This is a genomic window from Methanofollis aquaemaris, from assembly GCF_017357525.1.
GTDB lineage: Archaea > Halobacteriota > Methanomicrobia > Methanomicrobiales > Methanofollaceae > Methanofollis > Methanofollis aquaemaris.
Genome location: NZ_CP036172.1, coordinates 57,672 through 169,676 on the forward strand (window position 1 = coordinate 57,672; position 112,005 = coordinate 169,676).

General features: G+C 59.4%; 117 protein-coding genes and 2 tRNA genes (2 of these 119 running past the window's edge). 60 read left to right on the top strand and 59 right to left on the bottom strand.

The genetic code is table 11. The features are described from left to right. Both RJ40_RS00230 and hisH read left to right on the top strand, forming a co-directional pair. Positions 1-1,358, top strand: the 3' portion of a protein-coding gene (locus tag RJ40_RS00230; protein ID WP_265581331.1) for a phosphoadenosine phosphosulfate reductase domain-containing protein. It extends 52 nt beyond the left edge of the window; 1,358 of the gene's 1,410 nt are visible here — the last part of the coding sequence; the start codon falls outside the window, past its left edge; it ends in the stop codon at positions 1,356-1,358. After that, positions 1,336-1,938 carry an imidazole glycerol phosphate synthase subunit HisH gene (gene hisH, locus RJ40_RS00235; protein WP_265581332.1) on the top strand — a complete coding sequence of 201 codons (603 nt, stop codon included), beginning with the start codon at positions 1,336-1,338 and terminating at the stop codon, positions 1,936-1,938. The genes RJ40_RS00230 and hisH overlap by 23 nt, the downstream gene beginning before the upstream one ends. A gap of 242 nt (positions 1,939-2,180) precedes the next feature. Here hisH and RJ40_RS00240 read toward each other — a convergent pair whose 3' ends face one another. From RJ40_RS00240 to RJ40_RS00255, 4 genes are read right to left on the bottom strand one after another with little or no spacing between them, the layout of a single operon-like run. Next, positions 2,181-2,804 carry an ArsR/SmtB family transcription factor gene (locus RJ40_RS00240; RefSeq protein WP_265581333.1) on the bottom strand — a complete coding sequence of 208 codons (624 nt, stop codon included), beginning with the start codon at positions 2,802-2,804 and terminating at the stop codon, positions 2,181-2,183. Further along, on the bottom strand, positions 2,797-5,538 hold the full coding sequence (gene alaS, locus RJ40_RS00245; RefSeq protein WP_265581334.1) for an alanine--tRNA ligase: 2,742 nt from the start codon (positions 5,536-5,538) through the stop codon (positions 2,797-2,799). The genes RJ40_RS00240 and alaS overlap by 8 nt, the downstream gene beginning before the upstream one ends. Positions 5,539-5,589: 51 nt before the next feature. Beyond that, the gene (locus RJ40_RS00250; RefSeq protein ID WP_265581335.1) at positions 5,590-5,919 is read right to left on the bottom strand and encodes an SWIM zinc finger family protein; all 330 of its coding nucleotides are present in this window, start codon (positions 5,917-5,919) and stop codon (positions 5,590-5,592) included. After that, complete coding sequence (locus RJ40_RS00255) at positions 5,916-6,623, bottom strand: Nif3-like dinuclear metal center hexameric protein (RefSeq protein ID WP_265581336.1); 708 nt, start codon at positions 6,621-6,623, stop codon at positions 5,916-5,918. Before RJ40_RS00255 ends, RJ40_RS00250 begins: the two co-directional genes overlap by 4 nt. A gap of 89 nt (positions 6,624-6,712) precedes the next feature. On the opposite strand from RJ40_RS00255, the gene RJ40_RS00260 reads away from it, so the two are divergent. The 4 genes from RJ40_RS00260 (at position 6,713) to RJ40_RS00275 (ending at position 10,043) form a co-directional block, all read left to right on the top strand. Beyond that, the gene (locus RJ40_RS00260; protein ID WP_265582586.1) at positions 6,713-8,221 is read left to right on the top strand and encodes a homocysteine biosynthesis protein; all 1,509 of its coding nucleotides are present in this window, start codon (positions 6,713-6,715) and stop codon (positions 8,219-8,221) included. Next, positions 8,218-8,604, top strand: a complete 387-nt coding sequence (locus RJ40_RS00265) for a 4Fe-4S binding protein (protein ID WP_265581337.1) — start codon at positions 8,218-8,220, stop codon at positions 8,602-8,604. The genes RJ40_RS00260 and RJ40_RS00265 overlap by 4 nt, the downstream gene beginning before the upstream one ends. A 502-nt stretch (positions 8,605-9,106) precedes the next feature. After that, positions 9,107-9,283, top strand: coding sequence for a type II toxin-antitoxin system HicB family antitoxin (locus RJ40_RS00270; RefSeq protein WP_265581338.1), 177 nt, complete (start codon positions 9,107-9,109; stop codon positions 9,281-9,283). 16 nt (positions 9,284-9,299) lie between these two features. Next, complete coding sequence (locus RJ40_RS00275; RefSeq protein ID WP_265581339.1) at positions 9,300-10,043, top strand: UPF0280 family protein; 744 nt, start codon at positions 9,300-9,302, stop codon at positions 10,041-10,043. 35 nt (positions 10,044-10,078) lie between these two features. Here RJ40_RS00275 and RJ40_RS00280 read toward each other — a convergent pair whose 3' ends face one another. Both RJ40_RS00280 and RJ40_RS00285 read right to left on the bottom strand, forming a co-directional pair. Beyond that, positions 10,079-11,350 (bottom strand): RNA-guided endonuclease InsQ/TnpB family protein, encoded by a 1,272-nt coding sequence (locus tag RJ40_RS00280; protein WP_265581340.1) that lies wholly within the window; start codon positions 11,348-11,350, stop codon positions 10,079-10,081. A gap of 264 nt (positions 11,351-11,614) precedes the next feature. Further along, on the bottom strand, positions 11,615-12,013 hold the full coding sequence (locus RJ40_RS00285; protein WP_265581341.1) for a hypothetical protein: 399 nt from the start codon (positions 12,011-12,013) through the stop codon (positions 11,615-11,617). Positions 12,014-12,073: 60 nt separating this feature from the next. Between RJ40_RS00285 and RJ40_RS00290 the strand changes: the two genes are divergently transcribed. From RJ40_RS00290 to RJ40_RS00310, 5 genes are read left to right on the top strand one after another with little or no spacing between them, the layout of a single operon-like run. Beyond that, positions 12,074-12,367 carry a MarR family transcriptional regulator gene (locus tag RJ40_RS00290; protein WP_265581342.1) on the top strand — a complete coding sequence of 98 codons (294 nt, stop codon included), beginning with the start codon at positions 12,074-12,076 and terminating at the stop codon, positions 12,365-12,367. Next, complete coding sequence (locus RJ40_RS00295; RefSeq protein WP_265581343.1) at positions 12,364-12,891, top strand: tRNA (cytidine(56)-2'-O)-methyltransferase; 528 nt, start codon at positions 12,364-12,366, stop codon at positions 12,889-12,891. The genes RJ40_RS00290 and RJ40_RS00295 overlap by 4 nt, the downstream gene beginning before the upstream one ends. Further along, complete coding sequence (locus tag RJ40_RS00300) at positions 12,888-13,961, top strand: ATP-grasp domain-containing protein (RefSeq protein ID WP_265581344.1); 1,074 nt, start codon at positions 12,888-12,890, stop codon at positions 13,959-13,961. Before RJ40_RS00295 ends, RJ40_RS00300 begins: the two co-directional genes overlap by 4 nt. After that, positions 13,961-14,479 carry a transcription factor gene (locus RJ40_RS00305; RefSeq protein ID WP_265581345.1) on the top strand — a complete coding sequence of 173 codons (519 nt, stop codon included), beginning with the start codon at positions 13,961-13,963 and terminating at the stop codon, positions 14,477-14,479. Before RJ40_RS00300 ends, RJ40_RS00305 begins: the two co-directional genes overlap by 1 nt. Continuing rightward, a complete protein-coding gene (locus RJ40_RS00310; RefSeq protein ID WP_265581346.1) occupies positions 14,472-15,002 on the top strand; it encodes an HDIG domain-containing metalloprotein in 531 nt (176 codons plus the stop codon). The genes RJ40_RS00305 and RJ40_RS00310 overlap by 8 nt, the downstream gene beginning before the upstream one ends. A 191-nt stretch (positions 15,003-15,193) precedes the next feature. Here the strand turns inward: RJ40_RS00310 and RJ40_RS00315 are convergent, their stop codons facing one another. Continuing rightward, positions 15,194-15,694 carry a regulator of amino acid metabolism, contains ACT domain protein gene (locus RJ40_RS00315; protein ID WP_265581347.1) on the bottom strand — a complete coding sequence of 167 codons (501 nt, stop codon included), beginning with the start codon at positions 15,692-15,694 and terminating at the stop codon, positions 15,194-15,196. Positions 15,695-15,876: 182 nt separating this feature from the next. Here RJ40_RS00315 and RJ40_RS00320 point away from each other — a divergent pair. From RJ40_RS00320 to RJ40_RS00330, 3 genes are all read left to right on the top strand, one after another. Continuing rightward, positions 15,877-15,961, top strand: a tRNA-Leu gene (locus RJ40_RS00320). Positions 15,962-16,073: 112 nt separating this feature from the next. Beyond that, on the top strand, positions 16,074-17,159 hold the full coding sequence (locus RJ40_RS00325; RefSeq protein WP_265581348.1) for a DMT family transporter: 1,086 nt from the start codon (positions 16,074-16,076) through the stop codon (positions 17,157-17,159). Positions 17,160-17,206: 47 nt separating this feature from the next. Next, positions 17,207-18,151 carry an NAD(P)/FAD-dependent oxidoreductase gene (locus RJ40_RS00330; RefSeq protein ID WP_265581349.1) on the top strand — a complete coding sequence of 315 codons (945 nt, stop codon included), beginning with the start codon at positions 17,207-17,209 and terminating at the stop codon, positions 18,149-18,151. A 370-nt stretch (positions 18,152-18,521) separates the two neighbouring features. On the opposite strand, the gene RJ40_RS00335 is transcribed toward RJ40_RS00330, so the two are convergent. Then, positions 18,522-18,677, bottom strand: a complete 156-nt coding sequence (locus tag RJ40_RS00335; protein WP_265581350.1) for a hypothetical protein — start codon at positions 18,675-18,677, stop codon at positions 18,522-18,524. Positions 18,678-19,032: 355 nt separating this feature from the next. Here RJ40_RS00335 and RJ40_RS00340 point away from each other — a divergent pair, with 355 nt between their 5' ends. The 3 genes from RJ40_RS00340 to RJ40_RS00350 all read left to right on the top strand — a co-directional run bounded on the left by RJ40_RS00340 (position 19,033) and on the right by RJ40_RS00350 (position 21,697). Next, positions 19,033-19,284 carry a hypothetical protein gene (locus RJ40_RS00340; protein ID WP_265581351.1) on the top strand — a complete coding sequence of 84 codons (252 nt, stop codon included), beginning with the start codon at positions 19,033-19,035 and terminating at the stop codon, positions 19,282-19,284. Positions 19,285-20,752: 1,468 nt separating this feature from the next. Beyond that, positions 20,753-21,220, top strand: a complete 468-nt coding sequence (locus RJ40_RS00345) for a type IV pilin N-terminal domain-containing protein (RefSeq protein WP_265581352.1) — start codon at positions 20,753-20,755, stop codon at positions 21,218-21,220. Positions 21,221-21,250: 30 nt separating this feature from the next. Beyond that, positions 21,251-21,697: a DUF5658 family protein gene (locus RJ40_RS00350; RefSeq protein WP_265581353.1), complete on the top strand. Its 447-nt coding sequence runs from the start codon at positions 21,251-21,253 to the stop codon at positions 21,695-21,697. A gap of 864 nt (positions 21,698-22,561) precedes the next feature. Here RJ40_RS00350 and RJ40_RS00355 read toward each other — a convergent pair. Next, entirely contained in the window at positions 22,562-23,122 is a 561-nt protein-coding gene (locus RJ40_RS00355) for a CDP-alcohol phosphatidyltransferase family protein (protein WP_265581354.1), read from the bottom strand. Between the two features lie 136 nt (positions 23,123-23,258). On the opposite strand from RJ40_RS00355, the gene RJ40_RS00360 reads away from it, so the two are divergent. Both RJ40_RS00360 and RJ40_RS00365 read left to right on the top strand, forming a co-directional pair. Continuing rightward, on the top strand, positions 23,259-23,501 hold the full coding sequence (locus tag RJ40_RS00360) for a hypothetical protein (RefSeq protein ID WP_265581355.1): 243 nt from the start codon (positions 23,259-23,261) through the stop codon (positions 23,499-23,501). Between the two features lie 14 nt (positions 23,502-23,515). After that, a complete protein-coding gene (locus tag RJ40_RS00365; protein WP_265581356.1) occupies positions 23,516-24,025 on the top strand; it encodes a hypothetical protein in 510 nt (169 codons plus the stop codon). Here RJ40_RS00365 and RJ40_RS00370 read toward each other — a convergent pair whose 3' ends face one another. Further along, complete coding sequence (locus RJ40_RS00370; RefSeq protein WP_265581357.1) at positions 24,026-24,208, bottom strand: hypothetical protein; 183 nt, start codon at positions 24,206-24,208, stop codon at positions 24,026-24,028. Positions 24,209-24,295: 87 nt separating this feature from the next. Between RJ40_RS00370 and RJ40_RS00375 the strand changes: the two genes are divergently transcribed. Next, on the top strand, positions 24,296-24,844 hold the full coding sequence (locus RJ40_RS00375) for a diacylglycerol/polyprenol kinase family protein (protein WP_265581358.1): 549 nt from the start codon (positions 24,296-24,298) through the stop codon (positions 24,842-24,844). On the opposite strand, the gene RJ40_RS00380 is transcribed toward RJ40_RS00375, so the two are convergent. Further along, positions 24,828-27,788: a hybrid sensor histidine kinase/response regulator gene (locus RJ40_RS00380; protein ID WP_265581360.1), complete on the bottom strand. Its 2,961-nt coding sequence runs from the start codon at positions 27,786-27,788 to the stop codon at positions 24,828-24,830. The two genes, RJ40_RS00375 and RJ40_RS00380, sit on opposite strands and share 17 nt — an antisense overlap. Positions 27,789-27,970: 182 nt before the next feature. Between RJ40_RS00380 and RJ40_RS00385 the strand changes: the two genes are divergently transcribed. Further along, positions 27,971-28,759 carry a heparan-alpha-glucosaminide N-acetyltransferase gene (locus RJ40_RS00385; protein ID WP_265581361.1) on the top strand — a complete coding sequence of 263 codons (789 nt, stop codon included), beginning with the start codon at positions 27,971-27,973 and terminating at the stop codon, positions 28,757-28,759. Positions 28,760-29,068: 309 nt separating this feature from the next. Here RJ40_RS00385 and RJ40_RS00390 read toward each other — a convergent pair whose 3' ends face one another. The 18 genes from RJ40_RS00390 to RJ40_RS00475 form a co-directional block, all read right to left on the bottom strand. Further along, positions 29,069-29,485: a hypothetical protein gene (locus RJ40_RS00390; protein ID WP_265581362.1), complete on the bottom strand. Its 417-nt coding sequence runs from the start codon at positions 29,483-29,485 to the stop codon at positions 29,069-29,071. Positions 29,486-29,853: 368 nt separating this feature from the next. Beyond that, the gene (locus RJ40_RS00395; RefSeq protein ID WP_265581363.1) at positions 29,854-31,497 is read right to left on the bottom strand and encodes a serine/threonine-protein kinase; all 1,644 of its coding nucleotides are present in this window, start codon (positions 31,495-31,497) and stop codon (positions 29,854-29,856) included. A 101-nt stretch (positions 31,498-31,598) separates the two neighbouring features. Next, positions 31,599-32,384, bottom strand: coding sequence for an FHA domain-containing protein (locus RJ40_RS00400; protein ID WP_265581364.1), 786 nt, complete (start codon positions 32,382-32,384; stop codon positions 31,599-31,601). A gap of 434 nt (positions 32,385-32,818) precedes the next feature. Continuing rightward, positions 32,819-33,667 (bottom strand): methanogenesis marker 8 protein, encoded by an 849-nt coding sequence (locus RJ40_RS00405; protein ID WP_265581365.1) that lies wholly within the window; start codon positions 33,665-33,667, stop codon positions 32,819-32,821. Next, the gene (gene ade / locus RJ40_RS00410; protein ID WP_265581366.1) at positions 33,667-35,328 is read right to left on the bottom strand and encodes an adenine deaminase; all 1,662 of its coding nucleotides are present in this window, start codon (positions 35,326-35,328) and stop codon (positions 33,667-33,669) included. The genes RJ40_RS00405 and ade overlap by 1 nt, the downstream gene beginning before the upstream one ends. Positions 35,329-35,330: 2 nt before the next feature. Further along, positions 35,331-35,690 carry a hypothetical protein gene (locus RJ40_RS00415; RefSeq protein ID WP_265581367.1) on the bottom strand — a complete coding sequence of 120 codons (360 nt, stop codon included), beginning with the start codon at positions 35,688-35,690 and terminating at the stop codon, positions 35,331-35,333. Positions 35,691-35,810: 120 nt separating this feature from the next. Next, entirely contained in the window at positions 35,811-36,296 is a 486-nt protein-coding gene (locus RJ40_RS00420) for a GTP-binding protein (protein ID WP_265581368.1), read from the bottom strand. A gap of 152 nt (positions 36,297-36,448) precedes the next feature. Beyond that, a complete protein-coding gene (locus RJ40_RS00425) occupies positions 36,449-36,646 on the bottom strand; it encodes a hypothetical protein (protein WP_265581369.1) in 198 nt (65 codons plus the stop codon). A 28-nt stretch (positions 36,647-36,674) separates the two neighbouring features. After that, positions 36,675-36,926, bottom strand: a complete 252-nt coding sequence (locus tag RJ40_RS00430; RefSeq protein ID WP_265581371.1) for a DUF7123 family protein — start codon at positions 36,924-36,926, stop codon at positions 36,675-36,677. Between the two features lie 130 nt (positions 36,927-37,056). Beyond that, positions 37,057-38,064: a DUF3821 domain-containing protein gene (locus RJ40_RS00435; protein ID WP_265581372.1), complete on the bottom strand. Its 1,008-nt coding sequence runs from the start codon at positions 38,062-38,064 to the stop codon at positions 37,057-37,059. Positions 38,065-38,235: 171 nt separating this feature from the next. Further along, positions 38,236-40,101, bottom strand: a complete 1,866-nt coding sequence (locus RJ40_RS00440) for a DHH family phosphoesterase (protein WP_265581373.1) — start codon at positions 40,099-40,101, stop codon at positions 38,236-38,238. A 29-nt stretch (positions 40,102-40,130) separates the two neighbouring features. After that, the gene (locus RJ40_RS00445; RefSeq protein WP_265581374.1) at positions 40,131-41,324 is read right to left on the bottom strand and encodes a potassium channel family protein; all 1,194 of its coding nucleotides are present in this window, start codon (positions 41,322-41,324) and stop codon (positions 40,131-40,133) included. 441 nt (positions 41,325-41,765) lie between these two features. Beyond that, complete coding sequence (locus RJ40_RS00450; RefSeq protein ID WP_265581375.1) at positions 41,766-42,965, bottom strand: magnesium transporter; 1,200 nt, start codon at positions 42,963-42,965, stop codon at positions 41,766-41,768. A 21-nt stretch (positions 42,966-42,986) separates the two neighbouring features. Next, on the bottom strand, positions 42,987-43,925 hold the full coding sequence (gene rnz, locus RJ40_RS00455; protein ID WP_265582587.1) for a ribonuclease Z: 939 nt from the start codon (positions 43,923-43,925) through the stop codon (positions 42,987-42,989). Further along, a complete protein-coding gene (locus tag RJ40_RS00460; protein WP_265581376.1) occupies positions 43,922-44,698 on the bottom strand; it encodes a sugar phosphate isomerase/epimerase family protein in 777 nt (258 codons plus the stop codon). The genes rnz and RJ40_RS00460 overlap by 4 nt, the downstream gene beginning before the upstream one ends. Next, a complete protein-coding gene (locus RJ40_RS00465; protein ID WP_265581377.1) occupies positions 44,695-45,243 on the bottom strand; it encodes an AAA family ATPase in 549 nt (182 codons plus the stop codon). The genes RJ40_RS00460 and RJ40_RS00465 overlap by 4 nt, the downstream gene beginning before the upstream one ends. Beyond that, a complete protein-coding gene (locus tag RJ40_RS00470) occupies positions 45,240-45,986 on the bottom strand; it encodes an anaerobic ribonucleoside-triphosphate reductase activating protein (RefSeq protein WP_322743906.1) in 747 nt (248 codons plus the stop codon). The genes RJ40_RS00465 and RJ40_RS00470 overlap by 4 nt, the downstream gene beginning before the upstream one ends. A gap of 83 nt (positions 45,987-46,069) precedes the next feature. Further along, complete coding sequence (locus tag RJ40_RS00475) at positions 46,070-47,290, bottom strand: sensor histidine kinase (protein ID WP_265581379.1); 1,221 nt, start codon at positions 47,288-47,290, stop codon at positions 46,070-46,072. Between the two features lie 742 nt (positions 47,291-48,032). Here RJ40_RS00475 and thiC point away from each other — a divergent pair. Further along, a complete protein-coding gene (gene thiC, locus RJ40_RS00480) occupies positions 48,033-49,307 on the top strand; it encodes a phosphomethylpyrimidine synthase ThiC (protein WP_265581380.1) in 1,275 nt (424 codons plus the stop codon). 376 nt (positions 49,308-49,683) lie between these two features. Here the strand turns inward: thiC and RJ40_RS00485 are convergent, their stop codons facing one another. The 6 genes from RJ40_RS00485 to RJ40_RS00510 all read right to left on the bottom strand — a co-directional run bounded on the left by RJ40_RS00485 (position 49,684) and on the right by RJ40_RS00510 (position 55,992). Further along, positions 49,684-50,457, bottom strand: coding sequence for a 4Fe-4S binding protein (locus tag RJ40_RS00485; RefSeq protein WP_265581381.1), 774 nt, complete (start codon positions 50,455-50,457; stop codon positions 49,684-49,686). 382 nt (positions 50,458-50,839) lie between these two features. Continuing rightward, positions 50,840-51,781 carry a hypothetical protein gene (locus RJ40_RS00490; RefSeq protein ID WP_265581382.1) on the bottom strand — a complete coding sequence of 314 codons (942 nt, stop codon included), beginning with the start codon at positions 51,779-51,781 and terminating at the stop codon, positions 50,840-50,842. A 39-nt stretch (positions 51,782-51,820) separates the two neighbouring features. After that, positions 51,821-52,768 (bottom strand): hypothetical protein, encoded by a 948-nt coding sequence (locus tag RJ40_RS00495; protein WP_265581383.1) that lies wholly within the window; start codon positions 52,766-52,768, stop codon positions 51,821-51,823. Between the two features lie 39 nt (positions 52,769-52,807). Then, positions 52,808-53,755, bottom strand: coding sequence for a hypothetical protein (locus RJ40_RS00500; RefSeq protein WP_265581384.1), 948 nt, complete (start codon positions 53,753-53,755; stop codon positions 52,808-52,810). Positions 53,756-53,794: 39 nt separating this feature from the next. After that, positions 53,795-54,742 (bottom strand): hypothetical protein, encoded by a 948-nt coding sequence (locus tag RJ40_RS00505; protein ID WP_265581385.1) that lies wholly within the window; start codon positions 54,740-54,742, stop codon positions 53,795-53,797. A gap of 5 nt (positions 54,743-54,747) precedes the next feature. Next, positions 54,748-55,992 carry a DUF6345 domain-containing protein gene (locus RJ40_RS00510; RefSeq protein ID WP_265581386.1) on the bottom strand — a complete coding sequence of 415 codons (1,245 nt, stop codon included), beginning with the start codon at positions 55,990-55,992 and terminating at the stop codon, positions 54,748-54,750. 614 nt (positions 55,993-56,606) lie between these two features. Here RJ40_RS00510 and RJ40_RS00515 point away from each other — a divergent pair. The 9 genes from RJ40_RS00515 to RJ40_RS00555 all read left to right on the top strand — a co-directional run bounded on the left by RJ40_RS00515 (position 56,607) and on the right by RJ40_RS00555 (position 65,254). Further along, positions 56,607-56,999 (top strand): carboxymuconolactone decarboxylase family protein, encoded by a 393-nt coding sequence (locus tag RJ40_RS00515; RefSeq protein WP_265581387.1) that lies wholly within the window; start codon positions 56,607-56,609, stop codon positions 56,997-56,999. A 320-nt stretch (positions 57,000-57,319) separates the two neighbouring features. Beyond that, positions 57,320-57,913, top strand: coding sequence for a 5-formyltetrahydrofolate cyclo-ligase (locus tag RJ40_RS00520; RefSeq protein ID WP_265581388.1), 594 nt, complete (start codon positions 57,320-57,322; stop codon positions 57,911-57,913). A 71-nt stretch (positions 57,914-57,984) separates the two neighbouring features. After that, complete coding sequence (locus RJ40_RS00525) at positions 57,985-60,432, top strand: CDC48 family AAA ATPase (protein ID WP_265581389.1); 2,448 nt, start codon at positions 57,985-57,987, stop codon at positions 60,430-60,432. Between the two features lie 533 nt (positions 60,433-60,965). Beyond that, the gene (locus RJ40_RS00530; RefSeq protein WP_265581390.1) at positions 60,966-61,754 is read left to right on the top strand and encodes a tetratricopeptide repeat protein; all 789 of its coding nucleotides are present in this window, start codon (positions 60,966-60,968) and stop codon (positions 61,752-61,754) included. Positions 61,755-61,858: 104 nt separating this feature from the next. Further along, positions 61,859-62,776, top strand: a complete 918-nt coding sequence (locus RJ40_RS00535) for a beta/alpha barrel domain-containing protein (protein ID WP_265581391.1) — start codon at positions 61,859-61,861, stop codon at positions 62,774-62,776. Between the two features lie 83 nt (positions 62,777-62,859). After that, positions 62,860-63,762 (top strand): class 1 fructose-bisphosphatase, encoded by a 903-nt coding sequence (locus RJ40_RS00540; RefSeq protein ID WP_265581392.1) that lies wholly within the window; start codon positions 62,860-62,862, stop codon positions 63,760-63,762. Continuing rightward, a complete protein-coding gene (locus RJ40_RS00545) occupies positions 63,759-64,577 on the top strand; it encodes a fructose 1,6-bisphosphatase (protein ID WP_265581393.1) in 819 nt (272 codons plus the stop codon). Before RJ40_RS00540 ends, RJ40_RS00545 begins: the two co-directional genes overlap by 4 nt. An 89-nt stretch (positions 64,578-64,666) precedes the next feature. Continuing rightward, positions 64,667-64,903 (top strand): LSM domain-containing protein, encoded by a 237-nt coding sequence (locus RJ40_RS00550; RefSeq protein WP_265581394.1) that lies wholly within the window; start codon positions 64,667-64,669, stop codon positions 64,901-64,903. 6 nt (positions 64,904-64,909) lie between these two features. Further along, complete coding sequence (locus RJ40_RS00555; protein ID WP_265581395.1) at positions 64,910-65,254, top strand: helix-turn-helix transcriptional regulator; 345 nt, start codon at positions 64,910-64,912, stop codon at positions 65,252-65,254. 9 nt (positions 65,255-65,263) lie between these two features. On the opposite strand, the gene RJ40_RS00560 is transcribed toward RJ40_RS00555, so the two are convergent. Further along, positions 65,264-66,400 carry a WD40 repeat domain-containing protein gene (locus tag RJ40_RS00560; protein WP_265581396.1) on the bottom strand — a complete coding sequence of 379 codons (1,137 nt, stop codon included), beginning with the start codon at positions 66,398-66,400 and terminating at the stop codon, positions 65,264-65,266. Between the two features lie 254 nt (positions 66,401-66,654). Here RJ40_RS00560 and RJ40_RS00565 point away from each other — a divergent pair, with 254 nt between their 5' ends. Beyond that, positions 66,655-67,158: a hypothetical protein gene (locus RJ40_RS00565; RefSeq protein WP_394357391.1), complete on the top strand. Its 504-nt coding sequence runs from the start codon at positions 66,655-66,657 to the stop codon at positions 67,156-67,158. Here RJ40_RS00565 and RJ40_RS00570 read toward each other — a convergent pair. After that, positions 67,130-67,699 (bottom strand): endonuclease dU, encoded by a 570-nt coding sequence (locus tag RJ40_RS00570; RefSeq protein ID WP_265581398.1) that lies wholly within the window; start codon positions 67,697-67,699, stop codon positions 67,130-67,132. The two genes, RJ40_RS00565 and RJ40_RS00570, sit on opposite strands and share 29 nt — an antisense overlap. Positions 67,700-67,737: 38 nt before the next feature. On the opposite strand from RJ40_RS00570, the gene aglJ reads away from it, so the two are divergent. Beyond that, positions 67,738-68,661 carry an S-layer glycoprotein N-glycosyltransferase AglJ gene (gene aglJ, locus RJ40_RS00575; RefSeq protein WP_265581399.1) on the top strand — a complete coding sequence of 308 codons (924 nt, stop codon included), beginning with the start codon at positions 67,738-67,740 and terminating at the stop codon, positions 68,659-68,661. On the opposite strand, the gene RJ40_RS00580 is transcribed toward aglJ, so the two are convergent. The 9 genes from RJ40_RS00580 to RJ40_RS00620 all read right to left on the bottom strand — a co-directional run bounded on the left by RJ40_RS00580 (position 68,628) and on the right by RJ40_RS00620 (position 76,012). Beyond that, positions 68,628-69,173 (bottom strand): aldolase, encoded by a 546-nt coding sequence (locus RJ40_RS00580; protein WP_265581400.1) that lies wholly within the window; start codon positions 69,171-69,173, stop codon positions 68,628-68,630. The genes aglJ and RJ40_RS00580 overlap by 34 nt on opposite strands. Next, on the bottom strand, positions 69,146-69,742 hold the full coding sequence (locus RJ40_RS00585; protein WP_265581401.1) for an endonuclease III domain-containing protein: 597 nt from the start codon (positions 69,740-69,742) through the stop codon (positions 69,146-69,148). The genes RJ40_RS00580 and RJ40_RS00585 overlap by 28 nt, the downstream gene beginning before the upstream one ends. 78 nt (positions 69,743-69,820) lie before the next feature. After that, on the bottom strand, positions 69,821-70,099 hold the full coding sequence (gene trxA / locus RJ40_RS00590; RefSeq protein WP_265581402.1) for a thioredoxin: 279 nt from the start codon (positions 70,097-70,099) through the stop codon (positions 69,821-69,823). Between the two features lie 10 nt (positions 70,100-70,109). After that, a complete protein-coding gene (locus RJ40_RS00595; RefSeq protein WP_265581403.1) occupies positions 70,110-70,541 on the bottom strand; it encodes a thioredoxin family protein in 432 nt (143 codons plus the stop codon). A 344-nt stretch (positions 70,542-70,885) separates the two neighbouring features. Continuing rightward, on the bottom strand, positions 70,886-71,431 hold the full coding sequence (locus RJ40_RS00600) for a hypothetical protein (RefSeq protein ID WP_265581404.1): 546 nt from the start codon (positions 71,429-71,431) through the stop codon (positions 70,886-70,888). 694 nt (positions 71,432-72,125) lie between these two features. Beyond that, the gene (locus RJ40_RS00605) at positions 72,126-72,695 is read right to left on the bottom strand and encodes a hypothetical protein (RefSeq protein ID WP_265581405.1); all 570 of its coding nucleotides are present in this window, start codon (positions 72,693-72,695) and stop codon (positions 72,126-72,128) included. Positions 72,696-73,191: 496 nt separating this feature from the next. Continuing rightward, positions 73,192-73,476, bottom strand: a complete 285-nt coding sequence (locus RJ40_RS00610) for a hypothetical protein (RefSeq protein ID WP_265581406.1) — start codon at positions 73,474-73,476, stop codon at positions 73,192-73,194. 224 nt (positions 73,477-73,700) lie between these two features. Continuing rightward, positions 73,701-75,155 carry a preprotein translocase subunit SecD gene (locus RJ40_RS00615; RefSeq protein ID WP_265581407.1) on the bottom strand — a complete coding sequence of 485 codons (1,455 nt, stop codon included), beginning with the start codon at positions 75,153-75,155 and terminating at the stop codon, positions 73,701-73,703. Further along, on the bottom strand, positions 75,152-76,012 hold the full coding sequence (locus RJ40_RS00620) for a protein translocase subunit SecF (RefSeq protein ID WP_265581408.1): 861 nt from the start codon (positions 76,010-76,012) through the stop codon (positions 75,152-75,154). Before RJ40_RS00620 ends, RJ40_RS00615 begins: the two co-directional genes overlap by 4 nt. 172 nt (positions 76,013-76,184) lie before the next feature. Between RJ40_RS00620 and RJ40_RS00625 the strand changes: the two genes are divergently transcribed. The 15 genes from RJ40_RS00625 (at position 76,185) to RJ40_RS00695 (ending at position 87,067) form a co-directional block, all read left to right on the top strand. Further along, complete coding sequence (locus tag RJ40_RS00625) at positions 76,185-76,499, top strand: DUF2551 domain-containing protein (protein ID WP_265581409.1); 315 nt, start codon at positions 76,185-76,187, stop codon at positions 76,497-76,499. Between the two features lie 47 nt (positions 76,500-76,546). Then, positions 76,547-76,810, top strand: coding sequence for a hypothetical protein (locus RJ40_RS00630; RefSeq protein WP_265581411.1), 264 nt, complete (start codon positions 76,547-76,549; stop codon positions 76,808-76,810). A gap of 2 nt (positions 76,811-76,812) precedes the next feature. Continuing rightward, on the top strand, positions 76,813-77,220 hold the full coding sequence (locus RJ40_RS00635) for an archease (protein WP_265581413.1): 408 nt from the start codon (positions 76,813-76,815) through the stop codon (positions 77,218-77,220). A gap of 10 nt (positions 77,221-77,230) precedes the next feature. Next, positions 77,231-78,664 carry an RtcB family protein gene (locus tag RJ40_RS00640; RefSeq protein ID WP_322743907.1) on the top strand — a complete coding sequence of 478 codons (1,434 nt, stop codon included), beginning with the start codon at positions 77,231-77,233 and terminating at the stop codon, positions 78,662-78,664. Next, on the top strand, positions 78,661-79,245 hold the full coding sequence (locus RJ40_RS00645; protein WP_265581414.1) for a type 1 glutamine amidotransferase family protein: 585 nt from the start codon (positions 78,661-78,663) through the stop codon (positions 79,243-79,245). The genes RJ40_RS00640 and RJ40_RS00645 overlap by 4 nt, the downstream gene beginning before the upstream one ends. A 30-nt stretch (positions 79,246-79,275) precedes the next feature. Then, positions 79,276-79,698 (top strand): DUF2111 domain-containing protein, encoded by a 423-nt coding sequence (locus tag RJ40_RS00650; RefSeq protein WP_265581415.1) that lies wholly within the window; start codon positions 79,276-79,278, stop codon positions 79,696-79,698. Between the two features lie 5 nt (positions 79,699-79,703). Then, positions 79,704-80,684: a biotin--[acetyl-CoA-carboxylase] ligase gene (locus RJ40_RS00655; RefSeq protein WP_265581416.1), complete on the top strand. Its 981-nt coding sequence runs from the start codon at positions 79,704-79,706 to the stop codon at positions 80,682-80,684. Positions 80,685-80,694: 10 nt separating this feature from the next. Next, the gene (locus RJ40_RS00660; protein WP_265581417.1) at positions 80,695-81,204 is read left to right on the top strand and encodes a biotin transporter BioY; all 510 of its coding nucleotides are present in this window, start codon (positions 80,695-80,697) and stop codon (positions 81,202-81,204) included. Continuing rightward, positions 81,201-81,884 carry an ATP-binding cassette domain-containing protein gene (locus RJ40_RS00665; protein WP_265581418.1) on the top strand — a complete coding sequence of 228 codons (684 nt, stop codon included), beginning with the start codon at positions 81,201-81,203 and terminating at the stop codon, positions 81,882-81,884. Before RJ40_RS00660 ends, RJ40_RS00665 begins: the two co-directional genes overlap by 4 nt. Further along, positions 81,868-82,566: an ATP-binding cassette domain-containing protein gene (locus RJ40_RS00670; RefSeq protein ID WP_265581419.1), complete on the top strand. Its 699-nt coding sequence runs from the start codon at positions 81,868-81,870 to the stop codon at positions 82,564-82,566. Before RJ40_RS00665 ends, RJ40_RS00670 begins: the two co-directional genes overlap by 17 nt. Then, positions 82,548-83,192, top strand: coding sequence for a hypothetical protein (locus RJ40_RS00675; protein WP_265581420.1), 645 nt, complete (start codon positions 82,548-82,550; stop codon positions 83,190-83,192). The genes RJ40_RS00670 and RJ40_RS00675 overlap by 19 nt, the downstream gene beginning before the upstream one ends. Before the next feature lie 54 nt (positions 83,193-83,246). Beyond that, a complete protein-coding gene (oadA, locus tag RJ40_RS00680) occupies positions 83,247-84,989 on the top strand; it encodes a sodium-extruding oxaloacetate decarboxylase subunit alpha (RefSeq protein WP_265581421.1) in 1,743 nt (580 codons plus the stop codon). A 26-nt stretch (positions 84,990-85,015) separates the two neighbouring features. Then, positions 85,016-86,494 (top strand): acetyl-CoA carboxylase biotin carboxylase subunit, encoded by a 1,479-nt coding sequence (locus RJ40_RS00685; protein WP_265581422.1) that lies wholly within the window; start codon positions 85,016-85,018, stop codon positions 86,492-86,494. A gap of 70 nt (positions 86,495-86,564) precedes the next feature. After that, positions 86,565-86,674, top strand: a tRNA-Met gene (locus RJ40_RS00690). Between the two features lie 66 nt (positions 86,675-86,740). Further along, positions 86,741-87,067, top strand: a complete 327-nt coding sequence (locus tag RJ40_RS00695; protein ID WP_265581423.1) for an MFS transporter — start codon at positions 86,741-86,743, stop codon at positions 87,065-87,067. Between the two features lie 655 nt (positions 87,068-87,722). On the opposite strand, the gene RJ40_RS00700 is transcribed toward RJ40_RS00695, so the two are convergent. Continuing rightward, positions 87,723-88,475: a hypothetical protein gene (locus tag RJ40_RS00700; RefSeq protein WP_265581424.1), complete on the bottom strand. Its 753-nt coding sequence runs from the start codon at positions 88,473-88,475 to the stop codon at positions 87,723-87,725. A gap of 613 nt (positions 88,476-89,088) precedes the next feature. Between RJ40_RS00700 and RJ40_RS00705 the strand changes: the two genes are divergently transcribed. The 3 genes from RJ40_RS00705 to RJ40_RS00715 all read left to right on the top strand — a co-directional run bounded on the left by RJ40_RS00705 (position 89,089) and on the right by RJ40_RS00715 (position 92,002). After that, positions 89,089-89,469 carry a Fic family protein gene (locus tag RJ40_RS00705; RefSeq protein ID WP_265581425.1) on the top strand — a complete coding sequence of 127 codons (381 nt, stop codon included), beginning with the start codon at positions 89,089-89,091 and terminating at the stop codon, positions 89,467-89,469. A gap of 449 nt (positions 89,470-89,918) precedes the next feature. Further along, the gene (locus tag RJ40_RS00710) at positions 89,919-90,557 is read left to right on the top strand and encodes a DUF4062 domain-containing protein (RefSeq protein WP_265581426.1); all 639 of its coding nucleotides are present in this window, start codon (positions 89,919-89,921) and stop codon (positions 90,555-90,557) included. After that, complete coding sequence (locus tag RJ40_RS00715) at positions 90,554-92,002, top strand: Fic family protein (RefSeq protein WP_265581427.1); 1,449 nt, start codon at positions 90,554-90,556, stop codon at positions 92,000-92,002. The genes RJ40_RS00710 and RJ40_RS00715 overlap by 4 nt, the downstream gene beginning before the upstream one ends. Before the next feature lie 89 nt (positions 92,003-92,091). Here RJ40_RS00715 and RJ40_RS00720 read toward each other — a convergent pair whose 3' ends face one another. After that, positions 92,092-92,337, bottom strand: coding sequence for a hypothetical protein (locus RJ40_RS00720; RefSeq protein WP_265581429.1), 246 nt, complete (start codon positions 92,335-92,337; stop codon positions 92,092-92,094). A gap of 97 nt (positions 92,338-92,434) precedes the next feature. Here RJ40_RS00720 and RJ40_RS00725 point away from each other — a divergent pair, with 97 nt between their 5' ends. Together RJ40_RS00725 and RJ40_RS13005 are read left to right on the top strand one after the other, a co-directional pair. After that, a complete protein-coding gene (locus tag RJ40_RS00725) occupies positions 92,435-92,650 on the top strand; it encodes a hypothetical protein (protein ID WP_265581430.1) in 216 nt (71 codons plus the stop codon). Continuing rightward, positions 92,616-92,846 carry a Fic family protein gene (locus RJ40_RS13005; RefSeq protein WP_394357392.1) on the top strand — a complete coding sequence of 77 codons (231 nt, stop codon included), beginning with the start codon at positions 92,616-92,618 and terminating at the stop codon, positions 92,844-92,846. Before RJ40_RS00725 ends, RJ40_RS13005 begins: the two co-directional genes overlap by 35 nt. A gap of 65 nt (positions 92,847-92,911) precedes the next feature. On the opposite strand, the gene RJ40_RS00730 is transcribed toward RJ40_RS13005, so the two are convergent. From RJ40_RS00730 to RJ40_RS00745, 4 genes are all read right to left on the bottom strand, one after another. Further along, positions 92,912-94,132, bottom strand: a complete 1,221-nt coding sequence (locus RJ40_RS00730) for a hypothetical protein (RefSeq protein ID WP_265581431.1) — start codon at positions 94,130-94,132, stop codon at positions 92,912-92,914. Positions 94,133-94,883: 751 nt separating this feature from the next. Beyond that, positions 94,884-95,357 carry a hypothetical protein gene (locus RJ40_RS00735; protein WP_265581432.1) on the bottom strand — a complete coding sequence of 158 codons (474 nt, stop codon included), beginning with the start codon at positions 95,355-95,357 and terminating at the stop codon, positions 94,884-94,886. 404 nt (positions 95,358-95,761) lie between these two features. Beyond that, complete coding sequence (locus RJ40_RS00740) at positions 95,762-96,820, bottom strand: geranylgeranyl reductase family protein (protein ID WP_265581433.1); 1,059 nt, start codon at positions 96,818-96,820, stop codon at positions 95,762-95,764. Beyond that, a complete protein-coding gene (locus tag RJ40_RS00745; RefSeq protein ID WP_265581434.1) occupies positions 96,817-98,235 on the bottom strand; it encodes a prenyltransferase in 1,419 nt (472 codons plus the stop codon). Before RJ40_RS00745 ends, RJ40_RS00740 begins: the two co-directional genes overlap by 4 nt. A 210-nt stretch (positions 98,236-98,445) precedes the next feature. Here RJ40_RS00745 and RJ40_RS00750 point away from each other — a divergent pair, with 210 nt between their 5' ends. Together RJ40_RS00750 and rsgA are read left to right on the top strand one after the other, a co-directional pair. Then, positions 98,446-100,248 carry a PAS domain S-box protein gene (locus RJ40_RS00750; protein ID WP_265581435.1) on the top strand — a complete coding sequence of 601 codons (1,803 nt, stop codon included), beginning with the start codon at positions 98,446-98,448 and terminating at the stop codon, positions 100,246-100,248. A gap of 260 nt (positions 100,249-100,508) precedes the next feature. Then, on the top strand, positions 100,509-101,603 hold the full coding sequence (rsgA, locus tag RJ40_RS00755) for a ribosome small subunit-dependent GTPase A (protein ID WP_265581437.1): 1,095 nt from the start codon (positions 100,509-100,511) through the stop codon (positions 101,601-101,603). A 262-nt stretch (positions 101,604-101,865) separates the two neighbouring features. On the opposite strand, the gene RJ40_RS00760 is transcribed toward rsgA, so the two are convergent. Genes RJ40_RS00760 through RJ40_RS00770 form a run of 3 tightly spaced genes read right to left on the bottom strand, consistent with a single transcriptional unit; the run spans position 101,866 to position 104,502 of the window. Then, positions 101,866-102,834 (bottom strand): DUF1848 domain-containing protein, encoded by a 969-nt coding sequence (locus RJ40_RS00760; protein WP_265581438.1) that lies wholly within the window; start codon positions 102,832-102,834, stop codon positions 101,866-101,868. A 30-nt stretch (positions 102,835-102,864) separates the two neighbouring features. Next, positions 102,865-103,695: an SDR family NAD(P)-dependent oxidoreductase gene (locus RJ40_RS00765; RefSeq protein ID WP_265581439.1), complete on the bottom strand. Its 831-nt coding sequence runs from the start codon at positions 103,693-103,695 to the stop codon at positions 102,865-102,867. Positions 103,696-103,707: 12 nt separating this feature from the next. Next, complete coding sequence (locus RJ40_RS00770) at positions 103,708-104,502, bottom strand: acetoacetate decarboxylase family protein (protein WP_265581440.1); 795 nt, start codon at positions 104,500-104,502, stop codon at positions 103,708-103,710. Between the two features lie 302 nt (positions 104,503-104,804). On the opposite strand from RJ40_RS00770, the gene RJ40_RS00775 reads away from it, so the two are divergent. Both RJ40_RS00775 and RJ40_RS00780 read left to right on the top strand, forming a co-directional pair. Beyond that, on the top strand, positions 104,805-105,404 hold the full coding sequence (locus tag RJ40_RS00775; RefSeq protein ID WP_265581441.1) for a DUF308 domain-containing protein: 600 nt from the start codon (positions 104,805-104,807) through the stop codon (positions 105,402-105,404). 5 nt (positions 105,405-105,409) lie between these two features. Further along, complete coding sequence (locus RJ40_RS00780) at positions 105,410-106,021, top strand: hypothetical protein (RefSeq protein WP_265581442.1); 612 nt, start codon at positions 105,410-105,412, stop codon at positions 106,019-106,021. 84 nt (positions 106,022-106,105) lie between these two features. On the opposite strand, the gene RJ40_RS00785 is transcribed toward RJ40_RS00780, so the two are convergent. From RJ40_RS00785 to RJ40_RS00795, 3 genes are all read right to left on the bottom strand, one after another. After that, positions 106,106-107,392, bottom strand: coding sequence for an ATP-binding protein (locus RJ40_RS00785; protein WP_265581443.1), 1,287 nt, complete (start codon positions 107,390-107,392; stop codon positions 106,106-106,108). Between the two features lie 136 nt (positions 107,393-107,528). After that, the gene (locus tag RJ40_RS00790; RefSeq protein WP_265581444.1) at positions 107,529-108,305 is read right to left on the bottom strand and encodes a 4Fe-4S dicluster domain-containing protein; all 777 of its coding nucleotides are present in this window, start codon (positions 108,303-108,305) and stop codon (positions 107,529-107,531) included. Positions 108,306-108,408: 103 nt separating this feature from the next. After that, on the bottom strand, positions 108,409-108,663 hold the full coding sequence (locus RJ40_RS00795) for a hypothetical protein (RefSeq protein WP_265581445.1): 255 nt from the start codon (positions 108,661-108,663) through the stop codon (positions 108,409-108,411). A 313-nt stretch (positions 108,664-108,976) separates the two neighbouring features. Between RJ40_RS00795 and RJ40_RS00800 the strand changes: the two genes are divergently transcribed. From RJ40_RS00800 to RJ40_RS00810, 3 genes are all read left to right on the top strand, one after another. Beyond that, on the top strand, positions 108,977-109,387 hold the full coding sequence (locus RJ40_RS00800) for a hypothetical protein (RefSeq protein WP_265581446.1): 411 nt from the start codon (positions 108,977-108,979) through the stop codon (positions 109,385-109,387). A 671-nt stretch (positions 109,388-110,058) separates the two neighbouring features. Further along, entirely contained in the window at positions 110,059-110,574 is a 516-nt protein-coding gene (locus RJ40_RS00805) for a hypothetical protein (RefSeq protein ID WP_265581447.1), read from the top strand. Positions 110,575-110,705: 131 nt separating this feature from the next. Beyond that, a complete protein-coding gene (locus tag RJ40_RS00810; RefSeq protein ID WP_265581448.1) occupies positions 110,706-111,383 on the top strand; it encodes a class I SAM-dependent methyltransferase in 678 nt (225 codons plus the stop codon). 13 nt (positions 111,384-111,396) lie between these two features. Here the strand turns inward: RJ40_RS00810 and RJ40_RS00815 are convergent, their stop codons facing one another. After that, on the bottom strand, positions 111,397-112,005 hold the 3' portion of the coding sequence (locus RJ40_RS00815; protein WP_265581449.1) for a hypothetical protein. It continues 543 nt past the right edge of the window; 609 of the gene's 1,152 nt are visible here — the last part of the coding sequence; its start codon lies beyond the right edge, outside the window; it ends in the stop codon at positions 111,397-111,399.

Here is a 112,005-nt window from a genome sequence, read left to right on the forward strand (position 1 = left end):
ATGCACCGGTCCTCGGCGAACAGTGCGCATGCGGGGCCGAGGCAAGATCGGTCGCCATCACTCCGCCGGGTGATGCCCGGCCCGCGATGGCCGCCGACGTCGAACTGGTCAATGCGGTTTTTCAGGAGCACTTCGGTGTCCCCCTCATCCCCGAGGGACACCTTGCCGTCCTCAACAAGGTGCCTGAGATCGACCGGATGGAGGAGGTGGTCCTCGGCGGGACCATCGTCGCCGCCATCCGTTATCTCCCCAAAGAAGGAGTCTGGGAACCCCTCCCGCGGCCCGCGGCCGCCAGGTACTGCACGCCGACAAAGCGATACGTCGTCGTCGACGATGGTGCCGTGCCCTTCGTCAGGGACGGGTCAAGCCTCCTTGCTCCCGGACTCGCCGAGATCGAGGACTCGGTCAGGGCGGGCGACGAGGTCTTCCTCCTCTCGCAGTCGGGCGAGTGCATCGGCGTGGGCCGGGCCAAGGTCGACGCCGCAGAGGCGCGCACCATGACGCGGGGCCAGGTGGTGCGGACACGCAAGACCGCCCCCGCAGAGGTTGTCCCCGGCCCGGCGACCTGGGACGAGGCGGTGACGGCGAACCGGCGGATCCTCGATGCCTATGAGGGTGCCTCCATCGATTTCATCAAGAAGGTCTGCGCCGATCACGAGGATCTCCCGAGGAACACTTCGTACTCCGGCGGCAAGGACAGTCTTGTCACGCTCCTGCTGGTCCTCAAGGCGGTCGGGAAGGTGCCGCTCCTGTACGCGGACACCGGCCTGGAGTTCCCTGAGACCGAGTCAAATGTCGCGACCGTCGCCGCCCGGTACGGTGTCGATGTGGTGCGGGCCGAGACCGGGGAGGCGTTCTGGGAACACTTCGCGGTCGAGGGGCCGCCTGCGGTCGATGCCCGCTGGTGTTGCCGGGTCTGCAAACTCGAACCTGTCGGGCGGGTCATCGCCGAGCGGTGGGGCGAGTCGCTCTCCTTTATCGGTCAGCGGAAGTACGAATCTCTGAACCGGAAGCGGAGCCCCAGGGTGTGGCGGAACCGGAAGGTCAGAAACCAGCTCTCGGCCGCTCCGATCCAGCACTGGACGGCCCTCCATGTCTGGCTTTATCTCTTCAGGGAGAAGGCGCCGTACAATGTGCTGTACGACCGCGGCCTGGACAGGATCGGGTGTTTTATGTGCCCGTCAAGCGACCTTGCAGTGCTCGAAGAGATCAAGAGAGATTACCCGCACCTCTGGGAGAACTGGGAGGAGCGGCTTCGGGCCTGGCAGGAGGAGCACGGCCTGCCCGAGACCTGGGTGACGGATAGCGAATGGAGAAAACAGGGGTCTGGCAGGGATGAAGAAGATAGTTATAATTGATTACGGTCTGGGGAACCTCCGGAGTGTCAGCCGCGGGCTTGAGAAGGCGGGGGCCTCGGCTGTGATCTCATCCGACCCGGAAGCGATCGCCGCGGCCGACGCCCTCGTCCTCCCCGGCGTCGGGGCGTTCAGGGACGGGATGGAGATGCTCGGCCCCATCGAGGCGACGGTGCGGGAGCAGGCCGGCGAGGTGCCGGTGCTCGGGATCTGTCTCGGGATGCAGATGCTGATGGAGAGTTCCGAGGAAGGCGGCCTGCGGGCGGGCCTGGGCCTGGTCCCCGGCACGGTCAGGCGTTTCCCGCGGGTGCCTGAGATGAAGGTGCCGCACATGGGCTGGAACACGCTCTCGGTGCCGGCCGACGAACCGCTCTTCGATGGAGTGCCCGACGGGTCGTACGTCTATTTCGTCCACTCGTACTATGCCTCGGCCCCGGCCGAGCATACCATGACCACGACCGAATATATCCACGAGTTCGCGTCCTCGGTGAAGAACGGGATGGTCTATGGGGTTCAGTTCCATCCTGAGAAGAGCGGGGAGACGGGACTTTTGATCCTGAAAAATTTTATAGAACTGGATTGAAAGGGGCGGCGAGCCCTTCTCTGTTTTTTTGTCGGTGCGGCGTGATGGCGGCACGTCTGAACGATCACCATACCGATCCCTCGCGCTGATCGATCGCATGCATTCCTCCATGAATCGCACCGGGGGCACGGCGGTTTCGATCCTTCTGTGAGGGCGGCTCTTATGATCGGAGAAGCCCCGCCCACCAGGCGCGGGGCGGTTCACTCATCGAACAAGGGGTCCACAAAAAATAGAGAACTCCTTCAGGCCCGCTCTTCTCTTTTCCGGTAATACGAGAAGTACAGGTAAACCTCGTAGAGCAGGAGCAGCGCGATCACGCCCGCCCCACCGAGGAAGAAGGCGACGACGCGGGCGTCCAGCCCCGGCCCTGCATCCGGCCCCACATCCTGCTCAAGCCCCTCCGTCCCACCGCCATAGGCGGTGGGCTCGGGGGTCATCAGCACGCGCGGCATCGCCGGCGGCATCTCCGGGGCCGGTGCGATGATCGGCAGGAGGAGCGCGGCGGCCAGACTCGCAATGACGACGAACCCGAAGAGGGACGCGTATTTGAGAAGGATCGACTTGATGTCCTTCACCGGCGGAGCGACGATCAAGAGCCGTTCGGTGAGGCCGTAGACCTTCACCTCGCGCCCTTTCGTGCTCCACCTCGTCTTCACGATCTCGATCAGTTCAGCCTCGGCGAGGTTCTCGATATGATATTTGAGGGTGGTGATGGGGATGGAGAGACGCTCGGCGATCTCGGCGGCGCTCCTCGGGCCGTCCTTGAGAGATCCCAGGATGTCGTTGGCCGTCTGGCTCGACATGGCCTTTGCGATCTTCTTCGCCCGCTCGTCTCCGGGCTCCAGCACTACGATCTCTTCAGACATTGAGCTTGGCTGCGATGAGTGCCCGGCCGCGGGCAAGAGCCTCGTTGATCATCGAGGCGTCCTGGCCGCTCCCCTGGGCAAGGGTTGGTTTTCCGCCGCCTTTCCCGCCGAGGGCCGCGCAGACCTCGCGGATGATCTCGGTGGCATTCAGATCGTCGGTCGGCGAGGCCACGACAGCGTGGACCCGGTCGGTCCCGCCGGCGAGCACGGCGATCTTCCCGCTCTCCGCGACCCGTGAGGCAAGGGCGACCAGTTCCTTGGGCGGGAGGTCGACCTCCTTGATCACGGCCTCGAGTCCGCCGATCTCCTCGCCCTTGAGCTGGTTCACTTCGAGTTCGACGACCTTCTCCTGCAGTCTCTCGATCTCCTTTCTCTGCTCCTTCCACTCGGTGAAGAACCTGGTCACGCTGGAGGGGAGGTTCTCCTGCTGGACGCTGAGGGTCTCGGCCGATGCATCGATGAGATCTTTGAGGTGCTGCATCGCATAGATCGCCGCGATCCCGGCCGAGAACTCCAGACGCTCGAACCCGTCCTGGATGTGCTCGACTCTGAGGATGGCGATCGGTCCGACCTCGCCGGTGGACCGGCAGTGGGTGCCTGCGCAGGCCTGGACGTCGCCTGCCATCTGGACGACCCGGATCACCTTGCCCGGCGGGACACCGCCCTGGTAGAGACCGAAGCCGTACTTCTGCTCGGCCCTGGTCCGGTTCTCCTGGCTGATGTAGACCGGGAGGTTCTCCATCACGATCTCGTTGGCGCGAAGTTCGATCCTGGTGAGTTCTTCAGGTGTGATATGCTTGAAGTGCCTGAGGTCCAGGCGCGAGGTCTCGCTTCCCTTCTGGGCGCCGGCCTGGTGAATGTGAGCGCCGAGCACCTCCTGTGCGGCGTGGAGGAGGATGTGGGTGGCGGTGTGGTGACGCATCAGCGACCATCTCCGCTCCTCGTCCAGGATACCCTTCACCCGCTCGCCGCGCTTGAGGGGCGCGCCCTGCACCTTGTGGAGGATCACGTTGCCGAGTTTGACAACGCTCTCCACTCTCGCGACCGTCTCGGCGGTGACGAGGGTGCCGGTGTCCGAGGGCTGACCGCCGCCTTCAGGATAGAAGAGGGTCTGGTCGAGGACCACGTACCCCTCGAAGACGTCGATGACCATCGCCTCGAACTCGAAGGAGGCAGGCTGCTCGTAGTAGAGCGCCCTCGTCTCCGGCAGTCCGCCGGCCCGGTCGTGGAACTTCGCCAGCGGGTCTTCGGCCTTCTCAGGCCGGTTCTCGGAGTGGATGTCGGCGATCTGCGAGTAGAAATCGTCCGGGATATCGACGACCGCCCCTTCCTGGGCGGCGATCTCCCTGACCATCTCGGGCGGGATGCCGTGGGAGTCGTACAGGGTGACGACCTCCTGGAGAGGGATCCGCTCGCTCTTCTTCTTGTACGACTTGGCGAGACGCTGGACTGTTCTGGCGCCGCGCGCGAGGGTGGCGGCGTACTTCTCGGTCTCGCGCTCGATGATGTCCCTGACCACGCTCACGCTCTGCTCAAAGGAGTCGGTGCCGATGGTCCGTATCTGCATCTCGACCAGGTCGGCGAGAGTGTCCTTGAGGTCGAGGTCGCTCATCATCCGCAGGGTCCGCCTGATGACGAGGCGGGCGAGGTAGCCCTCCTTGACATTGGACGGGACGATGCAGTCGCCGAGCATGTAGGCCAGGCAGCGGGTGTGGTCGGCGATGGCGTAGATCTTCTCGATGGGAGTGATCATCCGGTCGAGTTTGTCGAGGGGGACGTCGATGGCGTCCGCGACCTTCCGGCGGAGCTGGTAGAGGTTGGCGCCGCTGATGTCCATGAGCCCGGCAAACTTGGCGTTGAGCCCGAGGATCTTGGTGAACTCCTTGTTGTCAAGGAGGTGTTCGAGCCCGGCGGACTGCATCAGGTGGCTGACCATCGTGGGGAAGACGGCGTCGTAGACGGTCGGCGAGCCGCGGGAGGCCCAGGTGATCCGCTCCAGCCCGTAGCCGGTGTCCACGATCCGCATCTTCATCGGGTAGTAGGGTTCGCCTTCGAGATCGATCGGTTCCTGATCGTTGGGCTCCCTGGTGAAACACATGAAGACGAGGGTCGCCACTTCGAGCCCGGCGATGAGCACCTCGACCGAGGCGCCTGCGTTGCCGCCGCCGATCCAGGGGTGTTCCTTGTAGGTGACCTTTTCCAGGTCGGCACCGATGGAGGCGAGGAACTGGTCGCAGAACTCGACCGTCCGGTCTTTCCAGTAGATGTCCTCGACGGGTGAGTTGAAGGCATGGTGGGCCATCATCTCAAAGAGCGTGAGGTGCCTGCCCGACCGTCCGACCGAGTCGAGGTCGTTGAGCCTGATGCAGGGCTGGGAGATGGTGAGCGGGTTGGCCGGCGGGGGCACGAGTCCGCTCGTCACATAGGGCTGGAAGTCGGCGATGGATGCGATGGTCAGATAGATGTCGTCTCTCCAGCGTGCGACGACAGGATACCGTTCGATCCTCGTATGGCCGTGGCGCTCGAAAAACGAAAGAAACGCCTCTCTCATCTCGTCAAGGGTGTGCGGTTCAAAGACCGGGTTGCCGATGAATGAGTACGGCTCGCAGGGGGCGTCGCCGCAGGTCTCCCGTTCGGGATCGCGCGTCCAGTAGGCTGCACCGCACTTGGTGCAGATCTTGCGCACGAATCCCTGGGATTTAAAATAATCAAGTTGATACTCTTCTTCGAGCATTCAAAACCACGTCTTGGTATTGTATTACTTGTCAATGATTCATAATAGTGTTCATCGTGCCTGCCGATTCTCTCCCAGGAAGTCGAGATACCAGGCGTCTTTTTGAGTGTATTGGTTGGTAAGAGTGGCGATCCGGACGGCCAGGATGTGCCGGCAACATCGGCCCCGGTAGGTGAAGTCTTTGCAGGTGCAGAAATCGTCTTCAACGATATAATCTTCATCTCGTCCTTTGACCACGAAAAAATCGTTGTATTTCTCGACTCTGCCGCTTTCGACCGCTTCGACGGCCTTCTGCCCGCGCATCCGATACCGCTTGCGAAGGCCATCGCGGATCTCGGGGGTGAGGCCGGCCTCCTTAACTTCCGCCCAGAAGTCGATCATGGGAAGGTGGTGAGGCGGGGTGCGTCCGCGATATATTCCCAGCCTTCGCGCAGGGCGAGCGCTTCCATCGCCGGGGCTTCGAGGGCGTAGTGAGTCGACTCGATGCAGGGGATGGGAGAGGTCCGGGCGACGTGGTGCTTCAACTCCGCAGAGAGGAAGGCGTCGGCGCCGAGGGCGACCGCTTCCTCGATGAGGTCGGGGTCGAAACCGCTCCCGCCGACGACGCCGAGGCGTTCGGGATCTTTTGCCTCGCCCCAGACCCTGACGTTGCCGCCGATCCGCTCGACCATCTCCGCAAGCGGGAGGGTGCAGCGGCCGACGACGCCGAGCGACATCCTCTCGGTATCTTCGAGGCCGAGGCGCTCTGCAAGGATGTCGTTCACCCCGCCGACGGCGCGGTCGAAGTTGGTGTGCATGCCATAGAGGTTGATGCCGTGGCTGAGGAGGGGGGCGAGGACCGCTGCGTCCTGTCCCCGCACCGCGGTCACCGGCGTCCAGAGGGGGGTGTGGTGGACGACGAGGAGGTCGGCGCCCATGGCCGCGGCGGTTTTTGCCACGGCGGGCGTGGCGTCGAGGGCGCAGCAGACCGTCCCGACCTCCTCCCGTCCTTCGACGATGAGACCGATCCGTCCCTCGTCGAATTCTTCTGCAAGGTCAGGCGGTGCAATCTCTTCGAGACGCGCAACAAGGTCTGCGATATGCATACTCAGGAGTCGCCGTCCCCGATAATGAAACGATGTATTACCTGAGGTAATTGGAAAGACCTATTAATATGCTCAATCCATATCAGGATATGGAGAAGTCCATCGAAGAGATTAATATAAGAATACGCGATGGCAACGCCCGCGTCGTCACGGCAGAGGAGATGCCGGAGATCGTCGCGGAACTCGGCGAGGAAGGAGCCCTCAGGGAGGTGGATGTGGTCACCACCGGTACCTTTGGGGCGATGTGCTCATCAGGCGCCTTCCTCAACTTCGGTCATGCCGACCCCCCGATCCGGATGGAGCGGGTCTGGCTCAATGATGTCGAGGCCTACAGCGGACTGGCGGCGGTGGACGCCTACCTCGGGGCGACGAGCGAGTCGACGACGCAGGGGAACGCCTACGGCGGCGCTCACGTCATCGAGGACTTCGTCTCGGGCAAGGCGATCGAACTGCGCGCCATCTCCAAGGGCACCGACTGTTATCCGCGCCGGACGGTGACGACAACCCTGCTCCTCGAAGATCTCAACGATGCCGTCATGGTCAATCCGAGGAATTCTTTCCAGTGTTATGACGCCGCTACGAACATGACCGAGCGTGTTCTTCATACCTATATGGGGATGCTCCTTCCCCACAGCGGCAATGTCTCGTTCTCGGGTGCAGGCGCACTTTCCCCGCTTGCAAACGACCCCGCGTACCATGTGATCGGGAGCGGCGTCCCGATCTTCCTGGGCGGCGCCCAGGGGATGATCGTGGGTCAGGGCACCCAGTCCTCGCCGGCGACCGGGTTTGCAAACCTGATGACCACGGGAAATCTCAAGGAGATGAACGCGGACTTTCTCCGCGCCGCGACCTTCATGGGCTACGGCGTGACGATGTACGTCGGCGTCGGTGTGCCGATCCCGGTCGTGGACCTGGATGTGGTGCGGAGCACGGCGGTGAGAGACGAGGAGATCATGACCGATATCGTCGACTATGGTACGCCGAGCAACAACCGCCCGACCATCGCCCGCGTCAGTTATGCCGAACTCAAGAGCGGGAAGGTGGAGATCGGCGGCGAAGAGGTCAGAACGTCCTCGCTCTCCAGTTACCGGAAGGCGCGGGAGGTCGCCGAGTGTCTCCGCACCTGGGTGGAGGGAGGTTCGATGGAACTCACCCTCCCGACCCGCCGGTTCAACGCGGCCAAGCGGACCGGTCCGATGCGCGAGACGAAGGTGGTGCCCAGGGTGCGCGAGATCATGGACACGCAGGTGGTGGCCGTCGCCGAGGACGAACTGATCAGTGCGGCCGCGGCGAAACTGCTCAAGGGCGAGACCAACCATCTCCCGGTCCTCAACGGAGACGGGCAACTGGTCGGGATCGTGACCACTTACGATGTCACCAAGGCGGTGGGGAGCACCCGCGACCTCACGGTGGTGCGGGACATCATGACCCGCCGGGTGGTGCGGACGTCGCCCGAGGAGGCGGTGGATATTGCGGCCCAGAAACTCGAACGGCACAATATCAGCGCTCTGCCGGTGGTCGACCAAGCCAACCGGGTGATCGGGATGCTCTCTGCGATCGATCTAGGAAAGCTCCTTGGCGGGAGGTGGCAGGCATGAAACTGCTGGTCTCGTTCTCCCGCAAGAAGGTCAGCGAACCGATCATCGCAAGGGTGGTCAGGGATACCGGGGTGCTCATCAATGTCGAGCGGGCGCGGATCGAGCCGAGCGAGGGGAAGGTGCTGATCGATGTCCCTGACGAGAGTGCAAGGTTGATCTCCGAGAAGATGCGCGCACTCGGGGCCGCGGTCGAGGTGCTGGAGCACGCCGTCATGCACGACGACGATGAGTGCGTGGACTGCGGGGCGTGCGTCAGCGTCTGTCCGCAGGAGGTCTTCTCCTTCGACGAGGAGTGGAAACTCACCCTCGACCAGAGCAGGTGTGTCCTCTGCGGGCGGTGCGTGCAGGCCTGCCCGCATGGGGCGTTGACGGTGGAGAAGTAATCTTTATACTTTTTTTGTCGAGACCTCCGGTGCGAGAGGGTGGTGTAGAATTGCTCATGAAGCGAAAGCACGCCTCAAGCATACGGGATGAAAATATTTGATCAGATCTGGATCGATTCCTGACCCTCATCCTTGCGATGGAGGTGCGAATCGAAGTCGAGCATCATGCCGCCCCTCGGCTATCTTCGGTCCGTGGGGGGTCCGGGGGGTGAAACCCCCCGGCGCGAGACGGTGGGGAAGATTCGACAATTGGGGGTGGCACCTCGGATCGACATGCCTTCCGATCCCTCCCTTCACGACAGGGCCGAGGACACGGTCACCACTCATCGCCGCCCTCGCCCCCCGAAGCGAGAGGGCTGAACAAAATCCTCCGGTGGGGGCGGCACATCCGGTCCTGCATTGTCCGATCCTTGCACGGATCGATTGCACGCCGTTCCCCGCGCTTCGATCAGATTTATGATTGAACACGCCGAACACGAACGATCAACAGAAGGCACCGGACATGCCGACACCATTCGAGATCTATCATGACGGCGAGTGGTGGTGTGCCCGCGGCGTGGGGGCGGACATCTTCACCCAGGGCAAAACACTCGACGAACTTATGAAAAATATCAACGAGGCCGCGGCCCTCCACCTTGCGTCCCCAGAATTTTTTGAAGGAGAAGACCCAACCCGCTGATCGAGAGGATTTTTTGATGATCAGAGAGCACTTCGAGTACAAACAGACGATCACGACGGTGCTTGCCGACGAGGAGGCGCACGTCGCCGCGGCGAAGGAGGGGATGCTCCGGGCGCGCGAGGAACTGGAGGGCTTCATCGCCGCCGACCCTTTCTTCGGGGTGACCTTCGAGCCCTATGCTCCCGATGCGGAAAGCCTGACGGTGCGGCGGATGGGCGCCGCCTCCCTGGAAGCGGGCGTCGGGCCGATGGCGGCGGTGGCGGGAACGATCGCCTGGGCCGGGGCCGAGGCGATGCAGGCGGCCGGGGCGAGGTTCGGGGTCGTCGACAACGGCGGCGACATCGCCCTCTTCTCAAACCGCGAGGTGCGGGTCGGGGTCCATGCCGGGGCCTCGCCCTTCTCCGACAGACTTGCCTTCGTCGTCCCGCCGCAGGAGGAGATCCTCGGCATCTGCACCTCGTCGGCGACGGTCGGGCCTTCCATCTCCTTCGGGGTTGCGGACGCCGTCTCGGTCTTCTCCCGCGATGTCTCGCGGGCCGACGCCTGGGCCACCTCGCTCTGCAACACCCTCGCCCCCGGCGACGAGGCGGCCTTCGCCGCGCTCGAAGGCGCGGCGGCGGAGGGGGTGCTGCTGATCATCGGAGAAGAGATCGGCGTCTGGGGGGAGGTGCCCGAGATCGTCGGGGCGACGGTCGACCCTTCCCTCATCACCAGGGGGGAGGCGAGACCTGAAGATCGCCGGTCAACTACCCCGCCCTGAAGGACGGGGCTTGGGGGAGGAGTCCTCTCCTAATTTCATTCGCACGAAGATTGCTCGTATGCGAGCCTTATTCGTACAGGCCGGTTGACGCGGCCCCTACCGATTATCTGTTCAAGAACAGAATCACCGGCTACCTTTCTCATGATGTTGATCGCACCGTTCACGTCTGCGTTCAGCAACATTCCGGTCGAACTCTGGTACAAACCCCTCTTCACCCTCCTGGATTTCCCATACTCCTGGTCCCGGATCTCATCCCCGGCCAGAGCGTCCGTCCGTGAGGTGTACGCCTCGTCCACCAGATGATACTGGATCCCGTAAAACTCGCATTTCGAGGCAAGTTTCTGCTTGAACTTCCCGTACGGGATCTGGACGAAGTTCTGGTTGTTCTTTTTCCCGTGGTTGATGCTCTGCTTGATCCCGGCAAGTTCCCCGATGCAGATGTTTCCAATACGGTTGTCCAAACAATACTGAACGATGTGGTGAACCGCACGGTTCATGAACTCGTTGATCCGGGTACCTCTGGAAACGAGAAGGCGCATCTGACGGTTTGTGAGGGATGTGATCTTCTGGTGATCCTTGATCGACTGGATCTGGGCGTTGGTCTTGTTGTACTGCCGGTTCAGAGATTTCACGTACCTACCACAGATGATCTGCGGAGTCCCGGTAACAGTATCAACGCAGGTTGCAAAATTGTCAAGCCCCAGGTCGATGGCAAGGAATCGAGATGGATCGGGGGTTGGGTCTGGCTCAGGTTTTGTTTCGGTGTACACGTACTTGATCCTGAACGCTCGTCCGTCGTACAGGGGGAGAATGTGAATCTCCTGGACTTTATCTGCGAATGGGAGCAGGTTCTTTGGAAGAGTGAACCTGAGCATTTCATGAGCGTCAGGGTTCTGTTTCTTAAGTTCCTGAGATACGCCAAGTTGGACGATCCCGTCTATGATCGAAAACGCGTTTCGGGGGAAGGCGACGAGGAAGTAGCCGTCTTTATCAAGATACCGAGGAATAGATGGTTTATCTACTCTGCCGTTCTTGTAGAGAGAGAGCAATCCGAAGAAGGAACGCATGTTGCGCTCAACGAACTTGAGAGTTTGTTGAGCGGTTGCAGCTTGCAGGATCTTGTAATTCTCGTTCGTTTTGCAAAGGTGATAGTTCTGCGGATACTTGAGAAATGTACCGTTTTCGAAGAACCATTGGCGGGTAGTGTACAACCCGACGTTGTACAGGTTCTTCGAGCACCTACACAGGTACCGAAGCATCTGGTACTGCCGCTTGGAGCACCGGAGGTGGTTGGTCTGTGCAAGCATAGATAATAATAGAATTATGTAAACATGAGGATGTTGGTTGCGCGAGAGGGAAGAAGGTCAAAAGGGGCGCCGCTCTCATCCCCGGCCTGAAGGCCGGGGTCTTCACGCTCTGCCCCTTTACCCCGCAAGATAAATGTGATCTCGGGGGTCTCGGGGGAAGCGCCCCTCGGTGCGTAGGCGGGGGAAGGCGTGATGATCCGACGTGCCGCCCTCAATTGCAGAATCTCCCCGGCCATCTCGCGCCGGGGGGCCGTGCCCCCCTCATCACGCGAGGTGCTCGTAGACGTAATCGACCGCCCGCTCCCGCGCTCCCTTCCCGGTGAAGCGTTCGTAGGTCTTCTCCCCGTCGGTGACCTCCACCGCCGCTCCGTCTTTGCCGACCAGAAAGATCAGTTCGAAGACATCGGCCTCGTCGAAGAAGACGCCTTTGAGAGTTTCCGAGGCCGGGGTGAGCATCAGCCGCTCGGCCTGGAGTTCGCCGCCCGGTTCTTCCCTGAAAAAATAGAGGTATGTCTGGTAGGCGTTGAGGAGGTCTGAGGTGAGGATTTCGAATCTCAGGTCTTCGGAGAGGTCGTCGAGGAGACGGACAAGTCGTTCGTCGTCTTCGTCGGCCTTTTCGAGGAGTCGGTCGGCGATCTCTGCAAGTTCCTGGTAATCGGTCATACCTTCTCTCCTCGTCTCTTCAGGATAAAGTATATTGTGGCACCACGCACAAAATACGGTGTGAAAACCGAAGAATTCGACTGGATGGTCTACCACATAATCGCCTGGGGCCAGGCCGCGACCATCCCCGCCCTCGTCGAGCACGTCGGCGGGGACAGGGCGGCCGTCGAGGAGTCGGTCGGCCGACTCGTCTCCTATTTGCTCATCGAACGGGACGGCGAGACGGTGCGGGCGCTTTCGGTTGAAGAATCGATTCTGAAATGTCAGTTGAAAAATACCGCCGGCATCCCGCTTGAGATCGAGAACGGCGTGATTAAGATACCGGATTTTGCACGGAGCGGTGACAAACAATGAGAAAAGTATGCATCCTCAGGCTCGGTCACCGGCCTGAACGTGACCACCGGGTCACCACCCATGTCGGACTCACCGCGCGCGCCCTCGGCGCCGATGGGATGTACCTTGTGGGCGAAGACCCGGTGATCGTCGGGTCGGTCAGAGATGTCGTCGAACGCTGGGGTGGAGAGTTCTTCATCGAGGACAAGGTGAAGTGGAAGCATTGCATCAGGCAGTGGAAGGAACGGGGCGGGATCGTCGCCCACCTCACGATGTACGGCCTTGAACTCGGCGAGGTCGTCGCCGAGATGCGGGAGCGGACCGAAGACCTGCTCATCATCGTCGGGGCCGAGAAGGTGCCGGGCGATGTCTACGGGATGGTCGACTACAATGTCTCGGTAACCAACCAGCCTCATTCCGAGATATCGAGCCTTGCCATCCTCTTGGACCGCCTCTTCATGGGTCAGGAGATGGGGAAGAAGTTCGAAGGAGCAAAGATCCGCGTCGAGCCCTGCGAGGTCGGCAAGCGGGTGATCGAGCTGTGAAGCGGGTGCTCGTGGTCGGCTTCGCCACCAGGCATGTGGTCGGGTCGGCGCGGCGGGCCGGGTACGAGGTCTATGCCGTCGACCATTTCTGCGACCAGGATCTCTGTCAGGATGCGGAGCGGCACCTGAAGTTCGAGGAACTCGACGAGATCCCCGACTTGGTCTCCGAGATCTGCAATGGGCACACGGTCGACTGGCTGGTGACCACTTCGGGGGCCGAGGAACTCTCGGTCCCGATCCCGCATGCCGGTCCTTCGGCCGAGTGCTCGGCGAGGTTTCTGGACAAACTCGAGATCCAGCATTTCTTCGAAAAGAACGGGATACCGACTCCTGCTCTCGTTGACGGACGGTTCCCGGCGATGGTCAAGCCCCGGCACGGTGCCGGGGGGTGGCGAAACCGGGTGGTCAGGTCTGCGGAAGAACTGCGGGCCTGGGAGGAGGAGTGGCCCGATGTCCCGGCGATCACCCAGGAGGTGGTCGGGGGTGTCCCGGCCAGCGTCTCCTGTGTCTGCGACGGGAAGCGGGCCGTGGCGCTGGCAGTCAACGAGCAACTGCTCAGGGGCGGGGACGGCGACCGGGCATACGGGTTCTCGGGCTCAGTCACCCCCTTCGTCCACCCGCTCGCAGGCCGGATGATGGGGATCGCCGAGGAGGCGGTGGCCAGGAGCGGGTGCGTCGGGTCGGTCGGTGTGGACTTTGTCGTCGGGGCCGACGACCTCCGGGCGATCGAGATCAACCCCCGTTTCCAGGGCACCCTCGACACGGTCGAGGCCTCGATCGGGGAGAGTGTCTTCCGGCACCACCTCGACGCCTGCACCGGCCGTCTTCCCGCGGCCAGGCCCGCGCCCTGCCAGGTGGCGGCGAGGGGGATCCTCTTCGCCGACCGCGACCTCGTGGTGAAAAGAGATCTCTCTCCCCTCTCCTCCTGCATCGCCGATATCCCGTGGCCGGGCACTGAGGTGGAGGAAGGGAGTGCGGTGGTCAGCGTCTACGGCTCCGGGCCTGACCGGGCCGCCGCCCTTGCATCGCTGGATAGAAATATAACACGCGTCCGTCAATATATGTCCTGATGGTTGGCATTGGCGATATGCTGGGGGATCCGGCGGTCCGGGCCTATCTTCTCCGCCTGATCGAGGCGGAGGGGCTCGAACTCCTGGAGAAGTTCCCGCCTGAGGGCGAGTACTCGGACGAGGAACTCGCGGAGAAGACCGGGATCAACCTCAACACGGTCAGGCACACGCTCTATACGCTTTACGAGAGGCGGCTTGCCGAATACCGGCGGATCAAGAACCCGGAGACCGGATGGCTCACCTATCTCTGGACGCTCCGGTCCGACAGGTTCTATCCCGTCATAGGCCAGGATCTCGAACGGATCCTCGATATTTTGCAGAAGCGCGAAAGATACGAGGAAGAGAACGATTTTTACATCTGCGACGAGTGCGGGATCTTCACGTTCAACGATGTCTCAGACACCAATTTCACCTGTCCGGCCTGCGGGGGTGCGGTGAAGCACTTTGACAACGAGATGTTGCTTGTCGCCCTGAAGCACCGGATCGAGGAGATCCGATCGACGATCGGGAATGCATGAGGAGATTCTGAGAAAGGCGGGCTGCGACGAGGGGGTCGTCGCCCATTGCAGGGCGGTGACCGCTGCCGCGCGGGAATACGCGGGGTCGTCTGCGGTCGACCGCGATCTTCTCCTTGCCGGGGGGATGCTCCATGACCTGGGGCGGTCGAAGACTCATGCCCTCGGACACGCAGAGGCGGGTGCCGATCTGGCGCGCGCGCTCGGTCTCCCCGACGAGGTGGTCAGGATCATCAGGCGGCATATCGGTGCCGGGTTGACTCCGGAGGAGTGCGCGCTCCTCGGTCTTCTGCCTGCGGACGCGGTGCCGCAGAGGCTCGAAGAGCGGGTGGTCGCCCATGCCGACAACCTCACGAAGGGGACCAGGCATATCACTCTGGAGGAGCGGATGGACCGTTCGGTCGTTCTCGGACGGAAGGCGGCGGTCCGGGTCTTCAGGCTGGGTCTCGATCTCGAACCTCTGAGGCATCTGCCCGGTGGCATGTCAATGCCGGAAGGTCGCCGCGAGAACGTACCCGGACGATAGAACTCTCTGGCCGTGGAAAATTATTGGTGAGTCAAGAACACAGGGTCGCCAATAGAATGGAGTTGAATGATAGCAATTTTTTTGGCCGTGGATACATCCTCTGTGCCGGTGTGCGGGGATGGAGCGGCGATCCTGTTCAGTCGCGAGATCAAGGGCGCCTCCGGATCCGGGATGTGAGCGATGACCGGGTACTAGATCATCAGTTTTTGCACCTGCGGGAGGGCCCGCAGTTCTTCGATAACGCCGAGAGGGAGGGGTTCGTCGAGGATGATGACCAGTCTGGGCGACTCGGCGAAGTAGGGGTCGGTCACGAAGATCTGTCTGATCGCAAGGTCGTGTTCGGATAGTATTCTGACCGCGGCGCCGACGATCCCTTTCTCGTGGGCGTCGGTCGGGAGGATGGTGATGACGGTGAGGCCGAGGGCCTCGGCGACCTTTGAGAGGTCGGGGGTCGCCCGCATGGAGGAGAAGACTTTGCTGGTCCAGTCCATGCTCTGGATGCGGCGCGCCGTGGCGTCGACGACCCGCCGGTCGGTCCCGATGGTGCGTGCGATATGGGTGGCCGGGATCTCGATGTCATTACAGGTGATGCGCCCTTTTTCCGAGACGCCAAAGCCGTTTTCAAGTAAAAATTTCACGACTCTGGCCTGTGCAGGCGAATCGGCAAATTCCTGCATGAGTGTTTCCCACATATTCACCAGAGATTACACGCATGCACTTTATTATCCTTGGGGTCCGGGGCGGTCTGCGCTTGCCACCGGATCCAGGGCAGTTCTCCGGTTTTTCGGATCGTCCCGGAGAAAGGGGGGGCTGGATGGGCCATGATTGAGCGATAGATTCAATTACTTTGAGATCCTTCTTTATAGGGTAACAGGCGAGGGTTGCCGAGCCAGGTCAAAGGCGCAAGGTTGAGGGCCTTGTCACGCAGGTGTTCGAGCGTTCGAATCGCTCCCCTCGCACTCACTTTTTACAATGTCTCCGGTATGAGCCCGAGCGTTCTTTTCCTCTCTATCCCGGCCCCGCAGGTATAACTGCGTGCAGGAACAACCAGTATATTCATCTCTGAACATCATGACCCGCGAAAATCTCCTTCCTATCCTGTATGGGCTGACGTCGGCGCTGCTCTTTGGTGTCACGGCGCCGTTCTCGAAATTGCTGCTCGAGGGGGTGGGGCCGATCACGATGGCGTCGCTGCTCTTTCTGGGAAGCGGGACGGGTCTGTTTCTTTATCTTCTCGGGGGATCGTTCCTCGGGCACGGGCGTGACGGGGTCGAGGCATCTCTCGCGCCGGCCGATCTCCCGTGGCTCGCGGGGGTCGTCCTCTTCGGCGGGGTGCTCGCCCCGGTTACTCTGATGATCAGTCTGGCCCAGACGTCGGCGGCCACGGCGTCCCTCCTCCTCAACTTCGAGGCGGTGGCCACGACGGTGATCGCGGTGCTCTGGTATCGGGAGCCGGTGGGGGGACGGATGTGGGGCGCGCTCACTCTGATCACGTTCTCGTGTGTCATCCTCTCGTACGTGCCCGACCAGCCGTTCGGTCTCTCGGTGGGGGCGCTCGGGATCATCCTGACCTGCACGTTCTGGGGGATGGACAACAACTTCAGCAAGCAGATCTCGGCGAAGGATCCGATTCCGATCGTGATGATCAAGGGGTTCGGGGCCGGTGCGGTCACCTTCGTCATCGCCCGTCTCTTCGGCGAGGCGATGCCAGACCCGGCCACCTGTCTTGCGGCGATGGCGATCGGGTTCCTGGGCTACGGCGGGATGATGAGCGTCTTTTTCATGATGGCGCTGCGCGGGATCGGGTCGGCGCGGACGAGTGCGCTGGTCTCGACCTCGCCGTTCTTCGGGGTCTTCGTCTCGTTCCTCCTCTTCACCGAGGAGCCGAGGCCGGCTTTCTTCGTCTCCCTGCTGGTGATGGCCCTCGGTGCGTGGCTCCTCATCTCGGAGAGGCATGCCCACGCGCACCGGCACGAGCCGATGGCCCACGAGCACCGGCACCGGCACGACGATCTCCATCACGATGGTCACGATCACCCGCCCGGCACCCCGCCGCTCGATGCGAAGGGTTACCACTCTCACTGCCATGATCACCCGGAGATGGTCCACGACCACCCGCACTCGCCAGACCTCCATCACCGGCACGCCCACAACTGAACGAGCGCAAGGTTGATGCGGCCTGCGACGTATGAGGGACTATGCGAGTGGCCGTGGCAGGCGCGGGTGTGGCCGGGAGTTATCTTGCATTCCGGCTTCTGGATGCGGGGTATGCGGTGGATCTCTATGATCTCCCGGCACAGACGGCATGCGGGACGGCGCCGTGCGCCTGGATGGCGACGCGGGACTTCTCCGCCGTGCTGGAGGCCGAGGGGTTCGAGCCTGAGAAATACGTGACCGCACGTTTCGATGTCTTCCTCCTCCAGGGGCAGCGGGTGGGGGCCGACCTGATGACCATCGACAAACCGGCCCTCGTCGCCGACCTGCGGGGCGGGGCGGAGGTGCGGACCGGTCCGCTTGACCCGGCAGGATACGACCGGGTCATCGATGCCACGGGGACGGCGCGGGCCTGCCTGCCGCCGATCGCCGCAGACGATCTCTGCCGGTGCGTGCAGTTCAGGGTGCGGGACGGGAGCGGGGAGGCTCTCCCCGCGGTGCGCTATGTCCGCGGGGGGTATGCCTGGTCGTTCCCGCTCGGCGGCGGCGAGCGGCATGTCGGGTGCCTCAGTCACCTCGCCGACCCGGTCGGGCTCGTCGGGAAGACGGGGTTCCTGGACGGCGAGCGGCTCTGCGGGTGCAGGGGCAGGTTGCGGGTCACCTCGCCGTACGGGGCGCTGCCGTTCGTCTCAGGAAACGTATGGGGGGTGGGCGAGGCGATCGGGTGCGTCTATCCCCTCGTCGGCGACGGGATCGTCCCCGCCCTGGTCTCGGCCCGTCTCCTCCTCGATCATTTCGACGATCCCGCGGGCTACACGCAGGCGGTCCTCGACGCCTTCCCCGCGATGCAGCAGGAGCGCACCGTCCTGGAACGGATGAAGGACGGCCGCCGCCCCTCGCCCGCGTGGCTCGCCGAGGTCGACACCTCCCGCCTCGGCATCAGGGTGGGCGTGGCCTCGGCCGCGGGTCTCCTTCTCAAGATGTTGGCGAGGTGAGGGGGAATTTTTTGGAGAATCCGGCTGTGTTGGGCCGGGCATGAAGCGAGAGCACATCTCAAGCATGCCGCATGAGAATCTCATGTCGCAGTCCTCCGGGTGTGGAAGGATCGATCCTCGATCTTTCTCCTTGTGACCGTGGAGCGAACGGAAATCGAGCATCGTGCCGCCCCCGCCTATCCTCTGTCCGTGGGGCGCTGCCCCCCGGCGCGAGATTGCGGTGAGGGGTCTGCAATGAGGGCGGCCCGTCGGATCATCGCGCCTTCCCACACCATACGCGCCGGGGTCGCCGCCTCCGGGTCTCAGGGATTGCGATGGGGTGGGGGTCGGCCCCGGATTCACATTTCGAAAGAAGAGTTCAAAAGATTTCTCAGAAAAGTTCTCTGACCTCGATCTCCTCGGCGCTGACGCCGTCCACCTTCAGCATGACGGCGTGGTAGAGGTTGACGTTGCGCATGCACTCCCGGAACTCACCGTCGTACCATTCGTTGAGGGATTCCCGGTACATCATCATCTTGGTCTTCATGGTGCTGTCTTCGCGTTTGGCCGAGGGGGATATAGATGTTCTGAATTCGATCTGTGGGATTATTGACGATCTTTCGTGATAATTCGCGCGGGACGGGGGGGGATGGGGGGGTGCAACTCCCGGCCCGCCGCCGCACGGGGGCGGTGGCGGTGAACGGGACGGCGGGTCCGGTGAGCGCGCGATTTTTCCTATTCCCGCGGTTCGGCCGACCGTTTGCCGCCCGGCGTCGGGCTTCACCTGCGTGAAGAGAGCGCCGGGCCATGACGCCGCGGAGGTTTTTCTTTCAGCAGACCCCCCGGTTTTTCAGCACTTTTCAGCACATATCAGCAGGTGCTGTCATTCAACGGGCGGCGGGATGCACCCTGATCAGGATTTTTTCCATCGTCCGCCGGATCACGGGATCGTTATCAACATTTCGGGTTTCGCGCACACGCCCCCACCCGGACACCGGGGAACCGGTGATGCCGTGCGGGTGGGCGATCTGCTGTACTTTACTCTGGAGAGAGAGATCTATCTCTCTCTCTGTATTCGTACCGTGAAATCCAACGCCTTTCCTGGCTCTTTGATCTGTTCAGCAACTGCTGAAGATCTGCTGAAAATCTGCTGAAATGCTGAACACGTCATCGACTCCAGGACCGGGATCATCGCACTGCACCCATGGAAGGATGCCCCTCCGGGGTTATAAGATCGAGCGACGCGGGGCGAATGTGAAGTCGTGCCCCGGAATAAAACCGAAACCTGGCTCTGTTGAATCGGACCCCCGCGATGGCGATGGGGCGGGGGACGGCGGGGGACGGCAGACCGGGGAGAGTACGATCATACATTCTCCCGACCGTTTGCCGTCCCGCTCCCAATCTTCATGCTGAGGGGTTCAGGGGCCGAAGGCCCCTTGAAGCCCGTAGAAGGCGCGAGACTTCGGTACAACATTCTGGATCACTCTCTCTCGCCGGGGGCTTTGCGCACCCGCCCCCCCGCGATGGCGATGGACGGGGGACGGCAGAGCGGCAGACCGGGGAGAGTACGATCCTACCATTCTCTCGGCCGTTTCCCGTCCCCCTCCCTATCTTCATGACGAGGGGTTCAGGGGCCGAAGGCCCCCTGAAGCCCGTCGAAGGCGCGAGACTTCGATACAACATTCTTGTTCACCCTCCCTCGCTGGGGGCTTTGCGCACCCGCCCCCCCGCCGATTGCGATAGGCGGGGGACGACGGAGCGGCAGACCTGGTGAGCGAGGTCATACTATTTTCTCCCGACCGTTTCCCGTCCCCCTCCCCATCTTCATGCTGAGGGGTTCAGGGGCCGAAGGCCCCTTGAAGCCCGTAGAAGGCGCGAGACTTCGGTACAACATTCTGGATCACTCTCTCTGCCGTTCCCCTCCCCATCTTCATGCTGAGGGGTTCAGGGGCCGAAGGCCCCCTGAAGCCCGTCGAAGGCGAGCGGCCGAACGTGCATGGGCACGGGAGGCGATCGCTCCTCCCTCTCATCGCCCCTTCAATCGTCCGGCCTCGATCCGAATCGAACAAAAAAATCGAACAAAAAAACCACACCTGAAAAAAAACCGAACAAAAAAAAACCACACCAGAAAAAAAACCGAACAAAAAACCGAACAAAAAAACCACGCCAGAAAAAAATCCGACACTCCCCCCGGAAAAATACCGGGTACGACAGGTTCTCCCGGATTGCTCCGCCGTCGTACCGCGGTTACAGCATGCGACAGGTTCTCCGGCGGCTGGTAACCGCCGGTCTCTTGATGCCAGGGATGGTAGACCGGAGCGGCCGGGCAGGCATGCCGGTGAACATACTGGATGAACGTGCCTGCCCGGCAGTTTCACGGGTCTATGAGGGAGCGGATCGCCGAAGTCCTGCCTGCATAGGAATGAATGCGGATTAGGGTTAAAAAATCTCCGAAACGCGTTTGATGATCGGATTCGTTGTTCAGATCAATATGGTGCGGTATTATCCTCTTTTGACTTTTTTTATCGCGTCATTGCCCAAAAAGTTCTCCAGAGGATATGGGAATGTTTAAATATTTTTAAAAGATCTGATCTTCTGCCCCAAACAGGGCAGTGATACTCGATGAACTCCGTAAAAAAATTGAATGAAGAGGCCGTGTCGCCGGTCATCGGCGTAATCCTGATGGTTGCGATCACGGTGATCCTCGCGGCGACGATCGCGATGTTCGCCTTCAACTCGACTGACAGTATTAAAGAGCAGAAAGTGGTGGCCCTCAAGGCATCGGCCCAGGACGACACCGTGGTGGTGAACCTGAACGGGGGTGCCAGCGTTGCTGAACTGAAGTCGTTGAAGTTTATGTGGGGCAGTAACGGTGCGACGATAACTGATGCTGCCGATTTCCAAGTGAATGGTGTCAATGCTGTCTGGGATACTGACGGCACTACAACCATTGATGGTCTTTATACTAAGAGTGGTGGCTTCACAACAGGTGATTGCTTCACGCTGAAAAAAGAGAGCGGAAACCTTAAGGTCATTGGCATCTTCGCCGATGGCACCGAGCAGGTGTTCATCGACAAGACCTACGCCTGAACTCCCTGACTCCGGAGGAGAAGAGAGCCCATGCCACCCGCTGACCCGTGTGCACGATCCGACGGGGGCGTCCGCAGCGTCGGAGGCCGGGAGAACACCCGCCGCATCGTTGCACGGCACCGGGAGGGAGGGCTCTCCCTGCTCGCGGGACTTTTTCCGCGCCCGTTCACCCTGACCGAGAAAATTCTTCTTTTCTGCCTGATCGGCCTCCTCGTCTGCGACGTGGCGACGACCACCTACGCGGTGGGGATGGGGATCGGGTACGAGGGCAACCCGGTGATGACGGGCGTGACCGGGTGCCCTCCGTTGCATCTGCTGCTCAAACTCGCATACGCCGGGGTCGTGGTCGGACTGGGGGGAGTGGCCGACCGGTATGTGCCGGGCGCAGGGGTGTACTGCATCGGTGCGGCGTGTGCCTTCTACGTCCTGCCGCTCGTCAACAACTTCTGGGTCATCGCAACTTGCTCGCCGGTCTGAACGCGGGGCCGGGGATTTTCATATTCTCAAAGGTATATCGGCAGATTTATATGTTGACGATGGATAATTTACTGTTGTCTGCCCCTCACAAATAGTTTCATCGGTTCAACCTTCACCCTGGGTGGGATCAACTCACCGCCGGGCCCTGGGGGGCAGCGATGTTCATTTCTCACCTCCTTTTTTCTTTTTAGATTTTGACGCGGCGAAGTGAGGGCGCCGTCCGGGCGGCATATATATCTGCTCCCCCCGCCCGGAGGACCGATGAAGGGGTGGCGCCGTTCCCCTCCGGGGGCGGGTCGGTGGCGGGCGAAATACGGCCATATCGGGTCCGGTTTTGCGATCAGAGCCTCTTATCCGGGGCTGGAATGCTGAGATCCGGGAAACGACGAGAAATGGAGCGGACCGTCGAACGCACGGCATATCATGAAAGAATGCGGCCCTTTGCCGGCCCGTATGATTGCGGGGCATACGATGGGTTCCCCCCGTCGCAGGACGTCGATTCTGGACCGGGGAGAAACGCAGGAAATCGGCGCGATTCCCGGCCGTTCACCGCTCCCTCATCGCCACCCGAGGTATGATGACGAGGTGACCCCCTCCCCCCCGGGGGCGGGTCGGCACCAGGTGAAATGCGGCCATAATGGGCCGGGTTTTGCGATCGAGGCCCCTGATCCGGGGACGGAATGGCGAGATCCCGGAAACGGCGAGAAATGAAGCGGCCCGTCGAACGCAGACCATATCATGAAGCAACCCGGCCCATTTCAGGGCCGCATGAGCGGGAGACATAGAAAAACCCCCCGCCCCGCGGGACACCGGTTCTCGTCCGGGGAAAACTGATGGAAATCAGCGCGATTTTTTCCGGGCGCCTCACCCCTCCCTCGTCACCTGCCAGACATGCCACATCCGCTGCACCGCCGTGAAGTTGGTGAGAACCGCGAGAACCCAGAGCGCCGGGACCAGGAACCCGGTGAGAAGACCGGCGATAAGGACGAGCACCCGTTCCAGCCTGGTGAAAAGCCCGACCCTGCACTCCGCGCCCAACCCCTCGGCCCGCGCACGAGTGTAACTCACCATCAGGGAACCCACCAGGGCCGCGAAGGTGAGCGCCTGGGCCGTCCGGTCGCCGGCAAAATAAAGAAAAAGCCCGCCGAAGAGGAACGCCTCGGCATATCGGTCCAGCACCGAATCGAAGAACGCCCCGAAACGACTCGCCTGCCCGTTTACCCTCGCCACCGCACCATCGAGAGCGTCGAAGAGACCACCGAAACCCAGCACCACCCCCGCGGCCACCAGACGCCCCGAGACGATGAGCACCGCGGCGACCGCGATGACGAGAAACCCCGCGACCGTCAGAACATTCGGAGTGACCCCGCTCCTCCCGACGACCGCAGCCACCCGCGAAAGAACCCCTTCAGTTCGTTCCCTCATCCACCCGTCTATCATACCGCCTCAGATCCATCTGATATCTGAACAGAACCGACATCAACCTTTCTTCGCAGATCCGTCCTGCTTATATATTCAGTGAATAATACAAGATCTGCACATACGCACAGGGGGGAATTTCGTGAAACGTGTAGGCATCAGGCTGGAGAGCCTCGCAGCCATCATCAGAGACCTGGAAAACGACGAAGAACTCAGGGCCATCTTCGGCGACCCCGTCACCGGCCACCTCGCCATCGTCGCCGAATACGCCGACGGCGCCGTCGACCTCAGGATCGAAGAGATCAGAGACATACCGCTCAACGACGACGAGACCACCAGATTCGTGGAGATCACCGACCGCATCGTGTACGCCAACATCCTCTGAGAACCGGTGAGACAATGCGCCGCGCATCTCTCGGCCTCCTCCTCATCCCGCTCGTCGCCCTCGCCGCCGGGGCCGTCCTCGGGGAAGAGATCGAACTCACCGGCACCGCCCCGGCAGGAGAAACCATCTACCTCTTCTTCACCGGCCCAAACCTCCCTGCCGGAGGAGTCGACCTGGTCGACGCCGCCGCCGTCGAGACCGGCGACCCCGACACCTTCACCACCGTCACCGTCGGCGACGACGGCGGATGGCGGTACCGCTGGAAGACCACCGGCCTCGGGATCGACCCCGGCACCTACACCATCTACGCCTCCGACCGACCGACCGCACGAGACGACCTCCGGACAGACGATGCCGTCTACTCCACCCTCGCCGTCACCCTCCGACGCCCCGCACTCATCGTGGAGACCGGAGAAGAAGAGACACCCGAGACCGAAGAACAAGAGAGCCCCGCCACCCGCGCGGCCACCTCGGCCACCATCGCCGCGGCCGCCCTCGCCCTCCTCGTCAGGCGGCCCACCTGATCAATCGTACTTCCCCTTCACCCCGGCCCACCCCGTATAGCCGCAGTAAATGCACCCCGTCCCATCGCACCGCTCGCAAAGCCGTGCAGGCTTCTTGACAAGCACCTTCCCCGTCTTCTCGCAGTACATACAGCCCGCACCCTCGCAATGGTTGCAGACAACCTCCTCGAATTCAATCTCCATACCCTTCATTTACCTCAGATGAGGCATTAACCCTTCGAAAAGAGGACATCCCGCAAGACTATATCAGATCGCCTCCCATCCTCTCGCATGCGCGAACTCGGACGCCAGACCGTCCACCTCCTCTTCGGCATCGGCATCGCCTCAATCCTCCTCATCCCCGTGCCCGGACTTGCGCCGAAAATCTACGCCGCCCTCCTCATCGCCGGACTCATCATCAGCGAAGCGCTCCTCCGCGGACAATACGTCCCCCCCTTCACCGAGATCGTCGGAGCCTTCGAACGCAAAGAGACCTTCCCCGGCAAAGGCGCGGCGTACTTCGTGGCCGGCGCCCTCTTCTCCTCCATCTTCTTCACCCCCGACACCGCCTTCGTCGCCGTCCTCTCCCTCGCCGTCCTCGACTCCGCCGCCACCGTCGTCGGGATCACCTGCGGCCGCCACACCCTCATCAACGGCCGAACCCTCGAAGGCTCGGCCGGAGGCTTCCTGACACTCGCCGCCGTCCTCCTCTTCATCCTCCCGCCGCTCCCCGCCCTCGTCGCCGCGGCCGCCGCCATGCTCGCCGAACTCCTCTCGCCGGTCGACGACAACCTCGTCATCCCCCCCGTCGTCGGGACCGTCCTCACTCTCCTGCCCTGATCCTGAACTCCCTCTCGGGCACCCCGATCTCGAACCGCGCCCCCTCCGCCTCGCGCCCGGTCTCGACGATCGTCATACCCGTGATATCCAGGATCTCCCTCACCAGAAAGAGCCCGTACCCCGTATTTTTCCCGAAACCCGCCTCGAAAATATGAGGCTTGTGCTCGACCGGCACCCCTATCCCGTCGTCCTCGATGATCAGCACCCCCCCCTCGCCGTTCTCCCTGAACGAGACCCTGACCTCCGAAACCCTGTTCCCGTGCCGCACCGAGTTTTCGAGCAGATTAAAGATCGCCTTCTGGAACATCGGATCGGCATAGACCTCCAGCGGCCCGACGGCGACCGTGAGCGCGACCCCATTCAGGGCCAGGTCGTCCGCCGCCCCCCGCACCACCGTTTCCAGATCCTGCCACTCCGGAGCCTTCACCCCCATATGCTCGTAATCCCTCGTAAACGAGATCTGCCGTTTGATCTTCTCGGTCTGTTCCATACACGACTCGACGCGGCCGACGAGCGCCCGGTCGGCCAGGGCCGACTTTCTGATGAGATACAGATACCCCTGGAGCGCCACGATCTGGTTGACGATATCGTGCCTGGTGATCCCGTTGAGGATATTCAGTTTCTTATTCGCCTTCTTCAGTTCCTCCTCATACCTGCGGACCTCGGTGATGTCCTGGTGAACCCCGGTTATCCTGAGCGGCATACCCCCGTCGCTCCTCTGCACCACCTTCCCCTGACTCCGGATCCATGCCCAGTGCTCGTCTTTTCGTCTCATCCTGAACTCTACATGATAATACGGACTATCCCCTTCGAGATGCGTCTGCATGGCCTCATGTACCCGCGGATAATCCTCAGGGTGGATGAGACGCGACCACAGGAGGTCGCTCCTCTCCAGTTCGTCAGGATCATATCCGAGCATCTCCTCATAGATCCGGTTGAAGAGCAGTTCGCCGGTGGAAGGGTTCCAGTCCCACATACCCAGGTCGGCCCCCTTGATGACCAGGTTCATCATCTCCTCCTTCTCCTTCAGCGCCCGCACCGCCTCGTTGCGCTGGCTGACATCCCGGGATATCGCGGAGAACCCCATAATGGATCCGTCTTCATCTCTGATCGGTGAGACCGTAATGGAGGCCTCGATCTCCGTCCCGTCCTTTCTCACCCGCACACTCTCATAATGACCGGTCGTCTCCCCTTTCTCGATCCGTCCGACAATCTCCTTGAACTCGCCCTTCCTCTTCCCATGAGCGAAAATTGATACATGGCGACCGATTGCTTCTTCCGGAGTATAGCCAAAGATCGTCGTTGCCGCAGAGTTCCAGCTCGTGACGACACCCTCCAGATCGGTCCCGAAGATCGCGTCCTCCGACGACTCGACGATGGCCGCGAGCCTGAAACGATCGGCCTCGGCCTCTTTTTCCGCGGTCACGTCGCGGAAGACGAGCACCACCCCGATGATCCCGCCGTCCCGGTCCCGGATCGGTGCGGCACTATCCGCGATCAACCGTTCGCTCCCGTCCCTCGCGATGAGTGCGGTGTGGTTTGCCAGACCCACCACCCGCCCGGTCTCGATCACCCGTCTGACCGGGTTCTCCGTCGGTCGGCGACTCCTCTCATTGATGATGATAAAGACCTCGTCCAGGGGCCGCCCGAAGGCCTCCTCTTCCAACCACCCGGTCAGTTCCTCGGCCACCGTGTTGAGCATCACCACCCGCCCCTCCGCATCGGTCACGACCACCCCGTCGCCGATCGAACGGAGCGTGACATTCAGACGCTCCTCGCTCTCCCTGAGCGCCAAATCGGCCTGCTTCTGTCTGGTGACATCGCGCATGATGCTCTGGATGCCGTAGATCTCCCCGTCTTTGTCATAAACCGGGCCGCCGTTCATCTCGATATCGATACAACCCCCGTCCTTTTGCATCACCTGGACCAGAAGCCCCTCGAAACACTCTCCTTTGACCGTCCTCCTGAAATGTTCCTGGATCCTCTCGATATCCGGGCCCCTCACAAATTCGGTATATGACCGTCCGAGCATCTCCTCAGGACGGTGACCGGAGAGCCTTTCCATCGACGGGGATGCGAAGATGATCGTCCCGTCCGTTCCGCCCACCGTGACGCCGTCGTAGATCCCCTCGGCGATGATCTGGTACCTGAACTCCGCCTCCCTGAGAGCCTCCTGTGCCTTTTTTCTCTCGGAGATATCGACCGCAATCCCCTGGAGAGCGAAGAACTGATCGTCTCCGTCCCAGAGCGGCGTGAAGGTGAGAAGGGCCGGGAACGCCGCCCCCATCTCTCCCCTCCTCAGTACCCTCACCTCACGGTTGATCACCGGTTTGCCGGTCCTGACCATCTCGACCCCCCAATCCCATGCCGCCTTCCGGTCGTCAGGGTGGAGGTAGAGGTTCCAGTTCTGACCGACCACCTCCGCGTCGGTCACCCCCAGCGCATCGAGGCCGCACCTGTTGAGATAGATGATCTTTCCCTCCCGGTCTGCCTTGAAGAGAATATTCGGGAGATTCTCCACCAGGTCGCGGTAATTTTTCTCAGACTCCCTGAACGCCCGCTCGGTCCTCCTCCTGTTCACCGCCTGCCTGACCTTGTGAGTCAGTTCGGTGAACTGGGCCACCGCGTCCCCGCCCTTCTGGAGATAAAAATCCGCGCCGCTGTTCAGCGCCTCGATCACCACCTCCTCCCGCCCCTTTCCGGTAAAGAGAATGAACGGCATCCCAGGACAGAACTCTCTGACCGCCTTGAGAAAGGCGATCCCGTTGGTCTGCGGCATCTCGTAGTCGGAGACGACGACATCGTACCTGAAGGACCTGAGAAGGTCCATCGCCTCCCCGGCCGACCCGGCCACATCGACACATATCTCTCCCTGATCCTCAAGGAATACCCTGCCCACCTGTAAAATTGCGGGCTCGTCGTCCACCAGCAGCAGTTGAATCATATCTCATCACCATCTCCCCCTGATTCAGATCGACCATTCAACCTGCGATATATATTATTTATTCTATATGATGGTCGGGAGATGATCTCCTGACAAAGAAAAGGATAGAAGAGATTATCTGTCCCTTCAAGACTCCGGGAAAAGAGTCATCATTCTTCAGGGTACATACCTCCTCTCGAACTATGCCGCTCCATGCCGGGATCCGCAACTTTGTGACAGGAGTCTTCTCCACCCATACCTCAGGTCGGCGCTTCCTGGAGATCGATCTCCTGCGCGGCGCGGCGATCCTGATGATGGTCCTCTACCACCTCCTCTTCGACCTCTCCTACTTCGGGATCGCAGACGTGGAGGTGCACACCGGGTTCTGGAAACTCTTCGCCATGGTGACCGCCTCGCTCTTCATCGCCCTCGCCGGACTCTCGCTTCCGATCAGTTATGCCCGCAGAAAAGACCGGCTCACCGGGCGTGCGCTCTGGGCCGACTACGCACGCCGCGGCGGGAAAATTTTCCTGTACGGCCTCCTCGTCACCCTCGCCACCTGGCTCTACCTCGGCGACGGCTTCGTGGTCTTCGGGATCCTCCACCTCATCGGCTTCGCCATCATCGTCGCCCCCTTCTTCCTCAGGCTCGGCCTCTGGAACCTCCCCGTCGGCGCGGCGTTCATCCTCGCCGCCGTCCCGCTCAGCGGAGTCAACGGCCCGTACTGGCTCCTCTGGCTTGGCATCCACCCGACCGCCTTCTACAGCGTCGACTATGTCCCGGTCATCCCCTGGCTCGGCGTGGCCCTCATCGGGATGGCGATCGGGTTCTGGCTCTACCCTGAAGGAGAGAGGCGTTTCAGGATCCCGGAGATGAACGGCCGGTGGGCCGCCGAACTCCTCGCTCTTTGTGGCAGGCACTCGCTCTTCATCTATCTCGTCCACCAACCCGTGATACTGGGGCTGCTGATGGGCCTCGGGCTTGTGGCGTGACGGCGGCGGTCTGATCGACGTGCCTTCCACGCTCGCGCCGGAGGCGCTGCCCCCGGAACCTCGGGGATGAAGATAGGGATGGGAAGGCAAAATCAACAAACATGATGAGGGACTTACCGTCCCCCCGCAGAGATAGCCATCCAGAGGGTTTACCGTGAAAAACTTTTGATGAGGTATGTCTGAGGCGTGCTTTCGCTTCATGAGCGATTCAACAGAGCCGAAAAAATGTACTCCCGTCCGGGTGAATGAGCAAACCAGGAATACTTCCGGGACGCACTCTTGGAAAAAAAGGGGGAGGGCTCTCCCCGCTCAGACGGACCCGAAGCAGGGGCCGCGTTGAGATCCGCACCTTTCAAAGCCCGCCGCAATCCCGCTCTCGTCGAGGGCGGTCTGCAGTGCGGTCCTGAACTCCTGCATCGTCTCGAATGCCGTCTCGCAGTCTCCGTTCTCGCGGGCCTGCTGTGCGACATCGATGAGGGCCTTCAGTTCGGAGGTGTCGTACCCGCTCTCATCGAGGGCGGCGAGGGCCGGGGCCGCGGGGTATGCGCCGTGGTTGCCTGCACCGAACCCGTGCCCGCCGATCCTGTTCTCCTCGCATGCAACACCCGGCGCACCGCCCCGGGCATAGTGGCCGGAACCTCCGCCGAAGAATGCGCTCGCCGGCATGGCGAGGAACGCACAGACACAGCAGAGGCATATGATGCCGATGATACCGATCTTTCTCATCTTCTTCCTCCAGATATCGGTGCCGGAGAGGCACCCTGATCAACACTTGACAGGTGCGGATAAATATTCCCGAAATACCCGGAGTGCAACCGTTGAACCGATCGGTTCAACGATATGATTTGTAGAATTTTGTATGAACCCCATGCTCAAGCATACGGGATGAACATTTTTCGTCGCTTGCTCGCTTTTTTTCAAGACAGGAGAATCGGTGGAGACCTTGTTCCATCGCCGCCCCCACCTATCTTCGTCCGTGGGGGGGTCCGGGGGGCGCGGCCCCCCGGTGCGAGACGGCGGGGAAGATTCTGCGATTGAGGGCGGCGCCTCTGATCATCACGCCTTCCCATTCGGACATGAAGAGTGCTTTCACTTCATGATCGATCCACGGCGTCCAGCGGTTCACCCTTCTCACCGACCCCGTCCAGGGCGTCGAGGAGGTCGGCGACCGAGTGATACCGCCGCTCAGGATCTTTTGCCAGACACCGCCCGACGACCCTGTCCCATCCGGCAAGGGCCGGGTCCAGCGTTGAGGGGAGGGGAGGGTCGGCGGTGAGGATCGCCATGCTCACCTCGCCGATCCCCTCGCCGGGGAACGGGCGCCCGCCGGTGAGGAGTTCGTACAGCACCACCCCGAACTGGAAGATGTCGGTCTCCCTGCCGGGAGGCCCGAACTGCGAGGGCGAGACCTGTTCGGGGGCTGCGTAGTCCAGGGAGAAGGCGGTCACACTCGTCGTCCCGGTATCCGCGACCTCCTTGCCCAGCCCCCAGTCGGTGATCTTCGGAACCCATCCTGGTGCGACGAGGAGGTTTGCCGGTTTGATATCGCGGTGGATCACCCCCCTCTCGTGGGCGTAGCCGAGACCTGCGGCGACTCCCCTCGCGATCTTCAGGGCCACCGCCTCGCTCACCGGCTTCTCGATCTCCTGGAGCGACCGCTCCACATATTCCATCTCGACGAAGGGGACGGGCAGGATGTTGAGGGCGTACAGCCTCACGATGTTCGGGTGGTCGAGCCCCTCCCAGATCCGCATCTCCTTGAGAAAGTAGCGCCCGGTCAGTTCGTCGGTCCCGAGGGGGATCTTGACCGCGACCGTCTCGCCGTCGGCACGGCGAACCGCCCGGAACACTCTGGCGTTCCCGCCTCTGCCGATATATGTCACATCGGCGTACCGCGCTGAGAGCCCCGCGGGAAAACCCGACGACTGTGCAGCGGGGGTCGCCGCCTCGTCGTCCCCGACGACCGTCAGAGGGCCATCATCACCGCCGATGACGGTCGTCGCCCCCCGCTTCGCGACCGTGAGACTCCGCATCTGAAGAACCGGAAGGAGTGCGGACGCAAGAAGCACCGGGACCGCGAGGAGATCGCCGCCCGGCCCGCGGAAGAGCGGCACGAAACCCACCAGACCGACCAGGAGAAGAGCCAGCGCCGGGAACGGGTGGGCCCTGAGAAGGTAGATCGCCGGGAGACGCCTGAACGATGCATACGCCAGGGCGAAGGAGGAGAATGCAAGGTAGACGAGGCAGATGCCTATGACGGCGAAGGCCGGATCGGGCTCCCGTCCCCCGCCCCCGACCGGCCCCATCGTCACCGCGCTGAATGTCGAGAGGGCGCCGACGGCAAAGATGGCGGAAAAAGATCCGAGGATACCGTACGCCGCCGCGAGGAGCCCGGCGGCCCGCGAAGTGAGGGCGTACCGGTAGCCCCGCGACGCATCCCTGCCAAGGGTGAAAAGCACGGCGACGACCAGGATGGAGAGGCCGACGCTGAAGAAAGCGGTGAGGTAGGCCATCACCGTCGTTGCCACGGCCGCCTGATGCGTCCCGTCCCTCACCGGCAGAAAACCGGCCTCGTCCCCGGTGACATTGCCTCCCCTCCATGGATGCTGCATCTCCTGGACATCCATATGCGGCCCTTCGGCGGGGACCATGACCGCCGCCGCTCCCATGACCGGGGCGAGCGCTCCGACGAGGAAAAAAAGGAGAAGACACTGGATGAAGGGCTCGGGGGATCGCATGCATGTCACCGTCGGGGTACCCCGGAGAGCGGGGATATTTTGACCTGAAAAACTATGGGGGGGACAGGGGTATGAAATCGACGGAATGCGACCCCGCCGCCTCAGGCGCCGGGCAGGGTGACGACAAGACGGGCACCCTTCATGCCCTTTCCCAGGGCGATGAGGTCGCCGTCATGGAGGGCGACCTTCTGTTTCCCTTCAAGGAGGACGCTGTTGAGCACCGTCCCGCCGGTACTCCCGCAGTCCTCAAGATACCAGGCCCCCTCCTCCAGCGTCAGCAGGGCATGCGGGTGGGTGACCCTGGTCACCGCGGCGTAATGCTCGGCAAGAACGATATCGGCCATCCGATCGTATCCCCCCGTCCCGCCCGGATCCTCCCGGCCGACGGCGACCCGCTCCCCATGAAGGGGGAAGACCTTCCCGTCGTCAGGACCGCCGAGGAGCATCAGCACCGGCACGGCCGTCGCCAGTTCTTCCGAGACCTGCTCCTGCACCGCGGCAAGACGTTCGGAAAGCACGGCATCGGAAGGCATGAGCCCGACATTGCCGAAGAGACTGAGACTCCTGACAATCCCCTCCATCCCCCCCGGAACCACCGAATACTTCCAGACCGGGTGCACCCCCTTCGCCGTCGGCCTGCTCATCCCGGCCTCCTTCCTGATCACCCCGATCCTGAGCAGTTTGTCGATGTGCTTCTTGGTGTTCTCATAACTCGTCTCGATCTCGCGCGAGATCTCCCTGATATCCTTGGGCCGCCGCTCGATCACCTTCAGGATCTTCAGGCGCGTCCCGCTCCCGAGCACGTCGAGATATTCGGAGAGTTCGGCGAGGAAGTCCTCGTCGCGCTCGACCAGAAGTGTGTGAGTCCCTGCTTCTTCCTCCATCATCCACCTCATCCTCTGATGCGCCCCGACGGTATGAAACCTTCACCTCATGAGAGGGGGGCCCGGCGGATGCATCAACCGGAACAGAAAACATCGGGCCTTGTAGAATACTCATGAGCTGAGAGCACGCCTCAGGCATACTGCATGAAAATTGTTCTGAGCGATCTCTGAGGTGTTGAGGGCACCACTCAATCGCCGCCCCTCGGCCCTCTTCATCCGTGGGGGGTCCGGGGGGCACGGCCCCCCGGTGCGAGACGGCAGGTTTGAATTCTTCTCGTGGGGCGGCACGTCTGATCGACCTGCCTTCCCGGGCCCTGTCCTGATGCTGGGGGATCGGGGGCGGCCATCCCCCCGCAGAGATAGCCGTCCGGAGCAGTTCTACAAAGACAAAAATTGAAAAATTGTGCGGGTTCGATTGGCCGAACCCCTCGATTCGATCACACCAGCGGCTCGGGCCCCCGCGTCCCCGCGACCGGGAGATGCCCGCCGGTGACCACCACCTGCCGGTCGGTCTCCCTGATCTTTGCCAGGATGATCTCCTTGCCCCGTTGCGTCAGGGCAAAGACCGGCACCGCGGTCCCGGCCTGGAGGAGGGCCCGCCGCCCGGCCGCCTCGCGGAGGTGCCGCGAGGCGCAGACCGCCACGATGTCCGCCACCGCCGCGATCTCTTCGGCTTCCCCGGCCGAGAGCCCGGTCAGGTGCACCCCCACGATGATGGCGTCGGGGTACCGCATCCTCACCTCGGTGGCGACCGCAGGCGAGGCGACCGTCACCGCCACCGCCCGGTACCCGGCCTGCATCGCCGCCTCGACCCCGGCGATCGGATCGATCCGCGCCGTCACCGGGTCGAGCACCGCCCCCCCGTTCTCCTCGATCCGCCGGATCACCGCGGGGATGGGCGAGGTCTTCACGAGCCCCGACATCCGCCCGCCGATCCCCTGGACCAGCCGCGGGTTTATGGCGACGACCGTCCCTGCCCCGTCGCAGGCGACGACTGCGGCGTCGAGGTCACCCCGCCGCACCGCCGCGCTCAGCAGTTCCGAAGCCCCGAAGAGAACGAAGTCCGGGTCGGCAAGCACCTCGCGCTCTGGCGTGCACATCCCGAAGGTGCGGATCCGCTCCTCGATGTTCCTCTTGATCTCCTCTCCCGTCATCTCCCTGACCGGATGGGAGAACCGTTCGGCGAGCGGGCACGACCTGATCACCGGTTCGCCCACCTCGACGACTTTGCCGTCCCTGATAACAACCCGCGCCTTCCCGGCGGCCTCGATGATATGTTCGTCCATCACTTTTCCTCCTCGCAGAAGAGCGGGACATCGGCGAAGGCCGCCGCATCAAAGACCCCGCGGTCGGTCACCCGGAGATGCGGGATCACGGTCAGCGCAAGGAACGAGAGGTACATGAACGGGTCATCGACCGCACCCATCGCCGCGGTCTCCCCCTTGAGGGCCTCAAGCCTCCGGCAGACCTCGGGGTAGGGCTCGGTCGCCATCAACCCCCCGCACGGCAGGGGAAGGACGGTCACCCGCTCGCCCCTCACCGCGACCATCGCGCCCTTGCGATCGGTCACCTCGCGCACCGCCCGGCAGATCTCCTCGTCAGAGACCCCGACGGCGACGATATTGTGGGTGTCGTGGGAGACACTTGCGGCGATCGCACCCTCCTTCATCCCGAAACCCCGGACCAGACCGACCCCGCACCCCCCGTGCCGGTAGCGGTCGCAGACCACGACCTTGAGAATATCGTGTTCGAGATCGGGGACGGTCTCCACCCTGCACCGCAGGTCGTCGGTGACGATCTGCCCCCTGTTGAGGCCGATGACCCTCGCCATGCCCCGGCCCCCGACCGCAAGATCTGCGGGATCGGGCGGGCGGCACCTGAAGACCGGCGGCGGGCATGCCGGGGCCTGGTAACCGGGGTCTTCGTAGCGTACGCCCTGCACATAGGTCGCCGCCACCTCGAACTCAGGCGAACTTTTGAGCACGCAGAAGTCCGCCCGCCGTCCGGGTGCGACGGCGCCGCGGTCCTCCAACCCAAACCTTTGGGCTGAGGAGAGGGTCGCCGCCCTGAGCGCGACTTCCAGGGGCACTCCCTCCTTCACCAGTTTCCTGATGCAGTCGTCGATATGCCCCTCCGAGACGAGCATGTCGGCGTGCCGGTCGTCGGTCGCCAGGCAGCAGCGCGACGAAGTGCAGGGCGTGAGCAGGGGGGCGAGGGCCCTGATATTTCGCTCGGTCGAGCCCTCCCTCATCATGATGTACATCCCGAGACGGAGTTTCTCCTCGGCCTCCTCAAGCGTTGTGGACTCGTGGTCGCTCTGTATCCCGGCGAAGATATAGGCGTTGAGATCTTTTCCCGAGAGCATGGGGGCGTGCCCCTCCCTGACCCGGAAGAGCCCGAGTTTTTTCCAGACCTCGGGGTCGCCGTTCAGGACGCCGGGGACGTTCATCATCTCGCCCAGGCCCGCGACCCCCTCTCTCCCGACAAACTCCGCGAGGTCGTCCGCCGTGAGCACGGCCCCGCCCTCGTCCAGGGGGGTGGCCGGGACACAGGACGGGAGCGTGACCAGCACCGAGAGGGCCGAGCGCGACCCCTCGGAGAGGACGAACTCGATCCCCTCCTTCCCCGAGACATTGGCGATCTCGTGCGGGTCGGCGACGACCGTCGTCGTCCCTCGCGGGAGCACCGCCCGCGCGTACTCCCGCGGCGTGAGCAGAGAACTCTCGATGTGGACATGGGCGTCGATGAGACCGGGGACGACCCTCGCGCCCCCAAGGTCGACGGTCTCCCGCGCCTCGTAACCCTCGCCCATCCCGACGACCCTCCCGTCCTTCACCGCAAAGGAAGTCTCCTCCCAGGTGCAGGTGAAGGGGTTGTACAGGGAGAGGCCGGTGAAGAGACGGTCGGCGGGCACGCTCCCGCGTGCAGCATTCATGCATTCGTCCATGGTCACACCCGGATGTCCCTGATCACCGCGACCGTCCGTTCGTCTCCTTTCAGGAGATAGAGATAGAGTTTATAGGTGCCGGGCTCGAGGGCCACCGGGAAGGAGAATCTATTGGTGCCTTCCTGAAATTTCTCGGCTTTGACAAAGGTCTCGACCTCTCTCTGTCCAAAACTGCCGGTCTCGAAAACCGTCACCTGGAGCGTGGCCTCCATGGGCTCTGACGGGTTGTCCACCTCGACCTGGAGGGCGCCGTCCGCATAGGTCACCTCTCCGAATCCGATGCCGGTACATCCTGCGGTCAGAGCAAGGATGCAGAGGCAGGAGAGCCCGATAAAAGGTGCGGTCCGGGGAATTGCTGCCATTACCAGATGTGACCGCTGAGAGAAGATATAGTATTTGCTTCCGCTCCCTGGAGAGTCAGAGGAAGGAGGGGTGCGGATGGGGAGAAACCCGGCCTTTGAGCCGGGACGGTTCACTCTCTCTCAACACCTGACAATGCCCTTGACAAAGGAGGCAAGCGCTTCATGCACATTCTCGCCGGTCCGGGCGGAGATGAGATGGACTGAAGCGTCGCCGATTGCATCGGCATAGAGAGAAGGCCTGGACCCCGGGAGATCGCACTTGTTGAGCATAAAGACAACCGGCAACCCGGTCCCCTTCAGCCACGCATACAGTTCCCGCATCATATCGTCGGGTGCGGTCGTCGAGTCGACCACAATGATCGCCCCGTCCATTCCTCTGGAGAGAATCTTCCTCGCAAACTCAAACCTGTCCTGTCCCGGCGTCCCGAAGAGATAGACCTGCTGCTCCCCCACCTGTACCCGTCCGAAGTCGAGGGCAACGGTCGTCGACTCGCCATCGCAGTCTGCCTCGACATGCCGGGATGAGGGATCGAGCGCAGTAATTAGAGAAGACTTCCCTGCATTGAAGGATCCGAATACGCAGAGTTTGAGTTTCTCACGTGCCATCACCATTGCATATGATGTAGGTCTATATTTCTGTTTCGGTATTAGGTTCTCTTCAATATGGTAAGTTTATGAAAAAATTGGCGTTATTTGCCTCAAAAAATCTTCGACATCCCCTTCCGGGATGGCAATACAGGATACCTCTCCTTATGGGTTCAGATCTTCTCGACCGTGATCCGTACGCGGTCGCCTGCCTTGAGTCCATGACCCTTCGGGATATCGATGTTGAACCAGAGTTGCTCAGGGTTCTGTTCCCCTTCACTTTTCGGACCCTGCTGCATAATGCAGTCTTTGAACTCGTTGATCCTGGCAACAAACTCGATCTCAGACTCGAAAGAGACAATCGATTCCATACCTAAAAATCGCGGGCGTATATATTAATCATGCCGCCCTGGGGCAGACCATCCATGTCGTCGAGTTTGAATAACTCCACCTCTGGATCTCAAGTTCCTCACAGATCTCTGAGAGGATGGCGAGGTTTGTGCCGACCTCCTTTGCCGAGAGTCCGAGGTCGTGGGCAATGTACTTCGACTTGAAGTAATGCTTGCCTTTTCTTAGACCTCCCATGAGATATTGGACAATCCGGTCCTGTGTATTGTTATAGTTTTCCCGGATACTCTTATTGTTACCCATATCGATACCTCAACTTGTTAGTCCTATCAGCATTTCTTTATATATATCTTGTGCTTTTCCCCGCCCCTCTCCCGGTAAATGGACATTTAGGGCACCTGCGTCTGTTATATGGTCATTAAAAAAGATGAATCTATTTTCTCGTCATCACAAGGATGCCAAGAGAAAGTGCGGCAAGAACGGAGATCAATGTCAACGGGGCCTGAGTAGGCGTCGTGGCCGGCACCGTCCCGGTCGTCTCAGGAACCGAGGTCTCCGGCGCCGTCGTTTCGGTTGCTGTCTCCGTTGGTGCGAGCGTTGTCGGGGCCGTCGTCGGCGTCCCGGTGATGGTCGTGGTCGTCACCGTCGGCACCGTAGTGTTGACCCCGATCCTGTCGCCCGAATAGAACGTGACGACATTCGAGTCCTCCGCGGAGTCGGCAAAACCCTGCGGAGAGCGCCACTCCGCCCGGACCTGATACTCCCCCTCCTGCAGTCTGTCGAGGACGATCGGCCCCGCCATGCCCGGATCGTCGGTATAGATATGCGTGGCGGTGATCGGGAGATCTGAGAGATCCTGCCCCTTGAACGTCGTCAGTTCGGCTCCGTCCGGGGTCGTGACCACGATATCCACCGAGGCATGCTCGTCACCGGCGACGTACTGGGTGCCCACATATAAACTGATCACCTTGAAGGCGATCGCCGTCCCGGTCGGGATGGAGATCCCCTCGATCCGGTCGGCATGGTTCGGGGCGGCGAGGACAGGTTCGATCCTGAGGTCAGGATACCTGACCATGATTCTCTTCCCGGTCCGGGCGTTATCTTCCCTGCTGTAGGCATAATACAGCCCGGTATCCTCCTCGACCAGGGCATCGTCGAGATCGAAAGCGGTCTCGTCGGGGATCGAGATCCTGTTCTGCTCGCCCTTCCCGGTATCGTCGTCATAATACTTGACCAGCGCCGTCACCGGGTTATCGGTCGTCTGGTTCCTCAGGGCCGAGAGGTTCAGTCCTTCTTCATAGACAAATACCGTATCTCCGGGTTCGATATCGGAGATCGTATCTCCCCGTGCCGAGACCGGCGCGATTGCCGCCGACACCAGCAAGAGAAGACAGCAGACGATGCCGACCCCCGAAATCCCGGTATATATGCTTCGTACCATAGCAATTCCTCCGATGAAGTACTACCTCAGGGCCGCCGCATATATCCCTTTCGCCGCAGGACGGGGCCAGTTGAACATGGCACGACAGGGAAAGAAAAGAGTACCAGAAGGGTACTGTATGACCCCGACCTCTCTTTTCCGTGAAGGAGAAGAAGAGGTCCTGAGCCTTATTCAGTCCTCGGACTGCTCGGGCAGGGACGTTTCCACCGGCACGCGGCCGATCTTCTCGACCAGTCCGGCGAGCGCCGCCTCGCGCATCCCTTCGACGAACTTGATCGACCCGACCACCAGGTGACCGCCGCCGCTGATCCCGCCGCCCCGGATCTCGTCGTGGAGTTCCCTGACCATCTGCGGGATGTTCATCATCACGCCGCGGGAACGGAGCACCGCAAAGTCGGGGCCGAAGCCGAGCGTGACCACCGGTGCGCCGGGGTGCTGCCGACAGAGGCGGTCGTGGATCTCGCCTGACGTCTTGCCCGGCGGCGGGAACGTGAACCTGTGGGCAAAGAGTTCCACATCGATCCTGAAGAGATACGCACCGTTCGGGAGCATCTCCTCGGTGACATTGGGCATGGACGCATCCATCTGGTTCTCGATGGCGGCGTTCGCCTCCTCGACCAGGAGATTGACGATCTTGTCCTGCAGATCCCGTTCGCCGTCCACGTTCAGGATGTCCTTGACGATCTCCCTGCCGTCGTTGAACCGCAGCCAGAACTGCTCGTAGTCCAGGGCCAGGGCGATGTCCTTGCAGACATCCTCGGTGTACTCGTCGGCGATGAGGTCAAGGTAGCGCTGCCTCTCCGGCGCCTCGCTCCGGTCACCCACACCGGCGACCGCCGGGAAGTGTCTGATCCGGTCACTCACACCCGGGAAGATGAGCCGTGCCACCTCGGTCCCGAGCATCCCGGCCGTGATCCCGAAGTCGGCACCCACATGATAGGGGTTGACATGAGCGACGACGTAATCGTCGACGATCGCGTCGGGGTGGTGGTGGTCGACGACGATGATCGGGAGGTCATAGACTCTGGCCACCTTCATCGCCGGGATATCCTCTTCGGTGGACCCGTTGTCCATCAGGACGATCAACGGCAACTTCTGCCCGAACCGCACGTTGTCCTTCAGGGCGAAGTCGAGATCTCTCGTGATGTCCTCGATCTCATAGAAGGGCGCCTTCGACGGCGAACGCTTGAAGAGATAATATGCCGTATCCAGGTCGTTGCCCTCATCTTTGATGAGAGAGACCACCGCCTGCTCGACTGCGACCGCCGCGCTGATCCCGTCGGCATCGGCATGGTGGCGGAGGATGATCGGCTGGGCCTCGAAGACGGCGCGCCTGATCCGCTTGGCGACCTTTCTCATCTCAGGGCGCAGTTGCTCCATCGCCTCGCTCTCGATAAGGAGCGGGATCTCCTCGGGCTCGGAACGCGCGTCGAGCGCCGCCTCGATCCGGTCGTGAACCCTTTGTGCGTCCTCGCCGGTGAGGGCCTCCATGGCGCTGACCTCGATCTGGAGCTGGTTCTGCCGGCGCATCACTTCGCCGACGACAAAGACCGAGTCGCCGAGTTCGACCTCAGGGTAGGCGCGCACGCCGGCCTCGACAAAGGCCGCGGCGTTCCCGCTCCCGGTCGCGTCGACCAGGGTGAAGATCGTCGGCCCGCTCGTCTGCTTGATCTGGGCGACCGTCGCCTCGAGGGTGACATCGCGCCCGACCTGCGAGGCCAGGTCGCCAAGCCCGGTCACCGACACCCGTCTGGTCACCGTCTCAACGCGGTAGACCGTGGGAGCGACCTCGGCGAGATCGATGTTCCCGTTGTTCCTGATGTTGATGACCTGCACGAAGATCTGTTCCTTCTCCTCGTGGGTGCCGATGATGTTGCTCTTGTGGACCAGACCTTTGAGCCTGGCATTCAACTGGACAAAAGTGCCGAAGTTCGCAAAGCCCTGCACGATCCCGGCATAGACCTTGCCCTCTTCGACCTCCCCCAACCCGCAACCCGGGCCGAGAGAGTATACAATCATATCTTCCTGGTTTACCATTTCCTTAACTCACTTGACTGTAACAATGTTTATGTATTCTCACCTGAACAAAGAGATGCAAGACGTTCTTCGCCGTCTCTTCTCCCTTTTGCGATAATACTATCGCCGGCATGGAGCCGTTCGTCGCGGCCGGGACGATACTTCCAGCGTTCTCCGCCGCGTTTGACCGCCAGCACGACCATGCCGGTGACGGTCGCAAGCGACGCCTCCTTGAGGCTCCGGCCGGCAAGGGCGGAACCATTCTTCACCTTGAGGTGGGTGATGATCTCGTCCGACTCGCGCACGATCAGCCTGAAGACCGGGGGGATCTCGATGTCCCTGAGGAGCACTTCGGCGATCGCGGAGGCCGCATCCGAGATGGTCTCGGCAAAGGAGGAGAGATAGAGGAGGCCGCGGAGATATTCCACGTTCTCGATCCTCTTTGAAGCCTCAAGAACCCACAGGTCGAACTGATAACGCATATCCTCCATCCTTTCGTCGAGGGCGACGACCTCCTGGGCCACGTCCTCGTTGGTGAAGAGGAGAGAGGTGTATGCAAGTCCGACCGCGAGTTCGGAGAGGTTCTTCATCTCGATCATCAGGGCGACGGCGCGGTCGAGGTCGTCGACATATCCGGCCTTTGCCGCTTCTCTCTTCGCTTCCTGGACCACTCCGGCCATGATGTGGAAGGGGGGGATGCCTGCCTCAAGCCCTTTTGCAAGGAGGATGTCGCCGGCGGCGACCTGCGAGTACTTGTCGGGATCGTAGATCCATCCGTTCCCCCGCCTGATGGCGATGACGCGCATCCCCGATCTGCTCTGCAGTTTCACCTCGCCCAGCGTCTGGCCGGCAAGGGCCGACTCCTGCTGGACCTCGACCCGCACCGTGACCTCCTCGGCCGCGGGCAGGGCGTCCCTGAGTTTCTGCGGGAACTTGGCTCCTTTCAGAATGAGTTTTGCGACCTCGGAGGCCGAGTTCGAGATCCGCTCGGCCGACTCTGCGATCTGCAACAGCCCGCTCATCGACTCGGCCTCCTCCACCCGCCGCGCCCCGAGCATCGCCGAGATGCGGGCCTGGTAGACATGCCGGTTCATGATCTCTTCAAGGTTCCCCACCTCGCCGGCGATGTCCCGGCTTTCAAAAAGAATGGCAGAATAGGCGAGGTCAACCATCAGTTCAGAGATATCCTTCATCTCGATGAGGACATCCTTGAGGCTGGTCGGCTGATATTCGACTTCCATCATGGTCAGTACCGTCTTCCATTTCGATATTGTCCCGAGGGTATATTAACTCCTAGTTGCGCACATCGGTCCGGGGACGGTATGGAAGGCTGTCGACCCCTCCACCTCCTTCCTCCCACGAGGCTCTCAGGCAACCGGGTGAAGGAACGGCATGATCTTCTGGAGCGCGGGGATCGATCCGTTTCTTCGATCTCGGATTGTCCTGAACCGCATCGGTGGTGCATCTCAGAGAGGTCACTTCAAAACCATCCGCCCGGAGGCGCGGACGAAGGGGGTTTGGGAGGCACGGCGTGCTTTGAAGTTGTCGTCACCCGGCGCGAGAGATCAGGTGAGTATTCTCGCCCTTCTGATCCCATGCCTTCCCTCATGAATCGCGCCGGGGGCGCTGCCCCCGAAGACAAACCCTCCTGCTCTCATCACGAGGAGAGGCCCTCCCCACCCGCTTCACAGGAGCAGGTTGATCACCGAGATGAGAACCACTGCCCCCAGCAGGTCGATCACCGAGGTGATCACCGGGATCCCGAAGTTGTCAGGGTCAAAGCCGTACCTGAACGAGATGCTGGCCGTGAGATAGGCGATCCCGTTGACGATGCTCATCACCACGACCCCCGCGCCGACGGCGATCCCGACCATCGTGAGCAGACCCGGCGAGGTTGCCCCGAGGAGGAGGGCGGCGCCGTGGGCGAGGGCGGCCATCAGCGGGAGGAGGATGAGGGTGAAGAGATAACTCTGGACAAACTGCATCCCCACGGCGCGGGAGGGACGGATGGACGGGCCGATCAGTCCGAGGTGCATCCAGGTTCCAAGGCGCGAGCAGAGGATCCCCCCGATCGATCCGCAGATCCCGGCGAAGGGTGGGATGAGGATGAGAAGCGCTCCGACAGAGACGAGACGGTCGAGGTCCATGGTATAAGTAACCCCTGCGATCGTCCCGAGGACCGAGAGCCCGACCAGGAGGGGCAGGATCTCGGAGACGATCTCTCTTGCCCGCGCCCCGTGCATCCACGAGTACACCGTTGCAACCGCGGCGACAACGAGGACAAGGGCGAGGAGGGCCATCCTCCACCCCATGGGGAGCGCGGTGACCGTCACCGCCGTGACGGCCAGCACCGGGATCGTGACCAGGTCGCCGAGGGTCGTCACCGCCGGGGCGGCGATCATGTCCATGTCCACCCCGCGCCGGTACGAGAGGACCGAGACCAGGACCGTGAAGCCCATCACGATGAGTCCGGAGAGGATCCCGGCGATCACCGAGATGAGGACAAGGTCGCCGGCAGGGATCACCTCGATCCCGAACGCCCAGGCTGCAAGCTTTGCAATGAACCCGAGGGCGATGGCGGTGGCGACCGTGAGAATAAATGAGGCGTGCAGGTTCTCGGCAAGGACGCCGCCCCGGCAGTCAGGGGCGAACTCGCCCAGGTGCATCGAGGAAGAGAGACGTGAGGCGAGCACCCCGGAGATGCTGCCGCGCATATTGATCGTCGGGGGGACGAGGACGAGCAGGCCCGGGAGGAGAGCGAGAGTCTCACGTATAGAGGAGAGATATGACCCGGCGACGACGGCGATGGCTGTGCTGACCAACAGTGCCAGAAAGCCCGTCAGGAAGAGGCGCTCTTCGCGCCCCAGTCCGTTTCCCAGTCTCATCTTCGCTCTCCGCCATCTTCATCACTCTCTGAAAGGAATCTCGACCATCGTCAGGTCCGGTGGTGCGATCACTTCGCCTTCAAACCTCTTTCGTGCATCCTGTATATGGTTTGCCGTTGACGTGTAGCGCGAGCTGATATGAACGAGGGCCAGAGCGTGCGCTTCCAGTGCCGCCGCCGCTTCGCCGGCCTCCCCTGACGTGGAATGATAGACCTCGCTCGCCCGTTGCCGCTCGGTATCGTCGAAGGTGGCATCGTGGATGAGGAGATCCGCATCTTCCAGACCGTCGCGCGGCCCGTGGTGGAGGGGCCTCGTGTCTCCGGTATAGATGATCGTCCGTCCTGAGCGCGCCCGGCCCAGGATCTCTTCGGGCGTGACCGTCACCTTCTCTCCCTCATGTTCCACCGTCACCGCCTCGCCCCGCTGGAGCCTGCCGAAGAGCGGACCCGGCGGGACGCCGAGTTCGATCGCCTTCTCCCGGTTGAACCTGCCCGGCCTCCCGTCCTCCCTGAGGACATAGCCGAGGCTCGGCATCCCGTGACAGGTGGCAAAGGCATCCACCTGGTAGCCGTCGAAGCGCACCGTCGAGCCCGGACCGAGCCTGACCGGCTGGAGGTCGAAACTGAGTTTGGTCCTGCCGAGTTGCTGCATATGCTCGACAAATTCGTAGACGCCCTCCGGCCCGTAGATGATGAGCGGCTCGGTCCTGCCATTGAACGACATCGTCTGGACAAGACCGAGCACGCCCAGGAAGTGGTCGGCATGCCAGTGAGTGATGAAGACGGCGTCCACCAGGAACCCGGTCCGCGCCCGCATCATCTGCTGCTGGGCCCCTTCCCCGCAGTCGAAGAGGAGGGTGTCCGAGCCTCGCCTCACCATGATGCAGGGCGGGTTGCGGTTCGGCGTGGGAAGCGCCCCGGCGGTGCCGAGGAAGTAGACCTGCAGAGTCTCGCCGGCTATACGAACCACCTCCTGAAGGTTGCAAGGCTTCGTGTCGCCTCTTCAAGGTTGCGTCCCTCGACGACGGCGACCTTTCCCCGGTACCCTGCTGCGACGGCGCGCCCGACCTTCTCCCAGTCGATCGTCCCGTCACCGAGGGCAAGGTGCTCGTCCGAACTGCCGTGGTTGTCGTGGATATGGATGTGGTCGGCGGTATCGATCTGTTTGAGGAACCCGTCGACCGCCCTGACCGTGTTGGCATGGCCCAGGTCGAAGGTGACGCCGACCCCCTCGATCCCGTCGGTGATCCCGAGGAGTTCGTCGGGGTCATGGCAGAGGAACTCAGGGATGTTGATCATATTTTCGAGACAGGCTTTCACCCCGTGTTCCTCGCCGCACTTCCCGATCAGGCGGAGGGCTTCCTTTTGCAGGCCCCAGATCTTGCCGGGCAGGAGTTTTCCCGCAGGCGAGAGATAACCGGGGTGGATGGTGACCCGGTCGGTGAGGTCGGCGGCGTGCTCGACGCACGCGCAGATCTGGCGCACCGACTCCTGCCAGATGGGGTCGTTGATCGAGGCGAGGTTGAGATCGGCGTAGGGTGCGTGCACGGTCACGTCGAGGTGCGTGCTCTCGACGACATCGAGGATGGCCTGTTTGTTCTCCGGTTTATCGAGGCGGTAGTTGCCGTCGGCTGAGATCTCCCACCCAGCATACCCGACTTCCTCGATCCCGAAGACCCACTCGACCGATTCCCAGACCTTTGAAGATGAGGAGAAATAGGGAACGACGCTCACGGACACCCCTCCATTGCCCCGATGAGACGGGCGACCTTTGCCGTGTATTCTTCCATGCCGCTTTCGTTTGCGATCTCGACATCGGCCATGGCCATCGCCTCGCCCAGGCCCCACCCGAGTTCGCGCTCGTCGCGTATGCGAAGGGCCCCGGCAGAGTCGACGTCGTCGACGCGGCCCCGCTCCTTCAAGCGCCCGAACCTCGTCTCGAACGAGGCCGTGACCGCGACGAGGAGGAACGCGGGGAAGTGCTCCCTGAAGATCTCGACCTCCGCGCTCCCCCGGATCCCGTCGATGACCACGATGGGTGCGTCCTGTTTCTCGACGAAGGGTATGCTCTTGAGAGCGATCGCCCCCATGCCGTGTTCCGCACGGAGGTCCGAGGAGACCTTCCCCATGTTGGCGTCGCTCATCTCAAGCCCGGCCTCGACGACGGCGGCCCTGATCACGTCGCCCATCACCACGACCGGGATGCCCCTGGCCTCTGCGATCTTTGAGAACTCTCCTTTTCCGCTCGCCGGCATTCCGACGATCCCGATGACCTTCATCTTACGTGCTCCTGCTCGATCCTGCTGACATCAATGCTCTCCGCCCTGACGATCCGTCTGCCCTCGTAGACGACCTCGCCGTCCTCTCGCGTCCTGATCTTCACGGTCCGCCCCAGGCCGTCGGCGATGGCCGCAAGTTCGTCGAAGGTGAGGGGGGCGACGCCGGCGATGACGCCCTGCTGGAGGACGAAGTCGACGCCTTTTGCGTCCTGTGCGATATACCGGATCTCGTCCTCGCATCCCCTGAAGGTCGTGACCACGGCCTCGAACTCGGGGAGGGCGCCCCGGCGAGAGGCTTCCGTGCAGAGGTCGAGCGACTCCTGCACGCGCTCCTTGAAGTCCTGTTTGAGGAGGTTGTTGTACCGGCGCCATGTGGTCTTGACATCGAGGGCGATGTGGTCGACGAGGTTTTCTTCGAGGAGGGCCCTGATGGTGCCCGGATAGACGCCGTTGGTCTGAAGACCGACGCCGAGTCCCATCTTCTTCGCGCCCGCGGCCAGGGCGAGGAGGGCCTCTTTCTGCATCGTCGCCTCGCCGCCCGAGAAGACGACGCCGGTGGCCAGGAGGGTGGACTCCCGGATCATCGCGAGTACCTCGTCGACCTCCCGCTCGTCTTTTCCTTCCAGGATCGCGGTGTTCTGGCAATAATGGCACCGCACCGGGCAACCGCGCAGGAAGACCGTACAGACGGCCTTGCCCCTCCAGTCCACAGTGCTGAGCGGGACAAAGCCCCCGAAGTTCACCTTCAAAAAAACCACCTTTGAGTATTATGGGCGAGCAGTTTAATAGAAACTATCGAACGTCCCATAGAAGGGGCGGGCGGCCCCTACGGATGGTCTTTCCTGAACCCTCCGGCGGGCACGACGATCTCGAACCTCGCGCCCTTCCCTTCTTCTCCCTTCTCCCTGATGGACATGCCGGTGATGCCGAGGATCTCCCTGACGAGGAAGAGACCGAGCCCGGAGTCCTGCCGGCCGAAACCTCTGGAGAAGATCTGCTCCTTGAGGCCTGCGGGGATGCCCTTGCCGTCGTCCTCGAAGACGATGATGCCCTTGTCGTTCTCTTCATGGAATGAGACCCTGAACGCCGTGGTCCCCTCCCCGTGGCGGACGGTATTGTCCACGAGATTGAAGATGACCTTCTCGAAGAGGGGGTCTGCGAAGACCTCAACTCGACCGGTGAGTATATCGATCTCCAGATCCCCATGGGACGCCTGCTCTCCTGCAAACCTGGCGATTTTCCCCACGCACTGCCATGCCGGTGCTTTCACGCCCATGCTTTCGTAGTCCTGCATGAAGACGACCTGGTCCCTGATCGTCGAGGTCGCGGTGGCCACATGTCTGACATATCCCCTGAATGTCTCGTTTCCCCCCATCTCATCCTCGATCAGTCCCATATAGGCGGCAATGATGCTGATCTGGTTGAGGAGATCGTGCCTGGTGATGCTGTACAGGAGGTCGAGTTTTTTGTTCGCCTCATCGAGGGCCTTCCTGGTCCGGTGCATCTCGGTAACATCCCTGGCAATGCCGGTCGCCCTGATGGGACGGCCCTCCTCGTCGCGGGCCGTCACCTTTCCAATGACATTCACCCACCGCCATGTTCCGAGTTGGCATCGTTCCCGGCACTCGGCCTCATAGTAGAGCATGGCGTCATCCTTGACCTCTTCCATACTCTTCACCAGCAGAAGGTAATCTTCAGGATGGATGCGTTGTTCAAGGGTCGATACGTGTGTCTCCTCCTCCGGGGACGGGAAGGACCGGTCATTTATCCAGTCATGAATTATTAACAACTCGCCTGTTGCGACGTTCCAGTCCCAGACACCGAGGGATCCGCCTTCGATGGCGAATTTCAATCGTTCCTGTATCTTTTTCCGTGCCTGTATCTCGATCTTGAGTTCTTTCCACCGCCTCAAGGAGAAGATGGTGAGTCCGACCGAGAGGAGGAGGGCCGCGGTGAGGAACTCGTCGAGTTCCCATTGTTCGTATGTTCTGGTGAACCCCACCAGGAGTTCGAAGGCGTCCATAGATGAGGCGATCAAAAAGAGCATGGCTCCGACTATGAGAAGGACCAGCGCATCGCGTCCGGCGGGCGTACGGTGGAAATTGATTGGGGGTAGAGACAGGTTCACTCAAGGGGAGCATTTCTCAGACAATATCATAAAACTTTCTAAGTATTTAATTTGTTGAAATAAGATAATAATGGAAAAATGGAGTTCTTATGGGGTCATATGTCCATGTTAAGTACATTTGGCCATATTTGCCTGCCATGGTCGCCCGGGCGGCGGCACATCCGGAGCATATCCCGGAGTGTTGGAGGGTTGAACATTCATCCGGACCGAAGGGTTCTCACATGGCAGGTCATCACTCAACCGTCGGATCTGTAGACTCCCTTGATGAAGTTCCTCATGACAGGGGGAGAGAGGGCGGTGATTTTTCAGAGGGTGTCCCCCTCCTCTGCCGATCCGTCACACAGGGGCAAGGGTGTGATCAGCCCCTCATGGTCACTCCGGAAGAGGAATTACCATGAAAAACTTTTCATGAGGTATGCCTGAGGCGTGCTTTCGCTTCATGAGCAATTCAACAGAGCCGGAATTTTAAACATATCTTTCCCGCCCGGGAAAAATTTCCCTGCTCTCTTCTGACGAGGATCGGCGTGAAGGTGGTAGTTCCATTCCGGGTAATTCCACTTGTTAAAACGTAAACAAATTTACTTGATCGGAGAACAAGCAAAATTTAGCGGGGATTGGGAAAACAGAGAGTTTATCACGGAGTTTCCCCAATCTAAGAGGCATGGGATTGATTGAGGACGCAAAACGCGGCATCGTCACCGAAGAGATGAAGATCGTCGCAGAGAAGGAAGGCGTCACCGAGGACTTTGTCAGGCGCGGCGTGGCCGAGGGCCACATCACCATCCCGGTCTCTCCGTACCGGGAAATTAAGATCTGCGGTATCGGCGAGGGGCTCCGCACCAAGGTGAACGCCTCCATCGGAACCTCAACAGATTTCGTGGACATCGACATGGAGATCGAGAAGGCGCGGCAGGCCGAACTCGCCGGCGCCGATACCCTCATGGAACTCTCCACCGGCGGCGACTTCCTGGAGATCAGGCGCCGGGTCATCGAGGCGACGACTCTCTCCGTGGGGAGCGTGCCCCTGTACCAGGCCTTCATTGAGGCCGCACAGAAGAAGGGCGGCGTCGTCTTCATGGACCCCGACGACCTCTTCAGGATCACCGCCGAACAGGCGAAACTCGGCACGAACTTCATGGCCATCCACACCGGGATCAACCTGGAGACGATGAAGAGACTCCAGAACCAGGGTCGGCACGGCGGCCTGGTCTCCCGCGGCGGTGCGTTCATGACCGCATGGATGCTCCACAACGAGCAGGAGAACCCGCTCTATGCCGAGTTCGACTACCTCCTGGAGATCCTCAAGGAGCACGAGGTCACCCTCTCCTTCGGCAATGGCATGCGGGCCGGCGCCGTCCACGACGCCACCGACCGGGCGCAACTCCAGGAACTGATCATCAACGCCGAACTCGCCGACAAGGCCAACGACTTCGGCGTGCAGACGATCATCGAAGGGCCGGGCCACATCCCGCTCGACGAGATCCAGGCGAACGTCGTCGTCCAGAAGCGGGTCACCAACAGGAAGCCCTTCTACATGCTCGGCCCCCTGGTCACCGACATCGCCCCCGGCTACGACGACCGGGTCGCCGCGATCGGCGCTTCCCTCTCCTCGGCCTACGGCGCCGACTTCATCTGCTACGTCACTCCGGCAGAGCACCTCGCCCTCCCCACCCCCGAGGAGGTCTACGAAGGCGTGATGAGTTCGAGGATCGCCGCCCATGTCGGCGACATGATCAAACTCAAGAAGCGCGGCGACGACCTCGAAATGGGCCATGCCCGCCGCGACCTCGACTGGGACCGGCAGTTCGCGGTCGCCATGAACCCTGAGCGTGCGAAGAAGATCAGGGACGAGCGGATGCCCGCCGACACCGACGGCTGCACGATGTGCGGCGATTACTGCGCCCTCAAGATCGTCAACAAGAATTTCAACTTCTAAATTTTTTTTAGAATCTTTTTTTTCAGTTCTGTAGAATTTTGCATGAGGCGAGCGCCCGCCTCAAGCATACGCGATGAAAATATCAGATCAGATCTGGATCGATTCTTGACCCTCATCCTTGCGTTCGAGGAGTGAATCGAATTCGAGTATCATGCCGCCCCCACGTATCTTCGGTCCGTGGGGGGTCCGGGGGGTGAACCCCCCGGCGCGAGATGGCAGGGAAATTTCGACGATTGGGGGCGGCCGATCGGATCGACGCGCCTTCCCTATCAAAACCGATAGTGCCGATCTTCGAGATCATTTTCATAGTAATTGCTCATGAACCTGCGGTTCAAGCATACGCTATGAAAATTTGGGTGGGTCCGGGATGCCCTCCTCAACCGCCACCGCCCTCTCGAAAATATGGACACGCCGTCAGGCACCGGCTGCAGACCATCTCTGCGTCCCGGGCCATGCGGTTGACCAGCCACTCAGTCAGGGGCGCTCCGGCGCGGCTCTCGAAGAGGACGCCGAAGAGGGGTCGCACCGGCGCCGGGATCGCATGGGTCACGTTCCTGCAGCGGAGAACGTCCACTCCCTCTTCATTCAACGCCCCCGTAGGGCAGGCCTTGATGCACCGGTTGCACCGGCGGCATCGGGGCGGCGACACCGCCGGTCTCTCCACGTGCAACTCCTTCTCCGTCACCACCGCACCGAGCGCCACGCGATTTCCGGACCGCGAGGTGATGAGGAGCGTGTTCCGCCCGATGCTCCCCATACCCGCTTCTGCGGCCAGATGCTTCAGGGAGAGATACCCCATGATCCTCCTGTCCCGCACCCGCACCGGGAAGAAAGACGGAACTGCGATGGAACGGTATCCCTCGTCCTCGAGTGCTTTCACAAGCAAAAAAGCGATCTCGTCAAGGCGTCCGATGACGCGGTGCAGCCGCCCGGTCTTCTCTCTGCTCGCGAGCGAGAATGTCTCCGTCGGGATTTCCAGTCCGAAGATTATGACGGTTTTTGCGGAGGGCAATAGGTTCCGGGGATGATACCCCTCCGGTGCAGAGCATTCGGCCGCGGCCAGGGTGGCGTAGAGGTCTACTCCCTCGGTGTGGAGAAGATGTTCGAGGGATTTTCTGGATTTCTGGAGAGGAGAGGATCCGGAGTGCATGGGGGTATCAGGATCGGCATGTGTTTTTGTTTGTTTTGTATGGGTGGTGATACGGGAAGTCCGTTGGTATCCGGGTGATCCAGGATCGGAGACCCTCGGCGCGTATGGTGTGGGAAGGCACGATGATCAGGCGTGCCGCCCTCATCGCAGAACTTTTCCCCCACAATCTCACGCCGGGGGGCCTTGCCCCTCGCCAGACCCCCCACGACGAGGATAGGCGGGGGCGGCGATGAAGCGACGTCTCCACCAGTTATCCTGTCTTGAAAAAGAGCGATCGAGCGACGAGAAATTTTCATCGCGTATGCTTGAAACGAAGGTTCATGCCCGATTCTACAGGGATCGTTTTCTCATCCGCGTTTCACAAAAACAGGAGAAGAGGAGATCAGTACAACCCCTTCCCGAGTTCAGGGACCGCAGGGATGTACTGGAAGAACGTCCCGGTTCCTTTCTCTCCTTCCACAGTTCCACCGAAGAAGTACGCCGGTTTGAGATAGGGTTGCTCGTCCCGTGGAGGACTTGCATAATACCCAATTTTGATCTCGTTTATGGTCGCTTTTTGTGGTGAACTCACCGCGGTGACGATGCCGGTCTGTTTGAGTTCTTCGATTGCTATCTCAGGAGAGATGATCTCGAACTCCCTGTACGGTTCGGCCTCGCGCCAGCGCTTGAAGACTCTGAGGATATCTCCCTCTCCACCAACGGTGACATACATCCAGTTTCCGAAGACCGGGAGGTTGTTCAGCGTGCCAGTGAATGAGACCTGAGTGTCTTTATAAGTTTGAATGGACGTACCGTCGGTATGATTTGAGAAAAATCCCTCACCATGCGCAACACTCGAATACACTGCTCCTTCAGGCATAAGATCGTGAGAGGTGAGGAACTTCTCGGCGATCTTCTGTGCCTCCTCATCGTCTGGGAGATGTTCTGGGAAATCTCGGTATCCTTCACCTTTGTTCCACCGACTATACCAGGTATAGGACAAACAACCTCCCTCCTTTTCAAACTCAAATGTATAGGGATCGCCTTTGATGGAGTATGACAGTACCCTCTCTTCAAGTGGTCCGGACATCCCGAACTTCTCCGCCATCTTCAGCGCGTCGTCTTTTGACACGGCGGTATCAACCGTCTTGTAGACCATGACCTCTTCTAGAGATCTGGGAAGGGGAATATCAAAAGTGATCTCCGGGATCTTCTGCGTAGGATAGAGCCCGGTGGGATCGTGGTGCAGGTCTTTATCCTCCTCGTATGGACACTCTGCTGGCAAAAGTGCCGTCCCGCCAATGATCAGCAGGAGGACGATCAGTCCGATTATGATCTGTTTCATTTTTTCATCTGAGTTTCACAAAAATAGGAGAAGAGGAGATCAGTACAGCCCCTTCCCGAGTTCAGGGACCGCGGGGACGTACTGGAAGAACGTCCCGGTTCCTTTCTCTCCCTCCACCGATCCACGGATGGAATAGGTCGGTTTTAAGTACGGCTGTTCGTCTCCAGGCGGGCTCGCATAGTAACAGAGTTTGATTGTGTCGATGGTTGCTTCCCTGGGAGAACTCACGGTCGTGACGACCCCGGTCTGTTTGAGTTCTTTGATCGCGTTCTCAGGGGATATGATCTTGAACTCCCTGTACGGTTCGGCCTCGCGCCACCGTTTAGCGACCTTAAGGATATCACCATCTCCACCAACAGTGACATATATCCCATTTCCGGCCACCGAAAGGTTGCTCAGCGTGCCGGTGAAGAGAACTTTACTGTCTTTATACGTGACAATAGGTGCTTCTCCCTTATGGTTTGAAAAGATTCTCTGACCATGTGATACACTCGAATAGATCGCTCCCTCAGGCATGAGATCATGGGATGTCAGGAATGTTTCGGCAATCTTACGTGCTTCCTCATCAGTCGGGAGATATTGGGGTCGATCTCTTGTGTTATATCCTTTCCATCTCCCCTCCCATGTGTATGTCATATAACCGGTTTCTTTCTCGATCTCGAACGTGTAGGGATCATCTTTGATGACATACCAAATCCCGCTCCTACTCTCTTCAACCGGTCCGGACATTCCGAACTTCTCTGCTATCTTCTGTGCATCGTCCTTTGATACGATGGTATCGACTGTCCTGTAGACCATGACTTTTTCGGGGTATTCGGGGAGGGCGATGTCGCAGGTGACCTCGGAGATCTCCTGTACGCCGTACGGTCCGACAACTTCAATCCCCCTGTGTACGTCTTCATCTGACTGCGGATGTTCCACCGGCAGCAGCGTCGTCCCGCCGATGATCAGCAGGAGGACAGCAAGTCCGATTGCGATCTGTTTCATTTTTTCATCCGCGTTTCACAAATACAGGAGAAGAGGAGATCAGTACAATCCCTTCCCGAGTTCAGGGACCGCGGGGACGTACTGGAAGAACGTCCCGGTCCCTTTCTCTCCCTCTACCGATCCACGGATGGAGTAGGTCGGTTTTAAGTACGGCTGCTCGTCTCCAGGCGGGCTTGCATAGTAACAGAGTTTGATTGTGTTGATAGTTGCTTTCCTGGGAGAACTCACGGTCGTGACGATCCCGGTCTTTTTGAGTTCCTCTATCGCCTCTCCGGGAGAGAGGATCTCGAACTCTTTATAGGGTTCGGCCTCCCGCCAGCGCTTGCAGACTTTGAGAATGTCACCGCCCCCGCCGATGGTGACAGAGATCCCGCTTCCGGCCACCGAAAGGTTGCTCAGAGTGTCGGTGAAGAGGACTTTACTGTCTTTATAGGTCTGAATGGATGTACCGTCAGTATGATTCGAAAAGAACCCCTCCCCGTGCGATACACTTGAATAAACAGCACCCTCTGGCATGAGATCATGAGAGGTGAGGAACGTCTCGGCGATCTTTCGTGCTTCTTCGTCGGTCGGGAGGTTTTCGGGGCGATCTCTGGGGTCCACCCCGGAATAGCGGCCGGTCCACGTATAGGTCATATACCCGGCTTCTTTCTCGATCTCGAGTGTGTAGGGATCATCTTTGATGACATACCATATCCCGCTTCTACTCTCTTCAACTGGGCCGGACATCCCGAACTTCTCCGCCATCTTCAGGGCATCGTCCTTCGATGCGGTGGCGTCTGAACTCTTGTAGACCATGACTTTTTCGGGGTATTCGGGAAGGGCGATGCCGCAGGTGACCTCGGAGATCTCCTGTACGCCGTACGGTCCGGCAACTTCAATCCCTCCGTGTACGTCTCCATCTGCCTGCGGATGTTCCACCGGCAGCAGCGTCGTTCCACCGATGATCAGCAGGAGGACGATCAGTCCGATTGCGATCTGTTTCATTTTTTCATCCGCGTTTCACAAAAACAGGAGAAGAGGAGATCAGTACAACCCCTTCCCGAGTTCAGGGACCGCGGGGATGTACTGGAAGAACGTCCCGGTTCCTTTCTCTCCCTCAGCAGTTCCACCGAAGAAGTACGCCGGTTTGAGGTACGGCTGCTCGTCCCGTGGAGGGCTTGCATAATACCCAATTTTGATCTCGTTTATGGTCGCTTTTTGTGGTGAACTCACCGCGGTGACGATGCCGATCTGTTTGAGTTCTTCGATCGCGTCCTCGGGGGAGAGGATCTCGAACTCCCTGTACGGTTCGGCCTCGCGCCAGCGCTTGAAGATTCTAATGATATCTCCCTCTCCACCGACGGTGACATACATCCAGTTTCCGAAGACCGGGAGGTTGTTCAGCGTGCCGGTGAATGAGACCTGCATATCTTCTGAAGAGACGATGGATGTATTTTTTTCTGCATCTAAAAAGTGTCCCTGACTATGCCGTACGCTCTTGTAGATCGCCCCTTCGGGCATGAGATCGTGAGAGGTGAGGAACGTCTCGGCAATCTTGCGCGCCTCCTCGTCGGTCGGGAGATTTTCGGGGCGATCCCTGGGATCTACATTGTTCCACCTACCATACCAGGTATAAGATAAGCAACCCCCTTCCTTTTCAACCTTAAATGTATAGGGATCACCTTTGATGGAGTATGACAGTACCCCCTCTTCAAGTGGTCCGGACATCCCGAACTTCTCGGCCATCTTCAGTGCATCGTCTTTTGACGCGTTGGTATCGACTGTTCTGTAGACCATGACCTTTTCAGGATATTTGGGGAGGACGATGTCGCAGGTGACCTCGGAGATCTCTTGGGCGCTGTACGGTCCGGTAACTTCAATCCCCCTGTGTACGTCTTCATCTGCCTGCGGACGTTCCACCGGTATCAGTGCCGTCCCGGCGATGATCAGCAGGAGGGCGACCAATCCGATTGCGATCTGTTTCTTTATCATCGAAATCATTCCTTCATGCATAAATTTACTTCGTACTGGAAATTCGGCGGATCGCCGGGCGGGTTGATCGACGACCCGTACCCGTAAATGTGGTCGTCAAGACAATCCGGCGTACTCAGATCGCCGTCGATGTCGGCGGCAAGAATCGCCGACCGAAGACTGCCGTCATTCGGGAACACGTACTGATCCGTCGCCGCGGACCACGCCTCCCAGATGGTTTCTCCGTCCATCAATTGCTGTGCAAAATACCAACCCATATCAGGGTGAGCGCCTCCGATAGTGTCGAAGCCGCAGATGGAGTGGAGCCCCTCGAAGGCGTCTTCCCAGTGTTCTCTTGTCGTTGCATTGAGGGTGCTGCATGACCCGAGGACGATCCAGTCGGTCTTCGTGTTGCCCCAGCGCACCTCGTCGTAGTTCAGGCTGTAATCGTCGGAAGCCGTCCCGAAGGCGAACCCATCCGACCCCCCATGCCCTACAAAGAAGGCCATGTGCGCGCTGTCGCTGTAGTCAGAGTCTGCCCCACCGAAGGCAGGATCTTTCCAGTGCCGTTCCATAGCGGCGTCATTGCCGTTGATGAACTTCCCGTTCCATAAACTTGAAGAGGTGAGAGTGTCGTAAAAACCCTCGGCTTCGTCATCGGCGCTTGGAAGGGGGTCCATTGCGCCATGGTAGTCCCCCACCCATTCGGCGCAGCAGGAATAGGTCCTGTAGCGCGGGTAGGTCAGGTCTCCCTCCTCCGCCATGTACACCCAGTACCCCTTTCCTGGAAACATCAGGCGCTGGTCGCTGTGGCTGCCGGTGCCGTCCCTTTCCATGCTGACTTCGTCTGCCTGTGTTCCTGTATCATACCCATGTGCTTTTGACCAGGCACTCCCGAGGGGGAGGAGCATGTCCCGCGCGCAGGCCTGGTGCACATCCCAGAAGCCGATGGCATTCCAGCCTGAATAAAGGTGTTTTACCGGTGCCCTTTGTTCCTGCTCAGGTTTGAAATGCAGCCGAATCCGATATGGTCCTGTTGAGTAGATCCATACCCCCTCAAGCGGCCTGAATTCGTCTTGCGAGCCCATCGCTTCCCATCGGTCATTTGCCCCATCATAGTGGAAGATGGAATGACCGCCCGAATCAACGTCTTCGAAGATTTGCATCGTGTCATACCCGTCGGCAAGTTGGAGTGGTGTCGAGACGACATTCCATCCCTCATAAAGTATCAGGGAATTCGATGTTGGATCAAAGGCGGTTGCCGGATACAACGCGCCTCCGTCCCGTGCTGTCGGGGATTCCGACGGTCCTCATCCCGGGGGATGGGGAGGAGTCAAATTCTCTGCGGCGAGAGTATCGACAGCGGTCGAAACCGCTGCCGCCCCTGCGGCAGGGATCAGCATTGCTGTTGATAGCAGGAGTATCAACACTACCCCGCTGTTCCAGAGTGCTGTTTCTTGTTTCATGCGTTTCACTCTCCTTGATAGGCGTATGTCCGAAAGGCATGAAACGGAGTTAAATAGAGAGAGTTCTATACTGGGTCATGCCCTCGGGCAACACCGGCGTTCGGTTCTGGTCTGGAAGCCTGCCCGGATGCCGGTGGGATACCAATCCCTGGTATCCGCGAGTTAGAATAATTCATTCTTATATATCTGACTTTTTAATTTATTAAATGGCAGCTTTTGATAAGCCCATTAAGTATCGGAGATTTCATGAACTATATTGAGAAAAGATCCTAAAAATATGCTTGAGAAGACCGGCTGTCTTCGAAGAACTTCCGACGAAAGCGAGAGGGATGAAGTTTGATTTATATTCGCTCCGAGCATGGGATTTTTGACAAAGCCAAAAAGACAGAAAGATAACCCCCGCCTCCCAATCTCCTCCCATGAAACCGACGACACAGAGAACCATCGACGACTTCCTCTCCCACGCCGACGAGATGGCCGACGACGTCCTTGCCGGCACCGAAGAATGGCTCGGCACCGTCCCCTTCATCTTCAAACTGATGCGCGAACGGCCCGAGGCCTTCGTCTTCTCGGCGCTCGGCGACTACAAGACCGCCCGCCCTGCGAGCCTCGATGCCCGGACCGCGGAACTCGTGGCCATCGCCGCGGCCGCAGGTGCCGGCGCCGACAAGTGCGTGAGGGTCCACATCGGGGCGGCCCTCAAGGAAGGCGCCACCCGCGACGAGATCCTGGACACCATCCTCATCGCCGGGGTCATCGGCAAGACCCGCGTCCTCGCCGACGCCCTCCGGTCATTCCAGGAATCGTTCTGAACGGCGGCTCTGAAGAATCGCTCATGAGGCGAGCGCACGCCTCAGGCATACCGCATGAATATTGTTCTGAACGGATCTCCGGGGTGTGGAAGGATCCTTGATCCCTCTCAATCGCCGCCCCTCGGCGCGAGACGGCGGTGAAGATTCTACAATCGGGGCGGCACGTCTGATCACCATGCCTTCCCCTATCTTCACACCGGGGGCGCTGCCCCCGAGACCCACGACCATTTTCATCCCATGTGCTTGAGCCCGGGGATCATGCCCAATACTACACGGCCCGAACAACGGATTTATCCCGGATCTTGTCCAACGCCTCAGGGATGAGCGCTGTGCCGGAACCGGAGAGACAGGCCGTAGAGAAGAAGGCGTTGAGAGAGCAGGTCAAGGCACGCAGGGCCGCCCTCTCCACCGACGAGATCAGAGAAAAGAGCGGGGCCATCTCGGAGCGCCTCCTCCCCCTCCTGGACGGGGCCGGGACGGTGATGCTCTATGCCTCCAAGCCCCCCGAAGTCGAGACCGCAGGGCTCATCGACGCCCTCATCGCAGAGGGCAGGAGGGTCGTCCTCCCGATCATCGAGAAGGAGACCCATACCCTCCGCCTCTCTTCCATCCCCGACCGGAGCGTGCTGGTCGAGAGCACCTTCCATGTCCCCGAACCCATCGGCCACGAAGTCCCGGTCGACCCGGCCGACCTCGACGCCGTGGTCGTGCCCATGGTCGGGTTCGACCGTGTCTGTAACCGCCTCGGCTACGGCGCCGGATACTACGACCGCTTCCTTGAGGCCAACCCCGGCCTGACCGTCATCGGGGTCGCCTTTTCATGCCAGGAACTCCCGTCCATCCCGAGCGAACCCTTCGACCGGCGGATGGACCGGATCATTACCGAAGGTGAGTGCATCGCCTGTCCTCCCTGAAAAGGGCACGCACAATTTTTAAATACTGGTTGCACTAACTTGTAGTAAGTCACTCTCAACGAGGTGCAACGATGCCAAAAGACCAGGTTGAAGTCATCGTCAAAGAAGCATATCACGAGGACGCAGGCCGGGGGATTGCGCGCGTCGGGATCGACGTGATGAAGGCCCTCAACCTCGTCTCCGGTGATGTGATCGAGATCCAGGGCCGCGAGAAAGCCGCGGCCATCGTCTGGCCCGGCTATCCCGAGGATACCGGCCGGGGAATTGTCAGGATCGACGGCAACATCAGGAGCGACGCACGGGTCGGGATCGACGATACCGTCAGAGTCAGAAAAGTGGAGGCAGGCTACGGCCAGAAGGTGGTCATCCAGCCCACCCAGCCGATCCGGCTCGTCGGCGGCGAACAGTATCTCCGCCGGCTGATGGCCGGGCGGCCGGTCTTCGAGGGACAGTCCTTCAGGATCAACGTCCTCGGCAACCCCCTCACCTTTGTCATCTCAAAGGTGACCCCGCGGGGAATCGCGATCATCACCGACACGACCGAGATCGAACTGAAGGAGACACCGTACAAACCTGAAGAAGGAAAACGCAAACCGGTCTCCGACGTCCACTACGAGGACATCGGCGGACTGGGTCGGGAACTCGACATGGTCAGGGAGATGATCGAACTCCCCCTGCGCCACCCCGAGATCTTCGAGCGCCTCGGGATCGAGCCCCCGAAGGGCGTGCTTCTCTACGGCCCGCCCGGCACCGGCAAGACGCTCATCGCCAAGGCCGTCGCCAACGAGGTGGACGCCCACTTCATCTCGATCTCGGGCCCCGAGATCATGAGCAAGTACTACGGCGAGTCTGAGGAACGGCTGCGCGAGGTCTTCGAGGAGGCCCAGGAGAACGCCCCGACGATCATCTTCATCGACGAACTCGACTCCATCGCTCCGAAGAGGGAGGAGACGAAGGGTGAGGTGGAGCGCCGCGTCGTCGCCCAACTCCTCGCCCTGATGGACGGGCTCGAGACCAGAGGACAGGTCGTGGTCATCGCCGCCACCAACATCCCCGACGTCCTCGACCCGGCGCTGCGCCGGGGCGGACGGTTCGACCGCGAGATCGAGATCGGGATCCCCGACAAGAAGGGGCGGCACGAGATCCTCCAGGTCCACACCAGGGGCGTGCCCCTCGCCGAGAACGTCGACCTCGACCACCTGGCAGAGATCACCCACGGTTTCGTCGGGGCCGACGTCTCCCTTCTGGTGAAGGAGGCGGCGATGCACGCCCTCCGCAAGGTGATCCCGAAGATCAAGGCAGAGGAGGAGATCCCCGCCGAACTGATCGAGGAACTGAAGGTGACCGGAGAGAACTTCGACGAGGCCCTCAAGCACGTCGAACCCTCGGCGATGCGCGAGGTGCTCGTCGAGGTGCCCGACGTGAAGTGGACCGACGTCGGCGGGCTCGAAGAGGTGAAGGCCGATCTCACCGAGGCGGTGGAGTGGCCGCTGAAGTACCCGGAGGTCTTTGCCAGGTTGCAGACCAAACCGCCCAAGGGCATCCTCCTCTTCGGCCCGCCCGGCACCGGCAAGACGTTGCTTGCCAAGGCGACCGCAAACGAAAGCGAGTGCAACTTCATCTCGGTGAAGGGGCCCGAACTCCTCTCGAAGTGGGTCGGCGAGTCTGAGAAAGGCGTGCGAGAGATCTTCAGGAAGGCACGGCAGGCGGCGCCGTCGATCATCTTCTTCGACGAGATCGATTCCCTGGTGCCGCGGCGCGGCTCGTACTCGGACTCGACGCATGTCACCGAGAGCGTCGTCTCCCAGCTCCTCACCGAACTCGACGGCCTGGAAGAACTCAAGGATGTCGTGGTCCTGGGTGCGACGAACCGGCCCGACATGCTCGACGAGGCCCTGATGCGCCCCGGCAGGCTCGACCGCGTCGTCTATGTCCCGCCGCCGGACAAAGAGAGCAGAGAGAAGATCTTCGAGGTCTACCTCCGCGGCACCGAGGGACTCCTCGCCGCCGACGTCGACGTCGACGCCATGGTGGACCGGACCGAGGGCTTTGCCGGCGCCGACATCGAGGCGGTGGTGAGAGAGGCGAAACTGGCGGCGATGCGCGAGTTCATCGACGCGATGCGGGACAAGTCGCCGCAGGAGCGCGACGACGCCGTTGCGAACGTGCGGGTCACGAAGAGACACTTCGATGCGGCCTTCGAGAGGGTGAAACCCTCCCTCCCCAGGGAGCGGCTCGAAGAGTTCGAGAGGCTCTCCTGGGAGATCCTGTACTCGGGCGAACAGCGGGCCGCCCTCGAGAAGGCCTCTTCCCTCGTCAAGCGTGCCGGCCTGGTCAAAGAGGCCGGGAAGGACGAAAAGATCAAGGATCTGGTCGGGGCCCTGGAGGCCGCAACCTTTGCCAGGAAGAAAGACTTTGCCGGGATCAGGCAACTCACCGAAGACCTGGAGACAAAACTCGAAGCGTTCAGGAAAAAACCGACCTTTGCGGGCATCACGCCCCCGATGAGCGGAGCCTGAACGCGCTCAAGATCCGCCCACCTTTTTTTCAGGGGATGGAAATCCTTCCTGATGGCTCTGTTGAATCGGGCGTGAACCGGGAGCACGCCTCAGGCATACTGCATGAAAATTGTTCAGAGCGAGTTCCAGGGTGTGGAAGGATCTTTGATCCTTCTCAATCGCCGCCCCTCGGCTATCTTCGCCGTGGGGGGTCCGGGGGGCAACGCCCCCCGGCGAGAGACGGCGGTGAAGATTCTGTGGTCGGGGCGGCACGTTGGATCATCACACCTTCCCCCCTCCTCGCGCCGGGGGCGCTGTTCCCGAACTCCGGGGATGGCGATAGGGACGGGAAGGCGGAGGGCTGATCGTTCAGAGTGTCTGTTTCTCCTTGTGAGGATGACAGGGCGAAACTTCCATATATGGCCTCCGTGGCCGCCTGAACTTCCCATTCCCTCAAACTTCGGACAATTTATCCCCAATATCCAATAAAGTGGATGAAAAATGCGCCCTTGAAATGCCTAATCTATAAATATCATGGTTGGCGATTACTGACTATGAAGGTGAAGTGGGCCGTCATCCTCGCTCTCCTCCTCGTCGGAACCGCTTTTTTTCTCTCCGACAGGATTGCAGAGGAACCTGAATTCCTCAACGAGCACGTCGCCGGCACCGGGGCCGCCGTCGCCGGGGTCTTTCTCTCTGCCGGTCATGCAGGGCCGGCCCTCGACTGCGTCGAATTCTTTGCCGCGGCCGACCCCGACAACCCCGACCTCCTCTGGGTGAAAGGCGACGCCCTCTCTGCCGCAGGCCGGTATGAGGAGGCGGTCGTCTGCTATGACACCGCCCTTCTGAACGATCCCGACGACCCCGCGATGCTCGTCGGGAAGGCGAACGCCCTCTCGATGTCCGGCGAGTTGGAGGAAGCCCTCGAAGCCTGCGAGCAGGCGCTCGCCAGCGAACCTGAGGCGATGGCCGCCCTGGACAAGGCCGGCTACCTCAACCTGCGCCTGGGCAGATATCTCGAGGCCGCCGACTGCTATGACACCGTCATCGAGGCGCGGCCAGGGGACGCGGCGGCCTGGATCAGGCGCGGGGACGCCTTCATGTACATCTCCCTCAGGCAGGAAGAACAACTCAAAGAGACCTACCGCACCCTCGGCACCCCCGGAGCCGGAGCCGCCGCATCTTTCCCCAACATCGACCCCTACATGGAAGCGATGGAGTGCTACAACCAGGCCATCGCCCTCGACCCCAAGACCGCCCCCTTCCTCGCCGCCAGACTGGTGGCGCGTTCAGAGATCACCGTAAAGACCTGCGAGGAGATCCTGGATAACCTCGGTAAATAGGACGGCATTCCGGCGTCCTGATCCACCTCCCTTTTATCCGGAGAGGCGCCCGGCCTCTTCCCCCCCAGTAAAACATAAGTACGCGGTGAAATGATTGAGTCTGTATGTCTTCACAGGTTTCCATTTCCGTCCCCGCCGACGTCCCCGAGACGGCGCGGGAGACCTATATCCAGAACCTTACCACCATCACCCATGGCACCGGCCGCCTGATGCTCTTTGCCGGAGACCAGAAGATCGAACACCTCAACGACGACTTTTATGGTGAGAACATCCCGGCCGACGACGCCGACCCCGAGCACCTCTTCAGGGTTGCGAAGCAGGGACGCATCGGCGTCTTTGCAACGCAGATCGGGCTCGTCGCCAGGTATGGATCAGATTACCCTGAAGTTCCCTATCTCGTCAAACTCAACTCCAAGACCCACCTGGTCAAGACCGCCCAGAAAGACCCGGTCAGCCCGCTCCTCACCACCGTCGAGCAGGTCGTCCGCTTCCGCGATCAGAGCGGCCTGAAGATCGCAGGCGTCGGCTACACCATCTACCTCGGCTCCGAGTTCGAGGACCGGATGCTCAAAGAGGCGGCCGAGGTCGTCAACGAGGCCCACCAGCACGGCCTGATCACCGTGCTCTGGATCTATCCGCGGGGTGCGGCGGTCAAGGACGAGAAAGACCCCCACCTCATCGCCGGGGCGACCGGTGTGGCCGCGTGTCTGGGCTCTGACTTCGTCAAGGTGAACGCCCCCAAGAAAGACGGCGCCTCCGCGGCCGACCTCCTCAAGGAAGCGACCCTTGCCGCAGGCCGGACCTCGGTCGTCTGCGCCGGCGGGTCGAGCGTCGACGAGGAGACCTTCCTCAGACAACTCTACGACCAGATCCACACCGGCGGCGCACACGGCAACGCCACCGGTCGCAACCTCCACCAGAAGTCCCTGGGCGAGGCGGTCAGGATGTGCAACGCCATCTCGGCCATCACCCTCGACGACGCCTCCGTCGAGGACGCCCTCGCGCTCCTGAAGGGCAACTGAAACCCTCTCCTCTTTTCGGCCCTCCTGAGGGGGGCGGTCTTCTTATAGGGGATCTGATATAGAGAATCTCGGAGTTGTGGATTATGACGACACTGCGCGAATATCTGGAGTCCGCAGGCTGCGAGGCCGGGCTGCGGGATCTCATCCTGCTCATCGGCAGACAGGCGACCCCGATCAGGGAGGCCTTCATCACCCACCAGGCCTATGTCGATTCCGAGAATGTCTTCGGTGAACAGCAGGCCGCGATGGACACCTGGGCCGACGCCTGGATCACCCGCGTCCTCGGCGAGTCGGGACTGATCCGGGAACTCGCCTCCGAAGAGCAGGAAGAGGTGGCGGTCTTCCCTGACTCGGCCCATGAGTATGCGATCGTGATGGACCCGATGGACGGGTCGTCGCTCATCCAGACCAACCTCTCGGTCGGGACGATCATCGGGATCTTCGGGAACGGCAGCGTGATGCAGTCGGGACGAAACCTGAAGGCCGCCCTCTATCTGCTCTACGGCCCGATGACCACGCTCACCCTCTCGGTCGGGCAGGGCGTGCAGGTCTTTGCGATGGACAAAGACGGGGAGTACCGCCTCCTCCACCGGGACATGACCATCCCGGAGGGGAAGAACTACGGCACCGGCGGGACGCGCCCGACCTGGGTCGCACCCCACCGCGCCTTCATCGAAGCGATCGAGGAGGAAGGGGCGAAGATCCGGTACACCGGATCCTTCGTGGCCGACTTCCACCAGATCCTCACCTACGGCGGGGTCTACTGTTATCCGGCCCTCAACGAGAAACCGACCGGCAAACTCCGCCTCCTCTATGAGGCCATCCCCATCGGGTTCATCGCCGAACAGGCGGGAGGGAAGACCTCGGACGGTCGCCAGAGTCTTCTCGACATCGTTCCCGAAAAACCGCACCAGCGCACTCCCATCTATGTCGGGAGTCCGGGGATGATCCGGAAGGTGGAGGCGGCCTTCGGGACCAGGCGATGAACGCGGTCACCGTCCTCACCGCCGACCTCGGCGGCTACCCGGCCGGGATGCGGGCCCACCCTCTCGTCGTCGAGACGGCGGCGAAGATGTTCAGGGCCGAGCACGGCGGGGTGATCGCCGACTCGTTCGTGACGCGGGCCGGCGGGAGACTTGCCTGCGCGGTCACCCACCAGGACGGCGCGGCGGTCGAGGTCCTCTGTGACCGCGTGCTCTCCGCGTGTGCAAAGACCGCCGGAGAGACCGGACTCATCGGCCCCGGCGATGCGGAGACGGTCACCCTGCCCGTTGACGAGGAAGGGGCCGAGTTACTCGTCTTCCTCACTGCCGGAGCAAAAGCCGGGGCATGGGACCGACCCCTTGCCGGACTCTATGCCGACCCCTTCACCTCTCCGGGTCTGGTCGGCGACCCCCTGATGCACCCGGGCTTCGAGTTTGTCTGCGACGACGGCGCGGCCTTCGGCACGCCGGAAGAGACCTACGACCTCCTCGGCCATCTGAAAGCCGGCGGGAGGGTGCGGAAGGTCAGGCGAAAGGACGGACTCTCTGCCGCCGCCGCGGGTGCCGGCGCCGACCCCGCTCTCATCCTCAGGGCAGGCCCCGGCCTTCCTGATGTCGTGACGGCCCTCGGCGTCGCTGCGTCACCCGGGTCAGGGCTCATGCCGGTCGGCCTCTGCGACCTCGGCCCGACCCGCCCGAAGACCGCCTGCCTCGGGTTCTCGGTCCGCGATCTGATGCTCGTCGGCCCGGCCGATCTCTACGACGACCCGACCTACGAGCGGGCACGGACACACACCCGGCCGCCGGCCTGGCCGTGAGTCCCCCTATTTTCCCCCGGAACCCGGCTAAAAAAGAGATTCAGGGACGATGGAAAGATTAAATACTTTCCACCTCCACATAACCTCAGATGGTCAACAGTATCGTTCTGCCGGTCAAGAAAGTTTTTTCGCTTGTCGATTCTAAAATCGTCGTTGAGATCAAGGACGAAGGGAAGAAACTTCAGGGCAGGCTCGTCGCCGTCGACGAACACATGAACCTGCACATGGATGAGACGATCGAGTACAACGGCGACCAGCGGGGGCGCACCCTCGGCACCGTCGTCATCAGAGGGAACAACATTCTGACGATCTCACCCCTCGTCTGATGGGCCATGCCGTCTATCGAAGATGAAGCGCTGAAGGTCATCCAGTCCAGGCCCGATGGGGTGCTCCAGAGTGAACTCTGGAAGCTCCTCAACATCGACAGCCGGAAATGCTCGAGGGTCGTGCGCAGGATCGCCGACGCCGGTCTTATCGACCGGATCGAGTTCAGGGAAGAGGGGATCAAGACCTACCGTCTGAAGGCACGCAAGCAGGCGGCCGACCCCTCCCTGCTCATGGCCGGGGAAGAACTGATCCCCTGCATCGCCTGCGAGCTCGACTGTAATGTCGAGCAGTGCCCACTTCTCATGGACTGGATGTACGAACTCGCAATCTCTGAGATGAGTAGCGAGTGAAGAGGGGGATTACTCCCTCCTCCTCCCAAGCAGGATCAGAGCCGCGCCGACCCCGACCAGGACACCGCCTCCGGCCACAAGCGCCGGGAGGGGAATGCCCTCTTTTATTTCTTCAAGTTCCGCAGCCGGCACCTGCTCTCGTCCCGGTTCTTCTGTTGTTGTTTTCTCAGGTTTCACGGTCGTGCTGATGGTCTCGATGAACGCGGTCGGTATGGGCTCCTCAACAGACGGTGCCCCAAGAGTATACAGGAAACCGCAGTGGTCGCCGCTGCCGGTCGAGAGGGCGAGCATCGTGCTGTCCCCTGCGAGGGCGACCCCGCTGACGGTCGCCTGCATCGTCTCTTCCCAGAGCACCGTGCCGTTCTCAGAGAAAAGGTAGACCCGCCGGTCCTGCGACCCGGCCGCGACCGTCCCGTCGGCCGCGACCGAGACACTATGTACCCGGTTCTGTGCGGCATACTCCCATCTGAGATCGCCGCTGGCCCGGTCGTAGAGATGGACCCGGTAGTCCTGCGACCCTGAGGCCAGCAGTCTGCCGTCAGGCGAGAGCGCGACCGCCGCGATCCCTTTCGCAGTCGGTTGTTCCCGGAGGAGGGTGCCGTTTCTGGTGAAGAGATAGACATTGTTCCCCGCGCCTGCGGCAATGTACTCGCCGTCTCCTGATATCGAGACCGAGAGCACATCGTCGACTGTCTCGTTCTGCCAGATCTCTCCCTTGCCTCTTTCAAGCAGGTAGACCTTCTTGTTGTCGCTCCCGACGACGATGTAGGTGCCGTCAGGACTGATCGCGACCGAATAGGCAAAAAATCCCGGATCCCACTGCCAGTCGAGATCTCCCTCCCTGGTGAAGACCCGCACCTTCTCCGAAGCCTGGACCACATATTCTCCGTTCTCCGATATCGCCGAACCAAAGACCGGACACCCGGTCGGATGGTCCCAGAGAAGCGTGCCGTTCCTGTCAAAGAAATAGATCGCCCCCTTATCCCTTGTCCCGAAGGCCGCGTACGAGCCGTCCGGTGAGATGGACGCTGTCAGGACTTCGCTCCCGAACACCTCCTCCCATGCTCTCTCACCTCGCACTTCCTGAGCAGCCGCTCCCCCGCAGATCGAGAGCAGGAGCAGTACAAAAAGAACTCTTTCTATCATTTCGTCCCCCCGGATGACCCGGCACCATCGGTGCCATGACTGTCAGGCACTCATATCGTGAAAAATATATAATTGTTGCGCTCATGCCGGGGAGGTCTGCGATCCTGTCATCCGATTCTATTGGGTGCCCATCCGTCGCCGGAGGGAGAACCTATATATCCCACCCGGACAACTCCTGCCCGATGGCCCGGTTGTACGGAGATGACCAGGGCGTCTCCCCTCAGATCGGCGCACTTCTCCTCACAGTGGTGACTATGATTCTCTTCCTTGTCGTCCTGGCCATTGTGTTGAGTTTTCAGCTCTCTTTCGATCTCTTCCCGCAGGACGAGCCCTGCATCTTCGAGATCGAGAAGGTCACCCATAATGACGAAAAGTTTGCCAGCAGGGTCACCCTCTGGTACAACAAAACCCCGACCCAGCCGGTGGACGACGTGGAATCGCGCCTGAAAAAGTTATTCGGATGGGAGAGAGTGGAGCCCGACCGCGAGAAAGTCTATGACACAGACGATCTCTGGGCACGCTTTTATCGGAACGGTGAACTGATCGACGTCAAGATCCCAACTCTGTACACTCCGAATTTCATCAAGACACACCATTACGGCGTCCAGACGACAAACGGCCGAAAAAGTTGGTGTCAAAACGGCAAGATCACCATTAACTTCAAAGACCGCACCTTCAGGCCGGGCGACACCGTGAGAGTAGAGATCTACTCGAAGTCGGAGGAACGCCTCATCTCTGCCGACACGTATATCGCATAGCCGCGCGTGCGGCGAGCCTGGCGGTCCTGAGTGGTTCGGGCACCTTCCCCTCCAGGGTGAAGACGTCGACCAGCGCCCCGGCCTCATGCACATCAATTCCCGCCGCCCGCAGATAGATGGTGTGGCCGGTGCGGAGGGTGCGCGCCGTGCGCGCTCCCAGGCGGCGGTACGCCTCCAGACGCTCCTCGTCGCCGGGAAAATGCGCGCGGATCTCTTCCTCAAGCCCTTCTGAGTCCTCGTAGGTGACGACGACGACCGGCACGCCGGTTTCTCGCCAGACCTGTTCGGGATCGATGATATTGTACCAGGCGATGACGCACCCGCTCAGCATGATCAGATTGACGTCTTCCCTTTCAAGGTCTGCAAAGAGCGCAATGACCGCATCGGTGGCATCCGTGCCCCCGACAGCCACCTCTCCAAACCCGAAACCGTCGATGATCCCGTCCCTGCGCATCACCACCCCGGCCAGGGTGGAGCGTTCCCGCCCCCTGAAACTCTCGGCGATCCCCAGGGCCCGCAACCCCTTCTTCGCCAGATGCATGGAAGCACTTATGATTATGGCTTTTAAATAGTATTTCAATGGAGATCGAGAGAGACCAGGTGTGCATCCTGATTCCGACACTGAACGAAGCCCCCACCATTGCAGGACTGATCAGTGCCTTCCATACCATGGGCTACCGCCACATCATGGTCATGGACGGCAACAGCACCGACGGCACCCGGGATCTGGCCAGAGAGGCCGGTGCCGATGTCCGCGTCCAGACCGGGAAGGGGAAGGGCAACGCCGTCATCGAGGCCGCCGAACTCATCGATCTCCCCTATGCCCTGATGCTCGACGGCGACGGGACCTATCTGCCTGAAGACGCGGAAAAAATGCTGGAACCCCTCTTCAAGGGCTACGACCATGTGATCGGGGACCGTCTTGCCTACCCCGAGTCAGGCGCCTTCACCGGCCTGAACCTCTTTGGCAACAAGGTCATCAACTTCTTCTTCAAGGTCGCCCACGGCCACGACCTCCACGACATCCTCTCAGGTTACCGGGCCTTCACCCTCTCCTCGCTGCGGGAGATGCACCTCCAGGAGGCGGGCTTTGAGATCGAGACCGAGATGGCCGTCCAGTCGGTCAAGTGCGACCAGCGGGTCGCGGTCGTCCCGACCAGGTACCTCCCGAGGCCGGGCACGCCCACCAAACTCAACCCCCTTCAGGACGGGTTCAGGATCACCTCGGCCATCTACCGGCTTGCACGAGTGAACAACCCGCTCTTCTACTTCGGGCTGATCGGGATCGGGATCTCGGCGGTTGGCGGGGTGCTCGCCCTGTACGTCCTCTATGAGTGGCTCAACCATGTCGAGCACCTGCCGCTGACCGTCCTCACCGTCCTCCTCATCGTGGTCGGTTTCGAGATCTTCATGTTCGGCGTGATCAGCGACATGCTCCTCTCCTTCCACCGCGAGGTGATGAGGGAGATTCAGCGGTTGCAACCGCCGAAGAAACCTGAGTAGGCGAGCACCCGGCACGAGTGCTCGGCAAGCGAGGTGAGAAGATAGGCCCGGTCGAGGTCGTCGGCGGCCGCGAAGGTGCCGTGGCCCCTGGCGATGACAAGCGGCCCCTTTTCCAGGGCCGCCGCCACATTTTCGGCAAGTTCCTCGGTCCCCGGCGCCCCGCCGACGACCGGGATCTCAGGGCAGAGCATCTCGCCCTCGCTGTCCACCGGCACAATTTTGGAGAGGACGACCGAGGCCGCGACCGCGTGGGCCGGATGGGCATGGACGACCGCCCGGTATCCGGTCCTCCGGTAGATCGCCTGGTGGACCAGGTACTCGCTGGACGCCCCGACGGGCGCCGGTCCTTCGAGCGGGACCAGGACCGGTGCGCCCGGCACGTCGAGGTATGCCCCGGTCCGCGTGATGAAGAATCCGTCCTCGGCCCGCAGGCTGATGTTCCCGAAATTTCCTCCGACAAGCCCCTCAGAGAAGAGCCTCTTTCCTATTCTGACAAATTCCTTATCCGGCACTCTTCACACCTCTCTGTCCTGCAATACTCCTTTGCATACTCGACGATCCAGGCATGCGCCCGTGCGTACGCCTCTGCGTCCTCGGGAAGCGCCCGCTCGAAGAGCCGGCGCAGTTCGGGATCGGCCGCGGTGATCCCCATACACCGGCAGACCTGTCTGGTGTAGGCATCGATCACAAAGGCCGACCGACCGAAGGCATAGCAGAGGATACTGTCCGCGGTCTCCTCGCCGACGCCGCGAACCGCCAGGAGTTCCTCGCGCAGTCGCACCGTCGGCATGGCCCCCAGGGCCCCTACCCCGCCGAGTTCCTCCACCCGCCCGCAGAGCGCCTTCAGGCGTTCGGTCTTCACCCGGAAAAACCCGGTCGGCCGCACCGCCGCCTCGATCGTCTCGCGCTCCGTCCCGACGACCCCCGCGACCGAGCAGCACCCGGCCTCCTTCAGGTTGGCGATGGCCCGCGTCACATTCTCCCAGCGCGTCTGCTGGGTGAGGACGGCCCCGATGACCACCTCTTCGGGAGGCGCCTCCCACCATGAGATCGCACCGTAACGGCCTTCGAGCTCCTGCAAAAGGGCCTGAATTCTCGCGTCTATCTCCATGGAAAAGAAAAAAATAATTGCCTGCACCTGCAGGGGCCGCTTCCGGCCTTATTCTTCCTCGATCAGAGGTTTGAGGTAATCTTCCAGGGCGTCGGCCCTGGTTACCCCTTCCAGTTTCTGGATGACCTGATCATTTTTCTCGATGATCAGCGTCGGGACAACCCTGATACCGTACTTCACCGCGGCTTCCATGTCCTGGTCGACATCAACCTTCCTGATCTCGACCTGCTCGCCGAGTTTTTCCTTGAGTTCTTCGAGGATGGGCGTCTGCATCTTGCAGGGCCCGCACCATGTCGCAAAAAAGTCAGTCAGCACTGGTCTGCTCATAATTTCTCCCTCACGTTTCATGATCATCGGCCAGGGAATTTAAAAGACTTTCGAGCGTCTCCGCGTCGACGGGTCGTTCAAGCCGTTTGACGACTTTTCCGTCCATCTCGATGACGATGGTCGGCACGGTCGTGAGCCGGTAGGCCGAGACCAGGTCCCGTCGTTCTGCGACATCGACCTTTTGCACCTCGACCCGATCTCCCAGCCGTCCTGTCACCTCGTCCACCGCCGCCGTCTGTTCCCTGCACGGCCCGCACCACTCCGAGTAGAAGTCGATGAGCACAAGCCTTGCCATGGGGGAGGTGGTAGGCAGGAGAGAGATGATATAGGTTCTGGTGGTTGTGGCGGGCCGGGCATACTGCTCCGTGATTGGGGCGGGAAGGCCGTGCCGAGTTCCGCCTCCTCCCTTCACACCAGAGCACCGGATGAGCACACCACTCATCACCACCCCCACCTATCCTCTGCCCCGTGGGGGGTCAGGGGGTAACGCCCCCCGCGCGAGACGCCGGTGTAGAATCATTCTGGGGAAGTGGCCTTTTGCTCTCACGCCTTCCCACACCATAAACGCCGGGGCGCTGCCTCTGAAACCCCCAGGATGAAGATTGGGTCAGGAAGGCATAGAGACAAACGTTTAGATGTTCGTGCTGTCCTCCATCGATATCAACTCCATGAGGAGGGGGATCAACCCTCATTCACCCTCATGGGGAATATGGAGGGTGGCAACTCCCTTCCAGTCAAGAGTTTTGGGATATGCTCAATGTTAAAAAACAGGTTTGATTTTAAATATTACACATCTGCTTCAGCGTAGGAGGTATAACATTGTGCACCAGTACTGGTACCAGATACACCTGCAACAGTTATAGACATCACTTTTGGAACTGGTTGCCCTCCAGCATAAGCATCGCCGCATTTAAATATTCCCGTCCCTTCATAAATTGTACCGAATCCATGCATCTGTTTATACTCGATTTCTTCGACATACCAAACCGTTTCATCACCAAAACGCTTCATAGAATTTATATACCCTGATTGGGTCGCATAAACCCCATATGTTGCAGTGGTGTCTTCCCAGGTGGGTGTAGTACTGGGAGCAAAATGTTGTGCACCACCAATGGCCTTTATGTGTACAAACCATTCTTCTGTAGTTGGGTTATACCAGTAGTGAGTTGTAACATTAACTAATATCGAATAACCCCCTGATGCCTCTCCTGACTGTTTTGAGTCAGTCCCTAAATCGATCCAATCGGATGCACTTGCTGGCATGACAAATGCTGAAGCGCACAACAGTACCAACAGCACAAGTGCAGTTGAATAGATACTTCCTTTTTTCATCTTACTTCCCTCTTTGATTTTTGTACTGAGACACATAGAATTGTCCTTGGTGTCTCAGAGAGAACTTTGAGCTACAAATCCCATCATACTTTGAGAGGGGATTTATAGTCAACCCTCAATTGCATTCTTCAGCATATATAGTTTCTAGTACATTCAACTAATTCCAATGTGATATAATTTTTATTAACGTTATTTCTGGCCATATGTATGCAAAATAATCATTCATTGACCTGAAAGTAATATGTTTGCGGCTCTATAGGATCCTCTACATCTCTCAATATTAGGGTCAGAAAGATAGATAAAATACCCAAAGAACGTATTAATATCTCCAGATCTCTCTTAACACGGTGGAACAAGAGTCAACCCGCTCCTCGCCACCAACACTCTAGAATTACTATGAAAATAATCCTGAAACTCTATTCTGGAGTTATGGATGAGAATTTGAACCTACATATTTCCCTCATACTGATATACGAAGAAAAAAACCGTCCTTTTCCGCTGGGGGGCTGCCGCTCCCCGGTCCCCCTGCAGAAGATAGGGCAGAGCCCCCGGCGCGAGGATGGGAGAAGGCGATGAATGTATGCTCGCACTGAGAGGGGTGAGGATTTTACACCATTATCGGGCTCTATCTTCGAAGGAGGGTAGGGGGAGGAGAGTTTGGGATAATCTCAAAAAATAGGTTGGGTTTTTAAATTCACACGTCTTCTTCAGAGTAGGAGGTATAACACTGTGCACCACAACTGCTACCTGCCACTCCTGCAACAGTTATTGACATCACTTTTGGTGGATGGCCTCCAGGTCCACATTTTAATATCTTTGTCCCTTCATAAATTGTACCGAATCCATTCATCTGCTTATACTCGATTGTTTCGGCATACCAAACATCTTCATCACCAAACCTCTTATAACTGTCCATATAACCCGTTTGGGTCCCATAAACTCCATATGTTGCAGAGGTGTCTTGCCAATAAGGCGTAGAACTGTCTTTAAAGATTTGAGCACCACCGTTAGCCTTGATATGTACTTTCCACTCTTCTGTAGTTGGGTTATACCAGTAGTGTGTTGTAACGTCGACTGATATCGCGTAACCTCCTTTATTATCTCCTGAGTGAGCTGTCTTAGTTCCTAAGTCGATCCAATCGGATGCACTTGCTGGCATGACAAATGCTGAAGCGCACAACAGTACCAACAGCACAAGTGCTGTTGAATAGATACTTCCTTTTTTCATCTCACTTTCCTCTTTGATTTTTGTACTGAGAACCATGGAATTGTCCCTGGTGTCTCAGAGAGAGATTTGAGCTACAAATCCTATCATACTTTGAGAGAGGACTCATAGTCAACCCCCAATTTAATTTTGTAACCCATATAGTTTCTAGTACATTCAGCTAATTCTAATATGATCTTATTTTTATCAACGAGGTCATCCCAAAAGTCTTCACGCTTAAACCATCCCCCCGATCAAAAATGTTTTTCGACCCGGTAAAATTGCTTTTCTGGAGTGTGAATGCCTGGGGGTTGGCCACCCCCCCGACCCCCGGTGTCAGGATAAGGGGGAGGATGGTAAACCCCCATACCAGGACCTGAACGCTATCGTGGGAAACTCACGCGATAGAACGGCCCATGATCTTCATAAAGGTGATACAGCAACCGTCCCCCCTATCGTCTGCGGGGGTGGGTGCGGGAGGGGGTGGCAATCCCCTCCCGATCAGGAGTTTTGGGATATGCTCAACGTTATTTCTGGTTATATGTACCCAGAATAATCACTCATCAACCTGAAATAATATTTTCGCGGCTCCATAGGATTCTCCACTTTTGTGCTTGTTGAAAACTTCGACCTCTAAGTGCAAGCATGTATCTACGCCTTTCCTACCCCTCTCACTGAAAGTTCCTTCAAGATCAGAGTTTTTCTCAAACTCTCTCCGGTTGCATCCTCTGGGCCACCTCATGATTAGGACCAGAATGATAGATAAAAGGGCTGAAAAACGAATTAATGTCCCTAGATCTCTCTTAAGGCGGCGGAATGGGATCCAAGCCTGCTCCTCCATTAAAACCCTAAAATTTGAATATTATAGAAGGCTGTATTCATTCCGTTTTATTGATCTCTCTCTACTTCCATTATTCCAAATCCTTCTTGTTCAGGAAATGAACAGAATAGAAAAAGGTAAATAATTAAATGGCCGCCCTTGGAGCCGGAGTTCAGTCAACCTCCCCTGAAAGGGCGGTGGCCGAGTGTTCCGGGCCCCGCCAGAGAGGAATGTTCCACCGTCTCTTACTTCGAGAGGATCGCCATGATGATCTTCCCGTACGCCGGCCTGGTGATGAGCACACCGACGAAGACGCCCAGGATCGTGATGATGGCGAACCCGCGCAGGGTGGAGAGGTCCATCAGGGCGAGCGGGAGCATGGCGATGATCGTCGTCGACGCCGCCACCATGATGATCCCGAGCGCCCGACTGAGCCGCTTGAGGTATACGCTCGGCGAGGGCACCCTTCCCTCATGGAGCACCTCGTCGGTGATCACCACCAGTTGATCGATGCCTGTACCCATCACGGCGATGATACCGGCGATCGAGGCGAGATCGAGTTGCTGGATGAACCTGGCGATACCGAGCAGAATGATGATCTCGGCAAGGTTGGTTGCGATCATCGGCAGCACGATGCTCGGCTCGCGATACCGGTAGTAGACCACAACACCGACAATGATGAGGGCAAGGACTGCCGCGATGACACAGAGAACCTTGAAGTAGTCCCCGAGCGCCGCCGAGACCGAGCCTGAACCCGCGACCTTCACGTCCACCGGCAGAGACCCGGCCCGCAGGTGGATCTCGAGGTTCATCGCCTTCTCCATCCCATCCTCGCCGACGCCGGTCGAGGCGCTGAGTTCACGCACCGGGTTGGCCTTCAGGTTGTTGGCCAGTTTTATATCAAGTGGGGCGTTGTAGACGGACTCATTGTCCAGATACATGATCAGTTCGTGGTTCTGCGGGTCGTTGACGGCGTTGGACGAGATCGCCGCCTCCTGGAAGGCCTTCGCACCCGCTGCGTCGAGGGTGAAGCCCACACCCCACTTACCGTATTGGGGATCCTTCTCGGGCAGACCGACGCTGGTGATCGAGTCGCCGAAGAGGACGTGCTCGGTCTGGTTTCCGGTCGTCTGGACCCTGATCTCGAACTTGCCCTGCTTGCCGACGATCTCGTTGGCCGTCTCCATGTCGACGCCGGCGAGTTCGACCCTGACATACTGGGTGATCCCGTTGAGCCCGGTGAGGATATTCACCCGGGCGTCCTTGGTGCCCAGGCTGTTCACCTTCTCGTCGAGGATCCGCTTCACGTCCTCAGCCGTCTCCTTGGAGACGCCAGGGTTGACGGTGACGATCTCGGCCCCGGCCTGCTCGAAGAGCGGCCTGAGTTCGGCCTCGGTCATCGGTGTCCTGACCTCAAGCTGGTCTTGAGAGATCGGAATCACTTCGGCGTCCAGTTGTTTTGAGAGGTCGTTTGCGACGTCCTGGATCGCCCGGTCGGTCAGGACCGTGACCACCTCTGCCTGGAACTCCATCTGGAGCCAGGAGCCTTCCTGGAGGTCGAGACCATACTGAAGGTTGGTCGTGAACTTCCCGTCCTCGAAGTGCGGCCCGATGGCGATGATCGAGAAGATCACCAGGGCGACCATGAGGACGACCCGCCAGTCTCTGGAGAGTTTTCTGAGAATACTGTCCTCTTTCATGCGCGCCTCCCGTTCTTCTGCAACAGATATCCCTTGAGGATGCCGGCATTCAGCACCCAGGTGTTCATCAGGTCGACAAAGAGCCCGATCAGGAGCACCGCCGCGATCTGGGCGATGACCTCGACCTGGCCGAAGGCCGTGACCGCAAACATCGCCGCGATCGCCGCGATCGTCGTCGTCGTCATGATGATCCCGGTCCGGTAGGCTCCGGCGAGTTTCTCATCAAGTTTGCCCTGCCGCTTGAGGAGGCGGGTCGTGAGGAGAATGTCGCTGTCCACCGAATAACCGATGAGCATCAGGAGCGCCGCCGTCGTCGGCAGAGTGAGCTGGATCCCGACCACGTCCATGATCGCTGCGGTGATGGCGATATCGGAGAGGGCCGAGAGCACCACGGCGATGGAGGGGACGATGTCCCTGAAGGCCAGGAAGACGACGATGGCCATCCCGATGAAGGAGAAGATCAGGGCGAGGAGAGCCTGTTGCTGCAGGGCTTCACCGAAGGCCTCACCGATCTGATCGATCTTCTTGTCAGGATACCGGTCATTGACCTTCGTGACGAGGCTCTGATACTCGTCGTCGCTCATCGGACCGAACCTGATGTATTTTCCGCCGTTCAACCCTTCACCCACTGAGGTCAGGGGAAAACCGGCAAAGTACGCCTCAATATCCTCGACACTGTCATCGGTCATGACAGTGACCGCCGTTCCGCCGGCAAAATCTATGCCAGGCGTGACCGGCATCCCGGTGCTCAGCCAGTTGAACCCGAGCAGGCCGAGTGCCAGGAAAAGCAGGATGAGTGGCACCGCCACCATCTGCTTCGGGGCATATTTATTGACATCGTAGATATCAAAACCCATAACTACATACTCTGCAGAAGAGGGGATTAATATTTGGATAATATTTCTCGGCCCTTTTGCCGGTGTGATCTGATCGGTGCCGGTCGGCCGAATCATCTTTTTTCCTATGGGGGGGCAACGGATTCAGGAACAAATCGAAACATTGATATTATGTTCCATTCAACACCCGATTATGCGGTCGCCGGCCGATATCAGGACGGAGATTGAGACCCGCCTGAAGAAATATCTCTCCAGAGACAACACGGGTATCAGGCACGAGGTGCTCTCTTTCTTCGTTAAAATTAAGACGACGACAATCCCCAAACTCTACGAGACGATCTCCGGGAGTTTTGATATCAGTTATCACTCAGTGGCTTCGATGGTGGGCATCATCGCCTCAAGGATCGGTATTCTCCACGTGAAACGGGATCCCGAGGGGCCGAATGCCGTCTATGAGATCAAGGAGGCGTACGTCGGGATGGTCACCGGCCTCCTGAAGTGCGCCTGAACAGCGATCACAATGGTTTTACCTTCTCCGGCATCGAAGTATATGGGATGATGCAGGGCGGAAGGGACCTCTCTCCTGAGAGGATCACGGTTTCGGAAGACGTGGTCTCCTATGTTGAGGGACGGGACTGTGACTTCAGGGTCTGTACCTCCTGCGGGGGCCCTATTCTTCTCCCGATTGCGGTCAAATCCCCGAAATACACCGACGTCCAGGTGAGGGCCGGGCGGCGTATGATCTATATCTCCATGTACCAGGCGCCATATCTCGACACCATCGGGATGGAGATGGTGCCCTCGTACTACCGGGAGTGAGCATGTCGTTCATCGAAGTGCCCCATCCGGCCGATGTAAAGGTGCGCGTCCGGGCGGACGACTGCAACACTCTCTTTGCCGAGGCGGCGCGGGCGATGTTCTCGGTGATGTACGTCACCGCCGAAGACCGCGGGGTCGAACGCACCCTCGCCGTCTCCTCCGACGACCTCACTTCCCTGATGGTCGACTTCCTCTCAGAACTCCTCTATATCTCCGAGGTCGACCGGGTGGTCTTCTCCACCTTCGAGGTCGAAATCGACGGGACCGATCTCAAGGCCAGGGCCTTCGGCGAACCCTTCGACCCCGCGCGGCACCTCGGGGGCATGGAGATCAAGGGGGTCTCGTACTCGGGGCTCGGGATCGTCAGGGATGGAGAACAGTTTTGTAGTGAGATACTCTTTGATGTGTGAGATGGGTCCGATGCTTGAGGGGATGAAGAAGATCGATGAGGTGGAGTGGGAGGTGCCGGTCGGGTACGTGCCCGGGATGCGGGTACCGGCCAGGTTCTTCCTCTCCGAAGACCTTGAAGAATCGCTGGAGGAAGGTGCCGTCCACCAGTTGGCAAATGTCGCCACCCTGCCGGGGATCGTCAGGCACGCACTTGCCATGCCTGACATCCACTCGGGATACGGCTTCCCGATCGGGGGCGTTGCGGCGTTCCGGGAAGAGACCGGGATCATATCGCCGGGCGGCGTCGGCTACGACATCAACTGCGGTGTCCGTCTCCTTGCCACGCCGTTGCGGGTCGAAGACCTCACGCAGATGCGTGCGCTGGTCGAAGAACTCTTCAGGACAGTGCCCACCGGCGTCGGCGCCGAGAGCAGGATGCGCCTCTCGGCCCGCGGGCTCGAGGAGATGCTGGTCGAGGGCGTGCCCTGGGCCGTGCGAGAGGGCTACGGTATCGAGGCCGACGCCGTTCACTGCGAAGAGAACGGCCAGATGCAGGGTGCCGACGCGGTGCCGGTGAGCAAGCGGGCCAGAAAACGCGGCATGCCCCAGGCCGGCACCCTCGGCGCGGGCAACCACTTCCTCGAAGTCCAGGCCGTCGACAAAGTCTTCGACCCCGGAGTCGCCGCGGTCTACGGCCTCGAAGAGGGGCAGGTCTGCTGCATGATCCACTGCGGCTCCAGGGGCCTGGGCCACCAGGTCTGCACCGACCACCTGCGGGTGCTTGAGTCGGCGACCAGGAGATATGGGATCGAGATCCCTGACCGGCAACTTGCCTGCGCCCCGGTTCACTCGCCTGAGGGCGAGGCGTACTTCGGGGCGATGGCCGCCGCGGCCAACTATGCCTGGGTGAACCGGCAGGTGATCACCCACGAGGTGAGGAAGGTCTTCTCCAGGCTCTTCGGGATCGAGTACGAGGAGATGCCCCTCGTCTATGATGTCGCCCACAATGTCGCCAAGCGCGAGGTGCACGATACCGACGGGAGACGGGAGACTCTCTATGTCCACCGCAAAGGGGCGACCAGGGCCTTCGGGCCGGGACGCGTCGAGGTGCCGCAGGACTACCGGGCGGTCGGCCAGCCGGTGATCATTCCGGGGAGCATGGGCAGTTTCTCCTATGTCCTCCACGGCACCGGCACCGCGATGGAGCGGACCTTCGGGAGCACCTGCCACGGCGCCGGTCGGGTGATGAGCCGTACCGCGGCGAAGAAATCGATGCCAGGCAAAGAAGTGAGAGAGGCCCTTCTGGGACGGGGGATCTATGTCAGGGCGACCAGCGACGCTTCGATCGCCGAAGAGGCCCCGGCAGCGTACAAGGAGAGCGACAAGGTCGTCGACACCGTCACCCGCGCCGGCCTCTCCATGCCGGTCGTTCGTCTCCGTCCCCTCGGAGTGATCAAAGGATGACGACGAAGGCGGCCGTCCTCTGGGACCAGCCCGGCACCTTCAACCGGTACGTCGACGAGTGCTGCGGGATCTGCTGCGAGCACCTCACCCAGCACCTCATCGCCGCCCCCTTCTTCCGCGGCCGGTACGTGGCCCTGGTCATCCCGACCGGGTTTGCGAACCAGGCCTACTCCCGACTTCTGCCGGGACTGCGGGCGGCCTCGGGCAGGATCGAGCGGTTCGTCGAGAACGGCGGCCGGCTCCTCGTCTTCGGTGCCGCCGACGAACGGCCGGGTGCCTACGACTGGCTCCCCTTCGAGGTGGAGTACAGATTCGAGTTCGGGCAGAGGAGCCTGGGCTTCGCCGACGGCGAAGAGCGGTATGCCCCGATCCTCGATGGCTACGACCTCGCCGCCGTCGAGACCGACGGGTTCTTCCCCGCGCACGAGGGGGAGGTCGTCGCCGGGACCCCTGAGGGCCAGGCGGTGATCATCAGAAAGGACATCGGCGACGGTGAGATCCTGGTCACCAGCACCCACGAATATCCGTCTGCAAAATTTATGGGCACTTTCTGCACCGCGGAAAGAGAAACCTTATTCTAGAAGAACGTAATGGAGTGTACTGGTGGGACCATGGACCAGTATATCATCTCTGCCTCGTCCACGTCCGACGACCTCCTGCCGATGGTGATGGCGCTCCACCATCTCCTCGGCGGGCTCCCGGTCACGGCGCGTTCCAGAGACGTTCCGGGCCTGCGGGTCGAGGATAAGAAAGTGCTCGACGACCGGTATACCGGTCCGGTGCTCGAAGCCGCGATCCAGGGGAACGAACTGAAGAAAACTGTTCCTCGGTCCGGCCCGTACCGGGGGGTGCCGGTCGTCGTCGCCCCGGTGCGGGACGGCACCGGCACGGCGATCGGCGCCATCGGCGTCGTCGATATCACCGGCATCTTCGACCTTGCCACGCTCATGGAGCATCAGTCTGCGATCCTGCAGCAGGTCTGTGGAAAAGATCCCTGTCCACTCCCGACAGAATCTGTCGCTGCGAAAAGGTAATGGCCATGAATGAACTAACCAGAAAAGTTCTTACGACACTTGAGGCCGCCGAGGGTCCGGTCACGCCCGAGGCGCTCGGCAAGGAACTCGGGATCCCCATCTCCTCGGTCACCAGACAAATCAAAGACCTGAGAGAGGCGGGGTACGATATAGAGTCATCCATCGATTCAGGATATCACCTGGTCAGGGTCGGCGACGCCCTCACCCCGGAGGCGATCAAAAAGGTGCTCAAGACCACGGTCATCGGCAAAGAGATCGTCTATTATGAGAGCACCACCTCCACGAACTGGGCGGCGAAGAAACTCTGCGCCGAGCAGGACGCGGCCTCCCTCCACGGGACGATGGTCATCGCCGGGGAACAGACCGGCGGGTTCGGTCGGCTCGGCCGCGCCTGGGCTTCGCCGAAGGGCGGGATCTGGGCGAGCGTGATCCTCACGCCGGCCCTCCCCATCGACTCCCTCCCGATGATCATGATGGCCGCCTCGGTCGCGGTGGCACGGGCGATCCGGAGAAAATATGATCTCGGGGCCCTGATCAAATGGCCCAACGACGTATATATCGGGGACAAGAAAGTCGCCGGCCTCATCCTCGAGCTCTCCAGCGAGGGCGATGAGGTGCACTACTGTCTCCTGGGCCTGGGCATCGACGCCAACGTGGACCTCGACGAACTCTCGCCCGAACTGCAGCGGATGGTCACCTCGATCTCGGCCGAACTCGGGCACGAGGTCGACCGCGCCTCGCTCCTCGCCGTGATCATGCGCGAGTTCGAGAGCAGGTACCGGATCCTCGAGAGCGGCGAGTTCGATCCGATCATCAGGGAGTGGAAGAGTCTCTCGCTGACCCTTGATACGCGGGTCTCGATCCGGACGATGCGAAAGACCTTCGAGGGGGTCGCCATCGATATCGATCAGCATGGCGCTCTGATCATCAGGCGCGACAACGGACGGGTCGAGAAGGTCGTGGCCGGCGACATCGCACATCTCTAGAGGTCCACAGATGTACGGAGACGAACGTCGTTCCAGGATTATCGCAGAGTCCGCCGGGTTCATCGCCCTCATCGCGGCGGGTTCGTGGATCTCTTTCCCCTTCTTTCCGGTCCCCATCACGCTCCAGACCTTCTTCGTCCTCCTCTCAGGGGCGGTGATGAAGCGCTGGGCGGTGGTGCCGGCGACGCTGTACCTCGTCCTCGGGGTGCTCGGCCTCCCGATCTTCCACAACGGGACCGCGGGCCTGGGTGTTCTCCTCGGCCCGACCGGGGGATATATCCTCGGCTTCATCGGGGCGGCGCTGGTCGCGGGCCTCGCCTACGAGCATGCCTCCGAGAAGGTGCGGGTCGCGGGTCTGGCCCTGGCCACCGGGGTCATCTATCTCTTCGGCATCCCATGGCTCGCCCTCTCGACCGGCATGAGTGCCTGGGCGGCGGTCGTCGGCGGCATGCTCCTCTTCCTCCCCGGCGACGCGGTGAAGGCGGCGGCCGCTTACCTGGTGGCCAGACGGTTGGCATGATCACGATCACCGGTCTCAGGCATCAGATCCTCTCCATCCCCTTCCTCACTCTGGAGGAAGGATATACGGCGGTCATCGGCCAAAACGGCAGCGGCAAGTCGACCCTCCTCTCCCTCCTCGCCGGCCTTGCGCTTCCCGCGGCCGGAACGATCTCGGTCGACGATCGGCCGCCGCGGGGGGTGGAGGTCGGGTGGGTTGCTGAGTTTCCCGACCAGAGTCTTCTTTTCACCAGGGTCTACGACGAGGTGGCCGGGCCCTCGCGGTTTGCTCATCTCCCGTGCGCCGAGGTGGCGCGACGGGTCGACGAGGCCGCGGCCCTCGTCGGGATCGAGTCTCTCCTCCCCCGCACCTTCAGGGAACTCTCCGGGGGAGAGCGCGCCCTCGTCGCCCTTGCGACCGCCCTCTCCTCCCGGCCCGAACTCCTGGTCCTCGACGAGTTCGACTCGCACCTCGACGCCGAGACCGTCGGGAAGGTCGGCGAGGCGCTCGCCGCGTCGGGCGCCCGGTACTCTGTCAGGTGTACCCAGGATATGGAGACGGCGGCCTCCGCCGACATGGTCCTCTATCTCCAGGGGGGAAAGGTGCGGCATGCCGGCCCTCCCGACCAGGTCTTTTCGGCGTTGAAGGAAACCTGCTTCTACCCGTACTCACGGAGGATGCGCGATGCAGGTTGTCTGTGAAGACGTGCGCTTTACGAGAGGAGAGTTCACCCTCTCGTGCACCGGCACCTTTTGCCCGGGTCTCCACTTCGTCACCGGCCGGGTCGGGAGCGGGAAGACCACGCTTGCCCTCCTCCTTGCCGGACTCCTCGATCCCCTCTCCGGCAGGGTGCGCCGGGACGAGGTGGAGCGTCTCACCCTCTCCTTCCAGAACCCCGAATACCATGTGACCGGGGCGACGGTCAGGGCCGAGATCAGATCGTACGGTGTCGACGCCGCCGGGGTCGCCGCCGGGGTCGGGCTTACCGACCGCCTGGACGACGATCCCTTCGCCCTCTCGCGGGGCGAACTGAAACGTCTCCACCTCGCTTCCCTCCTCGCCGGTGAGTACGATCTTCTGGTCCTCGACGAGCCCTTCAGTTCCCTGGACTGCATCCAGAAACACCGGCTCTGTCGCGCCCTCGAAACGCGGCGCGGCGGGATCACCATCATCTTCACCCACGAACGCCAGGTGCTCCCCGCGGTCGACCATCTCTGGGAGGTCGAGGAGGGACAGGTGCTCGACCTCGGGGCGGTGCCCGAAGCGCTCGCGCGCTGGCGGCACGCCCCGCAGTATCTCAAAGAGGCGCGTGCGCGCGGGGACGCACCCGAGAACATCACCTTCAGAGACGCCATGGAGGCACGATGCAGGACGCGCGACTGAGACTTCTCTGCACCTTCGTCCTCTCCATTGCGGCCTTCCACTCGGTCGCGGGTGCGGCCCTCGTCTATCTCTGGTGGCTTGCCTTCAGCAGACGGACCGCCTCCCTCCCCTCCCCGCGGACGGTCGGGATGATCCTCCTCACCCTCGGGCTCACCGCCCTGGTGACGGAGTTCACCGGGGGAGACGGGATCTCGTATTTCTTCAGGCTTTTTGCAGTATTTCTCGTCGCCTTCTGGGCATACCGCGAGCGGGAGCCCGGCGAACTCCTCGCGGTCGGGACCGCACTCTTCGGCCGCGGCCCGGGTTTTGACCTCGGACTTGCCGGTGAGATGGGCGTGGAGGCCCTCGCCTCCCTGGAGACCGACATCGCCAGGACAAAGATGGCCCTCCAATTGAAGGGAAAAACCTGGGGTTTCCGGGCGCTGGTCCCCTTTGCCCTCACGGTCCTCCACGCACAGATGCGGCGCTCGACCGAACGTGCCGCTCTGCTTGCTGTGAGGGGATACCGGGGCGGGGGCTCGATCTGTCCTGAGTTCAGGCCTGATGCGGCCGGGTACGGCGCCGCAGCTCTCGCCTGTATGGTCTTTATTCTCTCATTTGTTCCCCTTGGTGATGTATTTATATGATCATGATGAAAAATTGAGAGGCTTATGGATGTTTGAGAGCCCCGAGGTATTCAGATGAGTGCAGCCAACCCTACACGAGTATATATTACCGATACAACGCTCAGGGATGCCCATCAATCGCTCATCGCCACCAGAATGAGGACCGAGGACATGCTCCCTCTGGCCCGCAAGATGGACGATGTGGGATTCTTCTCCCTTGAAGCATGGGGTGGTGCGACCTTTGACAGCGGTATCAGGTTCCTTAACGACGACCCCTGGGAACGGCTCAGGGACCTGAAAGCAGAGCTCGCAAAGACCCCGATCCAGATGCTGCTGCGGGGGCAGAACCTGGTAGGCTACCGGCACTATCCCGACGACGTCGTCGAGAAATTCGTCGACGCGGCGTACAAAAACGGCGTTGATATCTTCAGGGTCTTCGACGCCCTCAACGATATCAGAAATATGGAGAAGGCCTTCGCCTCGGTGAAGGCGCAGGGCGCCCATCTCCAGGGCACGATCTCGTACACGACGAGTCCGGTGCATACCACTGCGAAGTTCATCGAGATGGCCGAGGAACTGGCGGCCCATGACTGTGACTCGATCTGTATCAAGGACATGGCCGGGCTGATCATGCCCGAGGCGACCCGCAGCCTCATCTCCGGGATCAAGGAACGGGTCGACATCCCGATCTGTCTCCACTCGCACTCGACGAGCGGGATCGCCTCGATGAGTTACCAGGCGGCCATTGAGGCCGGGGTCGATATCCTGGACACGGCGATGTCGCCCTTCGCCCTCGGCACCTCTCAGCCCCCGACCGAGAGCGTGGTGGCCTCCCTCAAGGGCACGACGCGCGATACCGGGATCGATCTCCATGCGCTCAGAGCTGCAAGAGATCTCTGCCTCGGGCTCAGGGAGAAGTACGGCGGGCTCCTCGACCCCATCTCAGAGCGGGTGGACAGCGACGTGCTCGTCTACCAGTTGCCCGGCGGAATGATCTCGAACCTGGTCTCCCAGCTCAAGGAGCAGGACGCCCTCAACCGTCTCGACGAGGTGCTCGCCGAGATCCCGCGGGTGCGCGAAGATCTCGGTTACCCTCCCCTGGTCACCCCGACGAGCCAGATCGTGGGGACGCAGGCGGTCCTCAACGTCCTGATGGGAGCAGAGCGCTACTCCAACGTGACCAAGGAGGTCAAGGACTATGTCAGGGGGCTGTACGGGCGGCCGCCCGCCGCGATCTCCGGGGAGATCAGGGTCAGGATCATCGGCGACGAAGAGGTGATCACCGTGAGGCCGGCCGACCTGCTGGAGCCTGCCTACGAGAAGATGCGCGAGCAGGCCGAAAAGGACGGGCTGGTCAGGAAGGAGGAGGATGTCCTCACCTACATCCTGTACCCGGCGATCGCGCCCTCGTTCCTCAAGGGCGAGCGCAAACCCGAGCCCATCCCCGAAGCGGTCCAGGCAGTCCAGGCGGCGGCCGAGGTGCCGGGCTTCATGGAGGTCGAGGTCGACGGCGAGGTCTTCTCGGTGCGGATCCTCTCGGTCGAGGGGAGCGCGGTCGAGACGGCCGTCCCTGCCGTCGGCAAAGAGATCCCGAGAGGCGAGATCGCTGGCGGGGTCAAGTCCAACATGCAGGGCATGGTCCTTGAGGTGCGGGCGAGTGTCGGTGCAAAGGTGAAGAAGGGCGACGTCCTCCTGGTCCTGGAGGCGATGAAGATGGAGAACCCCATCTACGCCGCTGCAGACGGAAAGGTCGCCGAGATCTTCGTGGACGTCGGCGATGTCGTCCAGAACGGCGACGTGCTCATGGTGGTCGAGTAGACCGCCCCATCATCTCGTGAGGTTGTATGAGGTATTTTGAGAAGGTACTCATCGCGAACAGGGGCGAGATCGCGATCCGGGTGATGCGGGGGTGCCGCGAACTCGGGATCGAGACGGTGGCGGTCTACTCGACGCCGGACAAGAATGCCCTCCATGTGAAGTACGCCGACGAGGCGTTCTTCGTCGGCGAGGCGCCGCCCCAGAAGAGTTACCTGAATATGGAGCGGATCCTCGAGATCGCAAAGATGTCGGGGGCCGAGGCGGTCCATCCGGGCTATGGGTTCCTGGCCGAGAATGCGACGTTCGCGCGACGCGTCGAGGAGGAGGGGCTCACCTTCATCGGGCCGTCCTGGAAGACCATCGAGATGATGGGCTCGAAGATCGAGAGCAAGCAGGCGATGAAGGCGGCCGGCGTCCCGGTTCTTCCGGGGACCGAGGGCGGGGTGAAAAGTCTGGACGAGGCCGCAAAGGTCGCCGAAGAGATCGGGTACCCGGTCATCGTCAAGGCGAGCGCTGGCGGCGGTGGGATCGGGATGCACATCGTCAACTCGCCGGCAGAACTCGAGGAGGCGATCAAGGGGAGCATGAAGATCGCGGAGTCGGCCTTCGGCGATCCGACGGTCTTCATCGAGAAGTACCTGGTCAAGCCGCGTCACATCGAGTTCCAGGTGCTCGCCGACCGGTACGGCAACACGCTCCACCTGTACGATCGCGAGTGTTCGATCCAGCGCCGCCACCAGAAACTCGTCGAGGAGGCGCCCAGCCCCATCATGACCGATGAACTCCGCGAGCGGATGTCCGCCTCGGCGGTGACGGTCGCCAAGACTTCGGGCTACAAGAACGCGGGGACGGTGGAGTTCCTGTACGCCGACGGCGAGTATTATTTCATGGAGATGAACACCCGTCTCCAGGTCGAGCACACGATCACCGAGATGATCACCGGCATCGATCTCGTCAAGCAGCAGCTGGCGGTCGCGGCCGGGCTCGACCTCCCCTTCGGCCAGGAGGATGTCAGTATCCGCGGGCACGCGATCGAGTGCCGGATCAATGCGGAGGACCCGCTCAACAACTTCATGGCAGACCCCGGCAAGATCGTGCGGTACCGCTCGCCGGGCGGGCCGGGGATCAGGGTGGACTCGGGGATCCATATGGGCTATGCGATCCCGCCGAACTACGACTCGATGATCTCCAAACTCTGCGCCTGGGGGCAGACGAGGATGGAAGCGATCGAGCGGATGCGCCGGGCGATCTACGAGTATGTCATCCTGGGCGTGAAGACGACTCTCCCTCTCCACCATGCGATCATGCACAACCGCGAGTTCGTGCAGGGCAATACTCATACCCATTTCCTCAAGGAGGAGCATATTGCCCAGGCGCTCAGCCGCTCGCTGCGTGAGGAGGAGACACGCATGCAGACGCTGGCGGCGTCGTTGCGCCAGGGGAAAGAGATGGCGGCGATTTCGGCCGCGGTCAATGTCTACGTCAACCAGCGGCGGCGGGGATAGGCCTCGCCCCACAATAACCTTTATTAGTCCGTCCGTCCTTGTTATAATGCACTTAGGTGCAAACACTCATGCTGCGGTGGCCTAGTTGGTTAGGGCGCCAGACTCATAGGGTTTAGAGTGTCACGGAGCGCCCAGATCTGAGATATCTGGAGGTCGGGGGTTCGGATCCCCCTCGCAGCATCTTGAAGTCAATTATGGATCTTTTTATTGTGCAAGAGTATCCTGTCACTCCTACGGGTGCTCATCGTGCAACTGACTCGTATTTTCATGGTGACCGATGTCGCGCCATCGACCGCGCCAGCGTCTCCTCGTCGAGAGGCACCTGCATTTGCTGGCATCCTTTTCACGCACGACCCCATGCTCATCTTGTCGATTCTTCTGTTCGGCTTCCTCCTCTGGTCGTCCTTCGCGGCCACGATCTCCATGGTTCATGAGCTCGTGCCAACACAGATCGGCCTGATCTTGGGACATTTCATGGGGATCGCCATGGGTGCGGGCGGGATCGGCGGTTCGATCCCCGGCGTGATCACCGACCATTTCGGTCTGACGGCAACGCTTGCAACGTTCACCTAATTGTCTTTCTTGCGACGGTTCTGTTCGCCACGGTCGGGTATCCGTCGAAGAAAGACGGAACTGTGGAAGAGTGAAATCGTGAGGAGTCAGCCATCAATATAATCTATGGTGAGGTCCGGGGAGATTGAGAATCGCCGCTCATGTCTCTGCTCACAGATGGGACGCGTGCGTTTCAACTGGATACTGGAGAGAGTAAGGCCTAGGCTCCCCCGGAGAATTTTTTACCAAAAAAATTCCGCGAATGTGAGAAAGACTGTCCGGTAAAATCGGAGAAATAGTGCGAGGAGTGGGATTCGAACCCATGGACACCTTCGTGACCGGATCTTAAGTCTCATACATTCACATGGCACAGGACTCGGTAGTGCCCCAGAATAGAACTGAAAATCTATTTCAGAAAATCGGACCTAATTCCGTCGAGCAGTGACTTGTATTCATAGCAGAAACTCGCACAGAGAGAGTTTTTTTTGTTATCAGTTATTGCCTGGGGCACTACCGAAAATTCAATGAAAGAAATTATTGAAAGCGTAGATTATAAAGATCTTATCGCTCGATTGAAGAAGGATTTAGAGATCCAAAGTGGGTAACGTAGTTATTTGCATTTGAATTTTTCAAGATATCCAAGATTTTATATTCTATGATTTCAGCGAGATCGTTATCATATAATTTTCGGGCATTTTCCATTTAATGGGCATTGTTCGCAGTCGGGATTACTTGGTTTACACCACCCATTCCCAATTTCCCAGCAAACAGAATCATAAAATCCAGGATATTCGGGATATATTTTCTGGGCGATTTCAATGATCTCCTTGATTTTTGCATCCCTTGGAGCCAAACCCATTCTCTTGAAAACACGTTCAATATGCACATCACCAGAAACATCAATAGCACGATGATTCGGTAGCGGTAATTTGAAATCCCGGACGAGTACGTTTACCGCCATCGTAGAAATCTTCTGTCCCACTCTATGAAATTCCTGGAATCTTCTAATGACCGTCTTACAGTCAGGCTCGTCCCACGTCCAAATGTTGGATGCGTCATTATCATATTCAAAATGGATTTTTTGTATCGCAGCGTGGAAAGCAAAAGCCATTTTATCATTAAAATGGTGTAAGGAATGTTCATGGAAAATAGATTTCGTAGTAGCGAGATCTAGTTTCAAAAAAGATTCAAAATCCTTTCCATTCAACAACTCTGATATAAAATATGGGATAATCCAGCCACGCTGAAATACGATTTGTTGGTTCATTATACTGCCTAGAACGAAAAAATGTGGAAAATGTTCGATATCATTGATTATTTTATCTGCCCCAACGTTTTTAGTAAATTCAATTATCACTCGAGGCCGCTGGTGTAATTCAAGCGCCTGGGAAAGAAGAAAATCTTCCAATTCTTTATTCGATGAGGCCATAAAACATGATTTAAATTTTGGAGTAAATAAAATATAGGTCAGGATATCCCGTGCGTAATTTAGCAATAATTAGAGCCATCATTTTTTCATGCAAAAATAAAATTATTAATCGAGTACATATAAACACATTGTGTCATCAAAAATCTACTTCAAAGAAATCGATGTTGTAATTTACTTTCCAGAATATGGAAATGAGAATTGAGATATAAAGAAATATGGCGTTGCATACCGAGATCGCTTCAACAAAAAGAGTTAATCGGGCGTGAGAATCAATTTCAAAGATGTCTTAGTTATCCTGCGTTAAAAAATCAATATCCCCACACTATAGAGGATTTCCATTAACCCCTCTTTTTTCAAAAAAATCTGAATTATCGTGTCCTCTTCTCAGCGACGGCCAGACGGAGCATCAAACACATCCCGAAAGAATATGCCCTCAAGGTCGGTGAAGAGTTGGTGTCCCTCGCATCTGGATAAAGTGATGGTCATCCATGGTATCGAGGTGGGGCACCGAAGTAAGGTGTATCGGAAATATTGACACCTCTATCATTCAACCAAAAAAGAAAACCGAATAAAAAAACTTTAAATTTTTTCTCAGAATGGCCACATCGGGGACATGCTCTTTCGTTCACCTTCCGTTGAGGCGGCCTTTGTTGATCGGTCTGCCTTCCTCCTCCTGCAGTTTGTTCAGGTGCTGTGGAGGCCGGAGCAGGGCGGGACCAGGGCGGGACCAGGATGGGACCAAGCTGGGACCAAGATAGACCTTGATCCAGAAAGTGTCGAGATCCTGCGTGCGTGCATGACAGAGAAGCCCATGGTCGAACTCCTCACCGTTGCCGGCAGGACAAACCGCACCAGGTTCAGGGACCAAGTTCTCAGGCCCCTGCTCGATGCCGGACTTGTCGAGATGACCATCCCCGAGAAACCAGGAAGCGGCAAACAGAGATGCCGGGCCACGGAGAAAGGACATGTTCTGATCGGAGAAGATCGTTCATGAATGAACGAATTCCCGGATAAATCTGTTTCAATCCAGAGGATTGTTCAGGCGCCGGATACTTCTGGGATATGCTCGATGTGATATGGTGCCATCCGTCAAACCGACAGGTCTAAGAAAAGACAGAACAAGATTCATTTCATCAATACTGTCGATGAGGTCGCCTGCGAGATCAGGTCCGGAGTCTCCCCGCCAGGAAATATATTGGATGTGTGATGACACCCAGGATGATTCAGGTGACACGCTACAACCGGTGAAAAGATCTGTGGGCAATAATATCAGTCTCCCGTCGTCACTCATATCAATATCGAATCTGTGATGGCCCCCCCGGAAGAAGCAAGCCTCCTTCTGGATGGATTCTCGATGTGTCTGAATGATTCAATCGATCGAAATGATTGAGGTTTTCTCAAAAAGGAGTCTATCAGAGGAACTCTGGATTCAGCGGAGGAAAGATGGAGAGCAGTAAAAAACTCACGGTCATGGTTTCATCCACGGTCTATGGCATTGAGGAACTCCTGGACCGGATATACACACTCTTAACGGCATTCGGTTATGAAGTCTGGATGTCGCACAAGGGAACCATGCCGGTCTTTTCAAACCGTTCCGCTTTTGATAACTGCATCGCGGGGGTAACGAACTGCGACCTCTTTCTCGGGCTGATCACTCCTCATTACGGCAGCGGGAAAGATGAGGACGGACTCTCCATCACTCATCAGGAACTGAGAAAAGCCATTGAACTTAACAAGCCCCGTTGGCTTCTAGCCCATGATAATGTGGTTTTTGCCAGATCGCTCCTGAACCATCTCGGGTATAACGGAGAGGACGGTCGAAGACAACTTTCACTGAGAAAAAATCAGATCCTGGATGATCTCCGTGTCATCGACATGTATGAAGAAGCCATTCTCTCCCAGAAACCCCTGCAAGACCGGCAGGGCAACTGGGTTCAAAAATTTCGTTCCGATGATGACGCTGCTCTTTTTGCCATGGCACAGTTCTCTCGCTATCAGGAAGTCGAGGCGTTCGTGCATGAAAACTTACGTGACAGTGCACGTATTTCTCAAATCATCTATGATAAGGGGGAGCATCCATGAAAATAGAGAATATCAGAGAGGTTCTGCTGCTTGGAGATGACCAGAGCATTGAGGTTTTATCCCGGTGCCTGGATCTAGAACACATCGGCACAACAGTCTGTGGTTTTCTCAATACGTCCGGGGGGTCTATTGTATGTGGGGTGGACGATAAGGGGAACATTATCGGCATCGATGACGCCGAGAATGCGGCGAGGGATCTTGAACGTGGACTGTTACATGGTCTTTCTCCTACGGCGCTGGTTTCTGTTCAGGTATATAGAGTTGAAGAGGAGACCTTGCTGGTTGTCGAGGTGCCGGCCGGCAAGGATCTGCCGTACGCATTTGAGAATGTGATTTATCTTCATGAAGGTCAGACCACCCGAAGAGCAGATGTCGAAACGATCCGCGACATGGTGCTCCGCAAACAGGTTGAACCAGAGAGATGGGAACGGCGTTTTTCTTCCGCCGACATGAAAATCGATCTGGACGGAGATGAAATTCGTTCCGCGATCCATGCCGTGAATAAGTCTTCTCGATTTCAGTTTCGAGATGGTGACAATACGGTCATGGTTCTTGAAGACCTTGCAGTGTGCCGATATGGCCGCCTGACCAATGGCGGCGATGTACTCTTTGGAACCAATCCCGCGATGCGTAACCCCCAGGTCAGGGTACGTGCCGCCTGTTTTACGGCAGACAGGACCGACGACACCTACAGAGATATGAAGTCCTTTGAGGGGCCTCTGGTCCCGGTTTTAGAGAATGTATTCCGTTTTATTCAACGAAACACTCCCACAATATCGCGTTTTGGGAAAGGCAATCTGGAACGCCGGGACGACTCCCTCTATCCGGTGGCGGCGATCAGGGAGGGGTTGGTGAACGCCTTCGTCCACCGGGACTATAGTAATTTTTCCGGAGGGATTGCTGTTTCCATCTATCCCGACCGCCTGGAGATCTGGAACTCCGGTACATTCCCTGAAGGGGTAACCCCTGATGACCTATCGACCGGTCACATCTCGGTGCTGCGTAACCCTGACATTGCCCATGTACTTTATCTGCGGGGGTTGATGGAGAAGATGGGCCGTGGGAGCGTGATGATCAGGAAGGCCTGTGATGAAAACGGTTTACCTCTGCCGCGGTGGTCGGAGGATGACCGCGGGGTCACTCTTACTTTCTATGCCCCGGAAGTCACCCCGGAAGTCACCCCGGAAGTCACCCCGGAAGTCACCCCGGAAGTCACCCCGGAAGTCATACGGATGCTCAGGGTCTTTGAAGGAGAGATGTCTCGGAAGAACCTCCAGGATATTCTCGGTCTGAAAGACAATGAACACTTCAGGAAAACCTATCTGCTGCCAGCAATCCACGACAATCTGATTGAAATGACGATCCCGGCCAAACCTAAGAGCAGCAGGCAGAAATATCGCCTCACTGAGAAAGGACGTGCTCTGATAGGAGAAGATCGTTCATGAATGCTGCCCGACCAGTTCTTGATCGAGATCGGAGCCATCCCAAAACTCTCCTGCCCCTCCTCCACAGAAGATAAAGAGAGATGATAGGGTCAAACCCTCTCACCTCTTCGCAGGGTGAACCTACATTCATCGCCTTCTTCTTTCAATCGCGCCGGGGGTTCCTCGAAGACTTTCGTCTTCTCGAACTCGCTGACGCTCATTTCCACCGGACACTGAAATTGTGATTGGGCCGGGAAGAAACGCATGGAGGGCTGTGTAGAATCAGGCATGAAGCGAACGCACGCCTCAAGCATACCGCATGAAAAGTTTTTCATGGTAAACCACCCAATTTTCATCAACGTAACCCCCTTGTGAACTGAATCCGTTGCCCTCCTTGCAGAGCCACTCTTTCTGGCCCGATACATCGAGAAAGCCGGCACCGGCACCCTCGATATGATCGATCTATGCGAGCGGGCGGGCCTCTCTTCGCCGATGTTCAGGCAGGAGGGCGGGCAGTTTGTTCAGGTGCTGTGGAGGCCAGAGCAGGGCGGGACCAGGATGGACCTTGATCAGGAGAGTGTCGAGATCCTGCGTGCGTGCATGACAGAGAAGTCCATGATCGAACTCCTCACCGTTGTCGGCAGGGAAAAACCGCACCAGGTCCAGTGACCAGATCCTCAGGCCCCTGCTCGATGCCGGCCCTGTCAAGATGACCATCCCCGAGAAACCAGGAAGCGGCAAACAGAGATACCGGGCCACGGAGGGTGATCACGCGAGTATTTCCCGCGAACGAGGGCAATTCGACACGGACGGATGTATCTTCCTGAAATCCGCCCTTTTCTCCCCCATCCCGAACTACGAATGAACGACTAAAATGTGTAAAATGAGTGGTTCGCCATCCGCCGCACCGTCGCTGAGTATTCAGAAAGGTTAGGGTTTGGTTCTCCTTCCCGCAAGCAGCACCATCGCGGTCAGAAGAGCAACGATACCGATACCCGTTCCGAAGCCGGGTGCGGACGCAGGCACGGTTTCCGTCACGCTGATGCTCTTTTGCGCATAGATGAGGTCTCCATGGAACGACGGGAAATGCGTTTCGACCCACACCATTCGATCGCCGTCCAGGAACGGGTCGTCGACCTGGCCGTCCACCGAAATTTTTTCACCCGTTCCTGCCTCCGGATCACAGAGGAGGATTGTCGAACCCGGCGTATTCTCCGAATAAATCCAGCCGATTCGTTCTCCGTCGGTAAACGGTGAAGAAATCTTCAGATCCTTCTTATCTTCGGCCGGTGTTTTCGAAGGTTCCAAAAAAGTCCCTGTCGCAGGGTCGAGCAGTCTCTTCTCTCTCGTCGAGAGGAGATAGAGATACAACTCGTCGAACGTCCCCTTATCAGGACCCTCGAAGGTGACGGTATGCTTGAGGTAGATCAGGTAATCGCCGCCCAGTGCATAGGATTCGACGTGGGAGCCGGATTTGTTCCCGAAGACATTGCGAAAAATCGTCGTGTTCGTTCTGGTTTCGAGAGAATACAGGTAGAGACCTTCAGAATTCAGGTACGCGATATGGTCGCCGTCAAAGAGAACGCCCGCGGGATCATCGACCGGCAGTTCGCAGACCTGTTCGCTCTTCCCTGTCCCGATGTCATAGAGGAAGATCGGGATGTTGAACAGATCGGCGGATTCGCCCAACCAGATGATCCGTCCCCCGTCGATCTTCGGCCACTCTGCGGTGCCCGGAGCATCGATGATCTCTGCAGAACCGTTCCGGAGCGAGTACAGGTACACCCGGCTCGGCGCCGTGCTGGTTTCATTCATCCCGAAGTCATCAATGGGAGTTTCGAACCATACCGCGTACTCCGCTGAAATGTCCGGCCCGGTTACCATCATGTTTGCTGATGGACTGCCGATGATCGTCCGTTCACCGGTCTGTACTGCATGGAGGTATATTCTGTTCTGCGAACAATCGATCTCTTCCGCCCCTGCGAGGGATATGATGTATTCTCCGGAGATCTTTCCTCCCAGTGCATCGGTGGTGTTTTCGGAGACACTCGTCGTCACCCACCCGGGGTCTGCCGAGACGGGGGTCGCACACAGGACCAGAACAATGAACAACGCCGCGATGCAGACGGTCGTGAAGAATGTTCTGCGCATAGCGTAGTATGTCTTTCTCCGGGGTGAAAATTTTATTGCCCCGCATATCTCGGATAAATTCCATAAAAGAGGAGTCAGGGCATTATCTGCATCACTTTCGGACCGGCCGGGCGAACTCTTTCGCGCACCGTTCCCTCGCTCGCGTGCTGCCGAACTTCTGAAAAACAGTTGGACCTTCATGTCGATGCAGAAACTTTCGCCAACTTTGGTCGTCGGGAGACGTTTTCTCTGGCAGAATGGGAAAATATCGTAAAAGCATTGCACGAAGAGTATCTGCGGACAGTCAAATACCGGGGTGACAAACTCTTTGTCGCTGAACGGTTCTGCGTACACGCCGGCGGTCTGCTCCTTCACCCCGCTTGCCGGGCGGGTGAAGACGATTTCGGGCCGTCTTTCGCCTTCCCGGCAACCTTCCGGCACGTATACGAGTGCGGAGATTTTTTTCTCTTTGCTCAGGTAGGTGACTTTATTCTCCCCGGCACCGCCATTGCCCTGCTCATTCTGGCCCCTGTATTTCGTATTCCCGCCTTTGATCCCGGCGCTCAGGGCCGCATTTCAGGGGGACCGAGGGCAGAGGGTGGATCATGCCCGGAGAGGGGCCGGAGGGCCGGGAAAAATGGGGGGAAGACGGCGCGAATGGGGGCGGGCTCCAGGGAAACGGAACGGACCCCAATTCCAAAGGTCACCGGTGAAATACATGAATCACCATGCCGGCAGGATCGAAATTTTTTGAAAAAGAGAAGGGGGAAAATCAGTTCTTGTCCCGACTGAGACGGACGATGAAGGCCATTGCATTGTCCCCGTCCTGGAGGTGCCGGAGTTCGATCTCATCGGGTCCGATGAATGTACCGAATGTGTAGCCGTCATCGTGTTCAACAATAGAGATCTCCCCGGCACTGGAGATGACACCAGACAGGTTCTCGGAATATTCGAGTCCATCCCAACGTGTATACACCTTCGAGCCGGTAAAGGCCGGCCCTTTTTGTGCCGTGATGGTGTAGGATGTATTACTCTCGCGGAAACCCGCGGCTGTGGTGTACCCGGTCGTTGTTCCTGTCCAGACCCCGACGATGTCCGGGGTGGAAGGCGATGTGACCTCCGGGGAGGGGGTTGCCGCATCGGTGACGGGCGTGATGGTTCCGGACTGTGCCTGCAGGCACCCGGCGGTTAAGAGAAACAGGCCGAGAACAACCGCAACAATGAGGGAAAACGACGATCTTTTCATTTTGAGAGATGGATTTTTTCTGTTAATAAATACCGATCATTCGATACCGTTTTTCGAGATTCTTAAAGACGATATAGAGAAACGGGCCATGAAGGTCCATCCGATAGAGATACAAAGACCCTATCCCCGGTATTCCCGATAGTGTTCCCCCATGCACGAGGGGGAAAGGGGGTCGCCCGACGACCCGGCCCTCCCGTCGTTCACCTGGCAGCCGAGGAAGATGCTCGTCCGGGCCGGGGTGTCGTAGCCGTCGTCCGCCGCGGTGAGGGTGACGGCGCGGGGGATCTCTGCGGAGACGACCCCGACGGTCGCCTCCGTGCTTTTCTTTCAGGATTGTACGTGAACTCATCTCCTTGCGGATGAGTCCGGAAAGTTGATCGAGATCGTACCTGAATCGTTCTTGATTATACATCCGGGCCCTCCACCCATTGCGAAAGGCTGCCCATCCGCTTGAAAGCCTCCAGCATGGGAAGTCCGATCCCGGAACGACGAGCATTGCAAAAAAACCTCCATCGATCCCGCAGCCTCGGCCCGCTCTTTCCTTCGGGTGAGAGAAGATAATCGAGCGTTTCCCGCTCTTTTTTCATCCAGGCAAACCGGGCCAGCACCGATCCGGTATAGTCCTCAGGGTCCGGCCAGGAATCCGCCAGAAGTCTTGCACATTCCAGAGAATAAACAATTCCTTCTCCCGTGAACGGCGATACGGTCCCTATCGATTCGCCGACGCCAATGATCACCTGGGGCGAACCGTCGCTCCGCGTCTTTCTGACAGAGAAGGGCGTCGAGTAATACGGAGACGCGACCCGGACGAGACCATGACAGCAGCACTGCCTGGTGAATGAAAACTGCCCGGACGCATCCCGATAAAACCGTTCCAGAAGGCTATCGTGCCGGAGGAGGCCGATACCGCCAATGCCGATGTGATAGTGATCGTGTCCGAGCGGAAAGATCCACAGGTACCCAAGTCCTGGTATCCGGTTCCCGTACACCCCCGCTCCAAGGCGCTCGCTCCCTCTGGATTCCACGATTACCCGGTGCTGCAGCGTCGGGAGCGTCAGGTCGGACCTGCAGGGAGGAAGGAGAGCCCGGTTGATCCCGGTCGCATCCACCACGATATCATAATCCTCCGCCTTCTCCGGCACCAGGTCCTGCCGCTTCAATCGGACGGATTTCGTGAGATCCTGGAGAAGCCGGGGTTTATGTACGGTGCAAAGGGGCGTCGTGGCCACAAGGCCGTCAAAATCCATCGGGGACATGGGTTCGATGAGGTAGTCGTCCAGGTCGAGGCCGACATCGGCGAGGTACGGTCCGATACCCGTCGGCGCACCCCACCCGCACGAACGGCATGTACAGCGGCTGGCATGTCCCCGGCCATCATAGACATCCGGCGAGATCCCTCTCTGTTCGAGAAGCCCGGCCAGATACCCGCCGGCGATGCCGGCACCTGCAATCGCAATGTTCATACAATCCTCCCAAACGTCAGTACGATCACGGTGATCGCCACGGCATGGACCATCGATGCTCCCACCTGCTGCAGCATTACCTTGTTGGCTTTCGACTCGAAATCAGGATAGACGGAGTACAACGCGCGGGTGCACAGCTGATCAATTCTTGCCCCGCAAACCGTGTTCATCGCTGCGATAACGGCTGTTGAGAGGATAAGAAGATATGCAAACTCCGTACTGCCGAGAATGAGAACAAGAGGGTAGAACATCAGGACGGACACGAGCAGGGTAACGATGCCGTACACCGTGGCGTGCGGGATCTCCGGATACACGACGGAAGATGTCTTTTTCCCCCCCAACCGGTCGGAATGTACGTCCCGACGCATCATCGATACCGCGAAACAGGTCACCGTCAGGCCGTGCAGGAGCGACAGGATGAAGGCCAGGAGAGAGAATATGCCGGTCGCGGCATAAACGATCGTCACCGTCACGCCGACGACCAGCCAGGGAAAAATGTACCATTCGGTATAGGGCTGGTGCCCCAGCGCGATGCGGGGATGGTTATAGCCATAATCGAAAAAAAATCCGATGATAAACAGGAGCGGGATCAACATCCGCTGCATCGTCAGGTATGCGGTGAGGACCACCACCAGGACCGTGATAATCGCGGACATCTTCCTGTAATCGCCGACAGTAGCCCACCCATAGACGAGGGGCCGGTCACGTTTCGTTTCCCTGCTCTTTTCACGCCGGTCGACCTCGAGGTCCATGATATCATTCCAGATATGGGCATCGATGTGGACGAGAAGAACTGCGACAACCGCGATACCAAATAAGCGCCAGTCCGCGCCTGAAAAACCGACTTCCCAGAGCGCCGCGGCAAACCCGATGAGAATTGCACACCCGGTAAAAGGAATGAGCCCCTCGATCCGCAGGATGTGCCGGAATGTGCGAAAGTCGAAGCCATCTCCTCCAGCAGGAGGCGTCACAGTTTTTTTGTCATCATGATCGTACTCTCTGGACCGTATCATGAAACGGATATCACCGCACACATTTCCATACCAACGATCTGTCTTCGCTCTGTTAATCTGGCGGATATTCACTCCTTCGCACTTTTCGCCTCGAACGCCTTCAGTGGTCCGGGCGGCATTAATATTTTCGCTGTCGATACTCTCGATGATGTCAGGATCCTCCCGAAACAACCAGCGCCGTGATCGAAACAAACCGGGATTTATCGTCTGTGAGGATTTCACGCGGGATTCAAGATTCCTGAAATCCCCGTTCGAGAACCTGGATGATGTATTGAGTCGTTGGTCGACCGGATACCCATAGCACGGAATGAAACACGAAATATTGGCCATGAATGTGATGAACCATCTGTCGTGGCCGTTCAGAGCAATCATCCCGGATGCCGGATCGGTGAGTGTGCTCACATCGACAGATACGTCCGGTGTCAAATGTTCTCGGGACACTATACGGCCGTCTTCAAATGATACGTCTTTTCAAACCCGTCGCAATCAGCATCATGCAAACAATATAATAGTAATCTCTTTATCATCAAAAATGATCAATAATTCAATAATAGAGGAAGCGAGATTCGAATCGATCGATCTCTGTCTTCTTCGGTAGAAGGTGAAACCATCATGGCACCGCTCTCCGTCCTCTACATCGACGACGATCCGGGTCTCCTTGAGATAGGCAAGATCTTCCTTGAGCGGAGCGGGGAGCTTACCGTCACCACCTGCGAATGCCCGCTGGAGGCGAGCGAGATCCTCTCCGGGAAACACGTTGACGCCATCATCTCCGACCACCTGATGCCCGGGATGGACGGGATCCGGCTCCTCCGGCACCTCAGGCAGCATGGCACCATGACACCTTTCATCATGTTCACCGGGAAAGGGTGCGAAGAGGTTGCCATCGACGCATTGAACAGCGGCGCTGACTTCTACATCAGGAAAGAAGGGAGCCCCGAGCAACAGTTTGCCGAGATCGGCAATACGATCAAGCGTGCTGTCGCCGGGAGACGAGCAGAAGAGACATTCAAAAAGAACGAAGAATTGTATCAGTGGCTATCCGGGAATGCACCTCCCGAGATCGTTGAGAACCTCAACGAGGTATTCTATGTCCTGGATAAAAACGCCACAGTTACCTATGTCTCCCCGAATATCGAGTCTATAGGCGGCTATCCTGCTTCCGCGGTGATCGGGAGGTCCTATGTCGACCTCGTCCACCCCGACGACAGGACCGGACGGCTTCTGCAGTTCGGTTCAAGCCTCGCCGGAAGCAACGAAGCGACCGAATATCGCTTTCTCAAAGCGGACGGCAGTGCGACCTGGGTGAAGACGGCTGCCCGTCCGATACTCAGGGAAGGCCGTTTAATCGGTATTCAGGGTATTCTTACGGATATCACCAGCCTGAAAACGATGGAAGAAGCGTTGCGGGAGAGCGAGGAGCAGTACCGTGACCTTGCAGTGAATGCGCCGATCGGTATCCTCACCTGCGACATCGAAGGATGCATCACCTACATCAACCGGTGTGGTCTGGATCTCCTCGGGGCGCCCGGAGAGGAGGAGGCTCCCGCCGTCAACCTCCTGAAGTATCCCCCTCTGGTCCAGAACGGATTCTCAGGGCTACTTCGAAAAGCCATGGAGTCGGGGGTGTCCATCCCCCCCCTCGATGGAGAATATTGCAGCAGTTGGGAAAAAAAAGCCCACTACAGGGTACATATCTCGCCGATCGCCAATCAGGAAACCGTCACCGGTGCCCGGATCATCCTGGACAATATATCAGAGCAGAAAAGATCTGAGATCGCTCTCAATAACGCAAACAAGAAACTCCAGCTCCTCTCGGAGATCACCCGCCACGATATCCTGAACCAGATCATGGTGGTCCAGGGATTCCTGCAATTTGCAGAGAAGATGAGTGTCGATGCCGTTCAGGCGGGCCACCTCGGGAAAGTGAAGGGTGCGGCGGAAGCCATCAGGCGTCAGATCGAGTTCACCCGCGAGTATGAACGACTGGGCGTGAAAGAACCTGCCTGGCTCTCCCTGGGCGGTCTGATAGAAAAGATCGTCGATGCGCCGATCCCCATCAGGTGCGACCGTCCCGACGTCTCGATCTATGCCGATCCGATGGTCGAACGGGTCTTTTCGAACCTGATGGACAACACCATCCGCCATGCCCAAGGAGCAACCGCCGTGCATGTCAGGTGTTCGAAGACCGGATCCGGCCTCCTGATCCTCTGGGAAGACGATGGTCCGGGTGTCCCGGAGGACCAGAAAGAGCGGATCTTCGAGCGCGGCTGTGGGAAGAACAGCGGTTTTGGCCTCTTCCTTGCACGGGAGATCCTCGAGATCACCGGGATCGGCATCACCGAGGCGGGTCGGCCCGGCAGAGGGGCGAGGTTCGAGATCCTGGTGCCTGAAGGCGGGTACAGGTTCATATGAGTCCTGAAACCGGGTCACGCTTTTCAGTTTCCAACCGTTCGCCTCTCCCTGTCGACCAGAAAGGCGTGAGGATCAGTATCATCGTCTCGCTGCTGTTATCAATATCACTATTTTCAACGGCGGCACCCTCTTCTTTGACCTTGTAGGCACACCGTTGTTCGCATGCGTTCGCCACGCAGAAGAGACCGCAGTCGATGAAAACGACCACAAAGCACTTGATGCATTGTATGCCACCCCTTTTACAGAGGAAAGGTCGTCTAATGAACCAGTCCACATCCCGGTGCGGAGAGCAGCACTCCCATACGCTTGAAGACCTTGGCTGGGCGGAGGAGCACGATGCGGCATTCTCAAAGTACACCGGGCCGTATGTGCCGGGCCGCGTGGCCTGCCGGCAGAAGACCGTGTGGGACGTTCTCGTCGACGGTGGGTCCATCACAGCGGGGATCTCCGGAGCTCTGCGGAAACTCGGCCGCTTTCCAGCGGTTGGAGATTTCGTCGTATTGCTCGATCAGCCGGAGGCCGGCACCTCGACGATCGTTGATATCCTCCCGCGCAAGACTCTCTTTGCACGGGGGGCATCGGGGCGTGAAAGCACCGACCAGGTCATTGCGGCGAATATCGATACGGTCTTTATCGTCACGGCCGCCGGCCATGACCTCAACGTCCGCCGGATAGAACGCTTTCTCGCGATCGCCCACTCATCGGGTGCCCGCCCCGTTATCGTCATCAATAAATCCGATCTGGCGGACGACCCCGCATCGCTCGCCGACGGGATCGCTTCGGTCTCTCCCGGTATACCGGTCATTCCAATCAGCGCCGCGAGCGGAGAGGGTGTCGACCGGCTTGACCCGTACCTCCCGCCGGGAACAACGGTCGCTCTCATTGGTTCGTCTGGCGTCGGCAAGTCCACCCTGATCAACCGGCTCATGGGCTGTCCGGTGCAGGAGACCTCGCATACCCGGGACTATGACGAGAAAGGGCGGCACACCACGACCGTCCGCCAGCTCTTCGTCCTGGAAGGCGGGGCGCTCATGATAGACAACCCCGGCCTGAGGGAGGTCGGCATCGGTACGGCAGCTGCCGGTATTGCTGGTACATTCCCCGATATTCTCGAACTGGCGGAGGGCTGCCGGTTCTCGGACTGCCGGCACGAACAGGAGCCGGGCTGTGTGGTGCAGGCGGCCGTGAGGGACGGAGCCCTCTCTGCAGCACGGCTGGAGAATTTTCACCGGCTCATGCGAGAACTCGAATTCGAACGGGATAAAGCGGAGATCGGGCTGGTGAGGCTTGAGAAGAAACGCTGGAAAGAAATCGGAAAATCTGCCCGAGATATCTGGAAGATAAAAGGGAAGTAACGGCAATCCGTTGCAGTACCGATTGCAAATCGGACCCCGCATCTCCCGGCGGGAAAGGAGGGCCCGTCAGGAGAGGGAAAGGGTCTGTGTTATAGCCTTCCGGAAGGGAAGATCAGCCGCTCTGTGAACTCAAGGAGGGCCTTCGCCTCTGGATTGTCAGCGATCTCCGGCCGAAAAGAGAGGGTTTGAGACTCTACTCCCAGGTAATTCCTGTCCGCGTTGCTGAACGCACCCCGGATGGTCGGGACACGATCACGCACCCTCACTCCCCCGTCTGCACCAGCCCCTCCCCCTCAACCCGGTGCCTCTCATAGTTCCGCCGCACCGCCCCTTCGGCCGAGTTCGCATAGCAGTAGCGACAGAGATGAGGGCATGTCGAGTAGGCGCCGATGTCCTTGCTCCGGATGCAGCCGCAACTGTCCCTCTGGCCTTTTTCCTTCAGGCTCTTCGAGGGGACAATCTTCCCGAAGAGGTCGCGCTGCGGCGGCGGCCCGAGGAATGCCGTCAACGCGGGGTCGTCGGGGAAGAGACGGGGGAAGAGACGGCGGAGGAGGTGGTCGTCGACGCACCTGTTCTTCTTTACCCCATAGGCCGAGAGGTCCACCTCCTCCGCACAGGTGGCGAGGGCAAGATTCCAGTCCCTGTTCAGTGCGGCGAGGCCCTCCGCAAAGGCCCGCATCTCCTCAAGCCCGAACTCGCGGTAGCTCCCGCCGAGACGCCGCTTCACCGCACGGTAGGCGTCGATGTCGGCAAAGCTGAAGACCAGGCGTTCGGTCGAGGCGTGGATGCGGTCCCCCACACCCTTCACCCGTGCGAGGAGTTTCTCGACGGTAAGGTCGTCGGAGAGGAGGAGGGGGTCGAAGCGCCAGATCACCCGCTCCTTTCCCACCCTCTCCGCAAGCGCCCTGAAGGTCTCGACACGCTCGTCGAGAGGGGGCAGGCCGGGCTCGAGCCCCTCCCTCTCGTAGTCGTTGAGGGTGTACTGGAAGTAATAGTGGTACCCCATCCTCTCGATCTCGTCGAGGTGCGGCATCAGGGGGGCCGGGTTCTTCGTCCAGAATACGAACACCCTCGCCTTCTCAAACGAAACCGTCTGGGAGAAATTCCTGTTGAAGGGGTTCGTCCAGACCGCATACCCGGCCCGCAGCCTGTTCATGAGCCATTCAGTGTAGAAAGCCGGGATATCTGTCGCCCGACTCGCCGAGATGATCACGGGCGTTACTGTCTTCATGCCGTCGCGAAAAAAGAGTTGAGCCTGATCTCAAAAATACGTCCCCTTCTTCTCAAACGCCTCCCGCCGCTCACGCGCCATCTGGAACAACCGCTCTTCTGCTTCCCGGTCGCCGAGGATATACTCCTTCCAGAGATCAGTATACGGATCCTCGGGCACGACGATGATCCCCTTCTGCTCCGCCACCCTGTCCAGGATGAAAGCCGCCGCTTTCTCGACAGGATAGGCATCGTCCGGAACCCGCAGGTCGCCGTGGGCCTTGCCGTCGATGCTCTTGTTGAAGATCGCGGTCGCGATATTGGCCGGACAGATGGTCGAGAAGTGGAGCCCCTTCTCTGCAAACTCGTACTTCAGGCACTCGGTCATGCCGGTCACCCCATATTTCGTGAGAGAGTAGAGCGCCTGGAACGGAGGCGGGATGATGCCTGCGATCGAACTGGTGTTCACGATATGGCCCGACCCCTGCCCGAGCATGATCGGCACCGCAGCATGCACCCCGTAGATGACGCTCCAGAGATTGGTATCGATGATCGTCTTCCAGTCCTCCAGGGTGGCCTGCTCGAAGGGGAGGGTGCCGCCCACCCCGGCGTTGTTGAACAAGAAGTCCAGTCTTCCGGCCTCCGCTGCCGTCCCCTCGATGCCCTTCTGCACCTGCTCCTGCTTCGTCACGTCCATGACGAGCGTGCGGACGCGGTCCCCGTACGCCGAGAGTTGATCCGCCGCCCGTGCGATCTTCTCCGGGTTGCGCCCGGCCATGTAGACGGTCGCCCCCCTCTTCAGCAGTTCCTCGCTCACCGCATACCCGATCCCGGAGTTCGCCCCGGTGACGATAGCGATCTTTCCCGTGTAATACTCATCCATACTTCTCACCTCTCATTCGATGACCCTCGCACCCATCGCGTGCAGGACGGCCCGTCCCTCGGTCAGCACCGCCTGCGTCACCCGTTTGACCGGGAGCGCGGCAAGACTGTTGATGATGTAATATTGAGCCGGATTTTGCATCGGGGTCAGCTCGGTCCACCGAAGACTGCCTGTTCCCGCCTGTGCCGATTCCACCTCGACACCCTGGGGGTAGAGGACGAACTGGCTCAACTCCGCTCCGGGTGCTCCCACCTTCGGGATATACCGCCACCCAAGAGTGTTCACGGACGCAAACTGAGACTTCAAGACGTCCAGTTCCTCCCCGGCGATCGGCCCGGCGGCCTCGAAGTCCATGGTGAGGAAAGTGTTCCCCTCGTAGCTGATCGTCGTGGCATAGTGCGGCCTGACAATGTGCAGGTCTTCAATGTCTGCATGAATTTTCGGGATGCCGGTCTGCTCCCGCCCGCCGAGGATGGGGGCGGTCTTGTTCTCCCAGACCACCAGCGTGTACGCACCGTCCAGGCGGTCTTTCTTTCCGTGAAACCTGACCGGCGCCGCCACATTGATGAGGTTGTACTGTCCCCCCTGCATCCAGTTGATCTCGGTGAATTTGCTGAAAGAGACCTGCACCTCAGGGGCCAACAACTCAAACCCTTCCGGGATATAATTTTCAAGACCTTTTCTGTCGGTTTCATAACTGAGAACCAGAGATGTCGATCGTTGCGTGACGATCGTCTCGGGATCGAATTTGCCGCCTCCGAAATGGGCGGGCATCAGGTACGTGAAGTCGTTCTGTGGTCTGAACATGGAGATATCCTCTGCCACATAATATCCAATCAGATATATATTCTTAAAGGTCTGTCACTCTGGCTGCCGGATTTTGAAAATTTTTGGGCATAGAGATCGAATTCGTACCGGAGACGCGGCCAGAAAGTATGTCGGCACGACAAAACCGATGTCGCCAGGCAGCAGAGCGCGCGCATCTATAAATAATGCATGAATGATAACCTGGCGATCGACCGCATTCGGATATCCGGTGCCGAATATCTTTCAGGAGGAATGGGCCTCTGGCATTCGAGGGTCAGCAGAAGAAAAAAACCGATTCAAGAATGAAGAAGGAATCCGATCTTTCTCTTGAGGTTGTCATCTTGCTTATCTTCGGAGTATTCATGCTCCTCTTCGGCCTGCTCCTCTTCTGGATCCATACCGGCGCACTCCCTTATGCGCCGGACAGCACCTACGGGCTCTTTCTCGTCATCGTCTCTTTGCAGGTCATCACGATGGGAAAGACTCCTTTCGGCGATCTCCGCCGTTCGTGGCCGGTCATAATTCTGGGCATCTGCACGGCGATCATCGGGATGGTCGCCTGTTTCATTCCCGGAACTCTGACGACACTCGTCCGCCTCCTTGTGGGAGGTATGCTTTTTCTCGGAGGGACCGCACTTCTTGTGCAGTTGTTCGTCTTCGAAGAGAAGGCCAGGACATGGATGAAGATCTCCGGGATATTACGGCACCTGACGGTTGCCTGTGCCTCTGTGTATCTACTGTCGGTAGTTTTAGGTCTTGTGACGCTCCTTCCCGGCATCACGACCGATCCGCAGACCGCAGTGCTTCTCATCCTCTACGGCATCGGTTTCTTCTATCTCTCGTGGAGTCTTCAGAGGGTCAACGAATTGTATCCTCCTGAAAAAAGAGAACAGCCGGCATGATTACCATGACGTCAGACAATCCTCATCCAACGGACCGTTCCGGATTGTTCAGGGATGTCTCTCTCCCGCTCTCAGTTGCAATCCTCATCCTGGTCGGGACGCTCCTCGTCCTCCTTGGATTCCTGCTCTTCCCGGTAAACCTGGGGATGATCCCGTTCTCCCCGGACGGTCAGTTGGGTCTGCTGATGGTCGTCATGGCCATCCAGATGATGGCCCTGGGAGAGACGCCGATGGGCCAGTATACGCGCTCGTGGTTCCTGATTGCCGTAGGAATCGTATTTGCCGCGATGGGGATTGTCTCGTGTGTCGTTCCAGGCATTTTGACCGGGGTGATCCAGATCCTTCTCGGGCTCCTGAACATCCTCGGGGGAGGCGTCCTGCTGACAAAGCGGTTTTTTCCGCTGCTGCACGGCACCGGAAACGCTCCGGCCGGTCCACTTCCCCCCGGCCTGAAAAATCTCCTGGTCACCCAGACGGTGCTGAACGTCGTCGCGATTGCTTTCGGCATCACCATGCTCGTGCCGGGCCTCGTTTCGGGTCTGATCATTGCAGGAATTGTCGTGATCAACGGGCTCCTCCTCTTTGTACTGGGAGATATTCTTCAGAAGATGCAGTAGGATGTCAGGACTTACCCGGCGTACCTCGCATGCAGTGACCCGGAGATGCAATATGATCGAGAGCTTCTTCGCTGATTGAGGCGGTCAGGCGTCGAGCAACCACTTCCAGAGCGGGACGCACCTGATCTCTCCTTCCGTCCGTTCCGTATCCTTCGTGATCAGCACCAGATCCTTCACCTTGCCCCCGAACTCCCCGGCAAACTCCCTGAGTGCATCCATCTCGCGTTCTGGGAGGGCGTCGGTGGAGGTGACATTGATCGCCGTGAGGGTGTTGTCCTGGTTTTTCAGGACAAAATCCACCTCGCCTCTTTTCTTCCAGTAATAAGGTTCGTAGCCTCGCCGCCGCAGTTCGAGGAAGACGAGGTTCTCGACACATCTCCCTTCGTCCGCCGAGAATGTGAACGAGACCGCGTTTCTCAGCCCGGTATCGATGCAGTAGATCTTCTTGTTGTTCCGTGCCTGCACCTTCAGGGAATAACTGAAGTACCTGACCTCGAAGAGCACCATCGCCATCCCGGCATAGTGAATGTATTCCCTGATCGTCGCCGCTTCGATCCCGAGCACCTGCTCCAACTGCCGGTACGAATAGGGCGAAGCGATGTTGGTCAGGAGATAGGAGAGGAGGGCGCTCATCGCCCTCTGGTTGCGCACCTCGTTCACGCGGACGATGTCGCGGTAGACGATGCTGTCATAGTACGCCCTCAGCTGATCGATCTTCACGCTCTCCTCTTTCTGCCGCACGGTCTGCGGAAACCCTCCTTCACGGAGGTACCGCCTGAGATGATGGAGGAGGTCGTACTTCCGGCCAGTGAGCGCGATCGGATCGCTCCCCACTTCACAACCCTGAAAGAGAAGATACTCCCGGAAATCAAGTGGATAGACCGGGACCGCCAGATATCGCCCGCTGATCAGGGTCGAGACTTCAGTGTCGAGGAGATGTGAGGACGACCCGGAGATCACCAGCCCGAACTGATTGCGGTCATAAACTGCTTTGACCCACCGCTCCCATCCGGGGACGTTCTGGATCTCGTCGAAGACCAGTACGGCTCCTTCGTCGCTCCAGACTGCTCTTCTATAGGTATCGAGCACCGTCTCCAGCGGGTGGTCCAGGCCGTCGAGGACAGGTTCGTCGCAGTTGACAAAGAGGATCGATCTCGGGTCGACGCCCTGTTCGTGGATCAGGTCGTGGATCATCTGGTAAAGAAGGGTGGTCTTACCCGCCCGCCGGACCCCGCTGAGGGCCACGATTTCGCCGGAAGCAAGGTATTGTTTTATCTTCGAGAGATAGCGCTCTCTCCGGACGCCCGTCTCGAATGCTCTGCCGCTCCACCAGGGATTGAGGGCTACCAGGTGTTCGAGGAGATCGGTCACAAAGTTTCGGGGGGTTATACCCTCGCATAAAGGCATGGTTTTGACTGGTTATAACCTCCCGAAATTGAGTCGGCCCATCGGACGCTCTCCTCCCGGTCTCGGCCGGGGCCGCTCTTCATTCCATGAAGGCACAGCCTTATCGCTCTTTTACCATTGCACGGATTCTCTCATACCCCTGTATGTGGAACGGACAGACCCGTATGCACACCCCGCAGCCATGGCGGTCCTCGAAGTACGGGTGGCATTTCTTTGCATCGAGAAAGGGGCGACGGATCTCTGAACCGGGATCGGTTCCCCGATCGATCGCATCCCCCGGACAATTTCTGGCGCACTCTCCACAGGTCTTGCAGAAGTCACGGATCCATGCGTGAGGGTTCTCGGAACTGACCGGCAGGTTCGTGATGCTCGTATAGATTGCCGCAATCCTCTGGCACGGGCCGTTCGCCGGGGATATCAGAAGCCCGTGCCTGCCGCGAACTCCGATCTTCGCTTTCTCCGCGAGGTTCGGGAACGACACTTTCCCTCCCAGTGCCGGATCTGCCTGGGCCCCGAAACCGTTTGTCCGTAAAAAACCAGCGACCTGATTGACGATCTCCCCGAGCATTGCATAGGAAGCAAAAGAGGTGTCCGAACTATCGAGACTCGGGGCGGTATCGATCTTCTCTCTGTCCATCGGTGCGGTGATCACGATGGCGTTGGTGTAGAGGATCCCTTTCTGTTGAAAGATCTCATCTTCGGAAACCGTCGCATAGCCGATCTCTGAGACGCCCATGGTGGTCAGGGTGAGTTCAAGGTCTTGAAGAAAATCGTCGCTGGCAATCGTTTCGGGGTTTTCAGGATTTTTTTCCAGTGAAATGATGCTCCGCTTCTGCGCCCTTTTGATCCGTCTGATGTGGGGCAGTATTCGTATCAAGAACAGAACTTTCTCTTTAAAACTCAAAGGAGCAGACATCGGTCTGTCCGGATCTCGAAACTCATCTCTTTGCGGGGAACCAGGGGCGGCGAGGATCACGCCTTCATATTCCAGGATTTTGCTCTCGCCGTCTTCGAGTTCGGTAAGAAAATCCTGTATCTTTCCCCCTCTCCTCCTCTTTTTCATCATTGTTCCTCCGGATCTCACCTGAATGTTTAGGGATGAAATACTGTTCGGTTCTGCCTGGAGTGATCCAGGAATACTCATTCTGTCTGGACCTGACCGGGATGCTTCTCTTCGCCGGATCAGACCGCAGTTCATCGTCAAGGCCATTCGCTATCCTGGTACTCCCCTCCATGTCAGCGATTACCTCGACACCGAGGACTTCAACGGGCCGCTGCCTGAAATTTTTGAAGGTGTCATGGCCTTCATCTGCGCACCGTACGCAAGGTGCAGGCCGGCGAGGATTCAATATGTCGGGTCAGCCTGGGTCGGTCACGGGGAGAGGACTGAACGGTCCCCATCAGAACTGTCAGAGACTCGTGAAAAAAGTAAAGACCAACTTAAATAATCCTTCCGCAATAGTTCTCATCATGACACCTCAGAACCACGAAAAAACCCCCGACCCCCCCATCTGCCTCCCCGCCTACCGGGTTCCTGGAAAAAAAACCGTGGTGGCAGTCTGGTGCCCGCACTGCGGCCTCCTCCACCATCACGGCGAGGGGCCGGGCCGCCTCTTCTTCCACCGGGTGGCACATTGCGTTCACGCCGCAGACGGGGAGGACGCCTCCCCCTACCGGGCGTCCGGCTACTTTGTCATCCCGACCGGGCGTCCGCTGCCCCGAGGGGCACACGCCGCAGTGGAACTCCTCCGGGAAGAGCACCCGGGAACGCCCCGCCCGCTCCCCGGAGCGTGGGCACGGCCGCTCTCCTATACCGAGGCAGTCGGTCGTATCGGCGACTGGTATCTGCAGGCCGGATATTCTGACGAGGAGATCACCGGTGCGCTTGCGGAATTTGCGTGGATGTACGAGCGCACCGCAGGGAGGTACCGGGCGCGGAGCGAGAGGTCGCTCCTCTGAACTCGCCCATTTTCCGGTATTGTCTGATACAGCCAGGATGCCGTCCATTCATGGGAGACCTGCGGCAGATCGCCCTGCCCCGCCAGCCCTCATCCCGGAGGGTCACCCTCGCCAGGACGAAACTACGGCCATATTGCCCTTCGATCGGGGGTCGGACCCCCGGATCCGGGGGCAGATCGGGCGTGTTCAGAGACCGCGGCGGAATGAAGGTTCTTCATGAAATGACGGGCAATCCATGGATTCTCCTGGCCCTCTCGCCCCCCGGATGAGCGCAGGTTATATGTCACGTCCATGATCTCCGGAAACGCCCGGACACGGGCCAGGAAAGTGGCCGGAAATCGCCGCAATTTTGTCGGCTCCGATCATCGAATGAGAGCATCATATTCATCCCCGACCCGTCGACTGCGCCTGCTGAAGATACGGAGATCTCGATGCGAAATATAACTCATCAATCCACGTCTGAATTGAAATTCCGGATATCAAACGGCAAATTATAGGAAATCAAAAAAGCAATCTTTATAAAATCAGAATTCATTTCATATATTATGGCCCTCCTGGACATGCTGGTGAACCGAAATCAGAAAACAAAATCCGGTCCTGCCGAATCTTCAGAAAAAGAATGCTATATCTGCAGGCGTTCTGAAGGTGAGATCCTCGAACTGACCTCTGCAATGACCAAAGAGGTCGATCTCAAGATCCAACTCCTTCACAATAAGATCGGATCGAAAAAGGCTGAGGTCACAGAATATTATCAGTCAATCGTCGATCAACTCGCCGGGAACCAGTATCTCGACTTTAAGATCGAAACCATAAAAACCGACATTCCGCAGTTCGGCAAAAAGATCCCGAACGTGAATGAGATTGTCCAGAAAAGCCAGAATGACTCCGAGACCATTTTGACAGTCTTGAATCGGTTGAAAGTTTCCATAGACCAGATCTCCACCGACCCGGCGTACGATATCAGCCAGGACCATCCTGAGATCCAGAAGGCCTATGATGAGATCCGGTCTCTCGAAGAGGAAAAACAGTTGATCGCCGACACCCTGCAACTCAGGAGCAGAGCGGTGCATCCCGGCAATGCCGGGACAGACCAGATCAAGATCCATCTCTGCGGGATCTGCTCGGGGCTCTTTGAGGAGGCGAGCAGGGGATCGTACGCGGTCTCCGATGATTCTCCTGAAGAATGATCCGGATGGGGTGTCGACACCCCCTCCTCTCAATCATTTTGTTCTACCGATGAAGCCCTCAGTCTCCCGCACCGTTCGGACTGTCATCCCACGCTGCGGATTTATATAGCCGCGGCCCCAGACCAACACCCATGGACGAGGTGAAGGCGGCGTTCGATGCCGGGGCGTCGGAGTACGACACCCACCGAAAATGGATCATCCCCGAGTTCGAGACGTTCTACGGCGCCGCCGTCTGGGCGGCGGCGTGGCAGGGGGAGGCGCCGTCTATCCTGGATGTCGGTGCCGGCACCGGTCTTCTCTCTGCACTGCTCCTCCAGAGATACCCCGCAGCCTCCGTCACCCTCATCGACAACTCAGAGAGAATGCTGGAGGTGGCGAGACAGCGTTTTGCCGGAAGGGAGGGAGTGCATTATCTGGTCGGGGATTACCGGCAGGAGCGTCTTTCCCACCGGTACGACCTGATCGCATCGGCCCTCTCCATCCATCACCTCAAACGTGAGGAGAAATATGCCCTGTACCAGAGGATCTTCGAGGCTCTGAAACCTGGCGGCGTCTTCGTGAACGCGGAGCAGGTGAAAGGCGAGAGCGCCTGGCAGCAGGAGCGAAACTTTGCCTACTGGGACGCCTTCGTGAACGAAGGCCCCCTGCCCCCGGAGACGAAGGTCGAGATATTGGAACGGCGGGACCGGCTGGATAAGATGGAGAAACTCTCGGTCCAGATGCAGTGGCTGACCGAGATCGGGTTTGTCGACGTGGACGTCGTCTACAAGAACAGGCCTTTTGCAGTATTTTCAGGGAGGAGAGCGTGACCGAAAGCCCCATTCAATTCATATCGAGAAAGAGCGAGGCATAACTCTCCGCGACCTCTGCCGTCACCATGGGCTTCTCTTCATTCAGCCACTCATAGAACCCTGCCATCGAGCGTGCGGGCGTCCGTGTACTCTGAAATACCAGGTCTCCCGAATGGGCCTGCACGATCTTCAAATATTCTTCTTTCCCCCTCACCTTCAGATAGATGACCGGGGTGTAGGCAGGGATGTCGAAGGCGATCACCACCCTCGGGAACTCCCGGTTCACGTCGTCTGCACCGAATACCGCGTCCTTGATTCTGACCGCCCGGTCATGGAGCATCGCCTCGACGCCGGCCTCGTCCAGGGTGCCGAGCATGATCTTCTTTGAGAGCGGGTTGATGACCGACGAGACCGCTTCCATCCCGTCGTCTCCGGAGGAGAGCATGGCCCTGACGACCCGCTCCCGGTTCCGGTCGTGGACTGCCCGGTAGTCGAAGGCATCGCCCGAACCGATCCTGGCGAGGTCGAGGAACTTCGGATGGGGGTCCGATTTTGTTGGTCTTTTTCGTATCGACCCCTCATAGATCAGGTCTCTGATCTCCTCTACAGGATTGGTGATCAGGACGAGGTTGTCGGGCTC

Bases quoted from the DNA above. Each gene is read 5' to 3' on its own strand.
- RJ40_RS00565 (WP_394357391.1), top strand. From the start codon at position 66,655: ATGATTCTCTTCCTTGTCGTCCTGGCCATTGTGTTGAGTTTTCAGCTC.
- RJ40_RS00345 (WP_265581352.1), top strand. From the start codon at position 20,753: ATGAACTCCGTAAAAAAATTGAATGAAGAGGCCGTGTCGCCGGTCATC.
- RJ40_RS00740 (WP_265581433.1), bottom strand. From the start codon at position 96,820: ATGAACATTGCGATTGCAGGTGCCGGCATCGCCGGCGGGTATCTGGCC.
- RJ40_RS00765 (WP_265581439.1), bottom strand. From the start codon at position 103,695: ATGGATGAGTATTACACGGGAAAGATCGCTATCGTCACCGGGGCGAAC.
- RJ40_RS00465 (WP_265581377.1), bottom strand. From the start codon at position 45,243: ATGAAGGTCATCGGGATCGTCGGAATGCCGGCGAGCGGAAAAGGAGAG.
- RJ40_RS00715 (WP_265581427.1), top strand. From the start codon at position 90,554: ATGAAAATAGAGAATATCAGAGAGGTTCTGCTGCTTGGAGATGACCAG.
- RJ40_RS00430 (WP_265581371.1), bottom strand. From the start codon at position 36,926: ATGGGTAACAATAAGAGTATCCGGGAAAACTATAACAATACACAGGAC.
- RJ40_RS00530 (WP_265581390.1), top strand. From the start codon at position 60,966: ATGAAGGTGAAGTGGGCCGTCATCCTCGCTCTCCTCCTCGTCGGAACC.
- RJ40_RS00380 (WP_265581360.1), bottom strand. From the start codon at position 27,788: ATGATTCAACTGCTGCTGGTGGACGACGAGCCCGCAATTTTACAGGTG.
- aglJ (WP_265581399.1), top strand. From the start codon at position 67,738: ATGGAGATCGAGAGAGACCAGGTGTGCATCCTGATTCCGACACTGAAC.
- RJ40_RS00555 (WP_265581395.1), top strand. From the start codon at position 64,910: ATGCCGTCTATCGAAGATGAAGCGCTGAAGGTCATCCAGTCCAGGCCC.
- RJ40_RS00285 (WP_265581341.1), bottom strand. From the start codon at position 12,013: ATGACCGATTACCAGGAACTTGCAGAGATCGCCGACCGACTCCTCGAA.
- RJ40_RS00750 (WP_265581435.1), top strand. From the start codon at position 98,446: ATGGCACCGCTCTCCGTCCTCTACATCGACGACGATCCGGGTCTCCTT.
- RJ40_RS00520 (WP_265581388.1), top strand. From the start codon at position 57,320: ATGAGCGCTGTGCCGGAACCGGAGAGACAGGCCGTAGAGAAGAAGGCG.
- RJ40_RS00675 (WP_265581420.1), top strand. From the start codon at position 82,548: ATGCAGGACGCGCGACTGAGACTTCTCTGCACCTTCGTCCTCTCCATT.
- oadA (WP_265581421.1), top strand. From the start codon at position 83,247: ATGAGTGCAGCCAACCCTACACGAGTATATATTACCGATACAACGCTC.
- RJ40_RS00350 (WP_265581353.1), top strand. From the start codon at position 21,251: ATGCCACCCGCTGACCCGTGTGCACGATCCGACGGGGGCGTCCGCAGC.
- RJ40_RS00265 (WP_265581337.1), top strand. From the start codon at position 8,218: ATGAAACTGCTGGTCTCGTTCTCCCGCAAGAAGGTCAGCGAACCGATC.
- RJ40_RS00325 (WP_265581348.1), top strand. From the start codon at position 16,074: ATGACCCGCGAAAATCTCCTTCCTATCCTGTATGGGCTGACGTCGGCG.
- RJ40_RS00280 (WP_265581340.1), bottom strand. From the start codon at position 11,350: ATGCTTGCACAGACCAACCACCTCCGGTGCTCCAAGCGGCAGTACCAG.
- RJ40_RS00665 (WP_265581418.1), top strand. From the start codon at position 81,201: ATGATCACGATCACCGGTCTCAGGCATCAGATCCTCTCCATCCCCTTC.
- RJ40_RS00560 (WP_265581396.1), bottom strand. From the start codon at position 66,400: ATGATAGAAAGAGTTCTTTTTGTACTGCTCCTGCTCTCGATCTGCGGG.
- RJ40_RS00415 (WP_265581367.1), bottom strand. From the start codon at position 35,690: ATGGCAGCAATTCCCCGGACCGCACCTTTTATCGGGCTCTCCTGCCTC.
- RJ40_RS00375 (WP_265581358.1), top strand. From the start codon at position 24,296: ATGCGCGAACTCGGACGCCAGACCGTCCACCTCCTCTTCGGCATCGGC.
- RJ40_RS00550 (WP_265581394.1), top strand. From the start codon at position 64,667: ATGGTCAACAGTATCGTTCTGCCGGTCAAGAAAGTTTTTTCGCTTGTC.
- RJ40_RS00645 (WP_265581414.1), top strand. From the start codon at position 78,661: ATGACGACGAAGGCGGCCGTCCTCTGGGACCAGCCCGGCACCTTCAAC.
- RJ40_RS00545 (WP_265581393.1), top strand. From the start codon at position 63,759: ATGAACGCGGTCACCGTCCTCACCGCCGACCTCGGCGGCTACCCGGCC.
- RJ40_RS00440 (WP_265581373.1), bottom strand. From the start codon at position 40,101: ATGGTAAACCAGGAAGATATGATTGTATACTCTCTCGGCCCGGGTTGC.
- RJ40_RS00420 (WP_265581368.1), bottom strand. From the start codon at position 36,296: ATGGCACGTGAGAAACTCAAACTCTGCGTATTCGGATCCTTCAATGCA.
- RJ40_RS00670 (WP_265581419.1), top strand. From the start codon at position 81,868: ATGCAGGTTGTCTGTGAAGACGTGCGCTTTACGAGAGGAGAGTTCACC.
- RJ40_RS00340 (WP_265581351.1), top strand. From the start codon at position 19,033: ATGCACCCTGATCAGGATTTTTTCCATCGTCCGCCGGATCACGGGATC.
- RJ40_RS00395 (WP_265581363.1), bottom strand. From the start codon at position 31,497: ATGCGATCCCCCGAGCCCTTCATCCAGTGTCTTCTCCTTTTTTTCCTC.
- RJ40_RS00335 (WP_265581350.1), bottom strand. From the start codon at position 18,677: ATGAAGACCAAGATGATGATGTACCGGGAATCCCTCAACGAATGGTAC.
- rsgA (WP_265581437.1), top strand. From the start codon at position 100,509: ATGAACCAGTCCACATCCCGGTGCGGAGAGCAGCACTCCCATACGCTT.
- RJ40_RS00405 (WP_265581365.1), bottom strand. From the start codon at position 33,667: ATGGACGAACATATCATCGAGGCCGCCGGGAAGGCGCGGGTTGTTATC.
- RJ40_RS00610 (WP_265581406.1), bottom strand. From the start codon at position 73,476: ATGGAGGAGCAGGCTTGGATCCCATTCCGCCGCCTTAAGAGAGATCTA.
- RJ40_RS00705 (WP_265581425.1), top strand. From the start codon at position 89,089: ATGCTCTTTCGTTCACCTTCCGTTGAGGCGGCCTTTGTTGATCGGTCT.
- RJ40_RS00570 (WP_265581398.1), bottom strand. From the start codon at position 67,699: ATGCATCTGGCGAAGAAGGGGTTGCGGGCCCTGGGGATCGCCGAGAGT.
- RJ40_RS00305 (WP_265581345.1), top strand. From the start codon at position 13,961: ATGGTTGGCATTGGCGATATGCTGGGGGATCCGGCGGTCCGGGCCTAT.
- RJ40_RS00725 (WP_265581430.1), top strand. From the start codon at position 92,435: ATGATCGATCTATGCGAGCGGGCGGGCCTCTCTTCGCCGATGTTCAGG.
- hisH (WP_265581332.1), top strand. From the start codon at position 1,336: ATGAAGAAGATAGTTATAATTGATTACGGTCTGGGGAACCTCCGGAGT.
- RJ40_RS00615 (WP_265581407.1), bottom strand. From the start codon at position 75,155: ATGAAAGAGGACAGTATTCTCAGAAAACTCTCCAGAGACTGGCGGGTC.
- RJ40_RS00805 (WP_265581447.1), top strand. From the start codon at position 110,059: ATGACCAAAGAGGTCGATCTCAAGATCCAACTCCTTCACAATAAGATC.
- RJ40_RS00655 (WP_265581416.1), top strand. From the start codon at position 79,704: ATGAATGAACTAACCAGAAAAGTTCTTACGACACTTGAGGCCGCCGAG.
- RJ40_RS00810 (WP_265581448.1), top strand. From the start codon at position 110,706: ATGGACGAGGTGAAGGCGGCGTTCGATGCCGGGGCGTCGGAGTACGAC.
- RJ40_RS00240 (WP_265581333.1), bottom strand. From the start codon at position 2,804: ATGTCTGAAGAGATCGTAGTGCTGGAGCCCGGAGACGAGCGGGCGAAG.
- RJ40_RS00780 (WP_265581442.1), top strand. From the start codon at position 105,410: ATGACGTCAGACAATCCTCATCCAACGGACCGTTCCGGATTGTTCAGG.
- RJ40_RS00660 (WP_265581417.1), top strand. From the start codon at position 80,695: ATGTACGGAGACGAACGTCGTTCCAGGATTATCGCAGAGTCCGCCGGG.
- RJ40_RS00775 (WP_265581441.1), top strand. From the start codon at position 104,805: ATGAAGAAGGAATCCGATCTTTCTCTTGAGGTTGTCATCTTGCTTATC.
- RJ40_RS00710 (WP_265581426.1), top strand. From the start codon at position 89,919: ATGGAGAGCAGTAAAAAACTCACGGTCATGGTTTCATCCACGGTCTAT.
- RJ40_RS00605 (WP_265581405.1), bottom strand. From the start codon at position 72,695: ATGGTTCTCAGTACAAAAATCAAAGAGGAAAGTGAGATGAAAAAAGGA.
- RJ40_RS00400 (WP_265581364.1), bottom strand. From the start codon at position 32,384: ATGATGGAGGAAGAAGCAGGGACTCACACACTTCTGGTCGAGCGCGAC.
- thiC (WP_265581380.1), top strand. From the start codon at position 48,033: ATGGGATTGATTGAGGACGCAAAACGCGGCATCGTCACCGAAGAGATG.
- RJ40_RS00685 (WP_265581422.1), top strand. From the start codon at position 85,016: ATGAGGTATTTTGAGAAGGTACTCATCGCGAACAGGGGCGAGATCGCG.
- RJ40_RS00535 (WP_265581391.1), top strand. From the start codon at position 61,859: ATGTCTTCACAGGTTTCCATTTCCGTCCCCGCCGACGTCCCCGAGACG.
- RJ40_RS00625 (WP_265581409.1), top strand. From the start codon at position 76,185: ATGCGGTCGCCGGCCGATATCAGGACGGAGATTGAGACCCGCCTGAAG.
- RJ40_RS00650 (WP_265581415.1), top strand. From the start codon at position 79,276: ATGGACCAGTATATCATCTCTGCCTCGTCCACGTCCGACGACCTCCTG.
- ade (WP_265581366.1), bottom strand. From the start codon at position 35,328: ATGGACGAATGCATGAATGCTGCACGCGGGAGCGTGCCCGCCGACCGT.
- RJ40_RS00600 (WP_265581404.1), bottom strand. From the start codon at position 71,431: ATGAAAAAAGGAAGTATCTATTCAACTGCACTTGTGCTGTTGGTACTG.
- RJ40_RS00385 (WP_265581361.1), top strand. From the start codon at position 27,971: ATGCCGCTCCATGCCGGGATCCGCAACTTTGTGACAGGAGTCTTCTCC.
- RJ40_RS00255 (WP_265581336.1), bottom strand. From the start codon at position 6,623: ATGCATATCGCAGACCTTGTTGCGCGTCTCGAAGAGATTGCACCGCCT.
- RJ40_RS00620 (WP_265581408.1), bottom strand. From the start codon at position 76,012: ATGGGTTTTGATATCTACGATGTCAATAAATATGCCCCGAAGCAGATG.
- RJ40_RS00735 (WP_265581432.1), bottom strand. From the start codon at position 95,357: ATGAAAAGATCGTCGTTTTCCCTCATTGTTGCGGTTGTTCTCGGCCTG.
- RJ40_RS00295 (WP_265581343.1), top strand. From the start codon at position 12,364: ATGAGAAAAGTATGCATCCTCAGGCTCGGTCACCGGCCTGAACGTGAC.
- RJ40_RS00595 (WP_265581403.1), bottom strand. From the start codon at position 70,541: ATGAGTGGTGTGCTCATCCGGTGCTCTGGTGTGAAGGGAGGAGGCGGA.
- RJ40_RS00445 (WP_265581374.1), bottom strand. From the start codon at position 41,324: ATGATGGAAGTCGAATATCAGCCGACCAGCCTCAAGGATGTCCTCATC.
- RJ40_RS00485 (WP_265581381.1), bottom strand. From the start codon at position 50,457: ATGCACTCCGGATCCTCTCCTCTCCAGAAATCCAGAAAATCCCTCGAA.
- RJ40_RS00640 (WP_322743907.1), top strand. From the start codon at position 77,231: ATGCTTGAGGGGATGAAGAAGATCGATGAGGTGGAGTGGGAGGTGCCG.
- RJ40_RS00515 (WP_265581387.1), top strand. From the start codon at position 56,607: ATGAAACCGACGACACAGAGAACCATCGACGACTTCCTCTCCCACGCC.
- RJ40_RS00505 (WP_265581385.1), bottom strand. From the start codon at position 54,742: ATGATAAAGAAACAGATCGCAATCGGATTGGTCGCCCTCCTGCTGATC.
- RJ40_RS00795 (WP_265581445.1), bottom strand. From the start codon at position 108,663: ATGGAGGGGAGTACCAGGATAGCGAATGGCCTTGACGATGAACTGCGG.
- RJ40_RS00475 (WP_265581379.1), bottom strand. From the start codon at position 47,290: ATGCTCTTTTTGATCGCCTCATCTATGGACGCCTTCGAACTCCTGGTG.
- RJ40_RS00355 (WP_265581354.1), bottom strand. From the start codon at position 23,122: ATGAGGGAACGAACTGAAGGGGTTCTTTCGCGGGTGGCTGCGGTCGTC.
- RJ40_RS00275 (WP_265581339.1), top strand. From the start codon at position 9,300: ATGATCAGAGAGCACTTCGAGTACAAACAGACGATCACGACGGTGCTT.
- RJ40_RS00390 (WP_265581362.1), bottom strand. From the start codon at position 29,485: ATGAGAAAGATCGGTATCATCGGCATCATATGCCTCTGCTGTGTCTGT.
- RJ40_RS00260 (WP_265582586.1), top strand. From the start codon at position 6,713: ATGGAGAAGTCCATCGAAGAGATTAATATAAGAATACGCGATGGCAAC.
- RJ40_RS00760 (WP_265581438.1), bottom strand. From the start codon at position 102,834: ATGAAGACAGTAACGCCCGTGATCATCTCGGCGAGTCGGGCGACAGAT.
- RJ40_RS00310 (WP_265581346.1), top strand. From the start codon at position 14,472: ATGCATGAGGAGATTCTGAGAAAGGCGGGCTGCGACGAGGGGGTCGTC.
- RJ40_RS00720 (WP_265581429.1), bottom strand. From the start codon at position 92,337: ATGAAAATTGGGTGGTTTACCATGAAAAACTTTTCATGCGGTATGCTT.
- alaS (WP_265581334.1), bottom strand. From the start codon at position 5,538: ATGCTCGAAGAAGAGTATCAACTTGATTATTTTAAATCCCAGGGATTC.
- RJ40_RS00540 (WP_265581392.1), top strand. From the start codon at position 62,860: ATGACGACACTGCGCGAATATCTGGAGTCCGCAGGCTGCGAGGCCGGG.
- RJ40_RS00500 (WP_265581384.1), bottom strand. From the start codon at position 53,755: ATGAAACAGATCGCAATCGGACTGATCGTCCTCCTGCTGATCATCGGT.
- RJ40_RS00730 (WP_265581431.1), bottom strand. From the start codon at position 94,132: ATGCGCAGAACATTCTTCACGACCGTCTGCATCGCGGCGTTGTTCATT.
- RJ40_RS00700 (WP_265581424.1), bottom strand. From the start codon at position 88,475: ATGGCCTCATCGAATAAAGAATTGGAAGATTTTCTTCTTTCCCAGGCG.
- RJ40_RS00270 (WP_265581338.1), top strand. From the start codon at position 9,107: ATGCCGACACCATTCGAGATCTATCATGACGGCGAGTGGTGGTGTGCC.
- RJ40_RS00495 (WP_265581383.1), bottom strand. From the start codon at position 52,768: ATGAAACAGATCGCAATCGGACTTGCTGTCCTCCTGCTGATCATCGGC.
- RJ40_RS00250 (WP_265581335.1), bottom strand. From the start codon at position 5,919: ATGATCGACTTCTGGGCGGAAGTTAAGGAGGCCGGCCTCACCCCCGAG.
- RJ40_RS00370 (WP_265581357.1), bottom strand. From the start codon at position 24,208: ATGGAGATTGAATTCGAGGAGGTTGTCTGCAACCATTGCGAGGGTGCG.
- RJ40_RS00450 (WP_265581375.1), bottom strand. From the start codon at position 42,965: ATGAGACTGGGAAACGGACTGGGGCGCGAAGAGCGCCTCTTCCTGACG.
- RJ40_RS00315 (WP_265581347.1), bottom strand. From the start codon at position 15,694: ATGTGGGAAACACTCATGCAGGAATTTGCCGATTCGCCTGCACAGGCC.
- RJ40_RS00525 (WP_265581389.1), top strand. From the start codon at position 57,985: ATGCCAAAAGACCAGGTTGAAGTCATCGTCAAAGAAGCATATCACGAG.
- RJ40_RS00425 (WP_265581369.1), bottom strand. From the start codon at position 36,646: ATGGAATCGATTGTCTCTTTCGAGTCTGAGATCGAGTTTGTTGCCAGG.
- RJ40_RS00630 (WP_265581411.1), top strand. From the start codon at position 76,547: ATGATGCAGGGCGGAAGGGACCTCTCTCCTGAGAGGATCACGGTTTCG.
- RJ40_RS00490 (WP_265581382.1), bottom strand. From the start codon at position 51,781: ATGAAACAGATCATAATCGGACTGATCGTCCTCCTGCTGATCATTGGC.
- RJ40_RS00635 (WP_265581413.1), top strand. From the start codon at position 76,813: ATGTCGTTCATCGAAGTGCCCCATCCGGCCGATGTAAAGGTGCGCGTC.
- RJ40_RS00770 (WP_265581440.1), bottom strand. From the start codon at position 104,502: ATGTTCAGACCACAGAACGACTTCACGTACCTGATGCCCGCCCATTTC.
- RJ40_RS00365 (WP_265581356.1), top strand. From the start codon at position 23,516: ATGCGCCGCGCATCTCTCGGCCTCCTCCTCATCCCGCTCGTCGCCCTC.
- trxA (WP_265581402.1), bottom strand. From the start codon at position 70,099: ATGAGCAGACCAGTGCTGACTGACTTTTTTGCGACATGGTGCGGGCCC.
- RJ40_RS00435 (WP_265581372.1), bottom strand. From the start codon at position 38,064: ATGGTACGAAGCATATATACCGGGATTTCGGGGGTCGGCATCGTCTGC.